The sequence below is a fragment of the Shouchella xiaoxiensis genome (assembly GCF_016907895.1).
Taxonomy (GTDB): domain Bacteria; phylum Bacillota; class Bacilli; order Bacillales; family Bacillaceae_D; genus Shouchella; species Shouchella xiaoxiensis.
Genome location: NZ_JAFBCV010000001.1, coordinates 1 through 115343 on the forward strand (window position 1 = coordinate 1; position 115343 = coordinate 115343).

The 115343-nt window shown below is 43.1% G+C and carries 102 protein-coding genes, 3 pseudogenes and 1 other annotated feature (1 of these 106 running past the window's edge); of the genes and pseudogenes, 89 read left to right on the plus strand and 16 right to left on the minus strand.

Annotated features, from left to right (window positions below):
- Nucleotides 1–366 precede the first annotated feature (366 nt).
- The 20 genes from JOC54_RS00005 to JOC54_RS00100 all read left to right on the plus strand — a co-directional run bounded on the left by JOC54_RS00005 (nt 367) and on the right by JOC54_RS00100 (nt 30850).
- Nucleotides 367–1335, plus strand: a complete 969-nt coding sequence (locus tag JOC54_RS00005; RefSeq protein WP_051990697.1) for an ABC transporter permease — start codon at nt 367–369, stop codon at nt 1333–1335.
- A gap of 12 nt (nt 1336–1347) precedes the next feature.
- Complete coding sequence (locus tag JOC54_RS00010; protein WP_204463496.1) at nt 1348–2253, plus strand: carbohydrate ABC transporter permease; 906 nt, start codon at nt 1348–1350, stop codon at nt 2251–2253.
- Between the two features lie 79 nt (nt 2254–2332).
- Nucleotides 2333–3922: an extracellular solute-binding protein gene (locus JOC54_RS00015; RefSeq protein WP_054794703.1), complete on the plus strand. Its 1590-nt coding sequence runs from the start codon at nt 2333–2335 to the stop codon at nt 3920–3922.
- Nucleotides 3923–3987: 65 nt separating this feature from the next.
- A complete protein-coding gene (locus JOC54_RS00020) occupies nt 3988–5340 on the plus strand; it encodes an alpha-L-fucosidase (protein ID WP_204463497.1) in 1353 nt (450 codons plus the stop codon).
- Between the two features lie 29 nt (nt 5341–5369).
- Nucleotides 5370–8492, plus strand: coding sequence for an alpha-mannosidase (locus JOC54_RS00025; RefSeq protein ID WP_204463498.1), 3123 nt, complete (start codon nt 5370–5372; stop codon nt 8490–8492).
- 5 nt (nt 8493–8497) lie between these two features.
- Nucleotides 8498–10789 (plus strand): glycoside hydrolase family 3 N-terminal domain-containing protein, encoded by a 2292-nt coding sequence (locus tag JOC54_RS00030; RefSeq protein ID WP_204463499.1) that lies wholly within the window; start codon nt 8498–8500, stop codon nt 10787–10789.
- A gap of 187 nt (nt 10790–10976) precedes the next feature.
- The gene (locus JOC54_RS23310; protein WP_204463500.1) at nt 10977–13214 is read left to right on the plus strand and encodes a helix-turn-helix domain-containing protein; all 2238 of its coding nucleotides are present in this window, start codon (nt 10977–10979) and stop codon (nt 13212–13214) included.
- Nucleotides 13215–13432: 218 nt separating this feature from the next.
- Nucleotides 13433–14146 (plus strand): YvcA-related protein, encoded by a 714-nt coding sequence (locus tag JOC54_RS00040; protein WP_204463501.1) that lies wholly within the window; start codon nt 13433–13435, stop codon nt 14144–14146.
- Between the two features lie 157 nt (nt 14147–14303).
- The gene (locus JOC54_RS00045) at nt 14304–15041 is read left to right on the plus strand and encodes a YvcA-related protein (protein ID WP_204463502.1); all 738 of its coding nucleotides are present in this window, start codon (nt 14304–14306) and stop codon (nt 15039–15041) included.
- Nucleotides 15042–15198: 157 nt separating this feature from the next.
- Nucleotides 15199–15936 (plus strand): YvcA-related protein, encoded by a 738-nt coding sequence (locus JOC54_RS00050; protein ID WP_204463503.1) that lies wholly within the window; start codon nt 15199–15201, stop codon nt 15934–15936.
- Nucleotides 15937–15951: 15 nt separating this feature from the next.
- Nucleotides 15952–17673 (plus strand): DUF6792 domain-containing protein, encoded by a 1722-nt coding sequence (locus JOC54_RS00055; protein WP_204463504.1) that lies wholly within the window; start codon nt 15952–15954, stop codon nt 17671–17673.
- Nucleotides 17674–17688: 15 nt separating this feature from the next.
- The gene (locus JOC54_RS00060; protein WP_204463505.1) at nt 17689–18018 is read left to right on the plus strand and encodes a hypothetical protein; all 330 of its coding nucleotides are present in this window, start codon (nt 17689–17691) and stop codon (nt 18016–18018) included.
- Between the two features lie 431 nt (nt 18019–18449).
- On the plus strand, nt 18450–18743 hold the full coding sequence (locus JOC54_RS00065; protein ID WP_204463506.1) for a WXG100 family type VII secretion target: 294 nt from the start codon (nt 18450–18452) through the stop codon (nt 18741–18743).
- 75 nt (nt 18744–18818) lie between these two features.
- Nucleotides 18819–19058 (plus strand): ESX secretion system protein YukD, encoded by a 240-nt coding sequence (gene yukD, locus JOC54_RS00070; RefSeq protein ID WP_204463507.1) that lies wholly within the window; start codon nt 18819–18821, stop codon nt 19056–19058.
- 26 nt (nt 19059–19084) lie between these two features.
- Nucleotides 19085–20458: a type VII secretion protein EssB gene (gene essB, locus JOC54_RS00075; RefSeq protein ID WP_204463508.1), complete on the plus strand. Its 1374-nt coding sequence runs from the start codon at nt 19085–19087 to the stop codon at nt 20456–20458.
- A 23-nt stretch (nt 20459–20481) separates the two neighbouring features.
- Nucleotides 20482–24906 carry a type VII secretion protein EssC gene (gene essC, locus JOC54_RS00080; protein ID WP_204463509.1) on the plus strand — a complete coding sequence of 1475 codons (4425 nt, stop codon included), beginning with the start codon at nt 20482–20484 and terminating at the stop codon, nt 24904–24906.
- Nucleotides 24907–24934: 28 nt separating this feature from the next.
- The gene (esaA, locus tag JOC54_RS00085) at nt 24935–28108 is read left to right on the plus strand and encodes a type VII secretion protein EsaA (protein ID WP_204463510.1); all 3174 of its coding nucleotides are present in this window, start codon (nt 24935–24937) and stop codon (nt 28106–28108) included.
- Nucleotides 28098–28553, plus strand: coding sequence for a type VII secretion EssA family protein (locus JOC54_RS00090; RefSeq protein ID WP_204463511.1), 456 nt, complete (start codon nt 28098–28100; stop codon nt 28551–28553). The genes esaA and JOC54_RS00090 overlap by 11 nt, the downstream gene beginning before the upstream one ends.
- 536 nt (nt 28554–29089) lie before the next feature.
- A complete protein-coding gene (locus JOC54_RS00095) occupies nt 29090–30142 on the plus strand; it encodes an N-acetylmuramoyl-L-alanine amidase family protein (RefSeq protein WP_204463512.1) in 1053 nt (350 codons plus the stop codon).
- Nucleotides 30143–30241: 99 nt separating this feature from the next.
- The gene (locus JOC54_RS00100; protein ID WP_367617741.1) at nt 30242–30850 is read left to right on the plus strand and encodes a GNAT family N-acetyltransferase; all 609 of its coding nucleotides are present in this window, start codon (nt 30242–30244) and stop codon (nt 30848–30850) included.
- Nucleotides 30851–30918: 68 nt separating this feature from the next.
- Here the strand turns inward: JOC54_RS00100 and JOC54_RS00105 are convergent, their stop codons facing one another.
- The 3 genes from JOC54_RS00105 to JOC54_RS00115 form a co-directional block, all read right to left on the minus strand.
- Entirely contained in the window at nt 30919–33213 is a 2295-nt protein-coding gene (locus tag JOC54_RS00105; protein ID WP_204463513.1) for an MMPL family transporter, read from the minus strand.
- 29 nt (nt 33214–33242) lie between these two features.
- Entirely contained in the window at nt 33243–33848 is a 606-nt protein-coding gene (locus JOC54_RS00110) for a TetR/AcrR family transcriptional regulator (RefSeq protein WP_204463514.1), read from the minus strand.
- 334 nt (nt 33849–34182) lie between these two features.
- Entirely contained in the window at nt 34183–34338 is a 156-nt protein-coding gene (locus tag JOC54_RS00115; RefSeq protein WP_204463515.1) for a hypothetical protein, read from the minus strand.
- 144 nt (nt 34339–34482) lie between these two features.
- Between JOC54_RS00115 and JOC54_RS00120 the strand changes: the two genes are divergently transcribed.
- The 4 genes from JOC54_RS00120 to JOC54_RS00135 all read left to right on the plus strand — a co-directional run bounded on the left by JOC54_RS00120 (nt 34483) and on the right by JOC54_RS00135 (nt 36538).
- A complete protein-coding gene (locus JOC54_RS00120; protein ID WP_204463516.1) occupies nt 34483–34803 on the plus strand; it encodes a hypothetical protein in 321 nt (106 codons plus the stop codon).
- 2 nt (nt 34804–34805) lie between these two features.
- Nucleotides 34806–35396: a hypothetical protein gene (locus JOC54_RS00125; protein ID WP_204463517.1), complete on the plus strand. Its 591-nt coding sequence runs from the start codon at nt 34806–34808 to the stop codon at nt 35394–35396.
- A 138-nt stretch (nt 35397–35534) separates the two neighbouring features.
- Nucleotides 35535–35864 (plus strand): PadR family transcriptional regulator, encoded by a 330-nt coding sequence (locus JOC54_RS00130; protein WP_204463518.1) that lies wholly within the window; start codon nt 35535–35537, stop codon nt 35862–35864.
- Nucleotides 35861–36538: a DUF1129 family protein gene (locus JOC54_RS00135; protein ID WP_204463519.1), complete on the plus strand. Its 678-nt coding sequence runs from the start codon at nt 35861–35863 to the stop codon at nt 36536–36538. Before JOC54_RS00130 ends, JOC54_RS00135 begins: the two co-directional genes overlap by 4 nt.
- Nucleotides 36539–36573: 35 nt before the next feature.
- On the opposite strand, the gene JOC54_RS00140 is transcribed toward JOC54_RS00135, so the two are convergent.
- From JOC54_RS00140 to JOC54_RS00160, 5 genes are read right to left on the minus strand one after another with little or no spacing between them, the layout of a single operon-like run.
- Complete coding sequence (locus tag JOC54_RS00140; RefSeq protein ID WP_204463520.1) at nt 36574–37314, minus strand: SIS domain-containing protein; 741 nt, start codon at nt 37312–37314, stop codon at nt 36574–36576.
- Nucleotides 37315–37318: 4 nt separating this feature from the next.
- Entirely contained in the window at nt 37319–38602 is a 1284-nt protein-coding gene (gene ulaA, locus JOC54_RS00145) for a PTS ascorbate transporter subunit IIC (RefSeq protein ID WP_204463521.1), read from the minus strand.
- A gap of 35 nt (nt 38603–38637) precedes the next feature.
- Nucleotides 38638–38919, minus strand: a complete 282-nt coding sequence (locus tag JOC54_RS00150) for a PTS sugar transporter subunit IIB (RefSeq protein ID WP_035441175.1) — start codon at nt 38917–38919, stop codon at nt 38638–38640.
- 19 nt (nt 38920–38938) lie between these two features.
- Complete coding sequence (locus JOC54_RS00155) at nt 38939–39370, minus strand: PTS sugar transporter subunit IIA (RefSeq protein ID WP_204463522.1); 432 nt, start codon at nt 39368–39370, stop codon at nt 38939–38941.
- Entirely contained in the window at nt 39367–41283 is a 1917-nt protein-coding gene (locus JOC54_RS00160; RefSeq protein WP_239586512.1) for a BglG family transcription antiterminator, read from the minus strand. The genes JOC54_RS00155 and JOC54_RS00160 overlap by 4 nt, the downstream gene beginning before the upstream one ends.
- A gap of 315 nt (nt 41284–41598) precedes the next feature.
- On the opposite strand from JOC54_RS00160, the gene JOC54_RS00165 reads away from it, so the two are divergent.
- Genes JOC54_RS00165 through JOC54_RS00175 form a run of 3 tightly spaced genes read left to right on the plus strand, consistent with a single transcriptional unit; the run spans nt 41599 to nt 42513 of the window.
- Entirely contained in the window at nt 41599–41871 is a 273-nt protein-coding gene (locus JOC54_RS00165; protein ID WP_204463523.1) for a hypothetical protein, read from the plus strand.
- Nucleotides 41872–41908: 37 nt separating this feature from the next.
- Nucleotides 41909–42181, plus strand: a complete 273-nt coding sequence (locus JOC54_RS00170) for a hypothetical protein (protein WP_204463524.1) — start codon at nt 41909–41911, stop codon at nt 42179–42181.
- Between the two features lie 29 nt (nt 42182–42210).
- The gene (locus tag JOC54_RS00175; RefSeq protein WP_204463525.1) at nt 42211–42513 is read left to right on the plus strand and encodes a TIGR04104 family putative zinc finger protein; all 303 of its coding nucleotides are present in this window, start codon (nt 42211–42213) and stop codon (nt 42511–42513) included.
- A gap of 73 nt (nt 42514–42586) precedes the next feature.
- Here JOC54_RS00175 and JOC54_RS23060 read toward each other — a convergent pair whose 3' ends face one another.
- Nucleotides 42587–42709: a hypothetical protein gene (locus tag JOC54_RS23060; RefSeq protein ID WP_275582655.1), complete on the minus strand. Its 123-nt coding sequence runs from the start codon at nt 42707–42709 to the stop codon at nt 42587–42589.
- On the minus strand, nt 42706–43806 hold the full coding sequence (locus tag JOC54_RS00180) for a response regulator aspartate phosphatase (RefSeq protein ID WP_204463526.1): 1101 nt from the start codon (nt 43804–43806) through the stop codon (nt 42706–42708). Before JOC54_RS00180 ends, JOC54_RS23060 begins: the two co-directional genes overlap by 4 nt.
- Nucleotides 43807–43953: 147 nt before the next feature.
- On the opposite strand from JOC54_RS00180, the gene JOC54_RS00185 reads away from it, so the two are divergent.
- The 4 genes and pseudogenes from JOC54_RS00185 to JOC54_RS00200 form a co-directional block, all read left to right on the plus strand.
- On the plus strand, nt 43954–44349 hold the full coding sequence (locus tag JOC54_RS00185) for an NUDIX hydrolase (protein WP_204463527.1): 396 nt from the start codon (nt 43954–43956) through the stop codon (nt 44347–44349).
- Between the two features lie 33 nt (nt 44350–44382).
- A complete protein-coding gene (locus JOC54_RS00190; RefSeq protein ID WP_204463528.1) occupies nt 44383–45117 on the plus strand; it encodes a class I SAM-dependent methyltransferase in 735 nt (244 codons plus the stop codon).
- 58 nt (nt 45118–45175) lie between these two features.
- Nucleotides 45176–45421: a hypothetical protein gene (locus JOC54_RS00195; RefSeq protein WP_204463529.1), complete on the plus strand. Its 246-nt coding sequence runs from the start codon at nt 45176–45178 to the stop codon at nt 45419–45421.
- Between the two features lie 67 nt (nt 45422–45488).
- Nucleotides 45489–45665, plus strand: a pseudogene (locus JOC54_RS00200) (helix-hairpin-helix domain-containing protein); the annotation flags it as partial.
- Here the strand turns inward: JOC54_RS00200 and JOC54_RS00205 are convergent.
- Nucleotides 45658–46329 carry a YdcF family protein gene (locus JOC54_RS00205; protein ID WP_204463530.1) on the minus strand — a complete coding sequence of 224 codons (672 nt, stop codon included), beginning with the start codon at nt 46327–46329 and terminating at the stop codon, nt 45658–45660. The pseudogene JOC54_RS00200 and the gene JOC54_RS00205 sit on opposite strands and share 8 nt — an antisense overlap.
- Nucleotides 46330–46518: 189 nt before the next feature.
- Here JOC54_RS00205 and JOC54_RS00210 point away from each other — a divergent pair, with 189 nt between their 5' ends.
- The 7 genes and pseudogenes from JOC54_RS00210 (at nt 46519) to JOC54_RS00240 (ending at nt 52377) form a co-directional block, all read left to right on the plus strand.
- Nucleotides 46519–47097: a hypothetical protein gene (locus JOC54_RS00210; protein WP_204463531.1), complete on the plus strand. Its 579-nt coding sequence runs from the start codon at nt 46519–46521 to the stop codon at nt 47095–47097.
- Between the two features lie 246 nt (nt 47098–47343).
- Nucleotides 47344–48177: a class I SAM-dependent methyltransferase gene (locus JOC54_RS00215; protein ID WP_204463532.1), complete on the plus strand. Its 834-nt coding sequence runs from the start codon at nt 47344–47346 to the stop codon at nt 48175–48177.
- A 76-nt stretch (nt 48178–48253) separates the two neighbouring features.
- Entirely contained in the window at nt 48254–49132 is an 879-nt protein-coding gene (locus tag JOC54_RS00220; protein ID WP_204463533.1) for a helix-turn-helix transcriptional regulator, read from the plus strand.
- A 52-nt stretch (nt 49133–49184) separates the two neighbouring features.
- Nucleotides 49185–50138: an ATP-binding cassette domain-containing protein gene (locus JOC54_RS00225; protein ID WP_204463534.1), complete on the plus strand. Its 954-nt coding sequence runs from the start codon at nt 49185–49187 to the stop codon at nt 50136–50138.
- Nucleotides 50131–50948, plus strand: a pseudogene (locus JOC54_RS00230) (ABC transporter permease). Before JOC54_RS00225 ends, JOC54_RS00230 begins: the two are co-directional and overlap by 8 nt.
- Before the next feature lie 258 nt (nt 50949–51206).
- Nucleotides 51207–51794 carry a DUF6434 domain-containing protein gene (locus JOC54_RS00235; protein ID WP_204463535.1) on the plus strand — a complete coding sequence of 196 codons (588 nt, stop codon included), beginning with the start codon at nt 51207–51209 and terminating at the stop codon, nt 51792–51794.
- Nucleotides 51772–52377 carry an FMN-binding negative transcriptional regulator gene (locus JOC54_RS00240; RefSeq protein WP_204463536.1) on the plus strand — a complete coding sequence of 202 codons (606 nt, stop codon included), beginning with the start codon at nt 51772–51774 and terminating at the stop codon, nt 52375–52377. The genes JOC54_RS00235 and JOC54_RS00240 overlap by 23 nt, the downstream gene beginning before the upstream one ends.
- A gap of 135 nt (nt 52378–52512) precedes the next feature.
- Here JOC54_RS00240 and JOC54_RS00245 read toward each other — a convergent pair whose 3' ends face one another.
- Nucleotides 52513–53763, minus strand: coding sequence for a hemolysin family protein (locus JOC54_RS00245; protein ID WP_204463537.1), 1251 nt, complete (start codon nt 53761–53763; stop codon nt 52513–52515).
- A gap of 314 nt (nt 53764–54077) precedes the next feature.
- Between JOC54_RS00245 and JOC54_RS00250 the strand changes: the two genes are divergently transcribed.
- Nucleotides 54078–54575: a DinB family protein gene (locus tag JOC54_RS00250; protein ID WP_204463538.1), complete on the plus strand. Its 498-nt coding sequence runs from the start codon at nt 54078–54080 to the stop codon at nt 54573–54575.
- A gap of 55 nt (nt 54576–54630) precedes the next feature.
- Nucleotides 54631–54876 (plus strand) — a binding site (T-box leader).
- A gap of 45 nt (nt 54877–54921) precedes the next feature.
- Nucleotides 54922–55911 carry a tryptophan--tRNA ligase gene (locus tag JOC54_RS00255; protein WP_204463539.1) on the plus strand — a complete coding sequence of 330 codons (990 nt, stop codon included), beginning with the start codon at nt 54922–54924 and terminating at the stop codon, nt 55909–55911.
- A 38-nt stretch (nt 55912–55949) separates the two neighbouring features.
- On the opposite strand, the gene JOC54_RS00260 is transcribed toward JOC54_RS00255, so the two are convergent.
- The gene (locus JOC54_RS00260; RefSeq protein ID WP_204463540.1) at nt 55950–56273 is read right to left on the minus strand and encodes a cupin domain-containing protein; all 324 of its coding nucleotides are present in this window, start codon (nt 56271–56273) and stop codon (nt 55950–55952) included.
- A 150-nt stretch (nt 56274–56423) separates the two neighbouring features.
- On the opposite strand from JOC54_RS00260, the gene JOC54_RS00265 reads away from it, so the two are divergent.
- The 28 genes and pseudogenes from JOC54_RS00265 (at nt 56424) to JOC54_RS00400 (ending at nt 86357) form a co-directional block, all read left to right on the plus strand.
- A complete protein-coding gene (locus JOC54_RS00265) occupies nt 56424–56615 on the plus strand; it encodes a hypothetical protein (RefSeq protein WP_035417177.1) in 192 nt (63 codons plus the stop codon).
- A gap of 26 nt (nt 56616–56641) precedes the next feature.
- Complete coding sequence (locus tag JOC54_RS00270; RefSeq protein WP_035417179.1) at nt 56642–57226, plus strand: histidine phosphatase family protein; 585 nt, start codon at nt 56642–56644, stop codon at nt 57224–57226.
- Nucleotides 57227–57319: 93 nt separating this feature from the next.
- Nucleotides 57320–58168, plus strand: coding sequence for a helix-turn-helix domain-containing protein (locus JOC54_RS00275; RefSeq protein ID WP_367617757.1), 849 nt, complete (start codon nt 57320–57322; stop codon nt 58166–58168).
- 83 nt (nt 58169–58251) lie between these two features.
- The gene (locus JOC54_RS00280) at nt 58252–59421 is read left to right on the plus strand and encodes a Gfo/Idh/MocA family protein (RefSeq protein WP_204463542.1); all 1170 of its coding nucleotides are present in this window, start codon (nt 58252–58254) and stop codon (nt 59419–59421) included.
- A 5-nt stretch (nt 59422–59426) separates the two neighbouring features.
- On the plus strand, nt 59427–60605 hold the full coding sequence (locus tag JOC54_RS00285) for a dihydrodipicolinate synthase family protein (RefSeq protein ID WP_204463543.1): 1179 nt from the start codon (nt 59427–59429) through the stop codon (nt 60603–60605).
- Nucleotides 60598–61419 carry a sugar phosphate isomerase/epimerase family protein gene (locus tag JOC54_RS00290; protein ID WP_204463544.1) on the plus strand — a complete coding sequence of 274 codons (822 nt, stop codon included), beginning with the start codon at nt 60598–60600 and terminating at the stop codon, nt 61417–61419. Before JOC54_RS00285 ends, JOC54_RS00290 begins: the two co-directional genes overlap by 8 nt.
- A gap of 24 nt (nt 61420–61443) precedes the next feature.
- The gene (locus tag JOC54_RS00295; RefSeq protein WP_204463545.1) at nt 61444–62619 is read left to right on the plus strand and encodes a Gfo/Idh/MocA family protein; all 1176 of its coding nucleotides are present in this window, start codon (nt 61444–61446) and stop codon (nt 62617–62619) included.
- Between the two features lie 176 nt (nt 62620–62795).
- Nucleotides 62796–65600: a rhamnogalacturonan lyase family protein gene (locus JOC54_RS00300; RefSeq protein WP_239586514.1), complete on the plus strand. Its 2805-nt coding sequence runs from the start codon at nt 62796–62798 to the stop codon at nt 65598–65600.
- Between the two features lie 32 nt (nt 65601–65632).
- The gene (locus JOC54_RS00305; protein WP_204463546.1) at nt 65633–66916 is read left to right on the plus strand and encodes an ABC transporter substrate-binding protein; all 1284 of its coding nucleotides are present in this window, start codon (nt 65633–65635) and stop codon (nt 66914–66916) included.
- Between the two features lie 21 nt (nt 66917–66937).
- Nucleotides 66938–67873, plus strand: a complete 936-nt coding sequence (locus JOC54_RS00310) for a carbohydrate ABC transporter permease (protein ID WP_204463547.1) — start codon at nt 66938–66940, stop codon at nt 67871–67873.
- Complete coding sequence (locus tag JOC54_RS00315) at nt 67870–68712, plus strand: carbohydrate ABC transporter permease (protein WP_204463548.1); 843 nt, start codon at nt 67870–67872, stop codon at nt 68710–68712. The genes JOC54_RS00310 and JOC54_RS00315 overlap by 4 nt, the downstream gene beginning before the upstream one ends.
- 10 nt (nt 68713–68722) lie before the next feature.
- A complete protein-coding gene (locus tag JOC54_RS00320; protein WP_204463549.1) occupies nt 68723–69346 on the plus strand; it encodes a YesL family protein in 624 nt (207 codons plus the stop codon).
- A gap of 167 nt (nt 69347–69513) precedes the next feature.
- Complete coding sequence (gene arfA / locus JOC54_RS00325) at nt 69514–71028, plus strand: arabinosylfuranosidase ArfA (RefSeq protein ID WP_204463550.1); 1515 nt, start codon at nt 69514–69516, stop codon at nt 71026–71028.
- A 74-nt stretch (nt 71029–71102) separates the two neighbouring features.
- A complete protein-coding gene (locus tag JOC54_RS00330) occupies nt 71103–72365 on the plus strand; it encodes an extracellular solute-binding protein (protein WP_204463551.1) in 1263 nt (420 codons plus the stop codon).
- Between the two features lie 32 nt (nt 72366–72397).
- Nucleotides 72398–73279 carry a carbohydrate ABC transporter permease gene (locus JOC54_RS00335; RefSeq protein WP_035441171.1) on the plus strand — a complete coding sequence of 294 codons (882 nt, stop codon included), beginning with the start codon at nt 72398–72400 and terminating at the stop codon, nt 73277–73279.
- Nucleotides 73276–74118, plus strand: coding sequence for a carbohydrate ABC transporter permease (locus JOC54_RS00340; protein WP_204463552.1), 843 nt, complete (start codon nt 73276–73278; stop codon nt 74116–74118). The genes JOC54_RS00335 and JOC54_RS00340 overlap by 4 nt, the downstream gene beginning before the upstream one ends.
- Before the next feature lie 25 nt (nt 74119–74143).
- Nucleotides 74144–74791 carry a YesL family protein gene (locus JOC54_RS00345; protein WP_204463553.1) on the plus strand — a complete coding sequence of 216 codons (648 nt, stop codon included), beginning with the start codon at nt 74144–74146 and terminating at the stop codon, nt 74789–74791.
- Nucleotides 74788–76245, plus strand: a complete 1458-nt coding sequence (locus JOC54_RS00350; protein ID WP_204463554.1) for an alpha-N-arabinofuranosidase — start codon at nt 74788–74790, stop codon at nt 76243–76245. Before JOC54_RS00345 ends, JOC54_RS00350 begins: the two co-directional genes overlap by 4 nt.
- Nucleotides 76242–76478 carry a DUF6171 family protein gene (locus JOC54_RS00355; protein ID WP_275582656.1) on the plus strand — a complete coding sequence of 79 codons (237 nt, stop codon included), beginning with the start codon at nt 76242–76244 and terminating at the stop codon, nt 76476–76478. Before JOC54_RS00350 ends, JOC54_RS00355 begins: the two co-directional genes overlap by 4 nt.
- Before the next feature lie 76 nt (nt 76479–76554).
- Nucleotides 76555–77460: an ArsR/SmtB family transcription factor gene (locus tag JOC54_RS00360; protein WP_204463555.1), complete on the plus strand. Its 906-nt coding sequence runs from the start codon at nt 76555–76557 to the stop codon at nt 77458–77460.
- A gap of 49 nt (nt 77461–77509) precedes the next feature.
- Nucleotides 77510–78403, plus strand: a complete 894-nt coding sequence (locus tag JOC54_RS00365; protein ID WP_204463556.1) for an AraC family transcriptional regulator — start codon at nt 77510–77512, stop codon at nt 78401–78403.
- 125 nt (nt 78404–78528) lie between these two features.
- Nucleotides 78529–79317: an HAD-IIA family hydrolase gene (locus tag JOC54_RS00370; protein ID WP_204463557.1), complete on the plus strand. Its 789-nt coding sequence runs from the start codon at nt 78529–78531 to the stop codon at nt 79315–79317.
- Nucleotides 79314–80501, plus strand: coding sequence for a sn-glycerol-1-phosphate dehydrogenase (locus JOC54_RS00375; RefSeq protein ID WP_204463558.1), 1188 nt, complete (start codon nt 79314–79316; stop codon nt 80499–80501). The genes JOC54_RS00370 and JOC54_RS00375 overlap by 4 nt, the downstream gene beginning before the upstream one ends.
- The gene (locus tag JOC54_RS00380) at nt 80470–81177 is read left to right on the plus strand and encodes an L-ribulose-5-phosphate 4-epimerase (RefSeq protein WP_035417191.1); all 708 of its coding nucleotides are present in this window, start codon (nt 80470–80472) and stop codon (nt 81175–81177) included. Before JOC54_RS00375 ends, JOC54_RS00380 begins: the two co-directional genes overlap by 32 nt.
- A complete protein-coding gene (locus tag JOC54_RS00385; RefSeq protein WP_204463559.1) occupies nt 81170–82858 on the plus strand; it encodes a ribulokinase in 1689 nt (562 codons plus the stop codon). Before JOC54_RS00380 ends, JOC54_RS00385 begins: the two co-directional genes overlap by 8 nt.
- The gene (gene araA / locus JOC54_RS00390) at nt 82851–84323 is read left to right on the plus strand and encodes an L-arabinose isomerase (RefSeq protein WP_204463560.1); all 1473 of its coding nucleotides are present in this window, start codon (nt 82851–82853) and stop codon (nt 84321–84323) included. The genes JOC54_RS00385 and araA overlap by 8 nt, the downstream gene beginning before the upstream one ends.
- A gap of 21 nt (nt 84324–84344) precedes the next feature.
- Nucleotides 84345–85845 (plus strand): annotated as a pseudogene (locus JOC54_RS00395) (alpha-glucosidase/alpha-galactosidase).
- 317 nt (nt 85846–86162) lie between these two features.
- Entirely contained in the window at nt 86163–86357 is a 195-nt protein-coding gene (locus JOC54_RS00400) for a hypothetical protein (protein ID WP_035417192.1), read from the plus strand.
- Nucleotides 86358–86480: 123 nt separating this feature from the next.
- Here the strand turns inward: JOC54_RS00400 and JOC54_RS00405 are convergent, their stop codons facing one another.
- On the minus strand, nt 86481–87209 hold the full coding sequence (locus JOC54_RS00405; RefSeq protein WP_035417193.1) for a class I SAM-dependent methyltransferase: 729 nt from the start codon (nt 87207–87209) through the stop codon (nt 86481–86483).
- Nucleotides 87210–87358: 149 nt separating this feature from the next.
- Between JOC54_RS00405 and JOC54_RS00410 the strand changes: the two genes are divergently transcribed.
- On the plus strand, nt 87359–87553 hold the full coding sequence (locus JOC54_RS00410; RefSeq protein ID WP_035417194.1) for a hypothetical protein: 195 nt from the start codon (nt 87359–87361) through the stop codon (nt 87551–87553).
- Nucleotides 87554–87952, plus strand: a complete 399-nt coding sequence (locus tag JOC54_RS00415; RefSeq protein WP_035417196.1) for an NUDIX hydrolase — start codon at nt 87554–87556, stop codon at nt 87950–87952.
- Between the two features lie 45 nt (nt 87953–87997).
- Here the strand turns inward: JOC54_RS00415 and JOC54_RS00420 are convergent, their stop codons facing one another.
- On the minus strand, nt 87998–89341 hold the full coding sequence (locus tag JOC54_RS00420; RefSeq protein WP_204463561.1) for a YjiH family protein: 1344 nt from the start codon (nt 89339–89341) through the stop codon (nt 87998–88000).
- A gap of 253 nt (nt 89342–89594) precedes the next feature.
- Between JOC54_RS00420 and hutI the strand changes: the two genes are divergently transcribed.
- From hutI to JOC54_RS00505, 17 genes are all read left to right on the plus strand, one after another.
- Nucleotides 89595–90902 carry an imidazolonepropionase gene (hutI, locus tag JOC54_RS00425; RefSeq protein WP_204464407.1) on the plus strand — a complete coding sequence of 436 codons (1308 nt, stop codon included), beginning with the start codon at nt 89595–89597 and terminating at the stop codon, nt 90900–90902.
- Nucleotides 90903–91053: 151 nt separating this feature from the next.
- Nucleotides 91054–92721 carry a urocanate hydratase gene (hutU, locus tag JOC54_RS00430; protein WP_204463562.1) on the plus strand — a complete coding sequence of 556 codons (1668 nt, stop codon included), beginning with the start codon at nt 91054–91056 and terminating at the stop codon, nt 92719–92721.
- 66 nt (nt 92722–92787) lie between these two features.
- Nucleotides 92788–94443, plus strand: coding sequence for a urocanate hydratase (hutU, locus tag JOC54_RS00435; RefSeq protein WP_204463563.1), 1656 nt, complete (start codon nt 92788–92790; stop codon nt 94441–94443).
- A 48-nt stretch (nt 94444–94491) separates the two neighbouring features.
- Nucleotides 94492–96078, plus strand: a complete 1587-nt coding sequence (locus JOC54_RS00440) for a helix-turn-helix domain-containing protein (protein WP_204463564.1) — start codon at nt 94492–94494, stop codon at nt 96076–96078.
- Nucleotides 96079–96091: 13 nt separating this feature from the next.
- The gene (locus tag JOC54_RS00445; RefSeq protein WP_204463565.1) at nt 96092–97348 is read left to right on the plus strand and encodes a Zn-dependent hydrolase; all 1257 of its coding nucleotides are present in this window, start codon (nt 96092–96094) and stop codon (nt 97346–97348) included.
- A 14-nt stretch (nt 97349–97362) separates the two neighbouring features.
- Entirely contained in the window at nt 97363–98688 is a 1326-nt protein-coding gene (locus JOC54_RS00450) for an amidohydrolase family protein (RefSeq protein ID WP_204463566.1), read from the plus strand.
- A 352-nt stretch (nt 98689–99040) separates the two neighbouring features.
- On the plus strand, nt 99041–99898 hold the full coding sequence (locus JOC54_RS00455) for an ABC transporter permease (protein WP_051990756.1): 858 nt from the start codon (nt 99041–99043) through the stop codon (nt 99896–99898).
- Between the two features lie 13 nt (nt 99899–99911).
- Nucleotides 99912–100823 (plus strand): carbohydrate ABC transporter permease, encoded by a 912-nt coding sequence (locus JOC54_RS00460; protein WP_204463567.1) that lies wholly within the window; start codon nt 99912–99914, stop codon nt 100821–100823.
- 37 nt (nt 100824–100860) lie between these two features.
- Nucleotides 100861–102402 carry an extracellular solute-binding protein gene (locus tag JOC54_RS00465; protein ID WP_204463568.1) on the plus strand — a complete coding sequence of 514 codons (1542 nt, stop codon included), beginning with the start codon at nt 100861–100863 and terminating at the stop codon, nt 102400–102402.
- Between the two features lie 107 nt (nt 102403–102509).
- Nucleotides 102510–104723, plus strand: a complete 2214-nt coding sequence (locus JOC54_RS00470; protein WP_204463569.1) for an AraC family transcriptional regulator — start codon at nt 102510–102512, stop codon at nt 104721–104723.
- 132 nt (nt 104724–104855) lie between these two features.
- Nucleotides 104856–105818 carry an AraC family transcriptional regulator gene (locus JOC54_RS00475; RefSeq protein WP_204463570.1) on the plus strand — a complete coding sequence of 321 codons (963 nt, stop codon included), beginning with the start codon at nt 104856–104858 and terminating at the stop codon, nt 105816–105818.
- A gap of 130 nt (nt 105819–105948) precedes the next feature.
- A complete protein-coding gene (gene rhaB / locus JOC54_RS00480; protein WP_204463571.1) occupies nt 105949–107379 on the plus strand; it encodes a rhamnulokinase in 1431 nt (476 codons plus the stop codon).
- On the plus strand, nt 107363–108628 hold the full coding sequence (rhaA, locus tag JOC54_RS00485; RefSeq protein WP_204463574.1) for an L-rhamnose isomerase: 1266 nt from the start codon (nt 107363–107365) through the stop codon (nt 108626–108628). The genes rhaB and rhaA overlap by 17 nt, the downstream gene beginning before the upstream one ends.
- A gap of 24 nt (nt 108629–108652) precedes the next feature.
- Nucleotides 108653–110725 carry a bifunctional aldolase/short-chain dehydrogenase gene (locus JOC54_RS00490; RefSeq protein WP_204463576.1) on the plus strand — a complete coding sequence of 691 codons (2073 nt, stop codon included), beginning with the start codon at nt 108653–108655 and terminating at the stop codon, nt 110723–110725.
- Nucleotides 110726–110807: 82 nt separating this feature from the next.
- Nucleotides 110808–111122 carry an L-rhamnose mutarotase gene (gene rhaM / locus JOC54_RS00495; protein ID WP_035417210.1) on the plus strand — a complete coding sequence of 105 codons (315 nt, stop codon included), beginning with the start codon at nt 110808–110810 and terminating at the stop codon, nt 111120–111122.
- 17 nt (nt 111123–111139) lie between these two features.
- Nucleotides 111140–112417 (plus strand): MFS transporter, encoded by a 1278-nt coding sequence (locus tag JOC54_RS00500; protein ID WP_204463578.1) that lies wholly within the window; start codon nt 111140–111142, stop codon nt 112415–112417.
- Between the two features lie 348 nt (nt 112418–112765).
- Nucleotides 112766–113674 carry a sugar phosphate isomerase/epimerase family protein gene (locus JOC54_RS00505; RefSeq protein WP_204464410.1) on the plus strand — a complete coding sequence of 303 codons (909 nt, stop codon included), beginning with the start codon at nt 112766–112768 and terminating at the stop codon, nt 113672–113674.
- Nucleotides 113675–113733: 59 nt separating this feature from the next.
- Here the strand turns inward: JOC54_RS00505 and JOC54_RS00510 are convergent, their stop codons facing one another.
- On the minus strand, nt 113734–114165 hold the full coding sequence (locus JOC54_RS00510) for a hypothetical protein (RefSeq protein ID WP_204463581.1): 432 nt from the start codon (nt 114163–114165) through the stop codon (nt 113734–113736).
- Nucleotides 114166–114357: 192 nt separating this feature from the next.
- On the opposite strand from JOC54_RS00510, the gene JOC54_RS00515 reads away from it, so the two are divergent.
- The gene (locus tag JOC54_RS00515) at nt 114358–114588 is read left to right on the plus strand and encodes a hypothetical protein (RefSeq protein WP_204463587.1); all 231 of its coding nucleotides are present in this window, start codon (nt 114358–114360) and stop codon (nt 114586–114588) included.
- Between the two features lie 541 nt (nt 114589–115129).
- A protein-coding gene (locus tag JOC54_RS00520; protein WP_204463589.1) for a BCCT family transporter crosses the window boundary here: on the plus strand, nt 115130–115343 show its 5' portion. Its footprint extends 1436 nt past the window's final position; 214 of the gene's 1650 nt are visible here — the first part of the coding sequence; the start codon lies at nt 115130–115132; its stop codon lies beyond the right edge, outside the window.

Below are 115343 nucleotides of genomic sequence, written 5' to 3' on the forward strand. Positions count from 1 at the left end.
ATCCTTTTCACCATCAAATTTCGTCATTGGGAGCAATCAAAAGATCATAAGAGAAAGCCTGGGTTCACAGAACCCAGGCTTTCTCGACAATCTGAGCAGCCATTGGCTGCTTTTTTTCTCTGTGAGCTACTTTGAGGACAAGCTGTCCCACCTCAGCATCTTTCTTATAAACCACTCTTAACCCCCGTCACTCCGCTAATTATCAAAAACAACACATCGATAGTCAAATCAACATATTCAACCTCTTGAACACCAATAATGTAAGCGTATTCATTAATTATCCTCAATGTTATGACAATCTCACATATTGATACAATTTCTTTTGGGGTGCTACGATTGGAGCAATTTAAGAGAAGGAGGAAATGGATGGGACTACATACGAAAGAGTTAGCTGCTCGCCGGACTGCTGCTCCGCCCCCTTTGTTGAAAAAGCGAAAAGAAAAGAAAAAGATTTTGCAAAATTGGCAACTGTATTTGTTTATCCTGCCTGCGTTTTTATATTTCTTTATCTTCCATTACGTTCCTCTTTATGGGGTCCAAATTGCGTTTAAGGATTTTTCTCCGGTTGCGGGGATAACGGGAAGCGAGTGGGTTGGGTTTAAGCATTTTACTCGGTTCTTTGATTCGTATTATTTTTGGGATTTGATTCGGAACACACTTGGAATTAGCGTGTATGAGTTGATTGTTGGGTTTCCGTTGCCGATTATTTTGGCGTTATTATTAAATGAAGTGAAGGATAGCTTTTTTAAGCGGTCGGTTCAGACGGTGACGTATGCGCCTCATTTTATTTCGGTGGTCGTTATTGCGGGGATGATTATTGCTTTCTTATCTCCAATTACAGGCGTGATTAACCATGGGATTCAGTTCTTGGGGTTTGAGCCGATTGCGTTTATGACGGACCCTGCTTGGTTTAAGACGGTGTACGTGTTTTCTGGCGTGTGGCAGAGCACCGGCTGGGGCACGATTATTTATTTGGCAGCGCTTTCGGGTGTTGATCCTCAGCACCATGAGGCGGCAGTCGTGGAAGGGGCAAATCGCCTGCAGCGGATTTGGCATATTAACATTCCGTTTATTTTCCCGACAATGGTCATCTTATTAATTATGAACGTAGGTAGCATTATGGCGATGGGCTTTGAAAAGATTTTGTTGCTGCAAAATCCGTTGAACTTAGAATCCTCAAACGTGATTGCGACATTTGTGTATCAGGCTGGTTTGCTTGATGCTCAGTATAGTTTTGCTTCTGCTGTTGGTTTGTTTAATGCGGTCATCAATGCCATCCTGTTAATTGTGGTCAATCATATTGCGCGAAAAACAAACGAGACAAGTCTATGGTAGGAGGGAGAGGTCATGAATTCAACTATCAGAGAAACGAAGGTAGATAAAGTGTTCAAAGCGTTTGTCTATGTTTGTTTGACAATGGCGTTAGGAGTTGTGCTTTATCCCCTAATTTATATCATTAGTGCCTCTATTAGCAGTCCAACTTCTGTCAACAGTGGCCAGATGTGGCTGTATCCGATCGATATTACGTTTGCTGGTTATGAGATGATTTTCCAGAATAGTGAGATTTGGAGAGGGTATTTGAACACGCTCCTTTACACAACCCTTGGAACTTTCATTAATCTCGCCGTCACGATTCCAGCGGCTTATGCGTTATCCCGCAAAGATTTCTACGGCAGAGGGTTCTTTACTGGAATGTTTGTCTTAACGATGTTTTTCAGTGGCGGGTTAATTCCGACCTACCTTGTTGTACGAGATTTAGGCTTGATCGATACGATCTGGGCGATGGTTCTGCCGAACGCGGCAGCTGTTTGGAATATCATCATTGCCCGTGTGTTTTTCCAGATGACGATTCCAAAAGGGTTAGAGGAAGCGGCGAAGATTGATGGTGCTTCTAACTTTAAGGTATTCGTCAAGATTATACTACCGTTGTCTGCGCCGATTATTGCGGTGATGGCTTTGTTTTATGGTGTCGGTCATTGGAATGGTTATTTCAATGCCTTGATCTACTTATCCGATCGTAATTTGTATCCGCTGCAAATGGTGTTACGTGAGATTCTAGTCTTAAATGAAATGTCGTCTAACAATACGGAGATGACGGGAGAAATGGCGCAAGCGCTCCATAGCCGCCAACAACTCTCGGCCATTGTAAAATATGGGGTGATGATTGTTTCGACCTTACCAATTATTATCATTTACCCGTTTTTGCAGCGTTACTTTGTGAAAGGCGTCATGATAGGATCGCTTAAAGGTTAGTGAAGTTGATTCTAATTGGAGGTGAAGGTGGATAGCGTTTTAAGGGCATAAAGGTGTAAACAAAGAGAGGGGTTATAAGATGAAAAAATCACTTAAGCTATGTTTGACTGGACTTTGCTGTATTGGGTTTGTGGCTGCATGTAGCTCCAATGAGACGGATGGAAATACGACGTCAAACCCAGATGTTGAAGTGAATCAGGAAGGCTTCCCGATTGTTGATGAGGAAATTACCCTATCGCTGATGGCTCCGGGAACTGGGCTGGCCGAATGGAAAGACATGCCGACCCTGCAGGAATACTCAGAGATGACGAACATCTCCTTTAATTACACAACTCCACCAATGAGTGATTTTGCGACGCGTTTGAACCTATCTTTTGCAAGTGGCGACGTGGCGGACATTATCTATGGTGCGGGGACGGGGAACTTAACGCCGGGGATGGAAGTTGATTACGGGAGGCAGGGCATCTTAATCCCGCTTGAGGATCTCATTGCCGACTATGCACCGAACATCCAGAAACTATTAGATGAAAATCCTGACATCGCAAGGTCCATTACAACAGTGGACGGGCATATCTATACGCTGCCGGCCATTAATCAGCATCCAAACTCGGGCTGGGCTGTGCCAATGTGGTATAACGGGGCGTGGCTAGATGCCTTGGATGCCGACGTACCGACAACAACTGATGAACTTTATGAGTTGCTGGTTCGTTTTCGTGATGAAGACCCGAATGGAAACGGGGAAGCGGATGAGATTCCGTTACTTGATGTCCAAATGAACAGTACGCGCTTGGCTTTTCTTGGTGCATTTGGGATGAAGGCTTGGGGTGTTGAGGAAGTGGACGGGGAAGTGCGTTATGCACCACATACCGACAACTATAAGGAATACTTGACCTACATGAACATGTTGTTTGAAGAAGGTCTGCTTGATCCAGAAACGTTCTCCCAGTCTGACGAGCAGAAGAAAGCTAAAGGGCAGGAAAACCGACTAGGATTGTTCCCAGATTGGTTCTCTTTCTTTACAACAGGACAGCCTGAAGATGAAGCGATGAATAACCCGATGTTCCATCCATTATCAAGTCCAATAACCGATGAGCCATTGATTCCAATTAACCCAGGAATTACACGAGGAACGTTCGCGATTACGAGTAATAACGAGTACCCTGAAGCCTCCATTCGCTGGGTCGACTATTTCTATTCACAGGAAGGCTCTGAATTCTTAGATATGGGACCGGAAGGCTATCTTTTCGAATTAGATGAAAGCGGAAACAAAGTGAAGTTAGATCCGCCACCGCAGTTCGATAGTTCGGAAGACTTCCGTGGGACATTAACGCCTGCTTATGGTATTCCGACACCAACATTAGTCGCTCGTCCAGAAGGTGTCGAGGTAAGTGAGTTTGACCAGTTTCTAGATGCAGAAACGGCTGAAAAGATCAATCCATATGGAGAGGTACCCATTCCATTGCTTTACTTAACAAATGAAGAACAAGAGATTGTTAATACAATTGAAGTTGATTTGAAATCGTATGTGGAGCAGCTTGAAGCGCGGTTTATCACTGGAGTGGAGCCATTGTCCAACTGGGATAAATACGTGGAAACGATTGAAGGCATGAATATTGAGGAATACATTGAGATTTATCAAGGTGCGTATGACCGCTGGGCAAGTAGTTAAGGAAGGAGGAGAGGCTCGTATTCGCGTACGAGCTTTTTCTATTCTGTTCTATAAGGAGGAAAAATATGAGCGATACAAATGTAACTGAAGGGGTTCACACATATAGCAATGAGAAAGCGTACATCGCACCAGAAGAAGCGCTATTGCAGCAGCGACTGGAGTGGTTTAAAGACCAGAAGCTTGGTTTGATGATGCATTGGGGTCCTTATTCACAGCTCGGTCTTGTTGAGTCATGGGCGCTAAGCGATGCCGATGCGGAATGGTCAAGAGAAGACGTTGACTGGGTAAAGGATGCCACAATGTTTAAACAGCAATACGTCGATCTCAATAAGAGTTTTAATCCACTCCGATTTCAGCCTGAAGAGTGGGCCGATTTAGCAAAAGAAAACGGCTTTAAGTATCTTGTTTTTACGACGAAGCATCACGACGGGTTTGCGATGTGGGATACGCAGACGACTGATTACAAAGTGACCGGAAATGCGTGTCCGTATCGAACGAATCCAAACGCAGACGTCTGTAAACAGCTTTTTGACGCGTTTAGAGAAAGGGGGCTGGCGATTTCAGCTTATTTTTCAAAAGCGGATTGGCATGTGCCGTCGTATTGGGATAAAGAAAGCGAAAGAACAAGTCGAGGCCCTTCCTATGATCCGGCAGAAGATCCAGAGCGTTGGGAGTTGTTTGTCCAGTTTACCCATGAGCAAATGCTGGAACTCCTGACGGAGTACGGCAGAATTGAGGTGCTCTGGCTTGATGCGGGCTGGGTGTCAGCAAAAAATAAGCAAGATATTCGACTAGGAGACGTGATTGAGAAGGCAAGACGAACTCAGCCTTGGTTGCTTGCGGCGGACCGGACAGTTGGCGGACGATATGAAAACATTATTACGCCTGAACAAATGGTTCCACAAGACCCAATTTATGTGCCATGGGAAAGCTGTATCACGATGGGAAGCGCCTTTTCGTTTCGTTATGAAGATGACTACAAGTCTGCCCGAGCGCTCGTTCACCTCTTGATCGAGGTTGTTGCAAAGGGCGGGAATCTCGCGCTTAACGTTGCTCCACAGCCAGATGGGAGATTGCCAAAAGGTGCTGTCCAAAGTATGAAAGGACTTGGTGCTTGGCTTAACCATTATGGTGAAGCGATTTACGCAACGCGACCTGTTGCTCCTTATTTTCAAGAGAAGATCGCCTTCACATCAAAAGGAAACACGGTCTATTGCTTTCTCTTGCTTCATAAACAAGAAGAGATGGACGGACGTAAAGCGACAATTCCTTATCTGGAGGAGGTCACGCAGATCGAGTGGATGCATGACGGTAGGGAGTTGGCATTTCAAAGAAGCACTAGCGGAATCGAGCTTGAGCTGCCGCACTGGGAAGAGGATGAAACGGTCGCACACGCATATGTGCTGAAATTAACATGAGGTAGATAGAGAAGAAGGGAGTGGCGTGTATGCAACGAATTAGACGGTGCATCAATCAACTGCAGGCATTGATCGAGCAAGATCAAGTTGAAATAAAGGATTGGCAGGCTGTTCGAGCCTATTATCACAATCCAGGTGAGTACGAAAGAATTGACCAAGAATCTTATCGCATTAATAAAGGCGATTTGTTGCTAGCGACTGGTGAAACGATGTTTATTGAAAAAGAGTTCCTGATACCAGAAGCGTTTATTGATCAAGAGATTGGGTTTGAATTTCGCGTGGGGCAGCAAGGGATTAAAACAAATCATGAAGGGTTGGTTTCAATCGATGGCGTACCGTATCATGGTATTGATCGAAACCGGAGCTACGTCCGGCTGCCGTCGCAAAAAGCAGGACAAACAACGTATCTTATAAAAATTGAATTGTTTAACCCAACCGCGCAAGTCGTCGATCACTTAAATTATCAGAATGAGCCAGCTGAATTCGCGCCAGCACCACTGTTCTTGCTGGAAAGTCGATGCATTCGGCCGAATAAGGCTATCGAGAGTCTTTTTTACACGATGAAGGTTTATTTGGAAGCGGCTTCGCTAATGCCAGATCAAGAATTAAACAAAACAGCGATTATCGGGGTGCTTAATCAAGTAAAGGACTGGGTTAATGCGACACCGGAAACGCTCTTGCTTCAGGATTCCGCCTTAGTTAACAGTAAAGAAAAGGAATTAAGAAAAGCCTTAAAGAAGTTGGAACAAACAGATCGGGGGCTTATCCATATGGTCGGGCAGTCCCATATTGATCTGGCGTGGCTCTGGCCGATGAAAGAGGCCGTGCGAAAAACGAGTCGGACGTTTTCTACAATGAGCACGCTGCTTGAGCAGTACGACGGATTTCTCTATGCCCAAAGTCAACCACAAGCATATGACTTCATAAAAACCCATTACCCAGAACTTTATAAACGTGTGAAAGCACACATTCAATCAGGACGCTGGGAAGTGGTTGGTGGAATGTGGGTTGAGCCTGACTTGAATATCCCCTCTGGTGAATCCTTGGTGCGGCAGCTGTTATACGGGATGGCTTTTTACAAAGAGGAGTTTGGAATACAGCCGCGGGTTGAATGGCTTCCTGATACATTTGGTTATTGTGCGTCGTTGCCCCAGCTATTAAAGAAAGCAGGGTTGGATTATTTCATGACAACGAAAATGAACTGGAATGATACAAATCCCTTTCCATATGATTTGTTTTACTGGGTTGGGATAGACGGCACAAGCGTCTTAGCCTATCTAAACCATGGTGTAAATGAACATACCGATCCAAAAGAACTAGACGATCATTGGCACAGCTACAAACAGAAACATGTCCACCCGGAGCAGATGTTGCTTTATGGTCATGGTGACGGTGGAGGCGGTGTAACAACCGAAATGGTTGAGTATGTGGAGCGCTCTGCTCGTTTACCAGGGCTGCCAGAAACGGCATACAGCAGTGCTCATCAATTCTTTGATGGGATTGCAAAAGCGAAGCCCGCGCTGCCTACGTGGGAAGGTGATCTTTACTTAGAGCTACATCGCGGTACGTATACAACCCATGCGCGAAATAAACGCTGGAATCGAAAAGCTGAAGTGCTCTACCGGGAGGCAGAGATTTGGGCAACTTTTGCTGGAACCCAAGCTGCTGGGCTTGAGGCAGGATGGAAGCAGTTGTTATTTAACCAATTTCATGACATCATCCCTGGTACATCAATTCCAGAAGTGTATGGAAAATCGGAAGAAGACTATCAGCAAGTGCTGGCAATTGGCAAGAAGATAAAACAAGCAGCGATTGATCGTCTCATAGAAGAGGCGAACTTTCTAGGTGAAGGCAGACCATTACTCGTATTTAATAGTCTTTCATGGGACCGTGGGGAAGTCGTTTCGCTTAAAGGTGGAACGGAATTAGTAAACCTTGCTGTATACGATGAAGCGGAACAGCAGTTAAACAGTGATTTTCTAGTTAAGGCAGATGGAGAAGTGGAACGATTTATTTATGTACCAACTATTCCGGGAATGGGCTATTGCACTGTCTGGTTACGACCGATGACAGCGAAGCAAAATAAGCCTGTCCAATCATTCAATCAATCTTGGGAAACAGACTTCTATCAGATCGAATGGAATGAGCATGGTGAATTCACACGCTTATATGATAAAAAGGCAAGACGTGATGTGCTAAAAAAAGGTGAGGTTGCCAACCAGTTTCAGCTGTTTCACGATCAGCCAACCTATTGGGATGCCTGGGACATCGATCCCCAGTTTGCGAAACAAGAAGCGGCTAAACCTGAGCTGCTTTCCGTAAGCGTTCTTCATCAAGGCCAAACAAAGGATCAACTGTTATTTAAATGGCGTATTTCCAATTCGGAAATTGAACAAACCCTTGTACTCTATCATCACTCAGGACGAATTGATTTTGAAACGAAGGTACATTGGCAGGAAGACCATAAGTTGTTAAAAGTGGCTTTCCCGGTTGATGTGCAAGCGGCCAAAGCGACATTTGAAATTCCATTTGGTGCCGTTGAACGAGCGACCCACGCCAATACAAGCTGGGAGCAAGCGCAGTTTGAAGTATGTGGTCATCGCTTTGCCGATTTATCAGAAGGAAACTATGGCGTTAGTCTATTAAATGACTGCAAGTATGGTTACGACGTCAAAGGAAATCAGCTGCGTCTGTCCTTATTGCGCGCGCCTAAATGGCCAGACCCTCAGGCTGATCAAGGGGAGCATCTGTTTACCTATTCGCTCCTGCCCCACGCCGGAACATGGGTCTCTGCCCACGTCGTGCGCCAAGGCTATGAGCTGAATCATCCTGTCACGCTTGCGTTTGCGAAGGAAGCTCATGGGAAGCGAAAATCAACACATCGTTTTGTCGCTGTCGAAGCAACGCATACCATCCTTGATACGGTGAAACCAAGCGAAGATGGTGATGGCTTCATTATGCGAGTCTATGAGTCTAGTGGGAGTCGGGAAGCAATGGACATTACGCTGGAGGATGTATCCGTTTCGACCGTCTATGAAACGAATCTGCTAGAAGAGGCGGGTAGCTCATTGCCTATAGAAAAGCAAACAATCTCAACGACGCTTACGCCGTTTGAAGTGAAAACTATTAAAGTATTAAAGGATGAGAGGTGAAGCCCATGAGCTATCAAAACCCACTTCTACCAATTGATGAGCGTGTCGAACTATTACTGGCAGAGATGACGCTTAAGGAAAAAGTTGGACAGCTTAATCAAAAGATGTACGGCTGGGATGCATATACGAAAACAGATGATGGCTTGGAGCTGACAGACGCTTTTAAAGAGCAGGTTCGGTTTGGTGATGGCATGGGTGCTCTTTACGGGTTGTTTCGCTCCGATCCGTGGTCGGCTGTTACCTATGAAAATGGCATTCCGACCGAAGAGAATGCGCGTTTTGCTAATCGAATCCAAACCTATATACGTGAACATACGAGACTCGGGATACCCGTGCTGTTATCGGAAGAATGCCCACATGGACACCAAGCGCTAGATGGAACGATGATTCCGACGAATATTGGCGTAGGGTCAACATGGAATCCACAGCTCATGGAACAAGCGTATTGTCACATAGCGACTGAAATTCGTGCGCGGGGCGCTCATCTCGGTCTCATCTCAACCTTGGATCTATTGCGCGATCCAAGATGGGGTAGATCTGAGGAATGCTATAGCGAGGACCCTTATCTAGCGGCCGAGATGACTAAAGCCGCTGTCTATGGTTTACAAGGAAGAAGGGGAGCACCGGGAAATGAGCAAATTGGAGCTGTGCTCAAACATTTTGCTGCACAAGGAGCAGGAGAACGAGGAATCAATGCTGGCCCCGTTCCAATTGGTGAAAGAGAGCTGCGAGAAATTCATTTACCGGGAATGAAGGCTGGAGTGGAAGCGGGTGCGCTTGGCTGCATGGCAGCGTATAACGAGATAGATGGCATTCCTTGTCATGGAAATGAATGGCTGTTAACGGAGCTATTGCGAGAGGAGTGGGGATTTACAGGAATTGTAATGGCGGACGGTACGGCGAATGACCGACTTAATCAGCTGACGGGGGATTACCGCAAGTCTGCGGCGTTAGCGCTAAAGGCAGGAGTCGATCTGAGTCTTTGGGATGTCTCCTTCACAAAACTGGCTGAAGCTGTAGAGTATGGCTGGGTTGAAGAAAAATGGATCGATCGAGCTGTTCGACGTGTGCTGAAACTGAAATTTTCTCTCGGTCTGTTCGAAGATCCGTTTGTCCCAGAGGAAGACGTTAACGAAGTTGTCGGGAATGGCGCGTTTAAAGAAATAAACAAGCAGGTAGCGCGAGAATCAATCGTGTTGCTAAAAAATGAAGGCGCAATTCTACCATTAGCGAAAACAAAAAAGGTAGCTGTCATCGGACCGAATGCCGATCAAATCTATCATCAATTAGGTGACTATACGTCCATTCGTCAAGAGAAAAAGGGAACGACTGTGCTTGAGGGCATTTTGGAGCTTAGCGAAGGGGAAGTAAGCTTTGCGGAAGGTTGTCAAGTGCGCGGTGATTCAAAGGCTGGTTTTGCAGAAGCGATTGCTCTTGCCAATGATGCAGACGTAGCGGTAGTTGTCGTCGGTGGAAGCAGCGCTCGCAACTTTGATCTTGATTTTGACTTGAACGGAGCGGCAATCGTCAAGGGCAACCCGTCTGACATGGATTGCGGGGAAGGTGTGGATGTTGCAGACTTGCGTCTCGGTGGGGTACAGGAGGAACTCATTCTCGCACTTGCACAGACAGGAACACCCATTATAGCCGTCTTGATTCAAGGTAGACCCCATGCGATTACTGAAATTGACAAACACTGTCAAGCGATTCTTTGTGGCTGGTACCCGGGTGAAGAGGGAGGAACGGCGATAAGTGAGGTTTTATTTGGTGATGTAAACCCTAGCGGCAAACTGGCTGTTTCCATGCCTCGATCGAGTGCGCAGTTACCTGTTTATTACAATTACAAAGATCAAGGTAGAGCTCTCACTTATTTGGATATGAGCGCAACACCGCTTTATCCATTTGGCTATGGCCTTAGCTACACGACATTTGAACTAAAAAACGTACGTGTTCTTCATGATGAGCTTTCCATATCTGAGCTTCAAAATGGAAAGTGTATTGCAATCGAAATTGATTTAGAAAATACGGGCATTAGAGCTGGGGCAGAAGTGGTTCAACTTTATATTCATGATGTAGAAGCAACGGTAACCCGCAGAAGGAAGGAATTGAAAGGCTTTAAAAAAGTCTCACTTCAGCCAGGAGAGGCAACCACCGTAGCCTTTTATCTTGGAAAAGATGACTTGTCTTATTGGAACAAGCAAATGAAGTTTGTCCCTGAACCAGGAGAAATAAACGTTATGGTTGGCAACCATTCAAATAGTCTAGAGAACACAGCGTTTATGATTACAGCTAACTAAGAAGATAGACCTATACAAAAAGGGATTTGCAATCTTTTATTTCGCAAAAGTGAAAAAAGAACGCAAATCCCTATTGCTTGTAGACGGCTAATATAGCTATCATAGATTAAAAACAATCAGTTCTTACTAGTCAGACAAAAAATGAAAGGGCTTACTTACGAGGGCGAGATTGAAGGGGGAATAGGAAGTGGCGCTTACGAAATTACGGTCTACATTGCTCTACAAATATATCATCTCCTATCTCCTTGTTTTTCTCGTTCCTTTTACTGTAATGAGCGTAGTTATTTATACGAATGCGGTAACAAGCTTAAGAGAAGAGATTGAGCAATCCAATATATATAATTTAGAACAGGTTCGCAATTTAACGGATGAACGTTTAACAGAGCTTGTTACGTTATCAGCACGGATGTCTTTAGATCCGCGCTTAACTCCTTATATGATTAGCCATCCGTATTATGGTGGAGAGGCAACAGACGAATTAAGAAAATACCGAGCGAATAGCGCAATTGTTGAAGAGCTGTTTGTATACTACAAAAATCAAGAAACATTGTATTCAACGAACGGTTCATATTCCATTGATGCTCTAGTTCACAGCGATCAAATTCAACAATTAGGTAGAGAACATTTGTTAGATGATTTACATATCGATCTGCCACTTATTCGAACCGTCTATGGCGAAGATTTAATTGTGTATTTTGTGCCAATTGCACCAAACTCTGAGAAGCCTCATGGGACCGTGATGTTCTTTATTGAAGAAGCGACCATCATTAATATGATCCGCAATCTTCTAGGTGAAATTGAAGGCAATGTATACATTTTTAATACGGATGACCAGATGATTGCGTCTGCGGTTACGGACGAGCTTGTACAAGCAGCAGACGTGCTTTCCTTCTCGAATGGATTCACAGGAGTGGATACGATCCAAATGCAAGGAAACGATTACTCAATGGTATCGGTCGAATCTAAAATTAGCGGATGGACCTTCGTAACCGTCATGGATCAAAATCAGTTTTTTGGAAAGTTAAACAATGTACAAGTAATCATGGTTTCTTTCCTCATTGTTTTATTTATCGTCGGGCTCATTTTGGCGGTGCTGTTTGGCAAAAATCAATACAAGCCAATTCAAGATTTGTTTGCCATTACCCATCGAGGAAAAAAATCACCGCAGCTGTATCGTGGTGAAAATGAATTAGAGAAGATTGGAACAACGTTCAACACGCTTTATGAAGATCACGAGCTGTTAAATGAAACAATTGACCTACAAAAGCCGTTTGCGCGGGAACAGTTTCTAATTCGTCTATTAAAAGGCAATTACCATGATTCCGTCGAGATTGATTCAATGATGCACACGCTGAATCTATCATTTAGAGAAGGAAGCTACTTTGTGGCAATCGTTCAATTTGAAACAGGAACTTTTACAGAAGAAACCGTTCAAGAGAAAGATACGATCGTCCAGATTGTGTCCGCGCTGTCCCTGGATCACGCAACTGCTCATGCGGTTGATTTGCTGTATTCGGACTCGATTGCCGTCGTGATTAGCACAGCAGATACATTAAAAAACGGCGGCAGAGCACTAAAAGAACAGATTGTCCAGCTCATTCAAGCCGAGCTTGAGGCTGCAATTGTTCACGTACCAACCATTGGTGTTGGCCAGCACTATGAGACGAAAATGAAGCTCAATCGATCATACATCGAGGCGCTGGCAACTATTGAGTATAAATTTTCAACGCCGCAAGGAAGCATTCTGTTCTTTGAAGATATAGAAACAGAATCGAATCATCTACTAGGGTACTTAAAGGAAGAACAAATTAAATATGTACAAAGTCTTAAACAAGGCGATCAAACCGTAGCAAGCGAGATGCTTCATGACATGTTTGAAGCGCTTGGTAGCAGAGGGCTGTCAATTAATGAAATCAAATGTATTTGTTTCGATATGATTAATACGACTCTTAAAACTGTCTCTGAATTAGGCTTTGCTAACCACCTGACTGATGTAAATCAATTGATTGAATTCAAATCAATGGCGCAGTTGCGTCAACAGCTTCAACACATTGTTGATGTGATTTGTAACGAAGTCGAACAAAAGAAAGATAGCCATAACAGCAGGCTGCGAGACGATGTGTTGGCATTTATTCAAGTGAACTACAGAGAGTATGAGATCTCACTAGAATCCGTTGCCCAGCAGTTTCATTTGTCGGTATCCTATCTCAGCCGATTTATAAAAGAACAAACAGGTGAAACGTTCACTCAACTGATTCAGAATCTGCGAATTCGCTTTGTTAAAGGACAATTAGCCGAAACAAATGAACCAATTAAAGACATTGTTGTGCAAGCAGGCTATAAGGATGTTGCCAACTTTATCCGCAAGTTTAAGAAGATTGAAGGAGTTACGCCGGGGCAATATCGAAAAGTGTATAGAACATGAATACGTCGGATCACCTTGAGAGGTGGTCTTTTTATTGTAGAGAGGCATTTTGATGAGGTCTTTTGACTGAATGCAGGTAAATGTTAATGTTAACTCAAGGAAAGAGGTTAGAGGTTCTTTCGAGAATGAAGGCGTTTTGATAACCTACAAAAGGAAATAAACAAATAATTATTAATGTATTAAAAGATAACTTGATTTGTCAGAAAGGGGAGATGACTATGAAAAAATGGCTTATTCTAAGTACACTGTGCGCAGTGTTGCTAATTGGAGGATGCAATCCTGCCAACAATGACCAACAAGAGCTAGAAGAAGAAGTGAACGGCGAAGATATACAAGAAGATGATGACGTAGAACAGGAAGGGGAGGGCGAAGGATTGGACAATGAGGGTGATCGATTAGCAGTGGAACATGAATTTACAAAAAGCTTTATAGTGGAGACCGACGTGGAACCAGGTTTTCACCAAATGAGAGGGGAGCTTAATGGGTTTGAAATGTTAATCCCGGAGAATGGGATTATACCCTCTATGCTTCATGCTATTGAAAACGATGCAGTTGAAACACTTATTTATACGTTTAATAATAAAAGTAAAAAGAAACAATATCATGTCAAACTAATGTATTACCAAAAATACCCTGAAGAAGTAAAACAAAATTATTTAAATGTTTTTAAAGACGAAGTAGGCTTTGACGGGGATTATAAATATGTAGAAGCCAATGATTTAGAAATATATCACGAGAGCTATGAAGACGAAGATGAATACGGTCCTGTTTTAAAGTATTTTGGTTATCTTTTTTTAAAGGATCAGAATCATGCTATTCCCTATGAATTTATGGCGATGTGTCAAGGGAAAGAAGAATGCGACATCTCCTTTGAGGAAGAAGCGGAAATGGCGGAAAAGCTAATGTATTCTATTCGTTTGTTAGATCAATAGGAAAGGTGATTGGTTCGGCTCGATATGCGTTGGGAAGAAAAGAAACTCTTGCAATAAAAAAGACGTTTGAATATCCTAAAGTAGGAAATAGTTAAATAAACAAATAATTATCAATACATAAAATGATACCCTGATCTGTCAGAAGGGGGAAATGACGATGAAAAAGTGGCTTAGTCTAAGTACGCTATGTGTAGTGTTGCTAATTGGCGGATGTAATACAGGTAATGACCAACAAGAGCCAAAAGAAGAAGTGAACGGCGAAGATACACAAGAAGATCCTAGTACTGAACAAACGCCAGAGGATGAGGATGCTGAACAGGAAGGTGAGGACGAAGGAGTGCAGAATAACGAAGATTTTCTAGCGGTTGAAGATGAATTTACAAAAGACTTTTTAGTAGAGACCGAAGTGGAACCAGGTTTCCACCAAATGAGAGGAAAGCTTGATGGTTTTGAAATGTTAATTCCAGAAAACGGAATAATTTCTGATCTACTTCATGATATTGAAAACGATAAAGCGGAAACGGTCATCTTTACATTTAATAACCATTTAGAAAAAAAGCAATACAACGTCAAACTCATGTATCAAAGCCAGTACTCTGGAGACTGGAAGCAAAACTATTTAAACGTTTTTAAAGATGAAGTAGGTTTTGATGGGGAATATGAGTATGCGGAAGCAAATGGTTTAGAAATTTATCACGAAAGCTATGAAGACGAAGATGAATACGGTCCTGTTTTAAAGTATTTTAGCTATCTTTTTTCAAAACATAGGAATCAGGCTATATCCTATGAATTTATAGCTGTTTGTCAAGGGGGAGAAGATTGTACCCAAAGCCTTGAAGAAGAAGCAGAAATCGCTGAAAAATTAATGTATTCTATTCGTTTGTTAGATCAATAAGAAAGGTGATAGGTTGGGCTCGATAAGCGATGGGAAGAAAAGAAACTCTTGCAATAAAAAAGACGTTTGAATATCCTAAAGTAGGAAATAGTTAAATAAACAAATAATTATCAATACATAAAATGATACCCTGATCTGTCAGAAGGGGGAAATGACGATGAAAAAGTGGCTTAGTCTAAGTACGCTATGTGTAGTGTTGCTAATTGGCGGATGTAATACAGGTAATGACCAACAAGAGCCAAAAGAAGAAGTGAACGGCGAAGATACACAAGAAGATCCTAGTACTGAACAAACGCCAGAGGATGAGGATGCTGAACAGGAAGGTGAGGACGAAGGAGTGCAGAATAACGAAGATTTTCTAGCAATTGAAGATGAATTTACAAAAGACTTTTTAGTTGAGACCGAAGTGGAACCAGGTTTTCACCAAATGAGAGGAGAGCTTGATGGATTTGAAATGTTAATTCCGGAGAATGGGATTATTTCTGATCTACTTCATGACATTGAGAACAATGCAATTGAAACAATTATTTTTACGTTTAATAATTATATTGAAAAAAAATTGTATGATGTCAAACTCATGTATTATAAAAAATACCCAGAAGAAGTAAAACAAAATTATTTAAATGTCTTTAAAACTGAAGTGAATTTTGATGGCGAATATAAATATGCGGAAGCCAATGGTTTAGAAATGTATTACGGGAGCTTTGAAGATGAGGATGAGTATGGTCCGTATATGCGATATTTTGGTTACCTTTTTGCCGAGGAAAGGAACCAGGCGATTTCATTCACATATATGGCGATGTGCCAAGGTGAAGGAGAATGTTCCATCAGTCTTGAAGAGGAATCGGAAATGGCGGAAAAGCTAATGTATTCTATTCGTTTGTTAGACCAATAGGGAAGGGGATTGGGTATGAGCAGTGTTTTTGATGATGAAATAGTGCAAATGCGAATTACAGACCTTGAATATAAATTCCCGGAGATGACCGATGCGAAAATTATTGAAGCGATTGAACGAATATACCTTGAAGAAATGGGGAGACCCATTAACAAGAATATTCATATAGAGAGAATGGACGGCTACTCCGAGTCATCTGATGCCAAAGGGACGGCGATTGTCTTAACTGATACAGAAGATCTTAATGATGTAAAAGAGGTTGTATTCATTTCTCGAGGTAGTGTTTCTACTGAAGACTGGATCGATAATTTGCTTAGTATCGGAGTCGGCACGGGAGGGGCTGGGTATGCCCGAGATACGAAAAATTACCTTGATCAGGTTACAGAACAGTACAAACTTGAGGACGACACGCCTATCTATGCTCTTGCCCATTCAAAAGGTCACAATACTGTAGCTGCTATCCAACTAAGCGATGATTATTTTTCACAATTAAATACATTTAACGGTGCCCAGGCTAATGCTGTTCAACAAATACGTTATGACGAAGATTTCAGAAGAGCGGTAGAAAGGGAATTTAACCTCACGCGATTAAATACGGAAGCTGTCCAATCCATCCCCCCTAAAGAACTAGAAGCGTTTGCCAAGGAATATTACAAAGACAAAGAGGCTGGCATCAATCAAACCCGTTCCAAGAGTGATTTTTTGTATGCGCTTGATTCCTTTCCGTGGATGTTTGTTGTGGGCGATGTGACAACGTACCGTACGGACCATGAGAACAAAGGGTTTGTAGGGCCAATGGAAGTGATTCCTCAAGAAGACCTGCAGGCGTTGCTTGAATTTCTAGCACCGTACGGTCATGTTTATGCAGAGAAAGGAATTACTGGTGTCATGGACGAGGCGTTTAACGATGCACTGGCTTTTTACAAGGATAATCCAAGCTCTGATCCCCTTGATTTTGATACGATGAAATCAACGGTATCTGTTCTTGTCGATGAGTTAGGGGAAGCCGGGTATTTATCTGAGGAAGATGCCAGCCAGTTGAGATGGGAATTGCGATTAGTGTTGACGGATATAGAAGCAATTTATAAGCGAGTTCATGAAGGAGAAGGCACACCATTTATGCGGTTATTAGAAGATGCTCTCTTTACTGGGGTATTGTTTAAATTCTCGACGGAGCAACGACTAGCCTCTATTAATACATTGTTTGAAGGCGTTGCTCAAGCCGCGGAAGAGCACCATAAGCTTGAGGCACTCATGAATGAAATTGCCGAAGGAAAGTCCTATCATGGTGGCGATCTGTATTTGGAGGGTTCTGCTGGTGGGGATGAGATTAAACTTAATCTGAGCAAGACGTTAGACGCGTATGAAACAGTACAGAGGATTCTTGATGAACAAGATAAGCGGCTTGAACGCTATTTGGCAATGGTTGAGCATGAGTACATAGACTTTTACGAACAGAAGAAGAAACAATTGGCTTCAAAAATGAGCTTGATTGAGAGCAACTACCGCAGTTACCAGCATTTATTGCCTATTTCTTATAGCGGACTCATCACCAATTTGCAGTTTCGTGAATCGTTTTTGCCGCTTGTAGGCGCGCCACTTGAAGGAGTTGCTTTTCTAGTCAAGCTAAATAGGGAGTCGACCGAAGAGAAAGCGAAGGCGATGCGTGAATCAGTTGAAGAGATGTTTGATGTCGACCACAATGTGGCCGATATGTTTGCTTATTTATCTGGATAAGGGGAGTGTGAATGGATGGATACATTTGGTTTTAGTGGAACATATACGCTTGAACAAGCGCAAACACACGACGAGAAACGTAATCTTGTTGTGGGAATGTTGCAAACGAAAATGGACTTGCTTGGCCATTTAAAGTACGAGGTCCAAGGTATTCTTGAATCAAGCAAAGGGGAAATCATATTGGCGTCAATTGAAGAGTTGGAGTCGGCGGCGTTAAAAGGACAGGAACGGCTGCAAACGGTGGTTGACGAATTTATACGCTTTCATTGGAAATTTGAAGAAGTAATCGATCATGGGAAAACGCAGCCGTTTATGATTACCTATTTAGAAGTTCCTAAAAATTAGCGATCGGCTTTTTTTCCCATCCGCTTGCTAAACAGGTAAGAGCTTGGTCTTAATAAGCGATGGTAAAAATAAGAAACTTTTTTCGAAAAAAGAGGTTTCAATAGTAGTAAATAGGATATACACAAATAGACAAATAATTAGTAATACATAAAATGATATCCTTATCTATCAGAAAGGGGAGGTGACGCGAAATAGTAGTACCCTGTTTGCAAAAGATGCTTTGTAAATCAGTGTCAAATTCGGTTAAAGTATCTTTCTAATGTTGTCGAATTTAATCGAATATTACGGTTCGAAAGAACTATTGGAAGTGCGGGAAAATTAATAATACCGTTACTAAATGACTGTTTTTTAAAAAAATGTAAGTTGATGGTTGACTAGTAAATTCTTCACTGGCTACCATGATACTATAAAACGTAAAGGAGGAGTTTAATATGGCAGGAATGATTCGCGTTACACCAGAAGAACTTTATCAAAAAGCTGATGATTACAATCGCTCAAGTGGGGAGGTACATGACCTCGTGAGCAGATTAGATGGTTTCAGAGATCAGCTTCAAGGTATGTGGGAAGGTCAAGCTTCTGAGGCGTTTGTTCAACAGTATGACGAATTAAAGCCATCCTTTGTTCGTATGGGCGATTTGCTTGGCGAAGTATCTGAGCAGCTGCGCAACAGCGGACGTACGCTTGAAGAAACAGATCAACAAATTGCCGGAAACATCCGCGGTTAATTGGTCAAGAATAGAAACAACTTTGGGCGCAATTTTCTTACAATTGCGTCCTTCCTTATGAAAGGGTGGCATTTGATGTACATCACTGTAACGGTCGACATGAAACGATATTCAGAAAAACGGTTTGATTTACGACTATCTGATCAATATACAGCAAAAAAAGTCGTTGATCTCATTTGGAGCATTGAAAAGCTTGAGGTTCCTCAGCGTGATGGGAGCTGGATTCGTGTTCAAAACAAAGAAACTCATGTCTACGGTAGCCAAGTACTCGCAGAACGTGGTGTAACAAATGGAGACCGCTTAGAGATTTTATAGCACTCGTTGAAGGGATCGGACATGTTATGGAAAAAAAGCGATTTTATTTGGAAGAGCAAACGGGTGCAACCTTTTTTAGGGACACTGAAACAAATACATACACACTAACATTTCAAACGGCTGAAATAAAGCAATCTCATTCGTTAGAATCGGAGTTGTTAAAGCAACAAGATCCACTCCTCAAGCGTACAATTGCGGAGGATGAAGATGAGTTACTTATAACGGTTCAACCACAAGAGACCATGTTGCCTTTTAGTAAATTTCGTAACAAAAGCGAATATGCAAAACAAGTTATTGGCTACTCACTTATTCGTGCGGTTGTGGAGCATTCTAGTTCTAGACTGCATTTACTTGTTTGTCCGGAAAACTTATTAATAACAGAAGGGCTGGACATCCACTTTATCCATTATGGCATTAAAGAAAGTCTGCCTCCTTATGAAAAGAATGACGAGAAGCTGCTTGCAGAGCTTAAAACAACGTTGCTTGTATTGCTTGATGGTGAGCATCGCTTTGTAGAGTACATGAATTTTACTGATACGATGAAATTATCGGCACGAGCAAAAAAATTGCTCGAGGCTGATACAATGGAAGCGCTTTTGAGTTGTGTCGAGGCTTGGATCCATGAAGAAGAACAGCGAGCTAAACAAGTACATATGGTACCAAAGAAAAAGTGGCGCTTGCAAAAAAGTGTGTTTTTTGCTGTGGCTGGATTGCTTGTACCAACGATTATTTTTACGATCTATGTGCTTTTCTTCCTTCATCCACGTCACGATGCTTTTATTGCTAGTAATGAAGCGTATATCAATGGTAACCCCAGTGAAGTCATTACTGGATTGGAACCGTATAATCCGAGCCAGATGCCTCGCGTCGTACAGTATCAGTTGGCTCAATCTTATATCGCTAATGAAGATTTAAATATGGATCAAACAGCGAATGTACAAAATACATTGACACTTCAAACAGAAGCGTTGTATTTTGACTATTGGATCACGGTTGGTCGCGGTGACTACGAGGAAGCGAACGAGATCGCGCGCCAATTGCAGGACGGAGAACTAGAGATGTATGCGAATTTGAAGTGGCGCGATGCCGTTCGTCAAAATACGAGCTTGTCTGGAGATGATCGTGAGGAATTACTGAACGATATCCAAGCAGACATTGACCGTTTTATGCAAGAGCAAGAAGAACGGGAAGCGGAAGAAGCAGATGCAACTGCGGATGATGATGGTGCTGAAGAGGGCAATGAGGGGAATTCTGAGTTAAACGAGGACGAAGAAAATGAGCGTATCGATGACGCAGAACAAACCGAAGATGCAGAACAAAGCGAAGACGCAGAACAAAACGATGACGCTGAGCAAAATGAAGAAGAACAAAATGAAGATGAAGAGAACGCAGATGAATAGGTGCGCATGTAGGAGGTGGAACAATGGATCGATTATGGGTATTTTATGATTTATATGTGCAGCAGCTTGAACTAAGCCAAACAGAGCGTTTGCTTGGCTCAAGTGAGGAAGTAGACTTACTCGTTCCGCCTCTTCGAGCTAGAATTCGCGCTAAAATGGATCATGAGCAAAAGCAATGTGTGCTTGATATTGAAGGGGGAGGCGAGCATGTTTTAGCTGCTGGCGAGACCTTTGAATATAAAGATAATAACGTTCCTTTTACATTCGTGTATGAAAGCGAACCAATAAGCGAATCGGTGTATTACATCGGTAAAGAAACGTTCCTTTCCATTGCGCATGAACATTCAGCTGATATCGTTTTGCCGAAAGAGAGTCTTGCTTCTTCATGTGCACTAATCAAAAAAGGTGACGAGTGGTTCGTTTATCCAGAGAAGAATACGCGTGTGTTTGTTAACGGAGAAATCCTGACAAAGGATAAACAGTTAAACAATGGCGACATCGTCCTGCTTGGCAAAACCGTGTTTGTTATTAAGGAAAGCGATTTATTGACAATTGAATCAAGCGAGCCTTTAGAAACCCGACTTGCGCCCATAGCAGTTCCTACTTCAGAAAGTAAAAAGAAGTACCCGGAGTATCGTCGTACGCCGCGAATTATCTATGAAGAACCAAAAGAAAAAGTCAATTTCTCCATTCCAGGTCAGGAGCTGGAAGACAACAATCGAGCCCTCTGGCTTATTGTATTGCCTCCACTTGCGATGCTTCTAGTAATGGGAATCGTTGCTTTGCTCATTCCACGGGGGATCTTTATCATTATATCAGTGACGATGTTCACCGTAACGCTCATTACTTCGACCGTCAATTATTTTCGTGAGCGGAAAATCCGCAAACAAAAAGAAGAGAAGCGTCAACGGGTTTATACACGCTATTTGAAGGAGAAACGGGTTGAGCTTCAAGAATCGGCTGATAAACAACGGCATGTGCTCGACTATCATTTCCCATCTTTTGAAGAAAATAAGTATATGGCAGCTAATTTAGATCGCCGTATTTGGGAGAAAACGGTCGGTGACGATGATTATCTATATGTCCGTGTGGGGAAGTCGTCTATTCCAAGTAGTTTTCAGATTGCCGATCCAGGTGGCGATTTAGCGAATAGAGATCGTGATGAGCTGCTAGAAGAAGGCGAAAACTTAAAAGAGCATTATTCTTATATTCATGATGCGCCTCTTAGTCTTAGCTTAGCGAGTGGTTCTATTGGCTATGTCGGCCAACTGAAGACAATCCAACGGGAAGTCGCTCAAATGATTGGTCAACTTACTTTTTTCCAAAGTTATCATGATCTTCGGTTTGTTGCTGTATTCGATGAAGATCAGTATCCAAGCTGGGAATGGATGAAGTGGCTTCCTCATTTTCAGTTGCCTCATATGTATGCAAAGGGATTTATTTACAATGAACGGACACGAGATCAACTGTTGACATCCATTTATGAAATGGTGCGGGAACGGGAGTTGGAACAAAATCAAGACAAACCAAAGCGCTTCATGCCGCACTTTATCTTCCTAGTCGCCAATCGCGGTTTGATAAGTGACCATGCAATCATGGAATATTTAGAGGGACCGGACAAGCTTTTAGGAATATCGGTTATTTTTCTCACGGATGCACAAGAAAATTTAACCGAGTATGTTCATACGATTATTAAAGCCGTCAATCAAAAAGAAGGCGAGATTGTCATTCGCGAGCGGAAAGCGGACCATAAACGCTTTACCTTTGACTCCCAAGATGCAACGACCAATGAGTGGTATGCCCGCATGCTCGCATCATTGAACCATCAACGAGGTATGAGCCGCTCTATCCCAGATATGGCGTCTTTCCTTGAAATGTTTGGAGTCGAGCAGACAGAGGAACTTGCAATTGAAAAGCGATGGCAAAAGACAAACAGCGCAGAGTCACTCGCAGTGCCTGTCGGTTTTAAAGCAAAGGATGAACTTCTTGAGCTAAACATCCATGAGAAGGCGCATGGGCCCCATGGGTTGCTTGCAGGAACAACAGGTTCGGGGAAAAGTGAGTTTTTACAAACGTATATCTTATCGTTAGCGGTTCACTACCATCCCCATGAAGTGGCTTTTCTTCTCATAGACTACAAAGGTGGGGGAATGGCACAGCCATTTAAAACGATTCCTCATTTGCTGGGGACGATTACGAATATTAATGACAGCAAGAATTTTAGTATGCGTGCGTTGGCTTCAATCAAAAGTGAATTACGGAAACGGCAGAGATTGTTTGACCAAAATTTGGTCAACCATATTGATGACTATATGGAGTTGTACAAAAACAAACAAGTTATGGAACCAATGCCTCATCTCTTTATCATTTCCGATGAATTCGCGGAATTAAAAAACGAGGAACCTGAATTTATTAAAGAACTCGTAAGTGCCGCACGGATCGGACGGAGCCTAGGTGTCCACCTTATTCTTGCGACACAAAAGCCAGGTGGAATTATTGACAACCAAATTTGGAGTAATGCTCGCTTCCGCGTTGCATTAAAAGTACAAGATGCCCAAGATTCGAAAGAAATTCTTAAAAACCCTGATGCGGCTAATTTAACTGTAACAGGGCGCGCCTATTTGCAAGTTGGTAATAATGAGCAGTATGAATTGTTTCAATCTGCATGGAGCGGGGCGCCGTATTTAAGGGAAACCCATGAAGGCGAAGAAGATATTGCCTTGGTTACCGATGCCGGGTTAATCCCGATGTCCAACGTCCAAACGCCTGCGAGTAAAAAAGAAAAGAGCATCACCGAAATGGAAGCTGTTGTAAAAGAAATAGAAACAACAACGGAGCGTTTAAGCATTCAAAAAGCCTCAAGTCCATGGCTTGAACCGCTTGAAGAATGGCTTCCTCCTGTTCAAATTGATACAGAGAAAGGCATGTTTCCTCTTGCTCTTGCAGATGAGCCAGAAACACAAAGGCAATTTGATGTTCAGTATGAATGGCTTAAGGATGGGAACATTGCTGTATTTGGATCTGGTGGTTACGGGAAATCGACAACGCTAATGGCATTGATGCTTTCATTTGCTAAGTCATTTAGCCCTGAAGCGCTTCACTTTTACGTTTTTGATTTTGGAAATGGGGCGTTGTTGCCGTTTAGACAGCTGCCGCATACAGCCGATTACTTTAAAATTGATGAGAAACGTAAAATTGAGAAAGGGATTGCCTTGCTGAAAGCAGAGATTGACGACCGCCGCGAACGGTTTCTTCTTCAAGAAGTCAATAGTTTGACGATGTATAACCAAACAGCAACAGAGCCTTTGCCTGTTCTATTTATCTTTATTGACAACTTTGATTTGATCAAAGAGGAATATGAGCAGCTGGAATCGACATTTGTTCAATTTGCTCGAGATGGGCAGTCCTTGGGAATTTATGTAAGCTTAACAGCGACACGAGCAAATGCCCTGCGTCAGCCACTAATGAACTCGATGAAGACGAAGATTGTCCATTTTATGAATGATCGAAATGATATCATCACGTTACTCGGGCGCAGCAAGTACGAAATCGAATCAATACCTGGTCGCGCCATTGTAGCAAAAGACAGCCATTATTTTGCACAAGTGTATTTGCCAGAAGCTGGTGAAAATGATCAGCAATTGAATGAAACAATAAGAAAAACGATCGCTGAATTAGGACGGCGTTACCAAGATGCTAAGCTACCGGAAAACATTGCGATGCTGCCTACACAACTATCCTTGGCTTCTTTCGAGAAGCGTGTTGGCGATCCAGGCGACGGCATTCCTTTTGCTCTTGATGAAGATACAGTCAAGCCCGTATTCTTGCGAACAAAATCAGAGCCTCATTTATTAGTTGTAGGCCAGCCAAGAAAAGGAAAGACGAACGTTGCCAAGGTTCTATTAAACTACTATTTGCAACAGGAAGTGGAGGACATTGGAATAGTTGACGGCGCCGACCGTAAGCTGTCTTCTTTTGTTGGACAAAAGCTTATTTCCTATATAGACCAAAAAGAACAGATTAAAGACTGGGTGTCCGCGACTGAAGAAAAAATGGCTGTTCGGGAACAAGCTTACATGGATGCGTTAAACACAGGAGGAACGGTTACCGCTTTTCCGCCAGTGGTGTTATTAATCGATAGCCTCATGCGTTTCCAACAAACAATTGATGCGCCGATACAAGATAAACTAGCGAAATTAATCAAAAACACTAGCCATCTAGGCTTTCGTATGATTGTATGTGGCAACTCTGCAGAATTTACCAAAGGCTTTGACCCACTTACTGCAGAATTAAAATTGGTGCGCCACTATATTATCGCCATGAAAAAATCAGACCAAACCCTAGTTAATCTCTCATTTACACGAAATGAAGAAGAGATCGCCCCAGGTTTTGGTTACTATGTCGTCAATGGAATTGAGACGAAAATTAAAATACCAGAAGCCCCATAACCAATGAATTTCTAGCGAGGTGGTTTACGTGCAGAAAAAACATATAATCAAGCTGTTATTGCTTGTAGCAATCATTATCGCCATACCTTTTGCCTTCTTTCAGTACATAGGACAAGAACCGATGAGAGAAGAATTAACAACTTCCGGCAAGGTGGTTGTTGTTAATGAGGACAGAGGATACCAGTATGAGGAGAATGAACCGCTGATTTTAGGTAATGACATTGTGTCAACGTTGCAAGGTGATTCAGATTATGAATGGGTAGTGGCCGGCAGGGCTTCGGCTCAAGCGGGATTAGCGAACCAGGAATATGACGCGATCGTCTATATTGATTCCTCTTTTTCTGAGAACATTATGTCTTTTCAAGATTCACTGCCAAATCAGGCGAGTGTAAACTATGAAATGTATAATAATTTAAATGCAGAAAACCAAGAACGCGTGCAAAAAGAGTTAGAGAGTGCTCAATTAAAAATGAACCAGCAAATTAGCTCGCAATATTGGCGCTATGTATCAGAGGAAGTTGACCGAGTCAGAGGTAACTTTAATGACGTGCTGCAAAAAGAAGTCGACTTCTTAAATGAAATGTATACATTTTACTCGCCAAGTTCACAAGAATTGGCTGAAGACATTGAGGCGCAGCGAAGCCGTCTTGATCAGTTTTTTGCTGCTACTTCGGATACAACCGATTTATCGGAAAGCTCTCGTGCGAGTTTAGAAGAAGCGCAAGAGGGGTTTAATGAACTGACCGATGCAATGGATCTTTATATGAATTATCACAATGAGCAAACAGAGATGATGGAACAAGCGAACGCTCAGAATGGCGAGCTTGTTAATCAAGCAGTGAATGATTTCCAACAAGCTTTACAAGCAGGAAGTGGAAATGTTCAAGAAAGTCAGAGTGTGTTTGCGCCGCAATTGTCCAATGATGGTGAAAGAGTCACTTCGTTGCTCAATAACTGGACCATTGGTTCTTATGCATATAAAGACGAAGTGAATCGATTTAATAGCGACATTAACCAAGTGTATACTGCCCAAGATGAAGCCGTTAATCGCATCCCAAATGCACAGTTTGAACTGATCGAACAGTATGCAGATGCAACGCAAGAAGAATTGGCAGTAGCGCAGTTCCGTCAAACGTTAAATGTGCGTTACAACTTATCAACGGACGAGCTTCCAGAGGAAAGCCCACCTCGTCCCGAACAGCCAGAAGAAGCGCTTGAGCCGATCGATGAAGATCTTTTAAACGAAGTAGAAGAAACAATTATTGAAATAGGAAAGCTAGTCGGTCGATTGAACCCTGGCGACATTGAACCAGATCCAGATCCTGATCCGGAGCCAAACCCGGAAAATGGAGAGGATAATGAGCCTGAACCGGGAGATGGGGACGATCCTCCACCTTCACCTGAACCAGGAGATGGCAATGATGATGACGGACCATCTCCATCCGAACCAGAAGATGGTGCTGATAATGGAAACGGGGATGAGGAAACCCCTACACCGCCAATAGATCCTCCTGCTGAGGAAGAGACTAACGGTAGCGTAGAAGAAGAGCCTGAACAGGAAACCACTGAAGATGGGCAAGAGCAAGAAGATCTAAATGAAGCGCTCTCCTTTACACCGTACCGCGCAGTGTTTGTCAATTTTCCTCAGGATGAACTACAAGGTGTATGGACAAGAGCAATGGAACTGTTGGGAAGCATGGAATCGACGTTAGAAGTTGCTCAGTGGAGAATTGACGATCATAGAGAAGAGACTGAGGCGTTTCTCGACTATGTGGAAAAACTTGAGGACTATGCATCACTTTTGGAAGAGTATGTTGAGCAACTGGAAGAGCAAGTGATTAATCCAGTGATTGAGGAAGTTGAAAGGCAAGAACAAGCCGTTTTCAACCGAATTAATGCATCGCCGTCCGTGATTGAAAGCCCAATTCAGTCAAGGAATGTACAAGAACTATTGTCCTATTATGGTGAATTGGCCGTATTGGATTGGACGTATAGTCAGCAAGGCAATTTAAATCAAGACCGGATTAACGAAATTGTTGAAAATGACAATCGTGTTCGCGAGGTTCAAGCTACCATTGAGAGGGCACGACAATCAGTCAATTCGTTTATGGACAACCAAACGCAGCTAGATGAAGCCCAACAATCTGTAGAGGAAGCGGAAGTAGAGTTTAATCAATTTGTTGTGGAAGCAAATAATGTGCTGAACGAGTTGGAGCAAGACATTACTCAGGAACAACAAGCCATTTTTGAAGAAGTAGTGGCAATTGTGGAAACGGGTAACGCTATTGGTGCGAACTTATCTGAAAGCTTTGGAGACGTTAATGTAGACCCGGCGCCTGTCGATGGTTTAAATGGGCAAATGGTTGTTTCCAATCAACAAACGTCTTTAGGAGAAGTTCAACAATTGGGAGTGGCAGTTGAATCTCTTAGCAACCGTCAAGATGATATTATTGCCCAAACAGAAGACCTCCACAGCAATGTAACGGAAGTTCAAGCCAAATCGGATGATTTGAACTCGAGATGGTCGGACAACGTTGAAACAACGGAACTTGTTTACGAGGACATTCATACCATTTTAGCCAATGCTCTGACAGATGGACTTCACAATGATTATGTCTATAACCATCTCTCCAACCCAGTTGGTGTAAGTGGAGAGCAAGGAACGGGGCCAGTTGAGAGGCTCACACCACCAATCGTTGTGCTTGTCATTGTGCTTTTATCAAGCTTGTTGATTGGATTTTTGACCCACAATTATAGCTCGGTGCCAATCTTGGTCAATCTCTCATTGTTTAGCATTTTATCGATCATTGTCGGCCTAGTTATTAGCATTTATGGATTATCGATTTACACGATGAGTGAAAGTCAGTCGATTCAATGGACGATTATTACGGTTCTCTTGATTATGGCAACAGCTGGCCTTATCCGCGTTGCCTTCATGGCTGGTCCGTGGGTTGGATGGCTACTTAGCGTCGCGTTCGTCCTATTCTTTACAAGCCCGCTTCTTGCTATGGCGATGCCGAACTTCCGCACGAATAACCCTATTGCGGAGCTCTATATTTCCATTCAAGCAAGCTCGCAAAATGCGTTTCTTGCAGGTCTGCTTCCGTTGGCTCTCATTGCAGCGACAACGATTGCAGTACCAATCATTCGTCATCTGGCCATGAATCGAAAAAAAGAAGAGGATGACGTTTATGAAGTGTAAGACCTTGGTTACCGGGATCGGAGCATGTGTCGCGCTGCTCCTGTTCTCGGGAATGCCAAGCTATGCCGAGGAAGAACGAGTGGAACCTGGTGTTTACAAAGAGCGGGAAGTGCTGTTAGAGCTCCGTCAATACAAACCAGGAGCGGAACAGCGGGAAATTAGAGTGCCTGAAGAACAAAAAATTCTCACATTTACGCAGCCATTAGAAGAAACATACACAGAGCTTCAAGATACCTTATTTGCGAGTAGTGCTGAAGCAAACCACGAGGGAAATGTAGCTTCTAGTGCCGGATTGTTCGCAGAGGAGAAAGTATTGGCACGTCATGTAGTGCCGGTGGAAGAAAAAGTAAATGTGCTACCTTGGATATTATCAGCTGTGGCGGCCGTGCTCGTTTCGGTTTTACTGCTTTACATTATTCCTAAAACAGTACAATTTAACGAGTAGCGATGTTTCTGTGGCAATTGAGGGGAAGAGTTGGTGGCGCGACGAGCCCTTAAACAAGTGCCATCTATATCTTGCAGTAGATGACAGGGACATCGCATTAAATAGCCAAAGCGGAATGTGCAGTAGGATCTGTTCCTTCGCTAATTAAGATGAAAAACGAAAAGACGATTAACCTTAACTGAAATTAACTAAAGTAGTATGAGTGGCATAGCTATGTGAGAGCTATGCCATTTTTATGTGGTTTGCATCTTAATGTAGAACGTAGAGGAACGTCTATATAAATAAATCGTTCAGGCTGACCTCTTTTTGAATTGAGTTGAACAATAGGAATATGTGGAAATCTGCTAGATTTAAGAGAAATTTGACACTCAGTTGGAACAAATCTAGTTGAAACCGCTCCCCTTCAAAAAGCCTATATCAATTCTAGCGCTTCTTTGCTATGCTTTGTAAAACAATTTGTCAGATTGTTAGAAAGATAGAGTTTAAAAATATAATAATATGGCAAATGAACAAAGAGTGTTTAAAGGAGGGAAAGAATGTACCGTTTTTTGAAATTATTCTTCGCTACATCATTCATGCTGTTCATTCTTTTTCTAGGCGGAAGTCCTGTTGATGCGTCGACACATTCAGGGGTTGTTGAGAGTAACGCACCGTTAAATGTACGAGATAGTCCGTCGGATCAAGGCGCTATTCTTGGTAAGTTAGAACCAGGTGAGCGGATTGAATACTTTACCACTTCATCAGAATGGCTAAAAATTACCTATGCTGGGCAGTTTGGTTATGTAAGCAAGTCTTATATTAGTGGAACGACTTCTTCAACAGCTGAACAAGGTGTGAATTCAATAGCTAGATCAGGTATTGTTGCTTCTCCTAATGGCTTAAACGTTCGCTCGGGACCTCAATCTTCAGCGGCTATTCGCGGTCAACTTAGTAGTGGGACACCGATTGAATTTATTGAACGGAACGACGGCTGGGCGCAGATTACGTATAACGGTTCTGTCGGATATGTATATGCAGATTTCTTACAGTCAGCTACGGCAGCTCCGGTCAATGCTGAGCCAGTCACCGAGCAAGGAATGACCGTTGTTCTTGATGCTGGACATGGTGGATATGATCCTGGCGCGGTAGCCAATGGTCTGAAAGAAAAACATGTGGCCAAAGCATACAATGATCAACTGAAGCAAACGCTGGAAGCAGACGGCATTGATGTAGTTGAAACGCGACAAGGCGACGAATTTGTTTCGTTGGCAAGTCGAGTCAACCAAGCCAATCAAGCGCAAGCTGATTTGTTTATTAGCATTCACGCCAATAGCTTCTCGCAATCAAGCGTTCGAGGCTTTGAAACACATTACTATCAATCAAGCACGGCGGCGAGAGCTGTTGAGAGTGAAATTAGCCAACTTAGCAATGGCAATTCCCGTGGAATCTATCAATCTAATTTTCAAGTGCTTCGTGATACAACAATGCCCGCCGTATTAATTGAGGTTGGTTATTTAACGAATCCGAATGATGCGTCATTGCTGCAAACGTCTGAGCATCAACAAGATGTTAGTGAAGCGGTAAGACGCGCGGTAAATCAATTGAATTAAGCAAAATCAGTAGCTCATCGGAAAAGCGATGGGCTTTTTTTGTTGATAAACGTGCATACTGATACGATATAAGTAAAATGATGGTTAGAGGTGGTAGAAGTGTCCGGTTCAATTCAAATTATAAAAGCATCACCTTCCTCCATTATTGGAGGTCAACTAAACGCAATGGCGCTTGGAACAATGGCGCATACGATCGTCGGTTCAACGAATCAAACGGTTATTGAGGAAACAATGGGGGCGCTCTGGCAGCAGAAAAACAATCGCTTCAGTCATGAGTTTGCTTACGAAGCGAAGCAAGGGAAGAAGACGCTTGGCATTCTAACCTGTTATCCAACGCCAGTCTTGGATTCATTAGGGTTACCAACCGCAAAACAAATATTATCAATTAGACGAATGGAGATGATCGTTTATGCGGTCAAAAACATCCGCTCGATATATGGGATTATGACGATGGAAGAAGGCAAAAAAGATGAATTCCATATTGGCTCAATTGCGATGCTACCTGAGAGCAGAGGGCTTGGAATCGGAAAGCTTCTGTTAGCAAAAGCTGAAGAGCTAGCAAAAGAGCAGTCATGTACAAAAATCTCATTAACGGTTCGCGAAGACAATCCCAAAGCACGACAGCTGTATGAACGAGTTGGTTATCAAGTAGCAGGAAAGATAAAAAAAGGCTCGTTTTCGCTTGATCGGATGGTGAAGCAGTTGTGAATGTGTTGTAAGTAGCTTTTCAAGAGGTCAAAAAAAGCTCTTCAAATTCGAAGAGCTTCTTTTTCATTTTATTGCTTCTGTTGTTTTTCTTCTTTGGCAAGAGAAGCGGTTAGCTTTTCCCCTTCAATATCTAAATTCGGTAGGATCTTATCAAGCCATTTAGGTAAATACCATATCTTATCACCAAACATCGACATGACGGCAGGGACAAATACCATCCGTATAAGAAACGCATCAATTAAGATTCCGATAGCCAGAGCAAATCCAACCTGTTTGATCATAATATCATCAGTGAAAATAAACCCTGAGAATACGGATACCATGATCAAAGCGGCGGCTACAACGACTCGACTAGCTGAGGAATACCCATTTTTAATAGCAGCATCTTTTTTATCACCGTGTACGTAGGCTTCTCGCATTGATGAAACAAGAAACACTTGATAATCCATCGCTAAACCATATAAAATTCCCGTTACCATGATAGGAATAAAACTTAGCAATGGGCCTCCTGTGTCAATCCCAAACAGTGAACCAAACCACCCCCACTGAAACACAGCCGTTGTAATTCCAAAAGTGGCTAGGATACTTAACAGAAAGCCTGCCGTCGCTTTAATAGGAATAATGAGCGAGCGGAAAACGACAAGCAAGATAATTAAGGAGAGAACGACAATGATTCCAATATAAATAGGAAAGACTTCAGACAGGTTTTCAGAGACATCAATATTAATCGCAGTTAAACCTGTAATTCCTATATCAAGGTTGGTTCCTTCCGTTATTGAATCCGTGGATCTTAAGTGCTCAACTAACGCTTTTGTTTCTGCGTCAGTCGGACCATGTAATGGTGTGATGCTAATAATGCCAACTGTACCGGCTTCATTCAGTCCGCCAGGTGATACTTCGACGACATTATCTAAATTAGCAAGATTAGTCATTAATTGAAGGTAGTCTTCAATTTCAATAGCTGAACCGCCCTGATCTTCAGCAACCATCGCAAGAGTTCCGTTGTACCCTTCACCAAATCCTTCAGTAATAAGGTCGTAGCTTTGGCGCTCAACGGTGTCGAGGTTAGAGCTAGCGCCAGAAGGCATCCCTAAATCCATTTGTGCAACAGGAACAGCTAATGTACCTAAAATGAGAATGACAAGCGCAACGACAAGCCACTTTCCTTTAAGTAACCCTTTAATCCAGTGATCGGCAAAGGACGGTTGATTATGGTCTTTCTTAGCATACCGCTGTCTCGCTTTTTTCGTCACAATGCGTTCCCCAGCTAAACCAAGCAGAGCTGGTAATAATGTTAGGGCAACGAGCACATCTAAAAATACGGTCATTGAAGCAACAAGTGCCATACTGCTTAAGAATGAGATGCCAATCACAAGTAGCCCACACAACGCAATGATGACGGTTAAACCAGCAAAAAAGACGGCGCTACCTGCCGTTCCAACAGCTCTAGCTGCAGCTTCTTTTGCGGGTAGATTTTCAGTTAAAATTAGTTTTCTTTGTCGGTTCACAATAAATAGAGCGTAGTCAATCCCGACTGCTAATCCAACCATTAACGCTAGAACGGGGGTCAAACTATTAATTTCAAATAGACTCGATAAGGCAAATGTTCCGCCAACACCTACACCGACGCCAACGAGAGCGACAATTAAAGGGAACCCAGCAGCAATTAATGAACCAAGGGTAACTACTAAAACAATTGCTGCAATAACAAGTCCGATGATTTCATGTGTACCGCCAATAGGTATATCGACAGGGATTAATGTACCAGAAGGGAGAACGTGCAGGTCTGTGTTTTCTTCTGCTAGTTCAGCGTAAGCTACTAATTGGTCTAGTTCATCATCGGATAAATTTTCAACTTGTTCTGTCATTTGAAACTGAAAGAGTGCTGTTTGCCCATCCTCAGAAATCATGACACCTGGTACAGGAAAATCTTGAACGATTAGGGGCCGATGAGTGGTGTCGCTCTCTGGCATAAGCTGCATAAGTTGAGCCATCTCTTCCTGCCCAAGACTGCTTTGTCCTTGGTCAAGCATATCCATCGGATTAACAATGAAATCAAGTTCGTAAATCGACTGGATGGCCGTTATTAACGGCTCAATATGCTCTGGAGCATCAACGGTTGTCTCTTCATCTGTATGAAAAATAAAACTTCCTTGTCCCCCTGATGCCACTGGGAAATCGTCAGCTAATTGGTCAAGAATGTCTTGAGATTCTGTTCCGTCAATTCTTGTTTCTGAACTAATATTGACTCCGGCTGTAGCTAATACGGAAATCACAACACCGAGGATAACGACCCAACTGGCTATGAATAACCAAGGTTTAGCGTACGCGGCTTTCCCGATCCGATAAAATAATGTCGACATGAAAATCTCCTTTTCTCTATCTTCTTAAATTAAAAACCTTTACGTAACTGCTCAAAAATTTGATCAACATAATCAAAAAAAGGATGATCTTTTTTTGTTTTTAGCTCTGCAAGTGGAAGCTCGATAACCATTTCCTCTTCAAATAAAGGAAGTAAAGCGCCAAAAACAGCTCCAAGCAACATATGAAAATATAGCTTAGAATAGGTTGCTCCATAGGCTTCATTTAATCCCTCTTTAGCAAAAGTCTGCACCTCATGTAGCGTTCCGTTCACATAAAGGCGCAACGTCGGGTTTTCTTTTGACATATACATGAGGTCATATAAACGATTTAATTTTTCTAATGAAAAGCTATGTTTTATAAACAAATGAATGGCATCGACTGGATTTATTTTTTCCGTTTCAATCGTTACTCGAAAGTCTAACGGTGAGTCGCCGATATAAAAAGCACTCGCAATAGCTTCTTCCTTACAGGAGAAATAATTTGCGAATGTTCTGCGGGAAAATCCAGCTTTTTTAACTACGTCCTCCACAATAAAGCCTTCTACACCTTTATCTTTGGCTAGATAAAAGGCAGATTCTGCTAAGGTTTGTTTTGTTTGGAGTTTCTTCTGTTCTCTTAGACGATCATCAGTCAAGTATGTTCACCTCTCTCCTTAGGATTCTCAATCCTAATCCAAAAATAATTATTGCACAATGGGCAAAAATGCACAATGGGCAATTTCGTTCCGATAGGATAATTAACAAAAACCTGACCTCAGTCATTTGGATTATTTACAAATAATGACTGGAGTCAGGTTTTTAGTCTATATAAGTACAGTAAAATTAATGGAAATGACTGTTAAAGGAGTGAAATGAAAATGACGCTACCAATTGCAATTGTCGTATCGACCGCCATTATTTGTTTAACAGCGTTTGTGACGATTATCTCTGTTAAATCAATGGATTATAAAGAAAAAGAGTGAGCTGACGTTAGTCTCTTTTACGAATAGCGGTGGTTACTTTTGACCAAAGTCGTTGATAAACATCACCGAAGTATTTGTCAGAGATCAAGCGGATGAGTTGGAAAGCAAGCGCAATAAAGAAGAGGGCAAAAAGAATGGAGAGACCGAGCTGAAGTGCGTCCATGTCGAACACCTGCCTTTTTTGAAGGTTTCTCTAACCCTAACATAGCCGGAAAGGGAAAAACAATGAGATTGTGACGTGTATCTTTCCCTTGAACAAGATTATGTTAGAATGTAAGGAATAGTAAGAAGATTGGAGACTGATGACATGGAAACGATTTTGGATATTGGGCGCGCTGTCTTTCCTCTCTTAGTAACTGCTAGTATTGTTGTATTTGTCATAAAACGATTGGAACATAAGTATAAGCGGGGCACGTTAGGTAAGAAGGAAACAACAAGTGCACAGACGTTGTTAGACAGCTTAATTCCATTGGGTATGCTCGCTGGTGTATTTGTTTCAATTATCATTAGCTTATTTTTTGATATTCAGATGTTTTCTATTATGGGATACGGAGCTGGCGCAGGATTTTTGTTTGGCTACATTGCTTATGAATGGTACAGTGATCAACCGGAAGAAAACACCAATTAACCATGCGAAAACGAACAGCTGCTTTTACATGTATTAGTGCTGGTTGTTTGGTAATTGGAGGAATGGTTCTCTATTCATGGCTCAACCCAGCTGTTGTTGCAACAGAGGCAGACTATCACCTCTATGGATTTGAAGAGATGGAAGAACGGGCAGATTTAATTGTGAAGGGAACGAAGAGTGGAGTAGAAAGGCAATTTATTGACTATGACCATGGTGGCGGTCCTTTGAGCTGGTATACGGTGAGTGATATCGATTTGGTTGACGTGTATAAAGGCAACGCTGAGGAATCATTTGCGATTGTTGAGCCTTTTGCAACTGACACAAATTTAGCCGGACGGACGATCTATTCTCTTGGAGGTTATGTTCCAATTGAAGAAGGCGAGCAATACATTCTGTTTTTGCGGTTAATCGCAGATGTAGAAACCGCGGATGCCTTTTCAATTGATCTTACTTCTGAGAAGCTGTATGAAATCGTAGGTCACTATCAAGGGCAGCACCTATTGTCAGATATCCAGTATACAGAAGGTGAGCTTCCTTACGAAGATGACCATTATGTTCTTTTGCATGAGAAAGTGCTTGAGAAGTATAAATGAATTCATTCAAAGATGTTTTTTAAATTCTCTTGCTTTTTAAAACAACTTCATTTAAAATCAAATCAACTACTTGGTAATGCCGAGTAGTTGATTTTTAATTCACTAATTGGTTTTACCAAGTAGTTAGTAGGTGTGAGAATGTCGAGGACTCAAATCCTTAAAGGAATATTAGATGCATGCATCATGACGATTATTAAAGAGGAAGCCGTTTATGGGTATGAGCTTGCATTGAGACTTCAACAAGTGGGGCTCCCAGAAATAAGTGATGGCACAATTTACCCTGTGTTGTTGAGACTTCAGAAAAAAAACTTCATTTATAGTGAATTAAAAGAGTCACCGTCTGGGCCCAAAAGAAAATATTATTACCTGACAGAAGAAGGAGAGGTCGAACTGGAGACAATCATTAATCAGTGGAATGAAATCGTTTTTCCAGTAAACGAACTTCTAGGGAGAAGGGAAATGACATGATACATACGGAACAGTTAATTCAACAGAACAATACGAAACGTGAGTCATTAACGGATGTTAATAAGCAGTTATATGAGGATTTCTTAATGTATTTTCGGACTGATTTACGAGTGTCCGAGCATGATGCTGAAGAGTTATTGATGGATATTTTAGACCATTTACTAGACGCACAAAGTGAGGGGAGATCGGCGCATCATTTGTTTGGGGAAAACCCGAAAGAGTATGCAGACGAACTGATTGCACAATTACCTTCTGAGAACAAAAAGAGTAGGGTCGTTTTTATTGGGTCAATCTTTACCAATATGCTAGCCTATTTAGTAATCATTAAAGGGCTTGTTAATTTTATTCTGCCATTTTTTACAGAAGGAAAAGAAGCTTTAGAGGTTGGTAATACCTTATTAGTTGCTTTTTTAATGGCTATAACTATCCCGTTTGCTGTAAAAATGATCTTTTCTCTTATTCGTGGATCCTTATTCACAGAAGATCAAAAAATGAGTGAGAAAAAAATGTTCGTAAAAGCTGGTTTGTTTGGCGCACTTTTGTTTTCCCCTGTAGTTCTTGTGATGGCATTTATGCCATCTTTTGGTCCTGTAATTATGATTGAGTGGTGGATCTATGTTTTAGTTGGAGTCTTTCTTTATATAAGTAGCAAATTCATAATGAAAAGAACGTAAAAAAACCAGCGCATAGGCTGGTTTTCTTTATTTCCTTACATATAGTGAATCTGTCCTTTGTAGTTCTTCATCATCTCTTCATTATAAGCGTCGCCACCGTCGAGATTGGCGCTGCGGAAGACAGGAACGTCTTTGCCTTTTTCTTCAAGCTTTTCAATCAGCTTAAGCGTAATGGAGTGAATGATGAAGCTACCGGCTATTGTCGAGGTCGGAGCGACTTTTTGCGAGAGCGAGCTAATTTTTACAGCAGCGTCGCCAGGCTCACCGAGATTGTCGATAATAATGTCGCTGACTTCAAACAGTCGTTTCCCTGAAGAGTGGCGGGAAGTAACGCCTTTTGAATACTCGAGATTCGTTAAAGAAATGACCTTCATGCCTTTTGCTTGAGCAGCAATCGCGAGGTCAATCGCAACGGGATTTCGACCAGAAACAGAGTGAATGAACAGGACATCGCCGGCTTTTGTTGGCTTTGAGTCAAGCATAAGCTTGCCGAAGCCTTCCAGGCGTTCAAGCTTGGACGTAAGCGTGATTGGCTCAACATTTAGCATGAGTGACGGGCTGAAAATGGGATTGTAAAGAGCGAGTCCACCTGCACGGTAGAAAGCGTCTTCAGCGACAATACCCGCATGGGAAGCGCCGAAGAGGTAGAGGGAGCAGCCAGATTCAACGGCTGCCTCCATCACTGTTGCGGCTTGATCGAGCTTTTCTTCCTGCTCGTTCATGATGCCGGTTAAAATCGTGTGAATCGAATTAAAGTAATCGTTCATATAAGACATATACTTAACCTCCTGGGAAGATCTTTGCGACTAAATCACCAAGGAATGCCCACAGCGAGAAGTCGTTTCCGCCGAAGATAACAATCCAATCGGCAGCTGTTCCACTTAAGATAGGGACGGAAATTCCAACTAGGAAGATCATCACCACACCAGCTACGGCTGATCCGGCTATCGCTCCTTTTAAGCCACCTGTTCCGTTACCAATAATGGCCGCAGTCCCGATTTCAAAGAAACAAGTAATTGTCAGTGGTACAATGACGAAGCTGAACACGCCGAGGCTTCCTGTTAGGAAGATCGTTGCGACGGATGTCACCATTGAAACGATGAAACCAATTAGAACCGCATTTGGTGCGAACGGGAAAAGAATAGGCGCATCAAGTGCTGGAACGGCATTTGGAATCCATTTTTGTGAAATTCCTTGGAATGCTGGAATAATTTCAGCAAGCATCATACGTACACCAAGTAACAGAACTGTTAAACCAGCTCCGAAAAGAATCCCTTGCATAACGCTGTAAATAACGATGTTCTGATCTGCGCCGAATGCAACAGAAGCGGTTTCAAAACCAATAATCATGCTGACGACGATGTAAACAAGGAACATCGTAATGGAAGATGTAATGCTGATTTCACGGAGGAACTCAGTTGATTTAGGAAACTTAATGTCCTCCGATGATTTTCCTTTTGTACCGAATAACATCCCGACCCAGCCAGCAATTAGGGAAAGGATCGTAGTTGGGTGACCAATAATAAAGTCATCTGAACCGGTTACTTTACGGACGAATGGACGTAAGAGGGCAGGTGCAATAATGATATATAGTGCAGTCATAATGGACGCGAATAAAATGAGCTGTGTGTTGCTCAAAGCATTTTCAACACCGACAGCAACGAAGATGAACGGGAACCAGAATAACATATGGCCCGTTAAGAAAACGTGCTTAATTGGTGTGAAACGAGCAACAAGTAAGTTGATAACGAAAGCTGCGAGCATCGCAATCCCAATCTGCGTGCCGTACTGGCTTAAGATTGTGTCCGCACCTAGTGCAGGCGCGACCTCGGGATTGTCGATGTCGTACATGACATTAAAGCCTTCGGTTAGTGGTGCGATCGAACTCATTAATATATTCGTACCCTGTGTTAAGATCACGACACCGATAACGGTTTTCGCTGTTCCTGAAACAATGGAAGAAAAGTCTTTTTTCAGTAGCAATAAACCCGTTAGTGCAATTAACCCTAGAAAAATGGCGGGTTCTCGAATGATCTCAATGAAAAAATTCATCACTTCTTGCATGAAATAACCCCCTTTTTAAATGGAATCCAGGCGAATTAAGCCTGGATTTCCTCTTGTGCTTTTTCTTTGATTTCCGCTTTGTTCACAAAGCTGTTAATAATAACAACCGGCGTGCTGACGGAACTACTTAGTTTTTCACCTAACTCTTTACTTGTGAAAATGTAATCAGCTGGTGTGCTCTGTGCTGAACCGACATCACCTGTAAAGACGTCCGCTTCAATACCTAATTCTTTTAAGGCGCCGTCTAGATTCATTTTTAACACCATTGAAGAACCTAATCCGAAACCACATACTGTCATAATTTTTAATTTTGCCATCTTAAATCGCTCCCTTTAATTAGTTTAAGTTTGTAATCGTTTCTATCGATGTTGCCTGACGAAGCTGATTGACTTTTTCTTCGTCAATTAAGACATGCGACAAGCGCTCTATCATTTTTAAATGAGAGTCTGCGCCCGTTGCCGAGAAGGAAAAAATGAGATCGACGGGATCATTTTGTTCGCTTCCGAATGAAACAGCTTGCTCTAGAACAGCGAGTGAAATCGCATCTTCTTTTACCGCTTCGCTAGGGCGAGCATGTGCCATCGCAATTCCAGGTCCGATAACGATGTAGGGACCGTTTTCCTTAACTGAGTCGATCATTTGCTGGACGTAATCCGTCGTGACCGCTCCTGTTTTTAGCAGTAATGCACCTGAAGCTTGAATCGCTTCCTCCCAGTTGTTTGCTTGTACGCCAAGCGCAACATGTTCTTTCTTTATCCATGCTGTCATGATGTCGCGTCCTTTCTCCCACTCCATTTTGCCAAGAGTTGTTCTCTGGATGAATGATCTTCTAGATAGTGAAACAGCTGTAAAAAATCTTGGTTATGCGCTTCTTGCATGGCGAGCACGATGACAATATCGACACGCTCAGGATTTAAGTCACCGAAGTCGATTTCCTGCTCCAGTACGGTCATGCTAATGCCTTCTTTGTGAACGTTTTCTGGTCCGGCATGAACGAAAGCCATTCGCGGCAGAAAGACCATATACGTTCCGTTACGTTCAACGGACATGATCATTTCCTGAATGTAACGCCGACCGATATAGCCTGCTTCAAGCAGTGGAGATGCAGCTAAAGTAATCGCTTCTCTCCAATCACTCGTTGATGCCCGGTGAACCTTTTCGTCAAATAAAGTTGGTTCAATCAGCGTTGCTTTCTCATACAATTCATTGAAGCGCGCCAGCTGTTTGCGGTTTATAATTTTATGCGCTTCGTGTTGGATCAACCGTTTGTCGTCGTCGCTCAAAATCGGGCTGACGCGAAAGCGTTTTGCTGCTGGTGCAAGTGAGGACGGTAACTCCTGTGTCGTTAATACAAAGTCAGGCTCACTTTCTTCAAGCACTCGCTCTAAATCAGCTGTATTCACGACGCTGATGAGATGGAAACCTGGTTCGATCTGCTCTAGTTTCGTTGTTAAAATCGACGAAGCAGCTAAGCCTGATGAACAAACGACAATGACCGTAGGCAAAAACGTGCGATTGCGACTGCGTTCAAATGCTGCGCTAATATGCATCGTAATGTAGGCCGTTTCCGCGGCAATTAACCGATAGCCCATGTCATTGGTCATCTGAAAGACCATTTCATAGATCGCACGATAGCGTACTTTAATTTCCTCTGTGTACGGGTTATCAATTTCGATCCCTTGCGCCATTCGTTTAAACGCCGCTTTTACATGATGCGTCAAGTCGTGCAATAGCTTCTCATCGGACTCAAGATCCGTTTGCAATACGCTCGAAACTTGAGCGAGCAGCTGCCTACAGAACGCAATTTCTCGTTCGTAATGATCAGAACTAGCGGCCTCTCTACTGTAGGAAACGACTTTAGCTTGATCAAATAAGTCATCGAGGAAAGCACTTTCATGTAAGCGCGTCCGACTGTCTTTCGTCCTTTCTTCAATCGCCGTTTCGATAGCTCCAAGACGGAAACGACTCTTATGACGATCGTCTTTTGGTACAAAAACATAATGTTCGGTTTTGAGCTGTTGCTGCCACCAAGAAAGAAAGAGACAAAAAATGGCTAAGGATGTTTCACTGTATTGAACGCCACGGACTTCTTGAATCGAGCGCAACCAACTTTGGACAAGTTCTTTGTCAGCGCCTTTAATCGCAAGCCATTGCTCAACCCGCTCTAAATCGGTTTGTTTTTCGCCCAGCATTTGATACAGCGCATAGCGGATGCTACGTTCAGTCCCAATCACTTGAAGCCCTTTCCACGCTTCTTTTACGACTTGAAGGTCAAATGAATCAAGCCATTCTTCCACTTCCGGCATGTACTTCTGGATGCTAGAACGACTTAAGAAAAAGACGTCAGCCAACTCTTGAATCGTAAACGAGCTCTTGAGTGTCATATAAAGCCCCATCATTAATAGCTGTGAATCTTTATCAGAAGCATCCGTTGTACGTTCGGCAAGTTCAAAGAGCAGCGGCCGCTTTGTATCACTTACACGAAGCAATACGCCTTTGCCAGGCATACGATGAATGGCCGCACCGAATGGTTGAATTGCCTCATCAATCTTATCCATGTCATAGCGAACCGTTCGAGCGCTTACATCTTGCCATTTAGCAAGAAATTCGATTGTGACAAACTGATTGCTTTCCAACAGTTTTGCAAGTATATTCTTTTGTCTAGAGGACAACATTTTCATCACCCTTGTCTCTATCTTATCTCCTAGTCTTTGTGCGCTAAAGACTGAAGTATCGCACATCTGTGGCAAACAAATAGCTAACCTCGTCAGACTGCTATGTAAACGCTCAACCATTTACTATACAAGGATAATTATTCATAAGGTAAATCAAGATTTAAGCTCAAATGAAGCCCAATTGCCACATCTTTTTTAGTATGCAGGTGGAGTAGATAAATTATCCATTGACTTCCAAGATTTACTGAAACGGGGCAGGGGATATGTTAAGCTTAAGTAGAATGAGCTGCATCGGAATCAGTTTAGATCAGGAGGAAGGTTATGAGAAATCGAACCTGTGCGATCTGTGGCTACGAGATGTCGAGCTGGAATGCCTTACGTAGAACGTTTAATACAGTGAAATGTCCGAATTGCGGGCGAAAGAATAAAATTGCAAATCGATTAAGCTTTTTCATCTGGATTGGAATGACAATTGGTTTTATTGTGCTTGCGTTAGTCATTCGAGATCCATTAATCGTTGCACTCATTTCATTGCTGTTTCTTTTGATGGATGCCCTAATTGAGGTAGCTTTGTTTCATTTGGAAGAAGCGTAGAGTGGTTTATACAAGGTTACAAAAGAGGAGGGACATGATGAGGAACCGAAACTGTGTCTCTTGTGGTCAGGAGATGTCACGGCTAAGTGTTTTAAGAAAAGTTTTTAATCGAATTAAGTGCCATAACTGCGGTCATGTCAATAAAATTTCAGTGAAGATCTTTTTTGTGATTTGGCTGTTCCTACTTTTCACAGTAGTTATTATGCTTGTTAATCAAGTCGATCAACTAATCATTTCACTAACAATCCTCGGTTTCTTACTGTTAATGACAATTGTAGATATGTTGACATTAACGATTATAGAAGAATAGCTAAAAAAATAGGTGAGAGGAGGAGAACAATGAAACTGCCCACATGTGCATCTTGTCAGCATTCATTTACGTATGGAGAAGCGATGCGGTATCAGTTTTCGAGAAGAAAATGCCCAGCGTGTAAGCAGAAGCAATTTATCACAAAGAGTAGTTTTGTAACTGCCGGAATACCGTCGGCTCTCATTGTGTTTGTGCTTCTGCCGATCATTCAAATCTTTTGGGGGCCGTCATTTATGGAGTATTTTTTAGTCGTTATTGGGTTGTTTGTGTTTTTGACGCTTTTTCTTCCGTTTTTATATGTGTTTTCTGAGAAGCAGGAGCCGATACCGTGATGGGAGAGATATGCGATAAAGTTAAAAGAACCCGTTGTGAGGGTTCTTTTAACGTTAATGTATCACTAAAGGTTTAATGTCCGTAGTCTGGTTTTTCAAATGGTGTAATAGGATTTTCATCCTGATAAGCATGTAATGTACTTGGGGAAGAGGCTAAGAAAAATATGATGAGAAACGCTGATATTGATTTTTTCAAGATTGATCAACTCCTAAATATAGGTTTTTTTGTTTTGCCTGAAGGGCAATTTTTAAAAAACTAAGGGCAATATCTGTATATCCTTTTTTCTCGAAAACGCCTGAAATCTCTTCACTTAATTCTTCTACCTCATAGTGTAGTTTTAATTTTGTTAATTCATTTGTAATCTGATTTAATTTAGCTTTGTTTTCTAAGATATATAAGGATTCAAGAATTTTACAACGTAGGATGTATTCACGATTTTTGTGATATGTCGCTTCCTTTAACGCTTCAAACAGCCATTGCTGTGCTTCGTCAAATTGATCGAGTGCAAATAATGCTCTTGCTAGACTATACTTAGCCTTGCTATAAACAATGGTATCTTTAATTTCATATTTTTCTATAATTAACTTTTGGAAATGTACGGCTGATTGGTAATCTTTTTTCCGATGTGCATTTACTCCTAAAGATCTTATTAGAATAACCTCAGTATGCGTGTTCTTTTGAACTTGGGACATACTGGTTTTGAGTATTTCTTCTGCTTTTTGGTAGTTACCTGCCTCTGAGAATATTGAAGCTAAGATATGTTGACAATAAACTTCTCTTTCAGGATAGCCCAATCTTTTAAAGGAAACAATCGCTTCTTCTAAGTAAGAGGAAGCAAGCACATTTTGGTTAATTCTTTGAAGCGAAATTCCCATGTAGTAATGAAAATCGGCTTCTTCAGCCGCATCATTTACATGCTCTAGTAACCGTTCAGCTTTGCGAAATAGTTTTACAGCTGAGCGGTAGCGCTCGTGCAAAAATTCATGCTGACCACTAACGAAGTAATAGAGATAGTGAAGCATATGGTCGATAGACTTTTCTACAGTAATGCCAACGTGCTCAAGCATCTTGCCTCCTGTTGTTTCATCGGTTGTTTGGTCTCGCATGAGGGTAAATCGATATTCAACAAGAGAATAGTAAGCTAGCATACGGTCACTTGGTTCCATTCGTTTAAGCATTTCTTTAATCTCGGTATGCAGCAGGACAGCTTGATCAACGGAACGGGCAATGATGCAACTGTACCATTCTACAATTTTTGCACCGACTTCTTCCGCTGGGATCGTAACATACATTTGTTTACCTCCTTTCAAGATAATTCCATTATAATCTCGATTCTAATTAAATGTAAGAACAATTAGATATTTCCCAATACACAATATGCTAAATTTCTGCAAGATTAGCGTCTTTTTTTTAACCTTCTTGTTTAGGAGTGTTGTCTCATGAATAAATGGACAGGTTCAGCTGGAATTTGCATTAATGAAGAAGGTAAACTATTAATGGTATTACAGGGAGCGCCTGATGAAGAAAAAACGTGGTCGGTTCCGTCAGGTGGAAGAGAAGTGGATGAAACCTATCAAGCTTGCTGTCTGCGAGAGGTTGAGGAAGAGACGGGCTATCAAACTGAAGTAAGCCAATTCATTAAAGTAAAAACAGGTTATTATAACCAACCTCAATTGGCGTATGAGGTCCATTATTTCTTATTAAACAAAATAGCTGGACAGATGAACATTCAAGACCCTGATCAACTTATTTATGAAATTGCTTGGAAGTCGATTGAGGAGATTCGTTCATTAAAAATGGATTTTCCAGAGGACCGTACGTTTTTAATTTTATGATTCAGCATCAAAGAAAGAATGGGAGGGAGAAAGATGAAACATAATTCGTATGACAATCATGCTTTTTTCGAAAAGTATAGCCAAATGGACCGCTCGGTTAAAGGGCTAGCAGGTGCTGGAGAGTGGAGCACGTTAGAACCATTGCTTCCAGCTTTTAAGGGGAAGTCGGTACTTGATCTAGGCTGTGGCTATGGCTGGCACAGCATGTATGCGGCAGAGCATGGTGCGACGAGTGTGATCGGCGTCGATTTATCGACGAAAATGCTTGAGGTAGCCGAAGAGAAGTCCACAGCTTTCAACAATGTGAACTACGTGCAGTCTGGGATTGAGGATTTTGAGATAAAACCGGGGCAGTTTGATGTCATTTTAAGTTCGCTTGCGCTGCATTATGTGCCGTCATTTGACGAGGTTGCCAAAAAAGCAAACGTAGGGCTAAAGGCCAATGGTCAATTTATCTTTTCGGTGGAACATCCTGTTTTTACGGCGGAAGGAAGTCAGGAATGGATTTATGGTCAAGACAATGAAATTGCTCATTTTCCAGTTGATAATTACTATTATGAAGGGGAGCGAAAAGCAACCTTTTTAGGTGAAACCGTGGTCAAGTATCATAAGACATTAACGACTTATTTGGACGGTCTTTTAACAAACGGTTTCCGCATTGAACGAGTCGTTGAACCGATGCCGGCGGAAGGCGTGCGGTCATTACCGGGGATGAAAGATGAAATGAGACGTCCGATGATGTTAATTGTTGTGGCGCGGAAAGAGTAAGGAGAGTACTACGAAACTACTTTTAGCTTCAAGCTTTAATCTTTAAAAGGAGGATTTTATGAAAGTCTTAAAGACAATATGGCCTTGGACTTCGGTTGCCATCATTGTTTTATTCATTGTTCGTTTCTTTAATGATCAAGTTTGGCTGGATGTGGCTTTTAACTTATGCGTTGCATTTACGGTTTCGGTCCTTGCCGTTGAGATGATTGTAGCAAAGCAAAGAGACAAAGGTTGGCTCATTGGGATTATTGGCATTTTCGTCACAATTCTTTTAATTGATGTAGTTGTGATGGTTGTTACCTAGAGTTAGACCATACAAGGGAGCGTGAATGATGAAAGCGAGTTATGGTAAGCACAAAGATGAAGCTGCTTTTCTTGCTTTGCTCTCGGCCCCAGCAAGAAGAGCATTGCTACATGCAGGAATTACGACTGTCGAACGTTTGTCGACCTACACAGAAAAGGACATTCTTCAGCTACATGGAATTGGTCCTGCTTCATTACCAACGTTGCGTACTTGTCTAGAAGAAGAAGGTCTGTCGTTTACGTAATATAAGCTAAATGCGCGTTTTCAAGTCCTTCGATTGGCTGATTTGATGGAGCGATCTGACCTTGATTTCCATAATGAAGGATTCGGAGGTATTCACCAAAGACAAGAGCGCGGTTTTTCTCTGTTTGATGCCAAGTTAATCTTGTAAGCAATGGCTCGTCATCAAAAGCTGTATCAAATGAATAGGGGATGTAGCTCATATTTTTCGGAAGCTGTTTCTGGAGCGTGCGAATTTGTCTGCCGGTGCCGTAACTTTTACAGATAACAAGTAGGCTTTTAATCTTTGTAAAATTGACGATTGTTTTTGCTTCAGAGACGTTTTCAAAGGAGCTTTTTGATTTGGTTTCATACACAATCGCATCTTCTGGTACGCCGTTCTCAATTAGTTTGGACACAATCCATTCTGCTTCACTTCCGGCTACTCCGTTCCAATCACGGTGCGTCATCCTCCAAGAGCTTGTGCCCCCGGTCACAATGATTCTCTTTCCTAGTCCGTGATTATAGGCTTGAAGGGGATGTTGCCAATTGCCGGGGTGAGAGCCACCAAAGACAAATATCGCGTCACAGGGCTCAGGTTTTACATCTTGATAAAATGCCAGCATTGTTAACGCTCGAATTTGCTCAAGAGATAAAGGCGGGACTTGTGGAAATTTTGGAATAGCCATAATAAGGTACCTCCAGTTTTGTTTTATCTGATTATACCAATTTTATAAAATAGAACGAAGGCTAGATTCTAATTTTCTCAATCGTGATTGTAATTTAAACATATCGTGCTCTTCGATGTCGAAAGCACTTAATGTTCAGCATAAGTCTTATTTATGAGAGTCTGACTTTTTTGATAGGGAGCGTGATTTATGCTTTTTGCAGGAAAGAATCTACTTTATGAAGCGTTTCCGCAAGAATTAAAAGCAGACGTTAAAGCTGTTATTAAAAAGAAGATTCGCCCTCGAGACGGGCGTGCAAACAGTTGGTTTTCGGTCCATTATGATGAAGAACAACTACAAATTCCAGAGCGCTTATACATAAAAATGCCTAAAGATAGTAAGGTTGAAGAGTTAAGTGAGCAGCAGGTCATCGTATATGCTTGTTTGTGCTCACGTCATCATGACGGGTTCGTGCGAGAACGCTATGTTATAGAGCTCATTTCTAATAGTGGCAAGTATCCTTGGGTTATCCCGTATATTTTTCGGCTAACCGGGGAGTACGTAATAGAAATTTTAGATACGGTCAAAGAACGGCTGTCTGATTTGGACGAGAGTGCAATGGCTGCATTTGTTAAAGCAAATCCTCAGTTTGTACAAACAACAAAGAGTCAGATCATTAGCTACTGGAACTGTAATTACCGCAGTGACTATCCTCAGTTCGATACGTATGTTGGCGCTCCAATTCTTGCTTATCTTAATAAGGTTGAAAGGCAAACAAAACTCTGTTAAGCTACAACAACAAACAGAAGAAAGCTAGGTGAAGACATTCGGCACCATTGACGTTTTGGCGTTCAGAAATGTGATGGTGACTGGAGCAGGGTAAAACGATTGTTTTGTAGCAAAATAAAAAGTATGGGAACATGCTTCTTTGTTTTGCGCAAAATCGTTGTTTTATTCTGCGGTGCCTATGCTCGTAACCCGTAGAGTAATCACTCTGCGGGTTTTTTGTGTTTGATAAAAGAGGAGGAATGAACAATGAATCAGAAGTTACTAGCAAGCGTAAAGAAACCGGAACCTTTTACACGGTCGGAGAAGATGTTTTGGACCGATCCTCATATTGCAACGCATCTGCTTGAAGCTCATCTCAGTCAGGCGACAGAAGGTGCTAGCCGAAATCAGGCATTTATTGAACGGTCAGTCGCTTTTTTATGTCATGAGGTGTTGACTAACGAAACAAAGGCGATTATTGATTATGGTTGTGGTCCTGGGTTTTACTGTGAAGCCTTTGCAAAGCGTGGCTATCAGGTGACAGGCGTTGATTTTTCAGCTAATTCGATTGCTTACGCTAAGTCTCAGGCTAAAGAGAAACAGCTACCAATAACGTATGAAATTCAAAATTATTTAGAGGAGATGGAGAACAAGAAATATGATTTCGCGACGCTTATCTATTGTGATTACGGTGCGCTCTCCGCTTCTGATAGAAAACAATTTCTCTCTAATTGCTGGCATCGTTTAAAGGAAGGAGGCAGGTTGTTTCTTGATGTGTTTACTGACTTAAAATACGACGCGTTTACGGAGTCTCGGTCTTGGCATCTGCATGAGCAGGGCGGTTTTTGGTCCGAGCGCGAGCACCTTGAACTAGCGCAAAACGTAAAATATTCCGATCTCGTCACGCTTGAGCAGTCGGTTATCGTAACGGAGGATGATGTGGATACGTATTACATTTGGAATCAATTTTTTACGAGAGATAGGTTTGTTAATGAACTTGCAGCCGCTGGATTTAAGTTGATTGCGGTTTATAATAATGCAGCGGGGCAAGCTTTTAATGGAAAAGCAGAGACGATGGCAGTAGTTGTCGAAAAGAAATAGTTAGGTTAGTTTCTAACCCTGACAGTTAAGATGTCAGGGTTATAGATTTAGGATAATAGAGAGTGGGGGTGAAACGATGAGGCTTGATCGCTTACTTGGCATTACTGTTCAGCTGCTGGCTTCAAGAAAACGAGTAACAGCACCAGAATTGGCTCAGCAATTCGAAGTATCCGTACGAACGATCTACCGCGATATAGATGTGCTCGCGCAAGCGGGTATACCGATTGTTGCGCATGCAGGAGTTGAGGGTGGTTTTGAAATAATGGAGCAATTTGCGTTATCAAAACAACTATTCTCTCTTGCTGAGCTCTCCTTTCTTTATCAACTTTTAGAAAAAATGGAGTTTCAACCGTCTCAAGCCGTTCGGGACAAGCTGGCGGCGATTCAACCCCTTGTTACGGAACAAGCTAATAACCAAGTTTTGCTGTCTTTAAGTAGTCATGAACAGGAGCGTTCGTTCATACAATCATGGCTGGACGCATTATCAAAAAAGAAGCTTGTTTCATTTCAGTATTGTGATGCAAAAGGAAATGAATCCGAGCGGACGGTTGAACCGCGAAATGTCTTGTATGAAGCAGGAAGGTGGTATGGCGAGGGATACTGCCGATCTCGAAAAGCAGACCGAGTCTTTCGATTGGCCCGAATGACAGACCTAGTTATTTTGAAAGATTCATTTATTGAAAGAGAGAAGCAACCGGATCAAGCCTTTGTTTCGTTGGAGATGGTCCATTTGCGTTTCTCACTTGAGGTCGAGAAGCGAGTGCGTGAGCAGTTTTTTGAAGGGGTTGAGGCTCATAAAGCATGGATCGATGTGCAGATGCCACTGTATGATGAGCTTTATGCCATTCAACTTTGTTTAAGTTATGGAGCGTCAGCGGAGCTAATTGCCCCGACTCGTTTGCGTCATGTTCTATTGAAAGAGCTTGAGGCAATCAAACATAAGTATGAAGGATGAACAGAGCGCTGACGATAAAGAACGTAAGGGATTGATTAAGGAGTGAGTGACCATGGGTGAATACGCGATTGAGGCGAAGAATTTAGTGAAGTTGTTTGGAAAACAACGCGCAGTTGATGGAATTGATTTAACGGTGCCAAAGGGAATCGTATACGGTTTTTTAGGACCAAACGGTGCAGGAAAAACGACGACCGTTCGGATGCTAGCGACACTGTTAAAGCCTGATGGAGGCTATGCGAAAGTAATGGGTTACGATGTCGCAAAAGAAACAGGCGAGGTGCGAAAACAAATTAGCTTAACGGGTCAATATGCCTCACTTGATGAAGATTTAACCGGGATTGAGAATTTGGTTATGATTGGGCGCTTATTCGGTTATTCCAAGAAGTTAGCAAAAGAGCGGGCGATGGAACTGCTTCAAGCTTTTCGGTTAGAAGACGCTGGCAAGAAGCAGGTGAAGAACTATTCTGGTGGAATGAGACGAAGAATGGATATCGCAGCAAGTATTATTGTCACACCAGAATTGCTGTTTTTAGATGAACCAACTACAGGTCTTGATCCAATGAGTCGAAATGAAGTTTGGGATATTATTCGGGCGCTAGTGAAAGCAGGCACGACCGTTTTGCTGACGACGCAGTATTTAGAAGAAGCCGACCAATTGGCCGATCGGATAGCTGTCATTCATCGAGGCAAAATTATTGCTGAGGCTACGAGCAAAGAGTTAAAGGACTCGGTTGGTGACAGTCGTCTACAAGTAGAGCTCGCGTCTGATCAGGATCGAGAGGAAGCGATTAAGCTGCTGGAAGAACAATTAGCGACAACAATCTATCAGACAGACAATCAGACCTTAACTGCACAAGTAAACCATCCGACACTTGTCGTTGAGGCGCTCGGAAAGTTAACGGCTTCTGGTATTAACATCGTTGATTTTTCACTTGGAAAACCAAGTTTAGACGAAGTCTTCTTGACCTTGACTGGGGAGAAAGTAGAGGAGGAAGATCATGGATAAACAAAGAAACCTAATTGATCAAGCCATTGTCCGTAAAGATCGACCTAAAAGCCCAAACTTTGTCCAAGCGACGTTCACATTTGCTTCACGTGCTTTACTACGGATAAAGCATATTCCTGAGCAAATGTTTGATGTGACCGCATTTCCTGTTATTTTCTTGCTTATGTTTACCTACTTATTCGGCGGCGCGATAGCTGGCTCAACTAGTGAGTACTTGCAGTTTCTGTTGCCTGGAATATTGGTAATGACCGTCGCACAAATTACGATGTACACAGGATTGGATTTAAATAATGACATCCGAAAAGGGATATTTGATCGCTTCCGCACGCTACCAATCTGGTTGCCGCAACACTGGTGGGAGGACTACTTGTTGACGTCATTCGTTACTTACTAGCGATGGGCATTATGATTGGATTAGGACTCATTCTTGGCTTCAGACCCGAGGGAGGCGTTGCTGGGGTTAGTTTAGCGGTTGGGTTAATTCTGTTGTTTGCGTTCAGTCTTTCATGGATTTGGACGGCATTAGGGGTAGTGATGCGTTCAGATAAATCGCTGATGATGGTAAGCATGATGATTTTATTTCCATTAACGTTTGTCAGCAATGTATTCGTTGATCCGAGTACGCTACCAGGCTGGTTGGAATGGTTTGTGGGTGTTAACCCAATTTCAATCCTTGCAAATGCAGTACGGGGACTGATGCATAACACAGCTACTCTTCAAGATATCGGCCTTGTCCTGCTTGTTTCAAGTGCACTAGTAGTTGTTTTTGCACCACTGACTATGTATTTGTTTCGGAATAAGAATAAATAAGATATAGAGGAGGCTGGGACAAAGAGATAGGAGCGTAATGAACAGACGAACGGTCCAATTTAGGCTTAATCGTCTGTTCGTTTTTTATCTAAATCCTATGGGAGAGCACGAGTCTGAAGCCCTTGTCGTGGCGGTATTTGCACGGAAAAGGCTGATGATGCCCGCTGGTAGCGAAGGGTTCTCCTGGAGCGGATTTAGTTAAAGTTCATGTTTAACGTTCTGTCCCAGCTCTTTTTAGTTCAAAAAAAGAGGTGTAATATGCGACCACCACTACATAGAGAGTTGAATATAGAATCATTTAGAGCTTATTATTGGTTAAAAAAAGAACTTCAGCATTTTTGCCGAGAAATCAGTGCAAGTGCAGGGGGTTCTAAGGAAGAGTTAACTGATCGAATTGACTATTATTTGCGAACTGGTGAACTCAAGGAACCAATTAGAAGGGTTCAATTGAAAAATGACCAAAGGAAACCACTAAGTCTTGAGACAATAATCGGGGAAAACCATCGTTGTACGCAGGAGGTACGAGCCTTCTTTACAGCAATCATTCCAACCTTTCATTTTTCGACTCATATCCAGCACTATTTAAAAACGAATCCAACAAAAACCTATAATGATGTCAGGCTTGAGTGGTACGCGGAAAAGGCACGTAAGAAAAATCCATTATACCGTCGAGACATTCCAAAACAGTTTGAATATAATCAATTTATACGAGATTATTTTGCCGACGCTCATAATAAAGGAAAGACTCGAAGTGATGCCATTAAGGCTTGGACTGAACGAAAACAACAACCCGGCAGCAACCAATACCGTAAGGAGGAGTACGATGTACAGTCCGACTCATTTTAAGATGACCGATAAGGAAACGATGATTTCCGTCATAAAGAACCATAGTTTTGCGACGGTAATTTCCCAAGTTGACGGAGTTCCAGAGGCGACCCACCTGCCTTTGCAAATAAACAAAGAGGGGACTTATCTTTATGGTCACTTTGCCAGACCAAACCCCCAGTGGAAATCGATTCGTAATCAAACAGTGCTAGCCATTTTTCATGGACCACACTGCTACATCTCTCCTTCATGGTATGAAACCAATAAAGCGGTGCCCACATGGAATTACGTAACGGTTCACGTACATGGTGAAATGATTCTACTTGACGATGAAACAGACATTCGAGATTCATTAACGAACTTAATTGCGGCATATGAAGCTGAGGACAGCACCTACGATGTTACAGAGCTCGATGCTACTTATCTCAAAAATATGAGTAAAGGCATTCAAGCTTTCAAACTTAAGATTGAACGATTAGAAGGAAAAGCCAAACTTAGTCAAAATCACTCACAAGAGCGGCAGGCACTTGTTCGTTCGCAATTAAAGCAGAGTGCAAACAGCGATGAGCAACAAATTGCCAAGTGGATGGAAAAAACGCACTGACGTAAGGATTTGTGAATCGAATGAGCAAAGCTATTGGAATGATAGGCAGGCTCGTCTAATAATTGCTGAAGTCAGGTATTTACGGAAGCTACTGCATAAAAAAACCTCTGCCCATATCGGACAGAGGCAAATCACTTATAATTCTTCTTGATGAGGCTCTAATTTAACAATACTCATTTTCAAAATCCGTTTACGATCTAAGTCTGTCTCAAGCACAGTGAAACGTAAATTGTCCGTCTCAAAAGATTCTCCTTTTGAAGGTAAGCGACCAAAGTGTTTTAAGACATACCCAGCAAGATTGTTTTCATCTTCTGGAATGTCTGTCCCGAAAACATTGTTCAGTTTGCGAAGGGAGAGTTTACCGTGACAGTCAATTTGCGTATCTGTGATGAAGTCAATTAAACCATCATCTTCATGATCGGTTTCATCTTCAATTTCTTGTCCGATCATCACTTCAATAATGTCCTCGTGGGTAATAATACCCTCAGTCCCGCCATACTCGTCATAAACAATGGCCATGTGTTTTCGTTCTTGCATCATTTTCCTGAAAATCGCCTCTACTGATTGAAATTCAAAAACAATCAGTGGCTGCATATCACTAAAATCGGTTATATGCTTATCTGGCTCTAATGACCATGAAGCTAAATATTTCGAGTGAAAAATTCCAGTAATCGCATCTCGGTCTTCTTTATAAATCGGATAGCGTGTATAACGATTATTAATTACAAAATCCCGAACTGCTTCATAAGGCGTGTCTTCTTGAATGGCTTCAATTTCGATCCGGGGCGTATTAATGACATCCTTCACGTCAAGTTCTCTAAAATCGAGAATTCCTTTAATTCGGTGAGACTCGTCTTTTTCAAACGTTCCTTCACCGCTTGCAATGTCAACAATCGCACGCAACTCTTCTTTTGAATAGGATTCTTCCTTAGGTTGATTCTTAGATAGAATACGAATGATCGAGCCAGTTGCTAGGTTAAGTAAATAGGTAACAGGTTTTAAGATCACCATAATCGTTCGAATGATGGGTGAGACAAGATAAGCAATCTTGTCTGGAAAAGATGCAGCAATTGATTTAGGCAACACTTCAGCAAATACAATGATTGTCACGGTCAGTACAGCTGTTGCTAAAGCGACGCTAATGCCATAATCAATCGCCACCATTGTTACAAGGGTTGGGAGTAAGATATTTGCAATGTTGTTTCCGATTAGAATTGTTGTTATGAATTGATCGGGTCGTGATACAAGCTTTAAGAGTCCCTCGGATTTACGGTCTCCTGCGGCAGCTTTTGTTTGAATCTTCATCTTGTTTGCGGCGGTCAGTGCTGTTTCACTACCCGAAAAGAAGAGCGAGAAAAGCAAACAAGCAATAATGGCAAATAACACTAGATAAGCCTCCTGAATGGATTAATAATGACGGAACTAGGTGATAAAACGTTCAATCAATTTCTATATAGAATAATATAACGGATAATGTAAGGGAACTCAACTTTCGCAAGTAATGATCAAGTAAACATCATGGTTATTTCAGCGCTTTTCAGATGCCTTTTGTTTAAAAAAACCTAAGAGTGGAATTTAAAGAGAATAGGAGAGATTAAATCATTAAGCGAGCAATTGAAGAACATAATTAAGCAGGATAGTTAATGGAATATGTGGAATTGAGAGTGGAGTGGCCCAATCATTTGAGGGAGTGAAGGACGATGGAAAAGTTGGAAAATGTAAGCGCAGAAGAAGTACGGGAACGATTATTACAGGAAGTAGCGCATTTAAGTGAAGAGGAATTAAACAGAAAAAAAGACGAAGAAACGTGGAGCATTGGTCAAATCTGTGAGCATCTAAGCTTAATGGACCAGCGTGTGAGACAAACGATTGTGTACACAATGAATAAAGCTGAGAAAGAATCGGCTTCTGTTAAACCAATTGAAATGGCGCTCGATCGCCAGACAAAGATTGAAGCACCGGAAATTGTCATGCCTGGGAACGGACCATACAATAAAGAAGATTTATTCAAGCAATTAGAAGCAAGTAAACAAGAATTTGATCAAACGCTAGCGGAGATTGATGAGCAAGAATTAACGGAACGGTCATCAAGACACCCTGTCTTTAGTCACTTGTCATTAAAGCAATGGGTCGAGCTCCGTACCTATCATGAGATGAGACATATTGAACAAATTCAAGAAATCAAGCAAGCAAGTTAAAGGGAAGAGTAGCTTGACATTTCTGAATGAATCGTCTAAGATACTGTTAATATTTTGAAAAGCGAAGATGAAGAAGAGTAGGCATGGGAATTGTGGCAGAGAGCTGATGGATGGTGCGAATCAGTACAGGACTTTTGTTGAATGGGCTTCGGAGCTTCTAGACTGAACAGGTTAGTAGGTCTAGCGGGAGGTCTTGCCGTTAAAAAAGACGAAGTATTGAGCTGATGTCTGCTCAGTACGGATAAGTGCGTTTACAATTGTAGACGAATGAAGGTGGCACCACGGGTTACTCGTCCTTTTTTTAGGATGAGTAGCCCTTTTTGTGTTTTTAAAAGGAGGAATTTTTATGAAAAAAACAGTGCTGACAGGCATTAAACCAACGGGTCATATTCATTTAGGGAATTATATTGGCGCCATTAAGCCTGCGCTCGAGCTAGCGCAGGTGGAGTCATACAAACCGATGTATTTTATTGCTGATGCCCATGCCCTAACGAACAAGCATGATGTACATGAACTGAAGCAATTAACGCGTGGAATGATGGCTGCTTGGTTAGCGCTAGGGTTGGACCCCGAGAAAGCGATTGTCTATAAGCAGTCGGACATCCCAGAAATCTTTGAGCTTGCCTGGATTCTAAGTACGCTTACCCCAAAAGGACTGATGAATCGCGCGCACGCCTACAAAGCCATCGTTGATGAAAACGAGCGCGGAAACAAAGAAAAAGATACCAATGTGAACATGGGGCTTTACAATTATCCAGTCCTGATGGCTGCCGACATCTTGCTGTTTCAAACGGACGTTGTGCCTGTTGGAAACGATCAGCTCCAGCATATTGAAATTGCCCGAGATTTGGCCGATCGGTTTAATCATAGCTACGGCAAGACGTTCACTCTACCGACGCACAGCATTCAAGAAACGGCAATTTTACCAGGGCTGGACGGGCGGAAAATGAGCAAAAGCTACAAAAATACGATTCCATTATTTGAAGAGCCGAAGAGCCTACAAAAGCTGATTAACCAAATTAAAACGGACTCGTCTCCGCCTGAAGCACCAAAAGACCCAGAGCAATCAATTGTATTTACGCTATATAAACAATTTGCATCAGCAAAAGCTATAGAGCAAATGCATGAAGCCTATCAAAGCGGAATCAGCTGGGGTGACGCAAAAAAAGAGTTATTCAGTGTCATTAATCAAGTGCTAGAACAACCAAGAGAAACGCATAAAGAGCTGTTGGCTGCACCGGAAAAAATTGATCGCATCGTAGCCGAAGGAGCGGAAAAGGCAAGAGCGCTCAGTGCGCCGTTTTTGCAAGAAGTAAAGGAACGAATGGGAATGTAGAGGTGAGGCAGCGTAGAAAGCTGCCTTTTCATAATTGTTTAAGCGCCGTTAATGTCGGTATCTTTTTTCTCAAAGCATAGGTTGACCGTTCTTCCATTAGAACGAGTTCGGTGATAGGTGAACGCTGGTACTGTGTAAATCTCACCTGGTCCTAAATGAATCTGCTTCTCTTCAGGCAAATCAATAATTAACTCGCCTTCAAGTACCATAAACAATTCGTCTGCTTCATGATGATGCCAATGAAATTCCCCATCAATGACAGCAACTCTTACCACATGATCGTTTACGTTAGAGAGCACCATGTTTTTGTATTCCTTTACATTTGCTACTGTCTGCAGGATATTGATTTTCTCATTGTTCATATAAGATCAGTCCTTTAATTCGTTTTATTTGATAAATGGATTAACTAATCTTTCTACAAAACGAGGTACATTCCTTTAGCTTGTAATCATTACCAGCAATTAATCGAATGTGATATAATTAGAAAAATCATTTAATTAGGAGTGTTCCTATTGGAAACTGCTTTTTGGCCAATCGTTTTTATTATCCTTTTTCTGATCGGTGATTTTCTTTGGATTGATCAGGACAGTAAGAGGTGGAACTGGTTAAGAAATCGATCAAAGACAACAAAGGCTGTATTCTTTTCCTGTTCACTTGGTGTTGTGTTGATGTTTTATCTTGTTCTTACTTTTCCCCTTGGTTAAACCGTTAAAAAGGGAAGGTGTGTTTTATGAAATTTGTCTTCGTTCGCCACGCTGAAGGTGAGCATACCATGCGACTTCCTCACTCGCTATTGCTACAAGATCCTTCTTTAACGAAGAGAGGGAGGGCTCAGGCAGGAGGTATTAAGCACGAATTAAACGTAGTGAAAGAAGAGACAATTTTGATTAGCCCAACGAGGAGGACGTTACAGACGGCGGTCATTCTTGCAGATTCTCTAGCGTGCAACCTAGTTGTACATCCAGCCTTAGGTCCACGAATGTTTCCTTTAAAACAAGGAAAACAGACACTGCCGTGTGATCAAATATTGGAGAGATCGATTATAAAAAGAGATTTTCCAACCGTTCACATTGCAGAAGTAGAAAATAAACGTAGCTGGAGTGAAGGAATTAATACAATCTCGCAAGCTCAGTTTGATGCCCAAGCTAAGGCATTTTTGGAATGGTGTGAGGAATGGGCTAAGCACCGTGTGATTTTGGTCTCTCATGACGGAACAATAACCGCATATCGCCAGTTTATGTGTCAGGAACAACTGTCGCGCGAAGATTTTTTAACGGATGCAGGGTGGATTGAAGTAACGTGGAAAAGTGGGTAGAAAATTGAATTCAAAACCAGCATCTTTCTGTTTGTCAGCACAGTAAGATGTTTTTTTGTGCTAGAAAGAATGTCTGAAAAAAAATCCATTGAGGTGAGAAGCTTGAGGCATGAGCTGTTGCATACAAAAGATGGTATTCATTTATACGAGAATAAGCACCGTGCAAAAAACCGGATTAAGAGTCATTTTCACGAAACCCATCAATTGCTCTATGTCCTTGAGGGTGAGGGTGATTGCATACTAGATGGCAGATCGTATGCGTTACAGGAAGATCGATTTATTGTCATTCGGCCAAGAACCACACATTCCATTCACGCGAGTTCAAAGATGACCATACTTGTGCTCCAGTTTGATGAACTTCATTTGACAGATGATTATCGTGATGAATTAGTTGCTCCGGTATTTAAGCACTCTGAGGTGTTGCAGCTTAACGCGTTTAAGGGTAGTGAGATTAGGCAGTTATTACGGAAAATGTTATATGAACAGTTGCATGATCAGGAGATTCAATCTGCGATAGGGTTGAAACTATTTCTTGGACAGATTTTGCTTGCATTAGTGCGGATGAAACAACAAAGCAGTATACAAGATGCAAACGATCGCCGGGCGGCTGAACTAAAGCGCTACATCGAAAGCCACTACTATCAACTCACTCACGCTGAAGATCTTGCAGCAAAAATGGGAATTAGTTCTCGTTACATGCAGCAAATTTTTAAAGATAGCTATCAACTAACCCCCATGCAATATTTGACCGAGATTCGACTAAATCGAGTGAAACATTTATTAGTCGAGACGCAATTAGACATTGTATCGATCTGTTTTGAAGTTGGCTTTGAATCTGTATCGACATTTTATCGTGTATTTAAGAACCGAGTAGGGGTTAGTCCACTTGTTTACCAGAAAACACAATTAGATGAAGCGAAGGAAAACGATCTCTTAAATTGAGAATGGTTCGCCTAGAGTGGTAAGAATAATGCGGTTCACTTCCTATATGCTAAAAGGAAATCAGTCAATAGGAGTGATATCAAGTGACCACGAAAAAAATTGGAGTAATAATGAACGGTGTAACAGGCAGAATGGGGACGAACCAACATTTAATTCGCTCAATTGTTGCTATACGCGATCAAGGTGGGATCGCACTAAATAATGGAGATGTCTTAATGCCAGACCCAATTCTTGTGGGACGCAATGAAAACAAGCTAGAAAACTTAGCAGCACAGTACGGGATTAGTCGAGTTGAGACGGACTTAGATCGAGCGTTAGCTGATAAGGAGAACAGCATTTACTTTGATTCGCAAACAACGAACCGCCGCGCCGCAGATATCAAAAAAGCGATTGCAGCTGGAAAGCATATTTACTGTGAGAAACCGACGGCTACTAGTTTAGCAGGCTCACTTGAACTGGCACGATTGGCTGAGGAGGAAGGTGTAAAGAACGGGGTTGTTCAAGATAAACTGTTTTTACCAGGTTTATTAAAATTAAAGCGCTTACTTGATAGCGGCTATTTTGGCGAAGTTTTAGCTGTTAAACTTGATTTTGGTTATTGGGTGTTTGAAGGCGATTGGCAGAAGGGTCAGCGGCCGAGCTGGAATTACCGTGAAGAAGATGGGGGTGGAATAATCGTTGATATGTTTGCTCACTGGCGGTATGTAATTGACAATCTTTTTGGAAAAATAAAAGCGCTCTCTTGCCTTGGGGCAACGCATATTCCCACGCGAATTGACGAAGATGGCAAGCCTTACAAAGCTACGGCGGATGATGCTGCCTATGCCATCTTTGAGTTGGAAAATGGTATTGTCGTTCAAGCTAATTCGTCATGGGCAACGCGGGTGAACCGTGATGATTTGTTAACGATTCACGTTGATGGGAAGCTTGGTAGTGCTGTTGCGGGGTTACGCGATTGCAAAGTCCAGCACCGTGTGCAAACACCCCGTCCTACTTGGAATCCCGATATAGCGAATGAATTTTCATTTAAAGATCAGTGGGATGACATGCCGGAAAATGAAGTCTATGAGAATGGCTTTAAAGCCCAGTGGGAGTTATTTTTAAAACATGTTGCATGTGACGAGCCGTTTCCTTGGAACTTGCTAGAGGGTGCAAAAGGAACACAACTTTCGGATCTCGGGCTTCAAGCGTGGCGAGAGCGTAGGTGGGTTGATGTTCCAAACCTTGCTGCTGTCGCGGAAAAGATGGTGTAAGCCAAATGAAAATAACCCTTCCTAATGAAAATCGTCAGTTGGTTTCTTACACGTTAAAGCAACAAGAGCGGGTATTTTCAAGCACAAACCATTTTCACTCGCGAAGGGCTTATTCGGCAGCGCACGTTGTAGCTGATCCCTTATCCGTTGCCCAGCCTGTTTTAGGGGGCGAAGTTGACTGGGAAGCAACTTTAGCCTATCGCCGCTCCCTCTGGCAATTGGGTTTTGGCGTCGCCGAGGCAATGGATACGGCTCAGCGGGGCATGGGATTGTCATGGGAACATGCAAAAGAGCTAATTGCTCGATCTGCGAGAGAGGCAAGAGCTTGTGGCGGTTTGATCGCTTCTGGAGCGGGAACGGACCAGCTTGATCAAGCAAAAGACCATTCAGTTGATGCGATTATCGCTGCCTATGAACAACAAGTTGACTATGTCGAGTCACATGGAAGTAAAGTCATTCTTATGGCTAGTCGGGCGCTGGCGAGGACGGCGCAATCACCAGAAATGTACAAAGCTGTGTACGGGCGGTTGCTCCGGCAAGTGAAAGAACCGGTCATTCTCCATTGGCTCGGGGAAATGTTCGATCCGACCTTAACGGGTTATTGGGGAAGTGCAGATGTTGAGCGCGCGATGGATGCATGCTTAGAAATCATTCATCTTTATGCGGATAAAATAGATGGAATTAAAATTTCGCTACTTGATAAAGACAGGGAGGTGACGATGCGTAATCGTCTTCCACAGAGTGTGCGGATGTATACGGGTGATGATTTTCATTATCCAGACTTAATAAAAGGGGATAGCGACCGGTACAGTGACGCCTTATTAGGGATTTTTGATGCGATCGCACCTGCAGCAGCAAGTGCTTTTCAAGCATTGGACACTAACGATACGCATGCCTATGAAGCTATCTTAGCGCCTACCGTTCCGCTTGCTCGCCATATTTTTGAAGCGCCGACGTATGCATACAAAACAGGTATTGTTTTTATGGCCTATTTAAATGGGTTTCAAGACCACTTCCGCATGATTGCTGGGGCAGAGGGAGCGAGGTCTGTGATACATCTAGCAAAACTATTTATATTGGCTGATGACGCGGGCCTGCTTACGAAGCCTGAGCAAGCAGTGCAGCGCATGGACAATGTACTGCAAGGGGCAGGAATTAGCCAAGAGGTGCTTTCTTATGAATAATCAAGCGACGATGCAGCGATTCAGTTTAAATCAGATTACAACAGAACAATGGGGTCTAGCGGAAGCGATTGAAGGCTCCGTTCGTCAGGAAGTAGCGTGGATGTCCGTCTGGCGTCATAAACTGCATGAATATGGTTTAAAAGAAGCGAAAAGACATCTCAGCGATGCAGGGCTTTCGCTATCAAGCTTATGCCGTGGTGGCATGTTCTCAGCAGGCACAAAGGAAGAACGAGTTCGTCGGATAGAGGATAATAAACGGGCAATTGTTGAAGCGGCTGAGCTTGGTACGGATGTGCTTGTTCTCGTATGTGGACCCGGTGCAACTAACGACTTGAATGAGGCTCGAAGCCATGTAGAAGAAGGAATTGAGGCGATCGTCCCCTACGCCAAAGACCATGGGCTTAAATTAGGAATCGAGCCGCTACATCCGATGTATGCTGCCGATCGTTCGGTTATTAACACGCTCGAACAGGCAAATGATTTAGCTGAGAAAATTGGTAAAGATCACGTTGGCGTTGTTGTCGATGCGTTTCATGTCTGGTGGGACCCATATCTTGAAAAGCAGATACAGCGAGCAACGGGAAATATTCTAGGGTTTCACGTGTCAGATTGGAAAGTGCCAATTGTTGATATGTTTAAAGGGCGCTCTTTAATGGGGGACGGTGTAATTGAGTTAAAAAAGATGAGGAAACGGGTAGAAGCTGCCGGTTATAAGGGACCGATTGAAGTGGAAATTATGAACCAGCTCCTGTGGGATATGAATGGGAACGAGGCATTGGCTCAGGTAATAGATCGTTACCATTCTTACGTATAGTTGGAGAGAGGGAGGCGAACGAACGTGGCAAACAACGTCAGCATTCTTATGGTAGGAATCAATGGCTACGGAGATGTATACCTGCAGGCGTTATTGAAACGTACGGATGTGAATCTTGCTGGAGTTGTGGAAATAGCGCCTGAACGAAGTCGGTTTTTCTCCAAACTTCAAGCAGAGCGAATTCCCATTTATTCTACGCTCTCAGCTTTTTATGAAGAACAACAAGCAGATTTAGCGATTGTATGCACACCAATCCATCTTCATACCATGCACGTCGTGGAAGCGTTAAAACATAATAGCTGTGTATTATGTGAAAAACCGCTGACCGGGGACAGTGCAGATTTCTCTGTTCTTGATAAAGCTGTGGACGATTCGGGTAATTGGGTTGCTGTTGGGTTTAATTGGTCATTTAGCGAGACGATGCAGGCCGTTAAACGTGACCGGATGCGAGGTGTCTTTGGAAAAGCAAAGCAGTTGCGCACACTGGTCGCATGGCCTAGAAACGACGGTTATTTTAATCGTTCCAATTGGGCGGGAAAGCGCTATGCACCTGAAGGAAAAGCTGTATTCGATAGCATTGCCAATAACGCAGCCGCTCATTTTCTTCATAATATGCTTTATGTTCTAGGCAACGAAATCGACTCTTGTGCTGCTATTGAGCATGTGGATGCCGATTTGTACAAAGCGAATAACATCGAGACATTTGATACGTGTGCCATCCGGGTAAAAACTACAGCAGAAACGAACCTATTCTTTTATGCTTCTCATGCTACAGACGAGGAGGTTGGACCGTTATTTGACTATGAATTTGAACATGCGACGGTCACGTATGCATGTCAAAACGATACAGGAAAAGTGATTGCTTCTTTTCGTGATGGTACTAAAAAAGAGTACGGAACGCTTGATGTGAATCAAAAGGAGGCGCTTGCCAAATTGGATTGGTGTATTGAATCTATACAGAACAATCAAGTCGCTGTGCCATGTAGTCACGAGACTGCGAAAGCTCACGTTCAATTGATTGAACGTTTTCGTGAATGGCCGGTAAAGCTTTTTGATGACAACCGTCTATTCCGTTTGAATGACCAGGTCATTGTAAAAGGACTGCGGGAACAACTAGTCGAATGCTACGATGGCTCAGCTCATTTAGGGGAAGAATTCGCTCCTTTAGTGCAAGTAGAAAAGAAAGCTAAAAGACAGTGAGCAACGCTCACTGTCTTTTGTTATTTCTCCAATGTTTCTGAAAGTGGGAAAGGACAGCCGATTTTAATAAGACCTGAGCAGAAGGCAATTGTATGCTAAGAGGTAAGAGAGAAAAAATTGGTAGAGAAAGGAGACTGGGTTTAGCTCTCATTACTGTGGAAATGGAGGGTAAAAGTATGATGGCAATGATTCGCAATGTCTCACTCACATTACTGATCGTAGGAATGAGTTTTCCGCTTTTTACAAGTAGCGCAGTTTCAAAAGACGACTTCCTTGTGACGATCCCCCACTCCAGTCAATCAGAAGTCTTGCTCCAATGGAATGACTTAGTTGATGCAGATACTTATCGTGTCTACTGGGCCGATAAAGATACAGCAGACATGGAATTTGAACAAATTGCCGAGACAGGAGACACGTCGTACACTTTCGCGGGTTCCACCCATAAACCGCATTATTTTAAAGTACTTCCAGTCAAGGGTGGAGAAGAAGGACACCCTTCCGCTGTTGTCTCTTCACCAGTTAAAAAAGTGTTTGATGTTCAACTGGAGAAACTTGACCGTGGCTTAGTTGCTGCGGATACTGGCGAAGGAATTTTTCTAAGCTGGCGATTGTTTAAAGAAGAAGCAACAGGTTACTCAGAAGACGGTCTAACAGGTGCGGATTTCGAGCTTTACCGCGATGGGGAACTCGTGCAAACAATTACAGACAGCACAAATTATTTCGACGCTGATGGGACGACTCATTCTACTTATTTTGTAAGCGCTATCAATAATGGTGAATCAAAAGTGAGCGATGAGGTAGATCCTTGGAATGAAAGCTATTATGAACTACCGCTTCAGAAGCCAGAAGACGGTGTAACACCGGCTGGTGAGGTCTATACGTACCACGCAAATGATATGAGCATCGCTGACTTAAACGGCGATGGCCACTATGAATTTATCGTGAAGTGGGAACCTTCTAATTCGAAAGATGTGTCGCAAAAAGGATACACCGGTCATACGTATATCGATTCCTACACATTAGAAGGACAGCTGCTTTATCGAGTTGACCTTGGGAAGAATATCCGGTCCGGCGCACATTACACGCAAATGCTTGTCTATGATTTTGATGGTGATGGCAAAGCGGAACTGATGATGAAAACGGCGCCGGGGTCGAAAATACTGAAATTTGATGAAAGCGGTGAAGTGATTTCAGAGGAATACATTACCATGCCACAAGAAGATCAAGAAAATGGATTTTCACATGCGGACGATTACCGAATGAGTGCGACTGATTATTACGAACACATGGTTAAACGATTTATGACTTGGCATGAACATGAGGAAGTGCTCGCTGGAAATTGGCCAAAAACAATTGAAGAAGCATTCGATATCGAGCATTTGTATGAGTATCCATTAAACAAGCAAGACGCCGAGGCACTTACCGACTATTTTATGGATCAATACGCTCCAGAAAGAAGCGGTAATAACAAGCTGCGGGAATTTGAGGGGTTTATCGTTGATGGTCCTGAGTATCTAACAGTCTTTGCGGGAGAAACGGGCTCGGAATTGCAAACGATTCATTATAAACCTGGTCGTGAAGATGATGGTTTAATGTGGGGCGACTACGCAATGAACCGTATTGAACCGGGAAATCGGGTTGATCGATTTTTAGCTGGGGTCGCATACTTGAATGGGGAAACACCCTCTGCGGTTTTTGCACGGGGCTATTATACGAGAACGACACTGGTTGCGTACGACTGGAATGGTAAAAACATTGTAGAGAATTGGTTAGTCGATAGTGGTTGGACGCCGATGTCCAATCCGTTTAACGATAGTCCTCACGGTGTTGACGGAACGGATGAAGAATTCGGAACGATTACAACGCAGGGTGCCCACTCCCTTAGCGTGGCTGATGTAGATGGAGATGGGAAACAAGAAATTGTTTATGGTGGAGCTACGATTGACGACGATGGCTCACTTCTATACAGCTCCTTTGCCAAGATGCCGCCAGAGAGTGCAATACCAGGTGAAATGGCCCGACTTGGCCATGGAGATGCCCTTCATGTTGCCGACATTAATCCGGACCGACCAGGTTTGGAATCTTTTATGGTGTTTGAAGGAGGTAGATATGCGCCTTATGGCTATGCGCTCAGGGACGCTCGTTATGGAAACGTCTTATATGGCGCTTACAGTGGCACCGATACAGGTCGCGGAATGATTGGAGACGTGGTACCTGAACAAAGAGGATTGGAAACGTGGGCAATCGGACTTCAATCAGCGCAAGGAGAGAATCTTAGTGCTACGCAGCCAGGGACGAACATGTCGATTAGATGGTCCCCTGATATGACCACACAAATTGTCAATGGGGCGATTGATGTCACACCAACGATCGATGATTGGCGTCACGGTCGTTTACTGACGGCAGAAGGAACGAGGACGAATAATCATACAAAAGGCAATCCAGCACTTGTTGCCGATGTGTTCGGCGATTGGCGCGAGGAGTTACTCGTGCGGACCGAAGATAGTTCCGCAATACGAATCTATATGAACACGGAAGTGACGGACAGAAAGCTTTACACACTTATGCACGACATTCAATACCGAACAGGGATTGCCGGTCAGAACGTGACGTACAATCAACCTGCCTACCCAAGCTTTTATTTTGCCTCGGATATTGACTGGGCGTATGTGCCCTTATTAACTCATGAGGAGGTTTCCTCTTTTGATGAATTGAAAGCGATTACGCATTCGTTGATAAAAGCTGAAGACATACGTGGTCCGCTGGTAAAGCGACTACAAAATAGCCTGCGGCAGGCAGAAAATCACTTCACAGCAAAGCGATACTCTCAAGCTATTCATTTTCTAACAAAGTATGAACAACAAGTAAACCGACCGGCACATGACCGTCATGTCGGAGCAGGTGTACGAAAGCAGCTAACTCCGCTCATTGCTGATGTAATGACAGAATGGGAAGATTTGAAGGCGTTGTCGGAAGAATAAAGGGTCTATTTATTTTAAGGGAGGAAAAAAAGATGAGAAAAAATCGAAATGGTGTACTTATTGCCGCGGCAGCCCTTTGTGTATTCGTGTTGGCGGGGTGTCAAACGGGAAGCTCGGGCACTGGTGGGAGTGATGAAGACGTCCTTCGCGTGGCTTGGTGGGGAGGGCAGGAAAGGCATACAATGACGATCGAAATGATTGAATTATTTGAAGATAAATACCCTGATATTCAAGTTGAGCCAGAGTACACGGCTTGGGATAACTATTGGGAGAGGTTGACTACTCAGGCGGCAGGAAGTAATTTACCTGATATTGTACAAATGGACAATAGCAAACTAAATGAATACATTTCTAGAAATCTTGTAAAAGACCTCACACCCTTCATTGAAGAAGGATCAATCGACTTAACACATGTCAATGATGCCTACCAAGATATGAACACAATTGACGATGCGGTATACGCTATTTCTCTTGGATCAAACGCCCTCGGAATGATTTACAATCAACAATTATTTGACGAGCATGGGGTTCAATTAGAGGAAGGATACACGTATGAAGATCTAAAAGACAAGATGCGTACCCTCGGTGAAGCTGTGGGAGATGAGTTTTATGGGTACGATCTCATTTCGGAGTTTGAGATGTTTTCTGTTTTCGCTAGACAGAATGGTGAGACTGTTTTTAATGAAGATGGTGATGGGTTAGGGTTTTCCGATGAGCATTTAATAGCGTTTTTCCAATTTTTAACGGAGATGCTTGATGAGGGATTATCACCGCCTCACGAAATCACCTTGGAGTATGTTGAAGGAGGCGATTCACCAATTGCGGATGGCTTAACAGGTATGGGGCTAATAGCGAGTAACCAAATTATTGGGCAACAAGCGTTAACAGAAGAGGAGCTCTCGTTAAGTCCCCTGCCAGCGCTTGTTGATGGAGTGGAAGGGAATTGGATTCGACCGAGTATGTCTTTTTCTGTAACTGAGCATACGGATCAAGCAGAAAACGCTGCGTTGTTTATTGATTTTGTTACAAATGATCCTGAAGCAAATGAAATACTTCAAGCAGAGCGAGGTGTTCCAATCTCATCAGAAATTCGTGCTCACTTAGAAGGGAAAGTATCAGAAGAAGTTGAGAAAACATTTGAGTACCTTGAGTATATGGCTGAGAATGCGGCTCCAGCAGATCCACTGCCTCCACCGGGTGAGAGTGAAGTTCGTGGCTCGTTTATCCGAATTGTTGAAGCGGTGAAATACGGACAGACATCACCAGAAGAAGCAGCAGCGCAATTCAGAAGTGAAGCTGAAGCTATTCTCAACTAGATTGGAGGGGAGGAGACTAAGATGAAACCTACGCAAACGATGCTGAACCCAACTCTGAAACTTAAATCGACAAAAGGATCTTTTCGGAAAGATCTAACGGCTTATCTCATTATTTCACCTTGGCTACTTGGTTTTTTCGGTCTAGTCATTGGCCCGATGATTGCTTCTCTCTATTTTTCTTTTACCAATTATGACATGCTTTCATCTGCTAGTTGGGTTGGGCTTGAAAACTATAAAAACGTTCTATTAAATGATCCGAGATTTATCCAATCCTTAAAAGTGACGTTGATTTTCGTCTTTGTTTCAACGCCTTTAAAACTCGTTTTTGCACTGTTACTAGCGATGCTGTTTAACACCGGACGCAAAGGAACAGGGTTGTTTACGACGATCTATTACATTCCCTCTATTATTGGAGGGAGTGTTGCAATCGCCGTTGTCTGGCGGCAGCTTTTTGGGCGAGAAGGAGCAATCAACACGCTTTTTGCCTCCGTCGGGTTAGACGGGATCAATTGGCTTGGTAATCCTACCTATGCCTTAACCATTTTAATCATTTTAGTTGTCTGGCAGTTTGGTTCTCCTCTAATAATTTTTTTAGCGGGTCTCAGACAAATACCAGTCGAGCTGTATGAGGCGGCAAGTGTGGATGGTGCCTCTTCGTTTACTCGGTTTTTTCGGATCACGCTGCCAATGTTGACGCCCGTTATTTTTTTCAATCTAATTATGCAGACGATTGGGGCGTTTATGACGTTTACACAAGCCTTTCTCATTACAAAAGGCGGACCAATGGACGGTACAAACTTTTATGCGTTGTATTTGTATGAAATGGCATTTGAATACTTGCGAATGGGCTATGCATCAGCGATGGCTTGGATTTTGTTATTAATTATTGGTGTTATTACGCTGATATTGTTTGCGACGTCAAAATACTGGGTGCATTATGAGGGGGGAGACAAATGAAGAAACGGACCATTCGGGCGGATATTATTTACTATGTCTTTGTTGTCTTGTTTGCGTTTGTGATGCTGTACCCGATCTTGTGGATGCTGGCAAGCTCGCTTAAGCCCCAGACAGAAATCTTTAGCAATGCAGCTTCGCTCTGGCCAAGTGAATGGAAGTGGGAGAATTACCTTATCGGTTGGCAAGGGTTTGGACGGACTGGTTTTGACGTTTATTTTCGCAATTCTGCTTTTGTAACGACGTTTGTTGTGATCGGCGCCATTTTATCGTCGAGCATTGTTGCCTATGGGTTTGCCCGGCTACAATTTCGCTTTAAAAAGCTTCTATTTGCCTGTTTAATTGCGACGGTCATGCTGCCCGTGCAGATCACATTAATCCCACAATACATCTTGTTTCACAACATTGGCTGGGTTAACACATTTTACCCATTAATTGTGCCTGCTTTTCTAGGGGGGACGCCGTTCTTTATTTTTTTATTGATCCAATTTATACGCGGGATACCGCGAGAGCTGGATGAGGCGGCCATTATTGATGGATGCTCAACGTTTGGGATTTTTTGGCGTATCATTTTACCGTTAATCAAACCAGCGCTTGTAACGGTAGCGATCTTTGCGTTTATGTGGTCGTGGGACGATTTTTTGGCGCCGCTAATCTATTTAAACAGTGCTGATATTCAAACGATCTCTCTCGGGTTACGCAACTTTATGGATGCTGAGTCAGGGACGTCATGGGGGCCACTGCTTGCGATGTCCTCGTTATCGCTGCTTCCTCAGTTCATCATCTTCTTATTTTTTCAGAAATACCTAGTAGAGGGCATTGCAACAACAGGATTAAAATAGGAGGGGCGTCATGAGAACTGGATCACTAGTTGAAGGATTATTAAAAGGGTGTGAGAGATTTGCCAATCTGGCCTATTTAAATCTCCTGTGGTGCGCATTCACCCTGCTTGGGCTTGGGATATTCGGAGTGAGTCCGGCAACGATAGCCGTCATTCGTCTCTTGCGCAAACAAAAACAGGAGCCGATGAATGAGGGGGCAATGCTAAAGGAGTTCGCTCGAGTTTATCGAGACCATTTTATACAATCGAACAAACTCGGTCTGCTCCTACTTGTTTTATGCCTCAGTCTAGTTGGTAGCGGAATTATTATGATAGAAACGAATGCTCCCTTGCTAATAAAAAGCATGCTAGTGTTCTCGTTAACTGGTTTTGCAATGATTGTTTTGCTGACCATGCCTCAGTATGAGCGTCAGCAAACAGGACCGGTGGGAACAATGAAAATAGCGTTATGGCTCGGTTTATCCCATCTTCCTCAGATGTTCCTGTTATCTATGTTGTTTTTATTAATTGCTTGTGTATTTGCTGCGTTCCCGGTAGTCATGTTTTTCTTTTTTGCAAGTGTTCCATTGGCACTTGTTGTGGCATTCCATGATCGATTTAGAAAAAAATACGAAGAATACGTACAGGCAGAATAAGCGAGAAGCGTGCAGGTATCAAGCATGCTTCTTTTTAGTTTGCAAGATAAATAGTGAGAAAAATGAAATAGAAACAGTTGACTGAATAATCACACCAACGTATAATCCCCTATAAGTAATAAATATATTCTTTATTAATAAAAAAGTTAACTATAAGGAGGATGTTTATGGGAGCGGTACAGAAAGCTAAAATGACGATTGATCCATCATTTGTCATTGGAGAGATTGATCCACGAATCTATGGCTCGTTTATCGAACATTTAGGTCGAGCTGTATATGGTGGTGTTTATGAACCGGATCATGCTAGCGCCACAAAGGAAGGCTTCCGTCAGGATGTCTTAGATTTGGTTAAAGAATTACAAGTACCTATTGTGAGGTATCCCGGTGGGAATATGGTTTCTGGCTACAATTGGGAGGACGGCGTTGGTCCGCTTGCAGATCGTCCGAAAAAGCTCGAACTTGCTTGGCGTGTACTTGAACCGAATTATGTCGGGACGAACGAATTTGCCGAGTGGGCCAAACAAGCAAATGCCGAGGTAATGATGGCGGTAAATCTTGGAACAAGAGGCGTTGATGCGGCACGTAATTTAGTTGAATATTGCAATCTTCCTGAAGGGAGTTATTACAGTGATCTCCGGGTTAGCCACGGGTATAAGCAACCCCACGCAATTAAAACATGGTGCTTAGGAAATGAAATGGATGGTCCATGGCAAATTGGTCATAAAACAGCAGAAGAGTATGGGCGACTTGCAAACGAAACAGCGAAAGCGATGAGGCTGGTTGACCCATCCATTGAGTTGGTTGCCTGTGGTAGCTCAAATATTGAGATGCCGACATTTCCGGAGTGGGAAGCGACGACGCTTGCGTACACGTACGAGGAGGTAGACTATATTTCCCTCCATCAGTATTACGGCAATCCAGCTGATGACTCTGCCAGTTACCTAGCGAAAACGCTCGATATGGATCGCTTTATTGAAACGGTTATTGCGACCTGTGACTATATTAAAGCGAAAAAGCGGAGCAAAAAAACAATGTATCTTAGCTTTGATGAATGGAATGTCTGGTATCATTCACGCGAAGCAGACAGCAAGATGGCCCCTTGGTCAGTCGCGCCGCCGCAGCTGGAAGATGTTTATAATTTTGAAGATGCATTATTGGTCGGATCGATATTAATGAGCTTCCTCAAGCGCGCGGACCGCGTGAAGATGGCTTGTCTTGCTCAGCTTGTTAATGTCATCGCGCCAATCATGACGGAAAACGGTGGACCGGCATGGCGTCAAACGATTTTTTATCCATACATGCATGTGTCTGTATTTGGAAGAGGCGTGTCGCTACAGCCGGTTGTACAGACTCCTCGTTACGATACAAAAGCGTACACAGATGTACCCCAGCTTGATACGGCCGTTGTGTATAACGAAGAAAACGAGCAGCTAACGATTTTTGGTTTAAATCGTCATTTGGAAGATTCCCTTGAAGTATCGGTCGATGTGCGCGGGTTTGAATCCTATCAGATTAAGGAGCATATTGTTCTTGAAAACAATGATTTAAAAGCGATTAATACGAAAGGCAATGAACAAGTGAAGCCGCACACGAACGGAAATGCCAAAGTCGATCAAGGAAAGGTAACAGCTCATTTTTCTGCAGCTTCGTGGCATGTGATTCGTCTAGAAAAAAGAGGATAATAAGCAGCACGTTCGCATTTCTTTATTTGTAAGCGCTATCTTTTTCTAAATGCTGAAGAAAAGGGGTCGTTTCAATGAAGCATTCCAAGTACTTGATCGTTGCGGCATGTACGGTTGTGCTCTTGAGCGGATGTTCACGCTCGGCAGACACAATGGCAGATGGAAGAATGAAGCTTGATTACTGGGTGTTCTTGTCCGGTGGAGATTTATCTTATATGGAAGCAATTGTTGATGAGTATAACAGCAGTCAAGATGAGGTTTACATTGATATGATTTTACAGGATTGGGATGATTATTACACCAAGATTGTCACAAGCGTGGCGGCTGAACGTGGTCCGGATATTGGCATTTCTCATGCCGCTTCGTTGCCACAGTTAATGAACCAGGGGCTGTTGCAGCCGGTTGAAGAGATGATGACGGGGGCAGGACTGGATTTCAATAACTTTCCTGAAAATATTCGTGATGCGGTTGAAGTAGACGATGAGCTATATGCGGTTCCGATCGATACTCATCCATTTATTCTCTATATCAACACAGATTTAGCGGAAGAAGCAGGCTTGTTAGATGAGCAAGGCCTTCCAGAAATTGAGGCAACACCAACGGGATTACTGGATTATTTCACAGAAGCAAAAGAAGCGCTGCCTGACAAGACGCCGCTAGCCATTTCAACGGGTGGTGTTGATACGTATCGATGGTGGTGGACAGTCTATTTTCAAATGGGCGGAACACCGATTTTCTCCGATGACTTGCGCGAGCCAGAAATTACGTTAGACCGGGACATTGCGATTGCGGCAGCCGAGTACATTCACAATTTTTTTGGTGATGTGATTCCGATGCATATTGGCGACTTTTATGAAACATTTCAGGCTGGAAATGCTGTTGGGATGATGACAGGTGTCTGGGCAACGGGTATCTGGGAAGCGGCTGATCTAAATTTTACGGCAATGCCGATTCCTCAATCATTTGACGTAGAAGCGGCACAAGGTGACTCCCATACATTAATTGTTCCCATTAAGGAAGAACAATCTTCTGAACGGAAGGAAGCGATTGCTGAATTTATTGCGTTCGTTAGCGATGAAGGGGCTGAATGGGCGAAGGCAGGTCATATACCCGCTAGAACCGATGTTGTAGAATCACCGGAGTTTCAGGATCAACCGTTCCGGGCAGATTACGCTGAAGTGGCGTCTAAGGTCGTATTTACAAACAAAACGATCTATCAAAACCCAGCCGAAACGGACATGATTCGTGCGCTGGATGAAATTATGAGCAATCGCCTGACACCGGAGGCTGGAATCGATCAGATGCTAAAGGCTCTTGCTGTAACGACCAGACAATAAGCTGTAGCAAGTACCGCTAAGGAGGGCATGAAATGAAAAAGTTAACGTGGAAAGACGATCTCCGTCCCGTTCCGTTTTTGCTTGCTTTCTTTGTTGCTTATGTGCTTTTTACGATTTATCCCATCTTTAAAGGGATGCAGATGAGCTTCTTTAATTGGACGTTGATTGAACAGCAAGAGTTTATTGGGCTGACCCATTACATCAATGTGTTAAGTGATCCGAATTTCTGGGAAGCATTTGGCAACACCTCATTATTCGTTCTGTTATCAACACCAACGATGGTTATCCTTGCTTTGGTATTGGCTTTAATGGCGAATTTGAATACGCGCCTGCAAACCTTTTTTCGTGGCTCCTTCTTTATTCCGAGCATTTTGAGCGTATCGGTCATCTCGTTTGTGGCGATTTTTATGCTTCAGCCGTATACCGGAGTTGTTAACAATCTCTTACAGGCGCTCGGACTTAATGCTGAGCCGTTCTGGCTGGCAACGCCTTCTCTTGCTTGGGTCAGTATTATTGCCGTCACGCTTTGGTGGACAGTCGGTTTTAATATGATTTTATTTTTAACGGCGCTCCAAGGAATACCAGATGAACTGTATGAAGCAGCTGAAGTCGACGGGGCCACCAGACAGCAGATGTTTTGGCAAATTACGCTGCCGCAGCTGCTCCCAATCGGGCGCTTAATTTTACTACTCCAAGTTCTTGCTTCATTTAAAGTTTTTGCACAAATTCTCTTGATTACCGATGGGGGACCTGGGACAACAACAAGACCCATCATTTTGTATATCTATGAGATGGGCTTCCAGCGCTATGATTTAGGGTATGCAGCGGCGATGTCTTATCTACTGTTTATGGTGCTGTTGGTGCTGTCTGTTATTCAATTGCGCTTAGGTGGAAAAGAGGGGAGAATGCTATGAGCCAGACTGCACTTACATCAAAACGAGATCCGTTTCGCTGGTTGAAGGTTTCCATCGCTTTTCTGTCTGCTATTGCCTTCTTATTTCCAATCGTCTGGATGTTTTTTGTCTCAATGAAGCCAGAGGGAACGGCAGCAAGCTCGGCCATTGATTGGTTTTTGCCACCTTATACGTTCAGCAACTACATCAACATCATTGCCGGGAGCGATGTGTTTTTATGGATTTGGAATAGCTTTTTTGTGGGCGCGGTGACGACCTTGCTGACGCTTGTGTTGACATCAATGGCAGCATTTGCGTTTTCAAAAATGCGCTTTCGCTATCGAAAAGCACTTTACTTATTCTTTTTAGCCGGATTAATGGTACCGGGAGAAGCAATGATTATTCCGCTTTATGAAATTGTGGGATCAATGGGTCTGCTGGATACGTATGCCGGCTTAATTCTTCCGGGAATCGCAGCGCCGCTTGGCGTCATCATCTTAAAGAGCTTCTTTGATGGGGTTCCAAACGAGCTAATTGAGAGCGCTAGACTAGATGGCTGCAGTGACTTTCGCTTGTACTGGAGTATTGTCCTGCCCCTTGCAAAAGCTGCGGTGGCGGCGGTAGGAATCTTAACCTTTATCGGTTCATGGAATAACTTTCTCTGGCCGTATTTAGCGATTATATCGGAATCACTTTATACACTGCCGGTCGGTATACCGATGTTCAACTCAAATTATTCAGAGACATATATTTTGCCAATGACCGTTAATGCGATTGCGTCACTGCCTGTGATCATTGCTTTCCTCTTCTTTGAAAAGCAAATCGTAAAAGGGGTAAGTTTTTCAGGAATTAAAGGGTGAGATCCTAATGAAAGGATGATGGTTGATGGAGACTGCTGGTATAAGAGGAATTGCCTTGCGACTATGCGACTGGATTGTACGCTTAGCCTATGTAAACGGGCTCTGGCTTGGTTTTTCTTTACTAGGTGGAGTGGTTTTAGGATTTTTTCCAGCACTACGAGCCATGTTTGTTGTCATGAAAAAGTGGTGCATGAATGAGGATGATTTTTCTCTTGTTCCTTTGTTCTATAAAGAATGGAAGCGCTCTTTTTGGCAGGCGAATAAACTCGGCTACACCGTTCTAAGCGTAGGCACTGTTCTCGTTCTCGATTACGTCATCGTGATGGAGCTAGCGTTTACCGGTTCTCAAGCAGTCGCGGCATTTCTTGTCTTATGTCTTGTACTGTATGCGTTAATGCTTTTGTTTATCGGCCCTGCGCTGGTGCACTTTTCACACCGCTCGATCTATCCCTTTCTAAAGAGCGTCATGCTTTATTCCGTTGCGTCGCTGCCGTATGCGCTTCTAATGGGACTTTTTCTAAGTGTAGCCACAGTCTTATTCCTTATGGTTCCACCCGCAGCAGTTTGCTTTGGCGGGAGTTTGTTTGCTTGGATTACAACGAGTGTAAGTTTACGCGCATTTGCACGAACAAATCAATTAGTCGATACGACGAAAGAGGCGGAAACAATATGACAAATCAAGTACGAGCAACGGTCTATGCAAACAAAGCAGGGGCCGAGATTAATCCGGCCATTTATGGTCATTTTGCCGAACATCTAGGACGATGTATTTATGAGGGGATTTGGGTGGGGGAAGACTCGCCCATTGCCAATAAAAAGGGGTTGCGATTGGATGTTTTAACAGCTCTGAAAGAATTACAAATACCGGTTTTACGCTGGCCAGGAGGCTGTTTTGCTGACGAGTACCATTGGAAAGATGGCATTGGTCCTCGTGAGAAAAGAAAGAAAATGGTTAATACCCATTGGGGCGGTACTGTTGAAACGAATCAGTTTGGTACGCATGAATTTATGTTGCTATGTGAAGAGATTGGCGCAGCTCCATACATTAATGGAAATGTTGGCAGTGGCGAAGTCCTTGAGATGCAGGAATGGGTTGAATACTTAACTGCTTCAGAGGGGAGCCCGATGGCAGACGAGCGGGCACAAAATGGTCGTGCTGAACCGTGGGAGTTACCATACTTCGGTGTCGGCAATGAGAGTTGGGGCTGTGGTGGCAATATGCGCCCTGAGTATTATGCTGATTTATATCGACGTTATCAAACGTACGTAAGAAAATACGGGGACAAACCAATTTACAAAATTGCCTGTGGTGCCAATGTGGACGATTACAATTGGACAGAAGTATTAATGAAACAGGCGTTGAATTATATGGATGGGCTGACTTTACACTACTATACGGTGCCTGGTACATGGCAGAAAAAAGGGGCAGCTACAGGGTTTAGTGAGCAGGAATGGGATGAGACGATTCAGAAAGCGCTCCATATGGATGAATTAATTACGAAACATAGCGCGATCATGGACGAATATGATCCGGAAAAACGAGTCGGTTTAATCGTAGACGAGTGGGGCACTTGGTACGATGTTGAACCAGGAACAAACCCGGGCTTCTTATTCCAACAAAACAGCATTCGCGATGCACTTGTCGCAGGCATTACCTTAAATATTTTCAATCAACATGCAGACCGCGTGCATATGGCAAATTTGGCACAAACGATAAATGTGCTTCAGTCGATTGTTTTGACAGAGGGCGATAAAATGCTCAAGACACCAACCTACCATGTGTTTGAGCTTTACAAAGTGCATCAAGGCGGAAGGGCATTGCCGATTGAGATAAAAGACGAGAGGCTACATTTATCGGCATCGACTGATCAATCGGGAAGGACACATATTAGCGTCTGCAATCTCTCTCAAGCTGAATCTGTGCCACTAGAACTAGCCTTTGATGGGGGAGGAGCTTCAGATCGCTGGCAGGCTTCAATTGTCGCTGGAGATGAGCGAGATGCTCATAATACATTTGATCAGCCCAATCGAGTCAGTCCAGTAGCGTTTACAGACTTCAAGCAGCAAAACAATCAGCTAAGTGCAGATTTACCACCGATGTCCGTTGCCGTTTTTTCACGCATATGAGCTGTTATAGATGTCTTCCACAAATGGAAGAACGCGAGATCCAGCAGCTGATTGCTGAGCAATTAGCACTTGAAACCGATCAAGTAAGCGAAGGAGAAGCCGCGAGTCGGTTAGCTGTATGTGAGAGCTGTGACCATTTAATTGACGCACATACATGCGGTTTATGCGGATGTTACATTCATTTTCGAATCCGATTAGCATCTAAAACCTGTCCGGCAAACAAGGGCTGGTAATGTTCGAAGGTTGTTGCGTCACGGTCCGTTCATTATACTAAGGCTAATAAGCAGATTTTAGAAAATGGGTGGAGAAATGGAATTAGAGTTAGATTTAACAGAACAGTCTTTGCCTGTATACGAAGCGCTCGCAAGCCGAGTCCGCTTAAATGTGCTGCAGTTGTTGGCGGAACGGGCGATGAATATTCGTGAACTTGCTGAGTCGCAGCAGGTGAGCAGCGCGATCATGACAAAGCATGTGCAAAAATTAGAGAAAGCAGGACTGATTCAAACCGAGCAGGTGCGGGGAAGAGCAGGAATGCAGAAAGTATGTAAACTTCGGGTGAAACAAGCTGAGATTACCTTCCCAGATACCGGCACCTCTGTCCATCCTTATCATGAAAGTCATGTATCAGTCGGGCATTTTACTGATTTTCAAGTGGAGCCAACATGTGGACTTGCGACTGTGGAATCAATAATTGGAGAGTTTGACGAGCCAAGGTATTTTCTTGATCCAATGCGAGTAAATGCACAAATCTTATGGTTTTATAAAGGATTTGTTGAATACAAGCTGTCCAATTTCATGCACTCGGGAGAGAAGCCGAAAGAACTGCAAATATCATTGGAACTCTCATCGGAGGCGCCTTTTACAAATGACAACTGGCCGTCGGATATTTCATTTAGTTTAAATGGAACAGCGCTTGGTCAGTGGAGAAGTCCCGGAGATTTTGGCGACCAGCCGGGCAGGTATACGCCAGCGTGGTGGCCGCGGACAATTAATCAATATGGGTTATTAAAAGTCATTCGTATAACCGAGACAGGGACGTTTATTGATGGCAAACAGCTCTCGAATGTGACGATTCATGATGTCCATATCCGAAACAAAGTCTGGACTTTTAAAGTGGCAGTTGAAGAAGGTGAAAAAATAGGTGGAGTAACCTTATTTGGCTCTTCATTTGGAAACTACAATCAAGACATGATCTTCCGTTTGTATTACGAATAACCGTGTAGCTGGGGGCTTATTGCTCCCACCTACACCGAAAGGAGAACAGATGAGTCTTTACAATAACCAACTTAGGAGCGAGCCTCATTTTCCCGTGGTCAAATTTTATTATTATAAAGAGTGGCGTCAGTTCGAAATGAAGCCCCATGCCCATGAGGCAATTGAGTTCATGCATGTGCTATCTGGCAGTTGTAAAGTTGAAACGAACACGGAATCCTACCAGTTAAAAAAAGGTCAAATTATTTTCTTAGATGCACATACGAGCCATCGACTTATTGTGACCGAAAAATGTAGAATGTTTAATCTCGAAATATCTTTTCAAAAGGGTCGAACCGCCTTTCCACCGTTCTGTGAATTATACAAAGAAAACGAGGCATTACGTTTAATGATGACAAACAAGAAACCGCATTTGCTTCTTCATGATTCTGATGATACATATCAATGTTTACGGAGACTGATAATGGAAGTCGACAAGAAGAGCAAACAAACCGACTTTATGGTACAGCTGTTACTCAGTGAGTATCTGATTCGTGTTGCGGGTTTGGCAGAAATTGAATACAGAGAAACGGATCAACAGTATACAAGCAGGGTCATATCGTATATCCATCAAAATTATGATAGAGAAGTTCGCGTGGCTGAGATTGCTGATGCCGTTCATTTACACCCCGGTTACCTCCAACGTGTGTTCAAAGTTTCGACAGGGACGTCCATTCATGAATTCCTCGTTTTATATCGAATGAAGAAAGCAAAAGCAATGCTGGCTGAAACGGACATCAGCATTACAGATATTCCCCATTATATTGGCATGAATTCTCAACAATATTTCAGCACGACATTCAAAAAATATGTGCAGTGTACCCCAAGTGCATACCGAAAAAGGCATCAATTTAATGAAGCGCTCAGAAGAAAAAGTGAGGATATTAAACATTTATCAGAAAGATAAGTTCGATTATTGAAAGCGCTTTTATGAGGTCGGGGGTATGATGAAACCACTTAAACCACCAACTGAGCAGTAATTTGAAGTGATGAAACTAGATGTGCCACAGAGATAAGAGGTGAGGATTCCAAATGCTCAAAGATATAGAAGCTGTCCTGTTTGATATCGACGGAACCATTTTTCAAGGGGATCGTTTGATAGAGGGAGCGAAGGAGACGATTGATGCACTTCAGGCTAAAGGGATCAACATTGCTTATGTGAGCAATCGTGGAAATGTCTCGCAGCAGGAAGGCTGTAACAAGCTCAGGCTTCACGGAATTAAAGCAGATCCAGCCTCCCTTATTTTATCTTCAACGGTCACTGCTTTCTTCATAAAAAAACATTATCCACAAGCAGCCGTTTGGATTCTCGGAAACAAAGGGTTAGGAGAAGAAATGCCCCGTCATGGTGTGCTCCTTGCCAAGAAACCGGAAGAAGCTGATTTTGTTGTCATCACGCTCCATGATGAAATTACCTACAGTGAACTAAATGACGCCTTTAAAGCGACATCAATGGGCGCACGGTTAATCGCGACGAACGCCGATAAAACCTACCCGAACGAAGATGGTGCAGCTATTGATGTAGCAGGATTTATCGGAGCGATTGAAGCTGCAACGGGGCGCAAGACAGAATTGGTTATTGGCAAACCATCTTGCTTTATGGCAGAAGCGGCGCTCAGCTATTTACAAACATCCCCGGCAAGCTGCCTTATTGTTGGCGATAGCTTGGAATCGGATATCGGACTTGGCCGAATGCAGGGGATGAAAACAGCCCTCGTATTAACGGGAAATGCTAGTAAAGGGGAAGCAGAGAGCCTTCCAGCAAGAAGGCGTCCTGACTTTATTCTCTCCAGTATCGCAGAGCTAAGGAGGTACGTATGAATTTACAGTTCTTGCAAGAACGAATCAATCAATCCGGTGAAAAGTTAAATCCATTACCACTCGAAACCATTGTTGTGGAAAAAGAGGCGTTTAAGAAAGCAGCAGCATTTATTGCGCATCGTGCTAAACGAAGGGTCTTACTCGTTGCTGATACGTTTACGTATGCAGCCGCGGGAAAGCAACTGATCGATTTGCTCCTGACGGAAAAAGTTTTGCCCGATGTTCATCTCGTAAAGCCGAACAAAAACGGCGATGTACTCGCGGATGAGGTCTCATTAGTCGATCTCTTTCTGAGCCTAAAAGAAGATACGGACCTGCTTGTCGCTGTTGGCTCAGGTACTATCCATGATCTTGTTCGCTTTATAAGCGGGAAGAGCGGTAAGCCATTCGTGTCCATTCCTACTGCTCCATCGGTGGATGGCTTTACATCGCTCGGTGCACCGATTGTGGTGAGAGGAGAAAAAAAGACGTATCAACTCGTTGCGCCAATGGCGTTGTTTGCCGATACTGCCGTGTTGCAACAGGCGCCAACGGCCTTAGTTGCCGCAGGCTTCGGAGATATGATTGGCAAGTATACTTCGCTATTAGACTGGCGCATTGGCTCGATTGTAAAGAACGAACCGTATTCTCCGTTGGTAGCCGAATTAACAAGGGAGGCGCTGGACGGTTGTGTTGATCACGTTGACGAAATTGCAGCAAAAACCGAAGAAGGTGTTCAGCGGTTAATGGAGGCTCTATTGTTGTCTGGACTAGCGATGGCGCTATTCGGCTATTCACATCCAGCCTCTGGAGCAGAGCATCATCTGTCCCATTATTGGGAAATGAAGGCGCTGGAGAAAGAAGAGAAGCAACTGCTACATGGTGCCAAAGTCGGCCGCTCAACCTTGGTGATTACCCAATTTTATAAAGAAACGATCGTACCGGAACTGCCTGAGTTAATGGGAGTGGAACATATTCAGCAGGTTCGCCAACGGATTGAAGAATTGCCGAGCGTGGAGTTTATTCAATCACAGCTTGAACGGGTAGGCTGGACGAAAGAGCTGGTACCCATTCCAAAGAGTCTGATTGAGCAGAGCTTAAGAGAAGCTCATCTATTAAGAGATCGTTACACACTCTTACGCTTGTACAACGATTACAAGGGAGGAAGAAGCGATGCTTACCGAACTAAAACAGCAAGTCTATAATGCGAATATGGCTTTACCGGAGCACGGACTCGTTACGATGACATGGGGAAATGCGAGCGGTATTGACAGAAGTCAAAATATTGTTGCGATTAAGCCGAGTGGACTTGATTACGCAGAAATGAGTCCAGACGATATGGTGCTCGTCTCGCTTGAGGGAGAAATCGTGGAAGGATCGCTTCGCCCATCGTCTGATCTGCAAACACATCTTGTATTATACCGCGCTTTTGCTGATATTGGTGGGATTGTTCACACGCATTCAACTTGGGCGACAGGCTGGGCTCAAGCGGGAAAAGCGATTCCTGCATTTGGTACGACACATGCCGATTATTTTTACGGCGACATTCCGTGCACGAGAGAGATGACCGAAACGGAAATTCGCGGCAGCTATGAACAGGAAACGGGACATGTAATCGCAGAAACGTTTGAGCTAGGAAATCCGATGCAGATGCCGGCTGTGCTTGTTCATGGTCACGCGCCGTTTACGTGGGGGCGCTCTCCACAAGAAGCCGTTTATCATGCAGTTGTCTTGGAAGAGGTAGCGAAAATGGCTTCCAATACAGTTGGCTTAAATCCTCAAGCAGCAGGAATTTCTCAAACATTACTGGATCGTCACTATTTGCGCAAGCATGGAGAACACGCCTATTACGGTCAGAGAGGAAGTGATCGGGATGATTAAGCACTATACAATTGGAATCGATTATGGAACTGAATCAGGCAGAGCCGTGCTTGTTGATTTAGCAAACGGAGAAGAAGTAGCCGAGCATGTAACGCCTTATATACATGGCGTGATCGATCAGCATTTGCCTGCAGGAGGAGTCGTACTGGAGCGAGAATGGGCGCTTCAGCACCCGCGTGATTATATCGATGTTCTTGAACAATCTGTTCCAGCAGTGCTGAAGGAGGCGGGGGTTGATCCAAGTCAGGTCATTGGCATTGGCATTGATTTTACTGCCTGTACAATGCTCCCGGTTGATGAAGATGGTGAACCGCTTTGTTTTCAAGCAGGCTTTGCAAACCGCCCTCATGCGTGGGTGAAATTATGGAAGCATCATGCAGCACAGGATGAGGCAGATGAGATCAATCGAATTGGTGCAGAACGTGAAGAAGCCTTTCTTCAACGTTATGGGGGTAAGTATTCATCAGAATGGATGATGGCAAAGATATGGCAAGTCTTTAACGAGGACCGGGACATGTTTGACGAAGCGGATGCTTTTCTCGAAGGGACGGACTGGGTAACCGCCCAGCTGACAGGAACAATTGTGCGAAACAGCTGCACCGCTGGTTATAAAGCGATGTGGCATAAGCAGGACGGTTATCCTGATGACGCTTTTTTTGAAGCGTTGCATCCAGATTTAAGGCGCTTAACAGCAACAAAATTACGTGGTGAGATTCGAGCTCCAGGCGAGGCTGCTGGTAGCTTAACGAAAGAAATGGCCGAGCGAACCGGGCTCTTGCCAGGCATCGCTGTCGCTGTTGGCAATGTGGACGCCCATGTTTCCGTACCGGCGACAGGGGTGGTCACTCCAGGTAAGCTCGTCATGGCGATGGGGACGTCAATCTGTCATCTCGTTCTTGCAGAAGAAGAAAAAGAAGTGGAAGGCATGTGTGGCGTGGTTGAAGACGGGATTGTCCCCGGCTACTACGGCTATGAAGCCGGTCAATCAGCGGTCGGCGATATTTTTGCCTGGTTTATGGAGCATGGCCTAACGTCGGATTTGGTTGATGAGGCGAAGCAAAAAAATAGACCGATTCATGCCTTGCTTGAAGAGAAAGCGGCAGCCTATCAACCAGGTGAAACCGGTTTGCTCGCATTAGATTGGTGGAACGGCAACCGTTCAACATTGGTTGATACAAACTTATCAGGAATCATTATCGGAATGACGCTGCAAACCAAATCAGAAGAAATTTACCGGACGTTGCTAGAGGCCACCGCGTTTGGAACAAAGAAAATTGTTGAAGCGTTTACGAAAGCCGGTGTTGAGGTAAATGAGCTGGTCGCCTGTGGTGGTTTACCGCAGAAAAACAACTTGTTGATGCAGATTTTTGCCGACGTCACGAATTTGGAAATTAAAGTGGCAGCATCGAAACAAACGCCAGCGTTAGGCGCGGCGATGTATGCCAGCGTCGCAGCAGGTGAAGCGGCGGGCGGTTACTCGACGATTTTTGCAGCGGCAGAAAAGATGGCGCGTGTACAGGAAAAGTCCTACAAGCCTAACGCAGAACGGGCGCAAGTCTATGAAGAAATTTACAAGGAATACAGCAAGCTTCATGATTATTTTGGTCGAGGAGAGAACGATGTCATGAAGACTTTACGAAGTGTACGAGACAAAGCAAAGGGAGGGACTGTTCTTGCTTAACAACAAAACGGCACAATACTGGTTTATTGCTGGGAGTCAACCCTTATATGGGCAGAACGCAATTGATCAAGTCGCAGCTCATTCAGAAGAGATTGTTAAAGGTTTAAATGAATTATTACCTGAACCGCTTATCTTGAAGCCGGTCGCAACTTCGCCAGAGCGAATTACTTCGCTGTTAAGGGAAGCGAGTATGGATGAAAGCTGTGCAGGCATTATTACGTGGATGCATACGTTTTCCCCCGCGAAAATGTGGATTGCTGGATTAAAGGAACTAACGAAGCCGATGCTTCACCTTCACACCCAATACAACCGTGAGATTCCGTGGTCAACGATTGATATGGATTTCATGAACTTGAACCAGTCTGCGCATGGTGACCGTGAATTTGGGTTTATGGTTTCACGAATGGGGATTGAACGAAAAGTAATGGCAGGACATTGGCAGGACCCAGCTCTTGCAAAACGAATGAGCGACTGGATGAGCACGGTCCGCGCCTACCAAGAAAGCAAGCAATTAAAGGTCGCCCGCTTCGGCGACAATATGCGAGAAGTTGCGGTAACAGAAGGAGATAAAGTTGAGGCGCAAATTAAGCTAGGCTGGTCGGTTTCAGGCTATGGGATTGGTGACTTAGTCGAGACGATTGCTTCGGTACAAGACAAAGATGTCGCTGCACTAATGGAGGAGTATCGCAGCCTTTACACGTTTCATCCTGATGCGGATGCTAACTCAATTGAAGAACAGGCCAAAATAGAGCTAGGGCTTGAAGCCTTTCTTCAACAAGGAGATTACCGCGCCTTTACAACGACATTTGAAGATTTGCATGGGATGAGCCAGCTACCAGGACTAGCAGCGCAGCGTCTGATGGCGAAAGGCTATGGTTTTGCTGGAGAAGGCGATTGGAAAACAGCCGCATTTCTGCGAGTGCTTAAAGTGATGGCGGGCAACGTCGGAACGTCCTTTATGGAGGATTACACCAATCATTTAGAAAAAGGTAACGAACTGATTTTAGGCTCACATATGCTAGAAGTTTGCCCGACAATTGCAGCAGAAAAACCAACGATTGTAGTAGCTCCTCTGTCAATGGGCGACAAAGCCGATCCGGCAAGACTTGTTTTTAAAGGAAAGTCTGGACGGGCGCTTAACGCAGCAATTATGGATGTTGGTTCACGCTTTCGGATTGTCGCAAACGAAGTCGATGCGGTGGAGAATAAGCAGGATATGCCCCAGCTCCCTGTAGCAAGTGTCTTGTGGAAACCGCTTCCTTCGTTTTCAGAAGCAACAGAAGCATGGATCTATGCTGGTGGAGCACATCACACGGTGTTGTCATACGAGGTTACGAAAGAGCAGCTCGCTGACTGGTCGAGTTTAATGGGCTTAGAATGTCTTGTGATTGGGGAAGAGTCGAGCGCAGCGCAAATACGAAAGGAATTGTTTTGGAATGAGCAGGCTTATTCAAGCAAGCGTTAATGCGTAGAAACGAGGTCGAGTATGTCATTCAAAGTTGCCTTTATCGGAGCGGGAAGTATCGGATTTACTAGAACACTGTTGCGGGATTTGCTCTCCGTCCCAGAATTCAACGCGATCGAAATTGCCTTCACTGACATCAATGCGGAGAACCTACAGATGGTAACAGACCTTTGTCAGCGGGATTTGAAAGGAAACGGCTTAGACATTGAAATAAGAGCCACGCTTGATCGCAGAGAGGCACTGACGGATGCTCGCTACATCTTTTCCGTTGTGCGAATAGGTGGTCTTGAAGCTTTTGAACAAGACATATCGATTCCGTTAAACTATGGAATTGACCAGTGCGTCGGCGATACGCTAAGTGCAGGTGGAATTATGTACGGGCAAAGAGGCATTCAGGAAATGCTGGCCATTTGCAAAGACATCCGCGAAGTAGCAGAACAAGACTGCCTCTTGCTGAATTATGCCAATCCGATGGCAATGCTAACGTGGGCTTGTCAAACATACGGAGGAGTAAATACCGTTGGCCTTTGTCATGGTGTACAGGGTGGGCATAGGCAGATCGCCAATGTGTTTGATTTAGACAAAAAAAGAGGTGGATATTGTCTGTGCTGGAATTAACCACCAGACGTGGTACATTCAAATTAAACATAAAGGAAAGGATTTAACAACTTCGCTGCTTGCGGCATTTGAACAACACCCTGAATACCAACAAACGGAAAAAGTTAGAATTGATATGCTCAAGCGGTTTGGCTACTACAGCACCGAATCCAACGGTCATCTAAGTGAATATGTCCCGTGGTATCGCAAACGAATGGACGAAATCATTGATTGGATTGATTTAGGAACATGGATTAATGGAGAAACAGGCGGGTACTTACGCGTCTGTACAGAGGGGCGAAATTGGTTTAAAGAGGATTTCCCAAACTGGATGAAGGAACCGGTCCGTGATTATGCGAATGAGGGGCGAGGCGAAGAACACGGCTCTTATATTATTGAAGCGCTTGAAACAGGGCGCATATACCGTGGTCATTTTAACCGGATTAACAAGGGTGTCATTACCAACCTCCCTGATGACTGCGTGATCGAAGCGCCTGGCTATGTTGATCGGAATGGCATCAATATGCCAATTGTTGGTGATTTGCCCCTCGGCTGCGCTGCCGTGTGCAGCGCAAGCATTCAGGTTCAGCGCTTAGCCGTCAATGCTGCTGTAACAGGAGATGATCAGCTATTGCGGCAAGCATTTATGATGGACCCGCTAACAGGAGCCGTCTGTACACCACCGGAAATTTGGCAGCTTGTTGATGATCTATTAATTGCCCAAGAGAAATGGCTCCCTCAATACGAGGATAGTATTGCAGCAGCAAAACAGAGACAGGAGACCGAGCCTAGAATTGAAACGAGGAGAACAACCGGAGCGACCAGATTTACCCCAAAAACAATTGACGAATTAAAAGAAAACCGGGCAGAGGCAGTTAAAAATGCACAGGCAGCTGATAAGGCGGTCGATCGGCCGGCGAGATAAATGGATGGAACGGAATGCTTAGTTGGAGTAATGTCATGGAAAGTGATGTTGCTTCTTTTTTGTGATTATTTTTAAATCATTCTTGCAAGATTGAGCTTGTTTTAATCAATTTACCGTTAAACCCGCAAAAACCTTCTATGTTTCCTTACTAAAGCTGAGAGAAGATAAGCAGAATAATGATTTCATCTGTGTAGAAAACGGCTATCTTTTAAAACAGCGGGATACGTACGTGACACGTCATTAACTGTTTTACTATGATAATGGTTAATTAATCCAATGCAAGTATGATAAGATAAACAAAAAAAGGAGGTGCTCTTTTGATTAGAGGATTGAAACTTGTCGTTCTAGTAGGAATGGTGCTCACTTTAGTATTTTTGATCCTATCAATGATAACGGGCTTAGGGGAAAATATCAGGCATGAAGTAACTCAATATTCCATTCTAATCTTTGGAATCGCGTATGTAATACTGGATCTATTCTCTAAGAGCAAAGAGAATGGGACCGTTAGATAGTAGTTTCCAAGACAATCTGTGAAGGCAAGTAAGTAGAATACATAGTTAATTCCTGTAAGAAATTTACTGCCCTTTGTTAAACTAGTAGGGGGCGAAGAGTGCAACGAGATTGTATACTCCAGATTAACGACACTCCCCCTCTCCTCCAACTCCTCTCCGCACAATATACGTCAAAGCCTTCGTTTTGAGCAAAACGTCCTCTTTCCCACGGGTAATCGTATATTCGAGTGGCTTCACCTGATGTGTCAGCAGCTCCCAGCCATCGTAATGAGCAGAAAGCATGTTGGTCATCTCGCTTGTCCCCATGTTTACTTCGATGAATGCGTCTCTTTTCTCCTTCGTCTGGAGCTCAATCTCTTCGACCTCTGTATTGATAATGAGTGCATTTATCCCGCCTGTCTTTGTTCCTGAAGCCATTCGGTCTATCAATTGAGTCAGAACATCTTCAGATTCAACATGCTCCAAGCTGGAAACGGCCATGATAAAGTCAAATTGATTGGTAGCAATTGAATACTGACCGACGTCTTCTTTTTGAGCGCAAATAAGTGCATCAACGTCATATTGCTTGCTATAAGCAACTAGTTGCTCCAAAGCGGAATCGAGCAAGTCAACACATACGACCGTTCCGCCAGAATCCTTCATTTTCTGTGCAATCGGTATGCTGTTTCGACCGACTCCTGCTCCTAAGTCAAGCACGTGCAGAGGTTGATCTTTTGGGAGCAAAGAGAACGCCTGCATGACGGATGCGACAGGCTTGTGCAGCCAGGAACCGGGTTCAAATAAAGTCTGTGTTGTGTAACAGCGATCGTGATACAGTTTTTCTGCTTGGCGAATGATATCTACTTTACTCAATCGTATCCCCTTTTCTAACAAAGCAAATCGTTTTCCTTAAGTTTACAAGAGTAATAGAGGAAAAAGAAAGTGTAATTGTTGAAATAATGGCTAAATCGCTTCTTTATCTGGGTATAGAACAGAGAGACTTTGTAAAAAGGAGTGAGTGGATGCGGAATGTGTTTGTTGTCATTGGTGCTTTATTAGGTGGCGCGTTCTTCGGTTACGTCGTTATTATGCTGTTTTCCGACATCATGAATTTTCCTCATGCGATGGGACCAGCGGTGTTAGGCGGTATGATTATTGGATTGTTAATGGTCGTTTTAGCTAAATTAAATCAGTTACTGCAAGTAAAAGGTGATTAAATGCAGTTTACGATATCATCCGCATGTCTTGTCTTAAATGAACAAAAAGAGATGTTGTTAAAGAAAGATCCTGTTCGCGGCTGGGAGATTCCAGGTGGTCTGGTAGAAGCGAATGAAACGTTTAAAGAAGCGGCGGTGAGAGAAGTGTATGAAGAGACAGGGATTGAGATCGTCATCGGCTCATTCTGCGGCATTTCTCAAGAAGTAAACAAGGGAGCTTGTCATATGTGGTGGTTAGGTCAAGCAGTTGGAGGACAGCTTACGACGAGTGCAGAAAGTGAAGCGGTTGGTTTTTTCTCTTATCAACAAGCAGTAACGTTAATTAGCAATGAATCGTTTAAAAAAGAGCTGAGGGCTTGCTATCAGAAAGAAATGCATCCTTTTGCCTTATTTTTATAGGAAAAAATGAGCCCTCTAAAACAGCTAGAAGGGCTCTGACTCCAGTTAAAACAACAAAAAAGCAATCGGTGTAACGAGGATCAGCGTAAGCACAACGCGGATAAACCAAACAATGACCATCTTGCCAATGCTGAGCTTGATGTCTGTTGCGAGAATGCATGGAATGACCGCTGAGAAAAACAGGACGGAAGAGACAGACATAACGGCTATGATGAAACGGGTCACGATATCTGCTTCAACAACGAGCAGGGCTGGCAAAAAGATCTCCGAAATCGAGATGGCCGCAGCTTTGGCTGCAAGCATGGGATCTGGTAGTTGCAAAAGGGCCGTAAGTGGATAAAACAAATACCCGGCGAAGTCAAACACAGGTGTATAGGTGGCGAGCACAAGACCGAGCAAGCCAATCGACATAATCGTCGGCAAGATGCTCATCGTCATGACTAACCCTTCTTTTAAACTTTTAAACGCTTCTTTAAAGAAAGATCGGTTTGTTGCGGCTGTATCAATCGCTTCATTCCAAGCTTTTTTCATGCGTGTAGAGAATCCGAGTTTTTGCAATGCTTCTTTCTGTGGTTCTGAACCGGGATAGTAATCGTCTTTCATAGTGCTCAAAGGCCAAATACGGGCAGTGATTGCCGTCACGGCAAAGGTGACGATAAACGATACGATAAAATACGTTGTCCAAATCGACATTAAGTCAAGCGTGTTGGCAATGACGACCATAAAGGTAACCGAGACGGTTGAAAAGCCTGTCGCAATGATGGAAGCTTCTCGAAATGAATAGATTCCTTGTTTGTATAAGGAATTCGTGACGAGCAGGCCAACGGAATAACTACCAACAAAGGAAGCGATTGCGTCAAGCGACGAGCGACCGGGTGTTTTAAAAATAGGACGCATAATCGGTTCCATCATATTTCCGAGAAATTCAAGCAAGCCATAGCCGATTAAAACAGTCAGGAAGAGCGCACCAATCGGAACGAGCAGACTGACTGGGGTAATGAGAGAGTTGAGTAAAAACGGCCCCATATCAGGAGCGAACAGCCAGGCTGGGCCAATCCCGAATAAGATCAGCGCTCCGCTTATAAATCCAAGTATTTTGAAAATAGATAAGACAAGATCGGTCGCTGATTTGTTCCATTTCTTTGTATAAAAGGGGTAGACCGCCCCGAGCAGAAGGATGATAAAGATGTAGACATACACAGCCGATTCTGCTTGACGGAAGAGCGTAACAAAGTGGTCGAGGGGAATCGAGCTTCTGTCGGAAATCGTAATAGGGACGAAGAACATGAAAATACCAAATAAACTAAAAAAAAGAAATTTAGCCATTGCTAACGTTGCGTTTTTCTTCGGTCCTTTCGTTTGATTGATGGGTGTGTCTTCCTGGTTCATGATAGCTTCCTCCTCTTTTAAAAAGAATGCGCTGCAAAGCTTTCTAGTAGTATACGAAAAAAAATGAACCGAAAAATAGTTCAAATTTTACAGGGTTTGTAGACAAAAAAGGTTTCTAATTAAATGGAAATGTCGCTTTTCAGGTAGACGAATCGTAGATCTGTATAGGAAATCGTAAAAATGTGCTGTAACGATGGTGGAAGATTTACGGTATCGTACAATTATAGACAAAGACGGAAAGGAAGTTGTTTATATGGCGCAACAAGCAATGATTATCCGACATGCAAAACAAGTGCTTACAAGTCAAACAAAGGTCCCGCTAACAGGAAACGAGATGGAAGATGGATTACTTGTTATCGAAAACGGAGCTGTGTGGATTGAGGAAGGTCGCATTGTCATGGTCGGACCAGATACAGATGTGTGGAACGCTTATGAAGCAAGTGGCAAGAATGGGGCCAAGGTCATTGATGCTTCGAATCAAATCGTGACTCCGGGTCTTGTTGATCCCCATACTCATATTGTGTTTGCTGGTAGTCGCGAGGAAGAATTCGAAATGCGGCTTCAGGGCGCTGCCTACATGGATATTATGAATGCAGGTGGTGGGATTCACAGCACGACCCGTTCAACAGCGGCAGCAACGGAAGCAGAGTTGGAAACAGCAGCAAGAGAGCGCTTAGATGAATTTCTACGCCACGGGGTAACTACAATTGAAGCGAAAAGCGGCTATGGTTTAACGCTTGAAAATGAAAGGAAGCAGCTGCGCGTTGCCAAGACATTAGATGAGAGCCATCCAATTGACATCGTCTCCACGTTTATGGGTGCTCATGCGATTCCGCTTGAATACAAAGAGAACACAGATGAATTTGTCCGAATCATAATTGAAGAAATGATTCCAGTTGTCGCAAAGGAAGGATTGGCTGTCTTTAATGATGTGTTCTGTGAAAAAGGTGTGTTTACGCCTGAACAGTCAAAGAGAATTTTAGAAGCAGGTAAGCAATACGGCTTGGTTCCAAAAATTCATGCCGATGAAATCGTCTCATATGGTGGGGCTGAGTTAGCCGCAGAAGTAGGAGCGATCTCTGCCGATCACCTCTTGCAAATATCGGATGAAGGCATCGAGCAAATGGCGAAAGCCGGTGTTATTGGCGTGCTTCTCCCAGCAACGGCCTTCTTTTTAATGGAGCCAGCTGCCAAAGCCCGCAAAATGATTGAGCGAGGTGTAGCTGTTGCTTTATCAACAGACCGCAATCCCGGCTCAAGTCCAACAGAGTCGATGCCGTTTGTGATGAACCTTGCTTGTTTAACAATGGGGATGACGCCAAAAGAAGTTATAAGTGCAGCGACAATTAATGCTGCCTTTGCGATTGGTCAGGCAGAGGATGTCGGTAGTTTGGAGGCCGGTAAAAAAGCTGACGTCATCTTATGGAACGCGCCAAATTACACGTACTTGCAGTATCATGTTGGAGTGAACATGGTTGACACGGTCATAAAAAATGGCGAGATCGTTGTTGGTAACCGTATTGTTATTCAAACTGAATCATTCACAGTAAGCGAAAAATAATCCACCTATTCAATAAAATCGCTCCTCGATCGGTTAGCGGGGAGCGATTTATACTAGTGGTCAGAACCAATAAGACGCAATGAAAAGACAAAATCGTTTAACCAATTAAGCAATTCGTTACGAAAAACCCAACTTCCGGAGGTCGAAGTCGATGGCAAATCAAACAAATCAACGCGTGATCCGAGCAGATCGAGGCACGAATTTAAGCTGTAAAGGCTGGGAGCAGGAAGCGGCGCTACGGATGTTAATGAACAATCTTGATCCTGAGGTAGCAGAAAATCCGGATGAGCTTGTTGTGTATGGTGGAATTGGAAAAGCGGCGCGAAACTGGGAATCATTTGATGCGATTGTCGCTTCCCTTAAGGATTTAGAAAATGATGAAACACTACTCGTTCAATCAGGAAAGCCTGTCGGTATCTTTCGGACGCAGGAAGCGGCGCCTCGAGTGTTAATTGCAAATTCCAATCTTGTGCCTGCCTGGGCAAACTGGGATCATTTTTATGAGCTCGAGGATAAAGGGCTAATGATGTATGGTCAGATGACGGCAGGAAGTTGGATTTATATCGGTGCCCAAGGCATTTTACAAGGGACTTATTTGAGCTTTATTGAAGCGGCAAAAAAAGCATTTGGTCGTCCTGATTTAACAGGGAAATTCATTCTGACTGGCGGTATGGGTGGAATGAGTGGAGCTCAGCCATTGGCAGGAAAAATGGCCAAAGGTGTGATCCTTGTCGTTGAGGTTGAGAAAAGCAGGATTGAGCGAAAGATTAAAGAAGGCTACTGTGATTACATCGCAGAAGATCTTGATGAAGCGTTGAAGCTTGTTGATCAATATACACAGCAAGGAACACCAGCCTCGATTGGTCTTGTTGGCAACTGTGCCGATGTTCTGCCGGAACTAGTTAATCGGGGAATTACGCCGGATATTGTTACCGACCAAACAAGTGCACACGACCCGATTAATGGTTATGTTCCAAACGGAATGACGCTCGACGAAGCCTACGCACTAAGAAAAACCAATCCGAAAGAATATGAGCAAAAAGCAATTGCGGCAATGGGTGAACATGTGCAGGCAATGCTTGACTTACAGAAAGCCGGTGCGGAAACGTTCGATTACGGAAACAACATTCGGGCTTATGCTAAACAAGCAGGTGTGGAAAACGCTTTTCACTTCCCAGGCTTTGTGCCTGCCTATATTCGTCCACTTTTCTGTGAAGGAAAGGGCCCTTTCCGTTGGGCTGCTTTGTCAGGAAACCCTGAAGATATTTACAAAACCGATCAAGTGGCAATGGAGATGTTTAAAGAAGATGAAGCGCTGGTGAACTGGATTGAAATGGCGCAAAAAATGGTGAAGTGGCAGGGACTCCCAGCAAGAATATGTTGGCTTGGCTACGGCGACCGAGATCGCTTTGCTTTAAAGATTAATGAAATGGTTGCTAGTGGTGAGTTAGAAGCACCGATTGTGTTTGGTCGTGACCATCTCGACTGTGGTTCGGTTGCTTCACCGAATCGGGAAACGGAAGCAATGAAGGACGGAAGCGATGCGGTTGCAGATTGGCCCATTTTAAATGCCTTAGTAAATACGGCCGGTGGAGCAAGCTGGGTTAGCGTTCATCACGGCGGCGGTGTTGGAATGGGCTATTCGATGCATGCGGGACAGGTAATTGTTGCTGATGGTAGTGAGGCGGCAAGACAGCGGATTGAGCGTGTGCTTGTGTCCGACCCGGGCATGGGAGTCATCCGCCATGCAGATGCTGGCTATAGCAAAGCCATTAAAGTAGCCAAAGAAAAAAACGTTCATATACCAATGCAAGATTAATCAGAAGAGAGGGCCAAATTGGCTCCTCTCTTTCAGCCATTATTATGAGAGAATGGATGAAAGGAGGTGGAGTGCGTGACGATTCAAGCACATCGTTCTCCTAAGGGAATTGAAAAAACATGCAAAACATGGGAGATTGAAGCGTTAAAGCGCCTCTTGCTAAACTGCCTCGACCCACAAATTGCTCAGGATCGTGACCAGCTTATTGTTTATGGTGGAACAGGAAAAGCAGTTCGACATCAAGCAGCTTTTAACACAATAGTAACCGAACTGGAAACACTAGCGGCAGATGAAACTTTGTTAATCCAATCAGGTAAACCCGTTGGAAAATTTCGTACCTATACGAGTTTTCCCCGCGTGGTGGCATCAAGTTCAATGCTTGTGCCGTCAGCTTCAAACTGGCAAACCTTTGCTGAGTTAGAGGCAAAAGGGTTAACAACGTATGGACAATCAACGGCTGCCGCTTGGGCCTATATCGGTGTGCAAGGTATTTTACAGACGACGTTTGAAACAATGGGAGAAATTGCCGAGCGTCATTTTTTAGGTACATTACAAGGGCGAATTGTTCTTACTTCAGGTCTTGGCGCGCTAGGGGCGGCACAACCGTTATCTGTCACGATGCATGGCGGCGTTGCCATTGTTGTTGAAGCGGATCAAGCTAAAATGTGGAAGGCCGTTGACAACAATTATTGCGATGTGGTCGCTCATACGTTAACAGAAGCGATTCGGTTAGCAGAGGAAGCAATTAAGAAGCGTCAACCACTCTCAATTGCTTTACATGGGCATGCGGGTGAAGTGTATACCACTTGTGTTGAGCGGGACTGGATACCAGATATCGTAACAGATCAAACAGCAGCTCATGATTTGTTAAACGGTTACATACCAACAGGAATGAGCATAAAGCAAGCAAATCAGTTACGAATGAAGAAACCGAAAGAGTACAGGGCGCTGGCAGGTGCATCAATCGTTGCTCAAGTAAACGCAATGAGGCGATTACAAGAGGTAGGCTCAGTTGTATTCGAGTATGGCAATAATTTGCGCTGGCAGGCAGAGCAGCACGGCAGCGCGGATGCCCGCTTCATTCATGGTTTTACAGCTGAATACATTCGCCCACTTTATAGTGAGGGGCGGGGCCCTTGTCGCTGGATTGCCTTATCTGGAAACCCAAACGATATTTATACGATTGATGCTTATATTCTTAAGCACTTTAAGAGCGACAGGCGCGTCATCCGCTGGATTGAGTGCGTCCAGGAAAGCATCCACTTTCATGGATTACCGGCGCGGGCATGCTGGCTTAATTATGAGGAGCGTGTGCTGCTAGCGGAAGCGGTCAATCAAATGGTTGCAGCAGGGGAGTTGGAAGCACCAATCGCCTTTACGCGCGATCATTCAGAAGGAAGTTCTATCGCTGCTCCTACGAGAGAAACCGAAGCGATGAAAGACGGCAGCGATGCGGTTGCGGATTGGCCGATTTTAAACGCAATGCTAAATGCAAGCGGCGGTGCATCAATGGTTAGCGTTCAGCATGGTGGGGGTGTTGGTATCGGTCTTTCGATTCATTCGGGAATGACGGCCGTGGCAGATGGCTCTTTTTCTGCCTCAAAGCGACTAGAGCAAGTGATGCGAGCCGATGCCGGCTTAAATATTATTCGTCATGCCGACGCAGGGTACGAGAGTGCAAGAGAGACAGTAAAGACATATGGCTTAAAAAAGCCTCTTTAACGGAAAGCAAAGCGTTGCATCGTCATCAAATAAGAGGAGGAGCAATCAATGAAACTACTTTTCCTTACCGACGATTTAGAGAATGTAGACCTGTTACAACCGCTAAAGCTTGTGACAAATCAGCTTCAAATTGAGCTTGATTGCTTGCCCTTGACGAAAGACCTTCTTGCTTCAAAGAGATTCGTAGGCTATGATGCACTGTTTGTTGACTGCAATACTGATTCGGTTCATAGTGCACTGAATCAAAGCAAGATTGCGGCGATAAAAAAAGCCGATCCAAACGTTTTCATTGCTGTGATGCAAGAAGGGTTTCGCTCAAGTGAAGTCCGGGCGTGGTTTAAAGCGGGCGTGTTTGATGTGTTGGAAAAACCGCTCAATGAGGATCATTTGTATGAGTTATTAAATGAAATCAAACAACAGACATTAGCGACAAAACAAACTCATCCAGACCATGCAAAAACAGACTGGTTAAAGCGGGGACTTGTTTATGATTTGATATTTGGTTCAAGCAAGCATGCGAAGGAAATCTGGGACCGAAGCCAGCAATGTGGACTGGCAAGTACACCGACGACAGTTATGGTTGTCTCGATTGACCGCTATAAAACGATTATGAAACAGAAGAGTTCGAAGTGGGCGCAATCATTGCGTCACGACTGTACGAACGCGATCGACACATGCTTGAAAGACCGAGGGTTGACGGGCATTCAAGCCATTGTTGCAAAAGATCAATTGGCTGTGCTTCTCTCGTGTCTTGAAGACGAACAACTGGACGCCCCAGCCCGGTTGCTGCAAAAAGAGATTGAAAAGCGGACCGGGCACACAGTGACCGTTGGTGTTGGACGCTACTATCATGATCCGCGGAATTTAGCCCAATCATTTAAGGAAGCGCTTCAAGCACAGGAAGCTAAATTTTATCTTGGCAAAAACAATGTGATTCATTATAAAGAGAGCGACGAGCTCTTTGAACAAACAAAGCTCGTTCCCTATGAAAAACTGGAGACTGTTTCCCAGCTACTAAGACGGGGGGAGCTTGATCACGGTAAAACAGAGCTAGAGCAAATTCGTCAATTTCTTTTTACAGATTGCCGCATGGAAAAGGATATTTTGCATTTACAAGTGACCGATATTTTAAATGCGCTTTTACGCGCAGCTTTAAATAACGGTTGTCACCCGGACATGATGCAGCTCATTTATAGCAAGTATATGGAACAGCTGAAAGAAACAGCAGATGTCTATGATATCGAGAAATGGTTTATAGAGATGGTTGATAGCATTCTCTTTAATATTCACCGCTTTAATAATGAAAAAATGCTCCGTCCGATCCAGCAGGCGGTTCAGTACATGGAAGCTTCTTATAATAAACCTATTAGTCTAGAAGAAGTCGCGGAGCATGTACGACTAAGCGCAAATTATTTTAGCAATACGTTTAAGAAAACGATGGGACAGCCGTTTGTAAAATATCTTGCGCAGATGCGGGTCGAAAAAGCAAAGCAATTATTACAAGATTTAGATTACACCGTTTACCAAGTAGCCAGTGAAGTAGGCTATTCAGACTCACGCTATTTTAGCCGCGTATTCAAGTCATTTGAGGGCAAGACCCCAAGTGAATACCGCAATGCGAGAGTCGTAAAGTAGGGAGGGTTTTGAAATGGAGAAGCTGCAGCTGCGTATTAATAGAAAACGTTTGGAACAATCGATTCATACACTTGGAGCAATTGGTGTGAATGAACACGGTGGGCTCGATCGAACAACATTTACAGATGCTGAACTTGCGGCACGAGATTGGTTGAAAAAAGAGCTTGAACGCACCGGACTAGCACTTTATGTGGATGAGGCTGCGAATATTTGGGGCAGACGTGAAGGGAAGAATCAGACAAAAAGCATGGTATTTGGTTCTCATATTGATACCGTTCCGAACGGAGGAAAGTACGACGGGGCTCTAGGTGTCCTCATCGCGCTCGAAATAATGAATGTGCTCCAAGAAGAAGGTGTACAAACAAAGCACCCGTTCGAACTCGTTTCATTTAGTGCAGAGGAGCCTAATCCATTTGGGTTGTCCACTTTTGGTAGCCGTGCTATCTCTGGTAAGCTAACAGCTGCTCATTTAGTTGGCGTAAAAGATGTGGCTGGCACTCTAGTGACCGATGCGTTAACAAAAGCGGGTGGAAACCCTGACCAGTTTGACTTATGTGTCAGATCGAAAGAAGACTTTGCTGCTTATGTTGAAGTTCATATTGAGCAAGGTAAGCGATTATTGAATACGGATATTCCGATTGGTGTTGTCACGGCGATTACAGGTATTTACCGCGAGGAAGTACGGATTAACGGTGTCGCAAATCATGCTGGAACGACATTGATGGAGGATCGAAGCGATGCTCTCGTAGCCGCAGCTCAGTTAATTAGCGCGCTTGAAGAAATATGCAAGACGTACCCAGCAAAAGAGCTTGTTGGCACAATCGGAAAGCTCGATACGTACCCAAATTCGGCGAATATTATCCCTGGAGAAGTGGTGCTCGCTGTTGAAATAAGAGGGGAAACCGTCGAGCAAATCGCTGAAGCAAGAGCACTATGGGACCAGCAAAAAGCGGACATTTCGCAAAAACGAGATATCCGAATTGAAGCATCGACCAAGCTAAACCAAGCTCCGGCACAGATGAGCGATACGGTGATGGAGGTAAGTGAACGAGAGGCAAAGCAGCTTGGACTCGCTTCAATGAGATTAGGGAGCATGGCAGGACATGACGCCGCTCATATGGCTTCATTAACGAAGTCAGGAATGATCTTTGTGCCAAGTCTCGATGGAAAAAGTCATTGTCCAGAAGAAGAAAGCCGAATGAGTGATATTGAGAAGGCAGCAAATGTACTCTTGCAAACGCTGTTAACATTGGATGAACAAGAAGATTAGAGAGGAGACCAACCATGACAGTCTTATATAAAACAGGGCAACTATATACGGACGGTAAGTTTGCGAAAGATCAAGCAATCGTCGTAGAGGGCGGGCTAATTAAAGCGATTGGACCAACTAAAGCGCTCCAGGAAAAGTATCGGGGAATAGAAGAAATCGACTGGCACGATAAAGCGCTCGTTCCAGGCACAATTAATGCTCATAACCACTCGTTTCAAAGCTTACTTCGAGGCATTGCTGTTGATCGTCCTTTTCTGGAGTGGCGCGATGAAGCTTTATACAAATATACGCCGCTACTTGACGAGGAAGCGATTTATACAGGCGCATTGTTTGCTTTTGGTGAAATGCTGAAATATGGTGCGACAACGGTCAGTGACTTTTTCTATGTTCATAACAATGGTACAAAAACGGATGAAGCTGTTATTCAAGCTGCTAACGATCTTGGTATCCGACTTGTCATGGCGCGGACGATGTATGATTGGGATGGTGCCCCAATTAACTACCGTGAATCGATTGAAGACGCGACAAAGCGTACGAGAGATTTGGCGATTAAGTACCAAGGAAATGCGATGGTTGACATTCATCCTGCACCGCATAGTCCTCATGCGGCCTCGCCAGAAATGATTCAAGCCGGTCATCGTCTCGCTAAAGAGCTAGGCACCCCGTTTCATATCCACGTATCAGAAGAAATGTTCGAAGTGGAAGAAACGTTGGAAAAGTACGGCAAGCGCCCGGTTCATTATCTAGATTCCCTCGGCGTTGTTGATGATAGCATGATTGCGATTCATCTTGTCTGGCTTGACCAGTCAGAAATTAAGCTACTCGGAGAAAAGCAGGCGGCGCTCGCTTATTGTCCATCGAGCAATATGTTTCTATCAGACGGGATTTCCAACATTCCTGACTTAGTAGACGCAGGGGTCCGCGTTACGCTTGGCAGCGACGGAGCCTGCAGCAATAACCGGATTAGCGTATTTGAAGAAATGCGCATGTGTTCGCTTCTGCAAAAAGTGTCTAAGCTGGACGGGACTTGTATTACAGCAAAGCAAGTATTTGATATGGGAACAAAAACCGGCGCGGAACTGCTTCAGCTTAACACGGGTGAATTAAAAGTAGGCAAGCAAGCAGACTTTGTTTCGCTTGATCTAAACGACATGTCTCTTTCTCCAAAGCAGGAACTCTTTGCGAACGTTGTCTATTCCTTGCAGCCAACAGCGATAAAAGATGTTGTTGTGAATGGCAAAACGATTGTAGAAGCTGGCGAATTAAAGACCGTTTCGGAGAAGAAAATCATTCAAAAAGTCGATTCATTGTTTGAGAAGTGGCATGCAGCAAAAGCATAATTTACGAAGACTGGTGAGCGGGAAGCTGCCAGTTTTTTTGTTCGTTGTTAAAATCGTTTAGTAAAGAGAGCCATTTTGAAATAGGAGTGGCTCTTTTTTTCATGTTCTTCAATATTTGAAGCTATGCATTATTTGAATCAATCAAAAAATGCATAGCTTCAAAATGTGAACGTTTACATAAAGCGGCGTATTCGGTACGATTCAAGCCATACAGCCGATTGGTTGTTACAAAAAGAAGGGGGGATGGCTATTGCTAGAAAGCGTTCAAGAAAAGAAAGTTGCACCACGGGGAAAAGAAAAATGGGGGCCAAGGACAAAGCTTCACTTAAAAAACAACTATCAATTGTACTTGATGGTGTTACCAGCATTTATCATTATCCTGTTATTTAACTATGTCCCGATGTACGGACTTCAGTTAGCCTTTCGAGAGTTCGACCCATCACTTGGTATCACAGGTGGGGAGTTTGTTGGTTTCGATTATTTTAGGCGATTTATTGAGTCCTACCAATTTTGGGACTTAATGAGAAATACGTTTTTAATTAGTTTCTATTCCTTGTTATTTGGATTTCCAATTCCAATCATCGTCGCGTTGCTCTTTAATCAGATTCGCCATGCAGGTGGTAAGAAATTTGTGCAAACCGTCTCTTACATGCCTCATTTTATTTCTGTCATTGTTGTTGTTGGGATGATTTTGATTTTCTTATCTCCTTCAAGTGGATTAATGGGTCATTTGTTTGGTTTGTTTGGGCTTGAGCCAATTAATTTCATGGGAAACCCCGATTACTTTCGTTCCATTTATGTCGCTTCTGATATATGGCAGCACGCGGGCTGGAACAGCATTATTTACATCGCTGCGCTCGCAGGCGTAAATCCGCAACTTTATGAAGCGGCAAAAGTTGACGGCGCAAGCCGATTCCAGCAAATAAGAAACATTGAAATTCCTCACCTTGTACCAACGATTGTCATTTTACTTATTCTAAACGCTGGTAGTTTACTTGGAGTTGGCTTTGAGAAGATCTTCTTAATGCAAAACTCGATGAATTTGCCTGTTTCTGAAGTTATTGAAACCTACGTTTATAAAGTGGGGATTTTATCTAATCAAATTAGCTATTCAACCGCTATCGGCCTCTTTAATACAATGATTAATTTTACGATTTTAATTGTTGTAAACCGAATTGCGAAAAAGACGAGTGAAACAAGTCTTTGGTAGAAAGGAGAAGCGAATGGGAAAAACCAATCAAAGGATAAAAGACTCGTCATCTGACAAGTTATTTAACGTTTTTCTGTGGATCTTGTGTAGCGTGATTGTCCTACTTACTTTGTATCCAATTTACTTTGTCTTAATTGCCTCAATCAGCAATCCAGCAGCGGTTGCGAACGGAAGCGTCTGGCTTTTTCCACAAGGAATTACGCTCGCCGGTTATCAGGAGATTTTAAATGATGAACGCATCTGGAACGGGTTGAAAAACACAATGATCTATTCGTTTGGTGGGACTGCGATCAGCTTACTGTTTACGATACCAGCCGGGTATGCCTTGTCGAGACCTGACTTTAAAGCGAGAAAAGCACTGATGTTCTTCTTTGTTTTTACGATGTTCTTCAGTGGTGGGCTCATTCCCACTTATTTAACAGTGAAAGAGTTTGGTTTAACGAATACGATCTGGATTATGCTTATTCCTTTCTCGGTTAGCGTCTTTAACTTAATTATTACACGTGTATTTTTTCAATCAACAATTCCGAAAGAATTACTAGAATCAGCCAAGCTAGATGGCTGCTCGGACTTTCAATTCTTCACAAAAATCGCTGTCCCCTTATCAAAAGCCTTAATTGCCGTCATGGCGTTGTATTACGGGGTTGGTTATTGGAACGAGTATATGAAAGCGCTTATTTATCTAAATGATTCAGCCTTATACCCGTTGCAACTTGTATTAAGAGATATTCTCGTTATGAATCAAACATTTGGTAGTGGCGGCGGGGCAACAATGATTACATCTGGAGACGCAACGGCTCAGCAAAAAGGGGATTTAATTAAATATGGCGTTATTGTCGTCTCCACTCTACCAATCATGATTATCTTTCCATTTGTACAGAAGTATTTTGAAAAAGGGGTCATGATTGGATCTATTAAAGGATAAGAAAACAAGCTAAACTAGATGAGAGAGGAAGAAAAAAATGAAGAAGTTAATTGCTTATGGTGTTGTTCCTGTGGCAGTAGCTGCCTTACTGGCAGGATGCAGTGGTTCAGACGGAGAGAGTTCAACTACGGAAGACGGAAAAGCGAAACTGGAAGTACTTGCTGTATTGAATGCTTTAACGAAGGATTTGAATGACATACCCTACATGAATGATTCCCAAGAAATGGCGGATGTTGAGATAGAGTGGACGCAAGTTCGAAGTGGATGGGATGAACAAAAGAATCCGATCTTAGCAAGTGGTGATTTACCTGATATTTTCATAAGTGCAATTGGTAACAACGATATTATGACATTTACAAATCAGTTTCTACCACTGGGAGACTTAATTAAAGAACATGCGCCAAACATTAAAAAAATGTTTGAAGAGATGCCTGAAGTGAAAGAGTTGGCAACAACAATTGATGGTGAGATTTACGGTTTACCGGCAGTAACGCCTCATAATCCAGCAAGTACAACCATCCCGATGATGAACCAGCAGTGGCTAGACGAGCTTGGGCTCGAGGCACCAACAACTTTTGACGAACTGTATGATGTTTTGAAAGCGTTTAAAGAAGAAGATCCTAATGGCAATGGCTCAGCAGATGAAATTCCTTTTGACTGGGGACCAGATCAGGGACCTTACAGCGCGATGGCTTTGCTTGGCGCATACGGCAACTACGCCCCTCATACTGATTGGTTTAATACGGTGAAAGACGGAGAGCATGTTTATGTACCGGCGACAGAGGATTACAAAGAGCTTGTTCAGTTCCTGCATTCGCTATATGCAGAGGGATTAATTAATCAAGAGGTTTTCACACAGGACTGGTCACAATTCTTCTCTAGGTCACAAAATCCGGATGCGGCTACGGTTGGGTTTACGATCGGTTGGTCATTTGAACAACGAGTTGGTGAGTGGAGTGACCAATACACTGTCATCGCTCCACCAGCAGCTGAAGCAGGCATTGCACCACTGTGGCCAGGAGATCCCGTGCAAATGCGAGCTGGTACAAATAAAGCGGTTGTTGCTGCTTCAGTTGAGGACCCAGTTGCAGCCATCAAGTGGCTTGATACGTTTTACTCAGAAGAGTTGTCTGCGCAAGGCTACTACGGTTCATTTGACGTAGGGATTGAAGAAGACGGGCAAGATTACGTTGTCGTTGAGCCACCAGAAGGAACGAGTGAAGATGAGTGGAAATGGACGAATTCCCTTGTTGATCATGGGTTAATGTACGTTCCTGATGAACTAGATGCTCGAATTATTGCACCGCCAACTGTTGCTGAGCGCCTTGAGCAAAATGATGAGCTGCTTGATTATTTTCCAGCAGACGAACAAATTCTGCCACCGCTTAAGTTTACTGCCGAAGAAGACAATGAACTGTCAATTCTTTATTCGGATTTAAATAATCTTGTCTCACGTAAATGGTCGGAATGGGTTACACAAGGTGGGGTTGAGGACGAATGGGATGCTTATATTGAAGAGCTAAACCGAATTGGATTAGAGCGCTACAGTGAAATATACCAAGGATCTTTGGACCGCTAAAATTATACCAGAAATGCCCAGCAGCTACTGCTGGGCATCTGGTGTTCTGTTCGTCCTTTATAGATGTCATGCTAGGTTGACGGTCCAAGTAGAAAGTGGGGATCGATTTGAAGAAATGGTTACGCAAGCAAAGTATGTTACGAAAATACCTCTTATCTTACATTATTGTATTCACCTTACCAGTATTGCTGCTCGTTTTTTACTTTTATCCTCAGACGGCATCAATTATTGAGAATACAGCAACAGACAATGCGAATGCAGTTTTAAATCAAACGGTCCGGAATATTGATATGCAGCTTGGATCAATTGGACGTTATCCGGACGCAATCCATCGAAACAATTTAATTACACTGCAATTATTCCTAGACGAAAACAGCTATCATACAAATGAAATTATGACGGAGATGGAAAAGCTTTATGGCTATCAATCGTTTGTTGATAAAGCCATTTTATTTAACAAGTACTCAGGTAGCTTTTATTCTTTTCCTGGAAGCTACAGTGGAGAAGATTTTAATGAACCGGGTAGTACCTTTTATTATCCAGAGTGGTCTAAATCCGAGATGCTGTCGGACTTAAATCAAGTCGATGAAATGGTACTGCGCCCAGCAGAACCGATTATTCAAAAAGGACAATGGCAACAAACGTATGATGCGGTTACCATTATGATGAGTGTTCCTTATCGGAATTTAAATGCATATGGTGTGCTCATGCTCGTCATTCCAGAAGAGAATTTCTTTTTAGATGTTGCAACGAATACACCCCATCATATGTTCGTTCTTGAGGAAGAAGGAAGGTTGCTTGCTTCGTCAAACGGAGCTGATCAAGTCGACACAAGTCGATTAAGGGAGTGGCAAGCAGGCGAGCAAGTGACAATTGATGGAGTAAAATATGTTGTTAACTTACAAGAATCTGCTTTACATGGAATAACGGTATTGAGCCTTACTTCAATCCAAGATGTATTACAAAGTTTAAGCCAGTTACAGTTTACGACTCTGCTATTAATTTTGCTAATATTGGCGATTGAGTTTGGGTTAATCTATTTGTTTATTAAAACTAATTATGAACCAATTCGTAGATTAAGAATGCAGGCACTGGCGTCTGTTGAATCAATTCCGCAGCAGGGATTAAATGAATTTGAGACCGTTTCCTATGCGTTTGACAGTTTGCATAATGAAAATATGGAATTGGTCAATCAAACGCTGAGAAATCAGAATCGTTCCAAGGAAAATCTATTAATTCAGTTGTTAAATGGAACCTTTTCAGAGGATGATCGATTGGCAGAACGAACACAGAAACGTGACGTTTATTTGCGGAATTTTATTTGTTGCATCACACTATTTGCTAAGGATCGGAACATAATTTCGTTACTAACGATAATAAGAGAAACATTTGGTTTAGACGATTCGCTCTCATCAACTGCTTGTTATGGTATTGGGGGAATGAGGCATGAAGATTTCATCTTGATTGTTACATTTGATAACGAAGATGAGCTAAAAACGTATATTCATCAACTGTACCAACTGCGTTCAATTTATCGTGTGGGAATTGGAACGTTGGAAGAAGCGAGTATGATGAACAAAAGCTATACGCACAGTCTGGCAGCGCTCGAAATGGCGATCCTCAATCAGAATGAGCAAGTCGTAGCTTTCGAAACAATCGATGTTGAGAATGCCGACAAGCTTCAGCTCCTTTTTGATTCGATTAATGCCTTAGAGATGACGATTGTTCGCGGCGATGCTGATCAATTCCAACTTCGATTAACTAAGCTGATGGAACAAATGAGAACATCAATCAACCGAATGGCTATTCTAAAGATGGTTTATATTAACACCCACAACATTCTCGCAAAAGAAATAAACAAAAGAGGACACCAAGAACCGTATTGCTACGCTTTATCTGAAAAAGAAATGAATCTAGAAGACTTGCATAGTAAACTCCACTTTATGGGGAAAGTCATTCAAGAAAATATGCAGCTGACAAAGCAGCAAAACGGATCTGTTAATATAAAGGAAATCCTGCAATATGTCGATGATCATTATTCAGAAGAAAGCATGTCTTTACAACGCATTGCTGACGAATTTCAGCTATCCTATTCAAACTTTAGTCATTTTTTTAAGAAGAAAACAACCGAGAATTTTGCTGCATATTTAGAAAAAGTTCGGATTAACTCAGCTAAAACAAAACTTGTCGAAACCAATCTAGCAATTAAAGAAATAGCGCTCCAGGTTGGCTATAGCAACGCCAATAGTTTCACACGTTCATTTAAAAAGACGATAGGACAAACACCGGGAGATTTTCGAAGGTTAAAGAAGGGGGAGTAAGATCTAAGCAGACGGTCAATTGGCCGTCTTTTTTTTATTAACATCAATTACCTTTGCTCCCCAAGCCCTTTCTAAGCTAAAATGAAAGCGATTGCTAAGACCATTTAGTAAGAGGGAAAGGGGCGGGAGTAGATGTCACTACTGGAAAAAATGTTGGCGCTTACGGAAGAAGAACAGGAGACGCTTCAATATCGTCAAGTCATGCAGGCTCGCTATACGTCAAAGCAAAGTTTCATTATCGAGGCAAACAAGTTCCTTGCCCCTGGTTCGGAGATCATGGTTCGTAAACATACACGGTTTATTGATTTCCCGAAGCATCGGCATGACTACATTGAACTTAATTATGTTTATAACGGAAGTTTAAAACAGAAAATTGGTGAACAGGATATTCATTTAAAAAAAGGTGAACTTGTTGTTTTAAATCAGCATATTGAGCACCAAATTGATGCGTGTGATACAGAAGATATCGTCATCAATTTTATTATTCAGCCTTCTTTTTTTAATTTTATTTTCTCGTTTTTGAATGTTGAAGGTCCGCTTTATTCATTTCTTATAGACAGTGTTCACGGCGGTAACGGGTTTGGACAATTCCTTTACTTTAAGTGTGCGGAAGAGGAATCAATTCAAATGTTGTTACAAAAAATGGTGGAAGAAATTATGAATCCGGATGCGTTTTCCCAAGCAACCACGAAGCTACACGTCGGTATGTTAATTATTGAACTGACAAAGAAAGCGGATACATTGGAAGGGAATTATGAAGGGACGTTACAAAATCAATGGCTAAGAGAAGCACTTTCCTATATCCATGAACAATACAAGCAAGCGACGCTAACGGAACTGTCCGCACGGCTAAATCAACCGCATTATTTATTAAGTAAGCTCATAAAGAAGCGGACTGGCAAGACGTTTAAAGCAATCTTACAGGAGAAAAGACTTGATATAGCAAGGGAAATGCTTGTGCAGTCAGATCTCCCCGTTTCAGTCATAGCCGAAGAGGTTGGTTATGATAACTTTAGCTATTTCTATCAAATCTTCAAGAAGAAATTCGAGCAGACGCCGCTTGCATATCGGAAAAGACAAGCTCCCCAAGAGTAAAAGGGAGCTTGTCTTTTTTTGTTGCGAGGCACATAACGACAGTTATTAGATGAATAGCGCCATAGTGCTTTTGTTTGTAAACGCTTAATATGAAGGCACAATCTCCTTGAGGAAAACGAGGTGGGACCATTTGATCAAATCAAGGTTAGCTGTAGACATCGGGGCATCCAGTGGCAGAGTAATGGCTGGGTGGACAACGGGACACAATTTGGAGCTCAAAGAAGTCCATCGGTTTAAAAACGGGGCAACGCTAAAAGAAGGTCATTTCTGCTGGGACATTGACTACTTGTATGAGCAAATTAAACGAGGTATTAAAGCAAGTGTGGAGCAAGGCTTAAATCCAACAAGCATTGGCATTAACACGTGGGCGGTCGATTTTGTCTTGTTGGATGAACACGATCATCGGTTAACGGAAGCCGTGTCCTACCGTGATGCGCGGACTGATGGGATCATGGAAGACGTGATCGATGTTTACGGCAAAGAAGTCCTTTATGAGCGGACGGGTATTGCGTTTCAACCGTTTAACACGCTCTATCAATTGTTAGCTATAAAGAGACGCCAGCCTGACATACTTGAGAATGCGCAAACGTTTTTAATGGTACCGGATTATCTACATTTCCTATTAACAGGAAAAAAGACAAATGAATACACCAATGCTACAACAACGCAGTTAATGAACGCGTTTACAAAAAAGTGGGATGAAGATTTACTAACAGAAATGGGTTTACCGACGCACATTTTTCAGGACACTCATCTACCTGGGACGAAGCTGAGTCCGCTTAAAGCAGACTTACAGCGAGAGTTAGGCGTGAGTCTTGATGTAATCTTGCCGGCTACCCACGATACAGCATCAGCGATCGCTGCTGTTCCTGAATGGCAGACATCGCTCTATATTAGTTCAGGCACGTGGTCACTCATTGGCATCGAAAACCCGTTCCCTATTTGTATAACGAAAGCGATGAACGATAACTTCACAAATGAAGGCGGTGTCAACTATCGCTTTCGGTTTTTGAAAAACATTATGGGCTTGTGGATGATTCAAGAAGTGCAGCGTCTTCTCCCTGACGAGTGGAGCTTTGCTGATCTGGCAAAGGAGAGTCAAACGTCCACCTACTCTGGAAAAGTAGATGTTGATCAGCGTCGGTTTCTAAAGCCAGACAATATGATTGATGAGATTCAGTCTGCCTGTCGTGAAGCTGAACAAGAAATTCCTACTTCACCAGGTGACTTAGCAAAATGCATCTATGAGAGTTTGGCAGTTAGTTATGAAAAAGCAATAAAGCAGATTGAGGAAACGGTTGAGCGAACGTATGAACAGATTCACATTATTGGCGGAGGTTCTCAGAACGCCCAGCTCAATCAAATGTTGGCAGATCGAACGGGTAAAACGGTGCTTGCTGGGCCGAGCGAAGCGACGGCAGTAGGCAATCTGTTGATGCAATGGATTGCGGCTGGTGAAATCGTTTCGTTGGAAGAAGGTCGATCAATGATAAAACAGTCGTTTCAAGTAGAAGAATATCAACCGCAAAGGAGCGAGCAACGCTATGCAGACAAGGTTTGAGAGTGCAAAAGAGCAGTATGAACGATTAGGAGTGGATGTAGAGGCGGCATTTGAAAAAGTGTCACGCGTCCCGATTTCCGTACATTGCTGGCAAGGCGATGATTTGCGCGGTACGGAAACCGTTCAAAATGAATTATCAGGTGGCATTGATGTCACAGGAAATCATCCAGGTCGTGCCCGTAATGGCGATGAGCTGCGTGCGGATCTTGAAAAAGCACTAAGTCTGATTCCAGGGAAACACCGCGTCAATCTTCATGCGATGTATGCAGAAACGGATGGAGTTGTCGTTGAACGGGACGAGATTAAACCGGAGCATTTCAGAAAGTGGGTCGATTGGGCGCAGAAACTTGGCATTGGTCTTGATTTTAATCCAACTGTTTTTGGTCATCCGAAGGCAGATGATGGCTTAACGCTTGCCCATCCGGACAAAGACATTCGCATGTTTTGGATTAACCATTGTAAAGCAAGCCGAGAAATCGCGGCTTATTTCGCAAAAGAACTGGGCAGTCCTTCCCTCGTTAACATTTGGGTTCCTGACGGCTATAAGGATACGCCTAGTGACCGCCTGACACCTAGACGTCGCTTAAAAGAGTCCCTTGATGCGATTTATGAGGTGGACTATGATTCGTCACTAGTCATCGATGCTGTGGAGAGCAAACTGTTCGGGATCGGTTCAGAAGCATTCGTTGTCGGGTCGCATGAATTCTACATGAATTATGCGAATCAGAGCGGCAAACTGTGCTTGCTTGATACGGGGCATTTTCATCCGACGGAAATGGTTTCAAATAAATTATCGGCGATGTTGCTGTTTCATGATCAACTGGCGTTACATGTCTCACGTCCTGTCCGTTGGGATAGCGATCATGTCGTCACCTTTGACGATGAGTTGAAGGAAATTGCGATTGAACTTGTTCGGAATGATGCACTTGACCGAGTCAATATCGGCCTTGATTTCTTTGATGCCAGTATTAATCGTGTCGCAGCATGGGCTATCGGGACACGTAATATGGTTAAAGCGCTCTTACATGCAGCACTTATGCCGCATGATTATATGAAGAAACTACAGGAAGAGGGAGACTTTACTTCCCGTCTCGCTTTACAAGAACAGTTAAAAACCTATCCGTTTGGCGATATGTGGGATGCCTATTGTAAAGAGCAAGGTGTGTTCATTGAAACAGAATGGCTTGACGATGTAAAAACGTATGAACAGAACGTTCAGTTTAAGCGTGAAGAAATCCAAACAGTTTAGCGTTAATAGAAAGGTGAGACAAAAATGGTCCAACAGTTATGGAATGAAGAAGAAGCAAAGAAAATAGAATCGGGTCTTGGAGAACTTGTCTACCGATCAAACTTAATCGGAAGCGACCGTGCCGTCTGTAACTGGGGCGGTGGAAATACGTCTATGAAAACAAAAGAAGTCGATTTTCGTGGTGAAGAAGTAGACGTCATGTGGGTGAAAGGAAGCGGTTCTGACCTGGCAACAATGGGGGCTAAGAATTTCACAGCGTTACGTCTGGATGATGTTCGTCCCCTGCTAGACAGGGAGGAAATGAGCGATGAGGAAATGGTGTCGTATTTGAGCCATTGCATGATTGATCATAGCCATCCTCGTGCATCGATTGAAACACTTTTACACGCTTTCCTTCCGTTTAAACATGTTGATCATACCCATCCTGATGCGATTATTAGCCTTTGCTGCGCAGAAAATGGAAGGGAGTTGGCAGAAGAACTATTTGGGAATCGTTATGTTTGGGTGCCTTATATTCGACCTGGTTTCACCCTTTCAAAAATGATTGCTGAAGGCGTTGCTGCAAATCCGCATGCAGAATTAGTACTGATGGAAAAACACGGACTTGTCGTTTGGGGCGAAACAGCAAAAGAAAGCTACGATAAAACGATCTCAGTCATTAATGAAGCCGAACAGTTTATTGCTGAGAAACGCGCAGATCAAACTGTTTTTGGCGGAGAGAAGTACAGTTCACTAGCAAAACAGACTCGTGAATCTCTTCTTGCAAAGGTCATGCCGATCATTCGTGGAGCTGTTACTTATGAGGGAACACCAATGATTTTAACGTACGACGATTCTGACGCTACACTTGAGTTTGTAAACAGTCAAGATGCGAATACACTCTCACAAGTTGGCGCAGCTTGTCCCGATCATCTTGTACACACTAAGCGAATTCCATTATACGTTGAGTGGTCTCCAAGTGAGGATGATGTAGAAGGGCTAATCGCAGCAATTAAATTAGGCGTGATGAATTATCAAAAAGAGTATATAGCTTATTTTGAACGGAATCACAATGATGGAGACCAAATGTTTGAACCGTCCCCACGGGTATTGCTTATTCCTGGCATTGGCATGATTAATACTGGGAAATCTCTAGCAAATGCCAACGTTAGTGGTGCCTTGTATACAAGAGCGATTTCGGTCATGCGTGGTACGACGGCTCTTGGTTCATTTGTATCGTTAAATGAAGCTGAATCCTTCGCGATTGAATACTGGCCGCTTGAGCTTTACAAGCTGTCGCTTGCCCCAAAAGAAGCGGAATTTTCACGTAAAGTCGCTTTTGTCACAGGGGGAGCCGGTGGAATCGGTAGTGAAACATGTCGTCAATTTGCGAGCCTGGGTGCGCATGTTGTTTTGGCTGATTTGAATCTAGACGGTGCCGAAAAAGTGGCAACTGAAATCAATGAAACGTTTGGAGAAGGACGAGCGATTGCGCTTAAAATGGACGTGACGAATGAGGAAGCGATTCAGGCTGCCTTTGCTGAAGCAGCCCGTGTATTCGGTGGTGTGGACATCATTGTGAACAATGCAGGTCTTGCGACATCAAGTGCATTTGACGAGACAACATTAAAAGAATGGCAGCTGAACATGGATGTGCTTGGGACAGGGTATTTTCTTGTTGCTCGAGAAGCATTTTCGCAAATGAAGGCGCAAGGAACTGGCGGAAGTATGGTCTTTATTGGATCAAAAAACTCGGTTTATGCAGGCAAAAACGTTTCTGCATATAGCGCGGTCAAAGCAATGGAAGCCCATCTTGCTCGCTGTATTGCGGCAGAAGGTGGCGAGTTTGGCATTCGTGTTAATACGGTTCTGCCGGATGCAGTGTTACAAGGGTCCGCAATTTGGGATTCTGCCTGGCGCGAAGAGCGAGCAGCCGCTTACGGGATTAAACCGGAAGAACTAGATGATCATTATAAAAAACGAACAACACTCGGTGTGCACATCTTTCCTACGGATATAGCGGAAGCGATTCTGTTCTTTGCTTCATCAAAAGCAGAAAAAACAACTGGCTGCATGTTAACCGTAGATGGTGGCGTACCAGCGGCGTTCACACGATAACAAATAACCCCTCTGCTTTCGAGCAGAGGGAGATTTTGCAACAAATTCGTAACCGCTTACTTTTTGGAAGGGGAGATTGATGATGATACGAAAAGCATCCGTTATGCATGTATACAAAGATCACTATGAAGAGTACAAAAAACGACATGACGAACTATGGCCAGAAATGGAAGAGATGTTAAAGGCGCATGGTGTAAGTGATTATTCAATTTTTCTGTTAGAGGACACAGGTCAGTTGTTTGCTTATTTACGTGTAGAAGATGAAGCCGTCTACGCACGCGTTTCCGAAACGGACATCTGTCAAAAGTGGTGGGCGTATATGGAACCATTGATGGAAACGAATAAAAACAACAGCCCTGTATCAATTGATTTAACAGAAGTATTTTATTTGGCTTAACAAGGGAGGGCAAATGAATGGCAGCGAAAAATAAAGGGATGAAAGCAACCATTACTGTGGCAATGTCTAATTACCTCGAAGCAGGGGCAATTGTTGCTGGTGCAGGCGGCTTAACGCTATGGGTTGAGTATTTACAGCTGACAGATATGTGGGTTGGATTACTCGGCGCGCTTAGTGCCAATGGCTTTGGAGCGGCAATCGGTGCACTATTAGGCGGGTACTTTGTGGACCGTTACGGTCGTAAATTTATCTATAAATACGATCTATTAATTTATATGGTAGGAATGCTGTTTATTATTTTCGCATTTAATTTTCCGATGTTGCTTATAGGCTACATTGTAGTCGGAATCGCTGTTGGTGCGCTCATACCAGCCGCTTGGACCTATATAGCAGAAGAGGCACCACCTAAAGAACGGGCAGCAAGGGTTGGTTGGAGTCAATTTGCTTGGTCGATTGGTCCGGCAATTACACTGTTTTTATCGGTTGCTTTAGCACCACTCGGTTTACTTGGCAGCAGGCTAATCTTTGCACAGCTCTTTGTTGTCGCGATCATTACCTGGATCTTGCAGCAGCAAATCAATGAATCTACGATTTGGGAAGAGGAACAAAAGAAAGAAAAAGCCGTTCGTGCAGCAGGTAAGCAGGTTCAGAAAGGATCAATGAAAGATCTGTTTACTGTAAAAGCAAATGTGAAAGCGCTTGTTTTCTTAGTTGGCATCTACCTTTTCTGGAATCTCGTCGCAGGAACAATGGGTTATTTTATGCCATACATCTATGAAACGGTTGGTGGACTAACAGCCGCACAAGCTAACCTCTTGCAAGGTGTACTCTGGACCTTTACGGTCATTTCCACGTATGTTGTGTTCATTCGACTTGGTGACAAAGTCAATCGAAAGCTACTATTTGGAATTGGAAGCGTCATGGGTATCGTTGCTTGGATGATCTTAACCTTTGGTGGTATGGGCATTGTTGAATTGATTCTGTTTGTTACGCTTTGGGGAATCGCAGCAGGCTTTGGCGCACAGGCGTTTTATGCTTTGTTTGCCAGCGAATTATTTCATACTAAATATCGCGCACAGGCGCAAGGGTTTATGTTCTTTGCCGTACGGATCGGTGTTGGTTTAATTTCACTAGTAGTGCCGGCGATGATTACTGGGATTGGCTTTCAGGCAGCAGGAATCATTATGATTGTCTTCTTGGTAATCAGTCTAATCATTGGCATAACAATGGCGCCAGAGACACGTGGACGTTCACTTGAATCGATTCAAGACGAACGTTATGGAAAAAGCGCATAGACTTTAAGCTAGAGACTGGGACAAAAGTAGATAGACAGACCAAAACGACGAACATTCCTAAAAATAGGAACGTTCGTCGTTTAATTTATATTAAAATGAGCGGAAGGAGAATCTGAAGACTCTGAAGTGACGGTTTTCCACGAGGGAGGCTGAGGCCGTGCCCCCGGAAAGCGAAGGATTCTCCTGTAGCGGTGCTACTCAGCATATTGTAGATTATTCGTCTTTTCATCTATTCCTTTTAGTTATAAATGATTGTCATTGACACGTTACTGTGAAAGCGGTTATATTCAGAGGGAATTAACTGATAGTCTGTATTTTCATATTATTTTATGAAGGAGCGTGTGCACCATTAAAGTTGGATTAAGTTCATATAGTCTAGTAACCGCATTAAAAGATGGGCGGATAACCATTCTCGAGGCGATTGATTGGGTTGCTGAGAACGGCGGCACTCATATGGAGCTCGTACCTTATGGCTACACGGTCGTTGATAACGAAGAGCTCGCCCTTCAAATTAAACAAAAAGCGGAAACTGCTGGTATTGAATTATCTGCATACTGTATGCCTGCTAATTTTGTTCAGGAGACCGAAGCAGATTTTCAAGCAGAGGTAGATCGAATTAAGCAGCATGTTGATGTTGTCGCTAAAATGGGGATTAAGCTGCTACGTCATGACGTAACGGCGTTTACTTTACCAAAAGAAGATATGTCGATTCATTATTTTGAGAATCATTTCGATCAGCTTGTCTTAGGCAGTCAATTAATTGCTGATTATGCCGACCAATACGGGATGACCACAACAATCGAGAATCATGGATTTAACGTACAATCAAGCGACCGGGTTCAGCGGGTATTGCACGCTGTTGACCGGAAAAACTTTAAAACAACGCTTGATATTGGAAACTTTCTTTGCGCAGATGAAGACCCGCTTGTCGGCATCCGCAAAAACCTCCCGTACGCCGCTACCGTTCATTTCAAAGATTTCTATGTACGTCCTTATTATGAAAATCCAGGCGAAGGTCATTGGTTTCGCACCGTAAACGACAATTATCTTCGCGGAGCGATTGTCGGTCATGGCGAGCTGCCAATCAGGGAAATCATTCGACTGTTAAAGGCTAGTGGATATGATGGGCAGATCGTCGTAGAATTCGAAGGAATGGAAGACTGCTTTGTCGGCTCACGTATTGGTATGAACAACGTGAAGCGACTGTGGGATGAAGTGAAGGTAGACGGTTGGAAAACGGAAGCTGAAACCGTGTAACTTTAACACCATAAGGAACGAGGTACATGGCTTCATGAAGCCATGTACCTTTTCTTTAATTATCCTTCAACTAACGCATAAAAATAATAAAGTTCTCCATTCTCATCAACAATTAATACATCCTCTCTTTCCACAGCTTCAAAAATAGCAGAGCCTACGGATACTTTCGTGCTCATTTTTTCTGAGAGTGCAACGTTCCCTTCTGTTGCTTGTGCTTCAATTTCGCCGATCTGTTCACCTTTTGTTAACGTTAGTTCGTCGACCCAATCAATATTTGTTTGATAGACCGTTTCATTAAATAAAAGGATGTTTGCTTCAGAATCTCGATTGAGGATCTCTTCTGCTGTCGGGTTTTCTGTTGAGTTTGTTTGCTCATTGTCACTTGCACATCCAGTAAGTATGAGTGCAAGCACAATGAAATGAGTTAATCTTTTTATACCATCACCTCTTTTACTATGTAGACGGTAAGGAAGATGGTTAGGAGTCTTCACTCTGGTGAAATGTTAAGTCATGTTACAGAGTAGATGTTTTTCATAATCTGGAAGTTAATTCTCTCTGATTCACGTTTAAAAAATGGCAAAGCGTCTTTTTAATTATCAAGAAGATTTGATACAATATTAGGAAAATAGAATATTCAATTTTTAACAGAGGGGGGATAATGAAATGGCAGGAAAAAATATTCTATGAAGGGCTTAGCAATCGTCTTATCTTTATTCCTTGGGATTACAATCCTTCTTTATGGGCTAGGTGCATTATTTAAGATTGACTGGTTGATGCTGGAAATCAATCTAATTGCATCTAATTCTGGCTTCGACTTTACGCTTAGCTCGTTAATACCGCCAATTATCGGGTTAATCGCTGCATTTGTTGGAGAACGAATTTATCAGAGAAGAAAAATCCGCATGGCCAACTAAAGTGGAAATTGAAGGAGGATTCTTTGATAGGGTAACTTAGTCACTGAGAGTCGGCAGTAAGAGGGTTGAGAGTAGAATGAGCCTTATTAACCTATTTGACAGATTTGTTAGTTATTCATGAGCTGACGGCTGACGAGAAAACGTAGGAATGTTACTTGATTTAATTTAACATATGAGCGTGACTTCGCCAGAAATAAAGCAAGAGTTAAAAGAAGCTTCATACTCAATCAAGCCAATACCTTCACCAAGTATTGGCTTTTTATTATGCCGAAATCTACAGAAGAAAATTGTGCTGTTAGAGGGACCTGTATTAATTCCTCATCTTAAGAAATTAAAGACATAGTTATGCGAATATGACTATGCGCATCCTCACTTTAAAATAGAAAAAATTATCAATTAATGGTTTAATACAATTAGGATTTTAACCGATAATCATGTATGATAAGAAACTTGGAAAGAATGATGCTTAAACATCGATTTCGTACGTTTACATCTGTTTTGGAAAAAAGGGTAAAAAAAGTGAAGGTAAAGGAGTAGAAACATGAAATCGAATGAAAGCAGCATTCAGCCTGTTTTTTATTGGGCAGTTGGAATTTTAAGTTTAGTTATTATATCTGGGGTAGCGATTCCTAATTTGTTTGAAACGGTGACCAGTAATGTGCAAGCCTTCATTTCAAGCACGTTTGGTTGGTATTACTTAATTGCCGTCACGTTCTTTATGATCGTCTGTTTGTTTATTATTTTCAGTCCGTACG

Bases quoted from the DNA above. Each gene is read 5' to 3' on its own strand.
- JOC54_RS00205 (WP_204463530.1), bottom strand. From the start codon at position 46,329: ATGGCTATTCCAAAATTTCCACAAGTCCCGCCTTTATCTCTTGAGCAA.
- JOC54_RS00350 (WP_204463554.1), top strand. From the start codon at position 74,788: ATGACAAATCAAGTACGAGCAACGGTCTATGCAAACAAAGCAGGGGCC.
- JOC54_RS00210 (WP_204463531.1), top strand. From the start codon at position 46,519: ATGCTTTTTGCAGGAAAGAATCTACTTTATGAAGCGTTTCCGCAAGAA.
- JOC54_RS00175 (WP_204463525.1), top strand. From the start codon at position 42,211: ATGAAACTGCCCACATGTGCATCTTGTCAGCATTCATTTACGTATGGA.
- JOC54_RS00360 (WP_204463555.1), top strand. From the start codon at position 76,555: ATGGAATTAGAGTTAGATTTAACAGAACAGTCTTTGCCTGTATACGAA.
- JOC54_RS00025 (WP_204463498.1), top strand. From the start codon at position 5,370: ATGCAACGAATTAGACGGTGCATCAATCAACTGCAGGCATTGATCGAG.
- JOC54_RS00050 (WP_204463503.1), top strand. From the start codon at position 15,199: ATGAAAAAGTGGCTTAGTCTAAGTACGCTATGTGTAGTGTTGCTAATT.
- JOC54_RS00170 (WP_204463524.1), top strand. From the start codon at position 41,909: ATGAGGAACCGAAACTGTGTCTCTTGTGGTCAGGAGATGTCACGGCTA.
- JOC54_RS00235 (WP_204463535.1), top strand. From the start codon at position 51,207: ATGCGACCACCACTACATAGAGAGTTGAATATAGAATCATTTAGAGCT.
- JOC54_RS00090 (WP_204463511.1), top strand. From the start codon at position 28,098: ATGAAGTGTAAGACCTTGGTTACCGGGATCGGAGCATGTGTCGCGCTG.
- JOC54_RS00410 (WP_035417194.1), top strand. From the start codon at position 87,359: ATGCGGAATGTGTTTGTTGTCATTGGTGCTTTATTAGGTGGCGCGTTC.
- hutU (WP_204463562.1), top strand. From the start codon at position 91,054: ATGGCAAATCAAACAAATCAACGCGTGATCCGAGCAGATCGAGGCACG.
- JOC54_RS00270 (WP_035417179.1), top strand. From the start codon at position 56,642: ATGAAATTTGTCTTCGTTCGCCACGCTGAAGGTGAGCATACCATGCGA.
- JOC54_RS00010 (WP_204463496.1), top strand. From the start codon at position 1,348: ATGAATTCAACTATCAGAGAAACGAAGGTAGATAAAGTGTTCAAAGCG.
- JOC54_RS00135 (WP_204463519.1), top strand. From the start codon at position 35,861: ATGATACATACGGAACAGTTAATTCAACAGAACAATACGAAACGTGAG.
- JOC54_RS00015 (WP_054794703.1), top strand. From the start codon at position 2,333: ATGAAAAAATCACTTAAGCTATGTTTGACTGGACTTTGCTGTATTGGG.
- essB (WP_204463508.1), top strand. From the start codon at position 19,085: ATGGAAAAAAAGCGATTTTATTTGGAAGAGCAAACGGGTGCAACCTTT.
- yukD (WP_204463507.1), top strand. From the start codon at position 18,819: ATGTACATCACTGTAACGGTCGACATGAAACGATATTCAGAAAAACGG.
- rhaM (WP_035417210.1), top strand. From the start codon at position 110,808: ATGATACGAAAAGCATCCGTTATGCATGTATACAAAGATCACTATGAA.
- JOC54_RS00515 (WP_204463587.1), top strand. From the start codon at position 114,358: ATGAAGGGCTTAGCAATCGTCTTATCTTTATTCCTTGGGATTACAATC.
- JOC54_RS00240 (WP_204463536.1), top strand. From the start codon at position 51,772: ATGTACAGTCCGACTCATTTTAAGATGACCGATAAGGAAACGATGATT.
- JOC54_RS00455 (WP_051990756.1), top strand. From the start codon at position 99,041: ATGGTGTTACCAGCATTTATCATTATCCTGTTATTTAACTATGTCCCG.
- JOC54_RS00460 (WP_204463567.1), top strand. From the start codon at position 99,912: ATGGGAAAAACCAATCAAAGGATAAAAGACTCGTCATCTGACAAGTTA.
- JOC54_RS00490 (WP_204463576.1), top strand. From the start codon at position 108,653: ATGGTCCAACAGTTATGGAATGAAGAAGAAGCAAAGAAAATAGAATCG.
- essC (WP_204463509.1), top strand. From the start codon at position 20,482: ATGGATCGATTATGGGTATTTTATGATTTATATGTGCAGCAGCTTGAA.
- JOC54_RS00020 (WP_204463497.1), top strand. From the start codon at position 3,988: ATGAGCGATACAAATGTAACTGAAGGGGTTCACACATATAGCAATGAG.
- JOC54_RS00225 (WP_204463534.1), top strand. From the start codon at position 49,185: ATGGGTGAATACGCGATTGAGGCGAAGAATTTAGTGAAGTTGTTTGGA.
- JOC54_RS00420 (WP_204463561.1), bottom strand. From the start codon at position 89,341: ATGAACCAGGAAGACACACCCATCAATCAAACGAAAGGACCGAAGAAA.
- JOC54_RS00095 (WP_204463512.1), top strand. From the start codon at position 29,090: ATGTACCGTTTTTTGAAATTATTCTTCGCTACATCATTCATGCTGTTC.
- JOC54_RS00475 (WP_204463570.1), top strand. From the start codon at position 104,856: ATGTCACTACTGGAAAAAATGTTGGCGCTTACGGAAGAAGAACAGGAG.
- JOC54_RS00125 (WP_204463517.1), top strand. From the start codon at position 34,806: ATGCGAAAACGAACAGCTGCTTTTACATGTATTAGTGCTGGTTGTTTG.
- JOC54_RS00450 (WP_204463566.1), top strand. From the start codon at position 97,363: ATGACAGTCTTATATAAAACAGGGCAACTATATACGGACGGTAAGTTT.
- JOC54_RS00250 (WP_204463538.1), top strand. From the start codon at position 54,078: ATGGAAAAGTTGGAAAATGTAAGCGCAGAAGAAGTACGGGAACGATTA.
- JOC54_RS00300 (WP_239586514.1), top strand. From the start codon at position 62,796: ATGATGGCAATGATTCGCAATGTCTCACTCACATTACTGATCGTAGGA.
- JOC54_RS00030 (WP_204463499.1), top strand. From the start codon at position 8,498: ATGAGCTATCAAAACCCACTTCTACCAATTGATGAGCGTGTCGAACTA.
- JOC54_RS00060 (WP_204463505.1), top strand. From the start codon at position 17,689: ATGGATACATTTGGTTTTAGTGGAACATATACGCTTGAACAAGCGCAA.
- hutI (WP_204464407.1), top strand. From the start codon at position 89,595: ATGGCGCAACAAGCAATGATTATCCGACATGCAAAACAAGTGCTTACA.
- JOC54_RS00310 (WP_204463547.1), top strand. From the start codon at position 66,938: ATGAAACCTACGCAAACGATGCTGAACCCAACTCTGAAACTTAAATCG.
- JOC54_RS00335 (WP_035441171.1), top strand. From the start codon at position 72,398: ATGAAAAAGTTAACGTGGAAAGACGATCTCCGTCCCGTTCCGTTTTTG.
- JOC54_RS00305 (WP_204463546.1), top strand. From the start codon at position 65,633: ATGAGAAAAAATCGAAATGGTGTACTTATTGCCGCGGCAGCCCTTTGT.
- JOC54_RS00055 (WP_204463504.1), top strand. From the start codon at position 15,952: ATGAGCAGTGTTTTTGATGATGAAATAGTGCAAATGCGAATTACAGAC.
- JOC54_RS00365 (WP_204463556.1), top strand. From the start codon at position 77,510: ATGAGTCTTTACAATAACCAACTTAGGAGCGAGCCTCATTTTCCCGTG.
- JOC54_RS00370 (WP_204463557.1), top strand. From the start codon at position 78,529: ATGCTCAAAGATATAGAAGCTGTCCTGTTTGATATCGACGGAACCATT.
- JOC54_RS00185 (WP_204463527.1), top strand. From the start codon at position 43,954: ATGAATAAATGGACAGGTTCAGCTGGAATTTGCATTAATGAAGAAGGT.
- JOC54_RS00415 (WP_035417196.1), top strand. From the start codon at position 87,554: ATGCAGTTTACGATATCATCCGCATGTCTTGTCTTAAATGAACAAAAA.
- JOC54_RS00385 (WP_204463559.1), top strand. From the start codon at position 81,170: ATGATTAAGCACTATACAATTGGAATCGATTATGGAACTGAATCAGGC.
- JOC54_RS00190 (WP_204463528.1), top strand. From the start codon at position 44,383: ATGAAACATAATTCGTATGACAATCATGCTTTTTTCGAAAAGTATAGC.
- rhaA (WP_204463574.1), top strand. From the start codon at position 107,363: ATGCAGACAAGGTTTGAGAGTGCAAAAGAGCAGTATGAACGATTAGGA.
- JOC54_RS00150 (WP_035441175.1), bottom strand. From the start codon at position 38,919: ATGGCAAAATTAAAAATTATGACAGTATGTGGTTTCGGATTAGGTTCT.
- JOC54_RS00065 (WP_204463506.1), top strand. From the start codon at position 18,450: ATGGCAGGAATGATTCGCGTTACACCAGAAGAACTTTATCAAAAAGCT.
- JOC54_RS00440 (WP_204463564.1), top strand. From the start codon at position 94,492: ATGAAACTACTTTTCCTTACCGACGATTTAGAGAATGTAGACCTGTTA.
- JOC54_RS00380 (WP_035417191.1), top strand. From the start codon at position 80,470: ATGCTTACCGAACTAAAACAGCAAGTCTATAATGCGAATATGGCTTTA.
- JOC54_RS00195 (WP_204463529.1), top strand. From the start codon at position 45,176: ATGAAAGTCTTAAAGACAATATGGCCTTGGACTTCGGTTGCCATCATT.
- JOC54_RS00045 (WP_204463502.1), top strand. From the start codon at position 14,304: ATGAAAAAGTGGCTTAGTCTAAGTACGCTATGTGTAGTGTTGCTAATT.
- JOC54_RS00105 (WP_204463513.1), bottom strand. From the start codon at position 33,213: ATGTCGACATTATTTTATCGGATCGGGAAAGCCGCGTACGCTAAACCT.
- JOC54_RS00005 (WP_051990697.1), top strand. From the start codon at position 367: ATGGGACTACATACGAAAGAGTTAGCTGCTCGCCGGACTGCTGCTCCG.
- JOC54_RS00465 (WP_204463568.1), top strand. From the start codon at position 100,861: ATGAAGAAGTTAATTGCTTATGGTGTTGTTCCTGTGGCAGTAGCTGCC.
- JOC54_RS00115 (WP_204463515.1), bottom strand. From the start codon at position 34,338: ATGGACGCACTTCAGCTCGGTCTCTCCATTCTTTTTGCCCTCTTCTTT.
- JOC54_RS00165 (WP_204463523.1), top strand. From the start codon at position 41,599: ATGAGAAATCGAACCTGTGCGATCTGTGGCTACGAGATGTCGAGCTGG.
- JOC54_RS00260 (WP_204463540.1), bottom strand. From the start codon at position 56,273: ATGAACAATGAGAAAATCAATATCCTGCAGACAGTAGCAAATGTAAAG.
- JOC54_RS00160 (WP_239586512.1), bottom strand. From the start codon at position 41,283: ATGAAAATGTTGTCCTCTAGACAAAAGAATATACTTGCAAAACTGTTG.
- JOC54_RS00255 (WP_204463539.1), top strand. From the start codon at position 54,922: ATGAAAAAAACAGTGCTGACAGGCATTAAACCAACGGGTCATATTCAT.
- JOC54_RS00330 (WP_204463551.1), top strand. From the start codon at position 71,103: ATGAAGCATTCCAAGTACTTGATCGTTGCGGCATGTACGGTTGTGCTC.
- JOC54_RS00445 (WP_204463565.1), top strand. From the start codon at position 96,092: ATGGAGAAGCTGCAGCTGCGTATTAATAGAAAACGTTTGGAACAATCG.
- JOC54_RS00290 (WP_204463544.1), top strand. From the start codon at position 60,598: ATGAATAATCAAGCGACGATGCAGCGATTCAGTTTAAATCAGATTACA.
- JOC54_RS00120 (WP_204463516.1), top strand. From the start codon at position 34,483: ATGGAAACGATTTTGGATATTGGGCGCGCTGTCTTTCCTCTCTTAGTA.
- JOC54_RS00155 (WP_204463522.1), bottom strand. From the start codon at position 39,370: ATGACAGCATGGATAAAGAAAGAACATGTTGCGCTTGGCGTACAAGCA.
- ulaA (WP_204463521.1), bottom strand. From the start codon at position 38,602: ATGCAAGAAGTGATGAATTTTTTCATTGAGATCATTCGAGAACCCGCC.
- arfA (WP_204463550.1), top strand. From the start codon at position 69,514: ATGGGAGCGGTACAGAAAGCTAAAATGACGATTGATCCATCATTTGTC.
- JOC54_RS00375 (WP_204463558.1), top strand. From the start codon at position 79,314: ATGAATTTACAGTTCTTGCAAGAACGAATCAATCAATCCGGTGAAAAG.
- JOC54_RS00040 (WP_204463501.1), top strand. From the start codon at position 13,433: ATGAAAAAATGGCTTATTCTAAGTACACTGTGCGCAGTGTTGCTAATT.
- JOC54_RS00355 (WP_275582656.1), top strand. From the start codon at position 76,242: ATGAGCTGTTATAGATGTCTTCCACAAATGGAAGAACGCGAGATCCAG.
- JOC54_RS00220 (WP_204463533.1), top strand. From the start codon at position 48,254: ATGAGGCTTGATCGCTTACTTGGCATTACTGTTCAGCTGCTGGCTTCA.
- JOC54_RS00140 (WP_204463520.1), bottom strand. From the start codon at position 37,314: ATGTCTTATATGAACGATTACTTTAATTCGATTCACACGATTTTAACC.
- JOC54_RS00345 (WP_204463553.1), top strand. From the start codon at position 74,144: ATGGAGACTGCTGGTATAAGAGGAATTGCCTTGCGACTATGCGACTGG.
- JOC54_RS00180 (WP_204463526.1), bottom strand. From the start codon at position 43,806: ATGTATGTTACGATCCCAGCGGAAGAAGTCGGTGCAAAAATTGTAGAA.
- JOC54_RS00215 (WP_204463532.1), top strand. From the start codon at position 47,344: ATGAATCAGAAGTTACTAGCAAGCGTAAAGAAACCGGAACCTTTTACA.
- JOC54_RS00315 (WP_204463548.1), top strand. From the start codon at position 67,870: ATGAAGAAACGGACCATTCGGGCGGATATTATTTACTATGTCTTTGTT.
- JOC54_RS00320 (WP_204463549.1), top strand. From the start codon at position 68,723: ATGAGAACTGGATCACTAGTTGAAGGATTATTAAAAGGGTGTGAGAGA.
- JOC54_RS00285 (WP_204463543.1), top strand. From the start codon at position 59,427: ATGAAAATAACCCTTCCTAATGAAAATCGTCAGTTGGTTTCTTACACG.
- JOC54_RS00340 (WP_204463552.1), top strand. From the start codon at position 73,276: ATGAGCCAGACTGCACTTACATCAAAACGAGATCCGTTTCGCTGGTTG.
- JOC54_RS00130 (WP_204463518.1), top strand. From the start codon at position 35,535: ATGTCGAGGACTCAAATCCTTAAAGGAATATTAGATGCATGCATCATG.
- JOC54_RS00500 (WP_204463578.1), top strand. From the start codon at position 111,140: ATGGCAGCGAAAAATAAAGGGATGAAAGCAACCATTACTGTGGCAATG.